General features: G+C 30.6%; 103 protein-coding genes and 1 tRNA gene (2 of these 104 cut by a window edge). 67 read left to right on the forward strand and 37 right to left on the reverse strand.

All coding sequences use genetic code 11. The features are described 5' to 3' along the window. The 25 genes from H2650_RS09855 to H2650_RS09975 all read left to right on the forward strand — a co-directional run. Window positions 1–2,036: the 3' portion of an aminopeptidase gene (locus H2650_RS09855; RefSeq protein ID WP_370566846.1), read on the forward strand. 793 nt of this gene lie to the left of the window's left edge; 2,036 of the gene's 2,829 nt are visible here — the last part of the coding sequence; its start codon lies off the left edge, out of view; the stop codon is at window positions 2,034–2,036. 186 nt (window positions 2,037–2,222) lie between these two features. Next, window positions 2,223–4,631: a thiamine pyrophosphate-dependent enzyme gene (locus H2650_RS09860; protein WP_188050642.1), complete on the forward strand. Its 2,409-nt coding sequence runs from the start codon at window positions 2,223–2,225 to the stop codon at window positions 4,629–4,631. 191 nt (window positions 4,632–4,822) lie between these two features. Next, window positions 4,823–5,500, forward strand: coding sequence for a peptidoglycan DD-metalloendopeptidase family protein (locus H2650_RS09865; RefSeq protein ID WP_188050643.1), 678 nt, complete (start codon window positions 4,823–4,825; stop codon window positions 5,498–5,500). A gap of 3 nt (window positions 5,501–5,503) precedes the next feature. After that, window positions 5,504–5,980 carry a hypothetical protein gene (locus H2650_RS09870; protein ID WP_188050644.1) on the forward strand — a complete coding sequence of 159 codons (477 nt, stop codon included), beginning with the start codon at window positions 5,504–5,506 and terminating at the stop codon, window positions 5,978–5,980. A gap of 777 nt (window positions 5,981–6,757) precedes the next feature. Further along, window positions 6,758–7,312, forward strand: coding sequence for an AraC family transcriptional regulator (locus tag H2650_RS09875; RefSeq protein WP_188050873.1), 555 nt, complete (start codon window positions 6,758–6,760; stop codon window positions 7,310–7,312). After that, window positions 7,313–10,630, forward strand: a complete 3,318-nt coding sequence (locus tag H2650_RS09880; protein ID WP_188050645.1) for a PAS domain S-box protein — start codon at window positions 7,313–7,315, stop codon at window positions 10,628–10,630. Next, window positions 10,630–11,064 carry a response regulator gene (locus tag H2650_RS09885; protein WP_188050646.1) on the forward strand — a complete coding sequence of 145 codons (435 nt, stop codon included), beginning with the start codon at window positions 10,630–10,632 and terminating at the stop codon, window positions 11,062–11,064. Before H2650_RS09880 ends, H2650_RS09885 begins: the two co-directional genes overlap by 1 nt. A gap of 582 nt (window positions 11,065–11,646) precedes the next feature. Beyond that, complete coding sequence (locus H2650_RS09890) at window positions 11,647–11,841, forward strand: hypothetical protein (RefSeq protein ID WP_188050647.1); 195 nt, start codon at window positions 11,647–11,649, stop codon at window positions 11,839–11,841. A 77-nt stretch (window positions 11,842–11,918) separates the two neighbouring features. Continuing rightward, complete coding sequence (locus H2650_RS09895; protein WP_188050648.1) at window positions 11,919–12,392, forward strand: Dps family protein; 474 nt, start codon at window positions 11,919–11,921, stop codon at window positions 12,390–12,392. Window positions 12,393–12,639: 247 nt separating this feature from the next. Beyond that, window positions 12,640–12,861, forward strand: a complete 222-nt coding sequence (locus H2650_RS09900) for a hypothetical protein (RefSeq protein ID WP_188050649.1) — start codon at window positions 12,640–12,642, stop codon at window positions 12,859–12,861. Between the two features lie 219 nt (window positions 12,862–13,080). Further along, a complete protein-coding gene (locus H2650_RS09905; RefSeq protein WP_188050650.1) occupies window positions 13,081–13,566 on the forward strand; it encodes a DUF2383 domain-containing protein in 486 nt (161 codons plus the stop codon). A gap of 291 nt (window positions 13,567–13,857) precedes the next feature. Next, the gene (locus tag H2650_RS09910; protein WP_223151095.1) at window positions 13,858–14,649 is read left to right on the forward strand and encodes an ABC transporter permease; all 792 of its coding nucleotides are present in this window, start codon (window positions 13,858–13,860) and stop codon (window positions 14,647–14,649) included. Between the two features lies 1 nt (window position 14,650). Next, window positions 14,651–15,427: an ABC transporter ATP-binding protein gene (locus H2650_RS09915; RefSeq protein ID WP_188050651.1), complete on the forward strand. Its 777-nt coding sequence runs from the start codon at window positions 14,651–14,653 to the stop codon at window positions 15,425–15,427. 16 nt (window positions 15,428–15,443) lie between these two features. Beyond that, on the forward strand, window positions 15,444–16,328 hold the full coding sequence (locus H2650_RS09920; protein ID WP_188050652.1) for an MlaD family protein: 885 nt from the start codon (window positions 15,444–15,446) through the stop codon (window positions 16,326–16,328). 137 nt (window positions 16,329–16,465) lie between these two features. After that, complete coding sequence (locus tag H2650_RS09925) at window positions 16,466–16,678, forward strand: hypothetical protein (protein WP_188050653.1); 213 nt, start codon at window positions 16,466–16,468, stop codon at window positions 16,676–16,678. Window positions 16,679–16,993: 315 nt separating this feature from the next. Beyond that, window positions 16,994–17,458 carry a hypothetical protein gene (locus H2650_RS09930; RefSeq protein WP_188050654.1) on the forward strand — a complete coding sequence of 155 codons (465 nt, stop codon included), beginning with the start codon at window positions 16,994–16,996 and terminating at the stop codon, window positions 17,456–17,458. Between the two features lie 191 nt (window positions 17,459–17,649). Further along, window positions 17,650–18,288: a porin family protein gene (locus H2650_RS09935; protein WP_236023930.1), complete on the forward strand. Its 639-nt coding sequence runs from the start codon at window positions 17,650–17,652 to the stop codon at window positions 18,286–18,288. Window positions 18,289–18,328: 40 nt separating this feature from the next. After that, window positions 18,329–18,481: a lmo0937 family membrane protein gene (locus H2650_RS09940; RefSeq protein ID WP_121926380.1), complete on the forward strand. Its 153-nt coding sequence runs from the start codon at window positions 18,329–18,331 to the stop codon at window positions 18,479–18,481. 38 nt (window positions 18,482–18,519) lie between these two features. Next, window positions 18,520–18,672 carry a lmo0937 family membrane protein gene (locus H2650_RS09945; RefSeq protein WP_188050655.1) on the forward strand — a complete coding sequence of 51 codons (153 nt, stop codon included), beginning with the start codon at window positions 18,520–18,522 and terminating at the stop codon, window positions 18,670–18,672. A 50-nt stretch (window positions 18,673–18,722) separates the two neighbouring features. Continuing rightward, on the forward strand, window positions 18,723–19,049 hold the full coding sequence (locus H2650_RS09950) for a YtxH domain-containing protein (protein WP_188050656.1): 327 nt from the start codon (window positions 18,723–18,725) through the stop codon (window positions 19,047–19,049). Between the two features lie 44 nt (window positions 19,050–19,093). After that, a complete protein-coding gene (locus H2650_RS09955; RefSeq protein WP_188050657.1) occupies window positions 19,094–19,441 on the forward strand; it encodes a hypothetical protein in 348 nt (115 codons plus the stop codon). 1 nt (window position 19,442) lies between these two features. Then, on the forward strand, window positions 19,443–19,796 hold the full coding sequence (locus H2650_RS09960; RefSeq protein WP_188050658.1) for a hypothetical protein: 354 nt from the start codon (window positions 19,443–19,445) through the stop codon (window positions 19,794–19,796). Between the two features lie 357 nt (window positions 19,797–20,153). Further along, window positions 20,154–21,932: an Ig-like domain-containing protein gene (locus H2650_RS09965; RefSeq protein WP_188050659.1), complete on the forward strand. Its 1,779-nt coding sequence runs from the start codon at window positions 20,154–20,156 to the stop codon at window positions 21,930–21,932. A gap of 69 nt (window positions 21,933–22,001) precedes the next feature. Next, complete coding sequence (locus H2650_RS09970; protein WP_188050660.1) at window positions 22,002–24,035, forward strand: OmpA family protein; 2,034 nt, start codon at window positions 22,002–22,004, stop codon at window positions 24,033–24,035. Between the two features lie 230 nt (window positions 24,036–24,265). Further along, entirely contained in the window at window positions 24,266–24,736 is a 471-nt protein-coding gene (locus H2650_RS09975) for a nuclear transport factor 2 family protein (RefSeq protein WP_188050661.1), read from the forward strand. 182 nt (window positions 24,737–24,918) lie between these two features. Here H2650_RS09975 and H2650_RS09980 read toward each other — a convergent pair whose 3' ends face one another. The 7 genes from H2650_RS09980 to H2650_RS10010 form a co-directional block, all read right to left on the reverse strand. Next, complete coding sequence (locus tag H2650_RS09980; protein WP_188050662.1) at window positions 24,919–25,959, reverse strand: o-succinylbenzoate synthase; 1,041 nt, start codon at window positions 25,957–25,959, stop codon at window positions 24,919–24,921. Window positions 25,960–26,062: 103 nt separating this feature from the next. Beyond that, window positions 26,063–27,268 carry a M48 family metallopeptidase gene (locus tag H2650_RS09985; protein ID WP_188050663.1) on the reverse strand — a complete coding sequence of 402 codons (1,206 nt, stop codon included), beginning with the start codon at window positions 27,266–27,268 and terminating at the stop codon, window positions 26,063–26,065. Between the two features lie 125 nt (window positions 27,269–27,393). Beyond that, window positions 27,394–28,071, reverse strand: a complete 678-nt coding sequence (locus H2650_RS09990; RefSeq protein ID WP_188050664.1) for a metal-dependent hydrolase — start codon at window positions 28,069–28,071, stop codon at window positions 27,394–27,396. A 174-nt stretch (window positions 28,072–28,245) separates the two neighbouring features. Continuing rightward, window positions 28,246–29,205: a 1,4-dihydroxy-2-naphthoate octaprenyltransferase gene (gene menA / locus H2650_RS09995; RefSeq protein ID WP_188050665.1), complete on the reverse strand. Its 960-nt coding sequence runs from the start codon at window positions 29,203–29,205 to the stop codon at window positions 28,246–28,248. Between the two features lie 109 nt (window positions 29,206–29,314). After that, window positions 29,315–30,817 (reverse strand): PH domain-containing protein, encoded by a 1,503-nt coding sequence (locus H2650_RS10000; protein ID WP_188050666.1) that lies wholly within the window; start codon window positions 30,815–30,817, stop codon window positions 29,315–29,317. Continuing rightward, entirely contained in the window at window positions 30,817–31,338 is a 522-nt protein-coding gene (locus H2650_RS10005) for a PH domain-containing protein (protein ID WP_188050667.1), read from the reverse strand. The genes H2650_RS10000 and H2650_RS10005 overlap by 1 nt, the downstream gene beginning before the upstream one ends. Before the next feature lie 190 nt (window positions 31,339–31,528). Beyond that, complete coding sequence (locus H2650_RS10010; RefSeq protein WP_188050668.1) at window positions 31,529–32,359, reverse strand: 1,4-dihydroxy-2-naphthoyl-CoA synthase; 831 nt, start codon at window positions 32,357–32,359, stop codon at window positions 31,529–31,531. 256 nt (window positions 32,360–32,615) lie between these two features. On the opposite strand from H2650_RS10010, the gene H2650_RS15885 reads away from it, so the two are divergent. Then, window positions 32,616–32,741, forward strand: coding sequence for a hypothetical protein (locus H2650_RS15885; RefSeq protein WP_255462866.1), 126 nt, complete (start codon window positions 32,616–32,618; stop codon window positions 32,739–32,741). Between the two features lie 349 nt (window positions 32,742–33,090). Here the strand turns inward: H2650_RS15885 and H2650_RS10015 are convergent, their stop codons facing one another. After that, window positions 33,091–33,945 carry a S1 RNA-binding domain-containing protein gene (locus tag H2650_RS10015; protein ID WP_188050669.1) on the reverse strand — a complete coding sequence of 285 codons (855 nt, stop codon included), beginning with the start codon at window positions 33,943–33,945 and terminating at the stop codon, window positions 33,091–33,093. Between the two features lie 175 nt (window positions 33,946–34,120). Between H2650_RS10015 and H2650_RS10020 the strand changes: the two genes are divergently transcribed. From H2650_RS10020 to H2650_RS10030, 3 genes are all read left to right on the forward strand, one after another. Beyond that, window positions 34,121–34,591: a hypothetical protein gene (locus H2650_RS10020; RefSeq protein ID WP_188050670.1), complete on the forward strand. Its 471-nt coding sequence runs from the start codon at window positions 34,121–34,123 to the stop codon at window positions 34,589–34,591. Next, window positions 34,591–34,929 (forward strand): cupin domain-containing protein, encoded by a 339-nt coding sequence (locus tag H2650_RS10025; protein ID WP_188050671.1) that lies wholly within the window; start codon window positions 34,591–34,593, stop codon window positions 34,927–34,929. The genes H2650_RS10020 and H2650_RS10025 overlap by 1 nt, the downstream gene beginning before the upstream one ends. A 222-nt stretch (window positions 34,930–35,151) precedes the next feature. Continuing rightward, complete coding sequence (locus H2650_RS10030) at window positions 35,152–36,504, forward strand: M28 family metallopeptidase (RefSeq protein WP_255462867.1); 1,353 nt, start codon at window positions 35,152–35,154, stop codon at window positions 36,502–36,504. Between the two features lie 121 nt (window positions 36,505–36,625). Here H2650_RS10030 and H2650_RS10035 read toward each other — a convergent pair whose 3' ends face one another. Next, complete coding sequence (locus H2650_RS10035; protein WP_188050672.1) at window positions 36,626–36,967, reverse strand: DUF2853 family protein; 342 nt, start codon at window positions 36,965–36,967, stop codon at window positions 36,626–36,628. An 88-nt stretch (window positions 36,968–37,055) separates the two neighbouring features. Then, the gene (gene menD / locus H2650_RS10040) at window positions 37,056–38,717 is read right to left on the reverse strand and encodes a 2-succinyl-5-enolpyruvyl-6-hydroxy-3-cyclohexene-1-carboxylic-acid synthase (RefSeq protein WP_188050673.1); all 1,662 of its coding nucleotides are present in this window, start codon (window positions 38,715–38,717) and stop codon (window positions 37,056–37,058) included. A gap of 112 nt (window positions 38,718–38,829) precedes the next feature. Between menD and H2650_RS10045 the strand changes: the two genes are divergently transcribed. The 3 genes from H2650_RS10045 (at window position 38,830) to H2650_RS10055 (ending at window position 41,527) form a co-directional block, all read left to right on the forward strand. Next, window positions 38,830–40,005, forward strand: coding sequence for a thioredoxin family protein (locus H2650_RS10045; protein ID WP_188050674.1), 1,176 nt, complete (start codon window positions 38,830–38,832; stop codon window positions 40,003–40,005). 6 nt (window positions 40,006–40,011) lie between these two features. After that, window positions 40,012–40,509, forward strand: a complete 498-nt coding sequence (locus tag H2650_RS10050; RefSeq protein ID WP_188050675.1) for a GNAT family N-acetyltransferase — start codon at window positions 40,012–40,014, stop codon at window positions 40,507–40,509. 67 nt (window positions 40,510–40,576) lie between these two features. Further along, window positions 40,577–41,527 (forward strand): tRNA-dihydrouridine synthase, encoded by a 951-nt coding sequence (locus tag H2650_RS10055; RefSeq protein WP_188050676.1) that lies wholly within the window; start codon window positions 40,577–40,579, stop codon window positions 41,525–41,527. Between the two features lie 81 nt (window positions 41,528–41,608). Here the strand turns inward: H2650_RS10055 and H2650_RS10060 are convergent, their stop codons facing one another. After that, on the reverse strand, window positions 41,609–42,199 hold the full coding sequence (locus tag H2650_RS10060) for a glutathione peroxidase (RefSeq protein WP_188050677.1): 591 nt from the start codon (window positions 42,197–42,199) through the stop codon (window positions 41,609–41,611). Between the two features lie 606 nt (window positions 42,200–42,805). On the opposite strand from H2650_RS10060, the gene H2650_RS10065 reads away from it, so the two are divergent. Beyond that, entirely contained in the window at window positions 42,806–43,336 is a 531-nt protein-coding gene (locus tag H2650_RS10065; protein ID WP_188050678.1) for an RNA polymerase sigma factor, read from the forward strand. Beyond that, window positions 43,336–44,121 carry an anti-sigma factor domain-containing protein gene (locus H2650_RS10070; RefSeq protein ID WP_188050679.1) on the forward strand — a complete coding sequence of 262 codons (786 nt, stop codon included), beginning with the start codon at window positions 43,336–43,338 and terminating at the stop codon, window positions 44,119–44,121. Before H2650_RS10065 ends, H2650_RS10070 begins: the two co-directional genes overlap by 1 nt. 135 nt (window positions 44,122–44,256) lie before the next feature. Here H2650_RS10070 and H2650_RS10075 read toward each other — a convergent pair whose 3' ends face one another. From H2650_RS10075 to H2650_RS10090, 4 genes are read right to left on the reverse strand one after another with little or no spacing between them, the layout of a single operon-like run. After that, a complete protein-coding gene (locus H2650_RS10075) occupies window positions 44,257–46,962 on the reverse strand; it encodes a hypothetical protein (RefSeq protein WP_188050680.1) in 2,706 nt (901 codons plus the stop codon). A 37-nt stretch (window positions 46,963–46,999) separates the two neighbouring features. Continuing rightward, the gene (locus H2650_RS10080; protein WP_188050681.1) at window positions 47,000–50,617 is read right to left on the reverse strand and encodes a hypothetical protein; all 3,618 of its coding nucleotides are present in this window, start codon (window positions 50,615–50,617) and stop codon (window positions 47,000–47,002) included. Between the two features lie 34 nt (window positions 50,618–50,651). Further along, window positions 50,652–51,239 (reverse strand): outer membrane beta-barrel protein, encoded by a 588-nt coding sequence (locus H2650_RS10085; protein ID WP_188050682.1) that lies wholly within the window; start codon window positions 51,237–51,239, stop codon window positions 50,652–50,654. Next, a complete protein-coding gene (locus H2650_RS10090) occupies window positions 51,236–51,712 on the reverse strand; it encodes a T9SS type A sorting domain-containing protein (protein WP_188050683.1) in 477 nt (158 codons plus the stop codon). Before H2650_RS10090 ends, H2650_RS10085 begins: the two co-directional genes overlap by 4 nt. Window positions 51,713–51,979: 267 nt before the next feature. Between H2650_RS10090 and H2650_RS10095 the strand changes: the two genes are divergently transcribed. Further along, on the forward strand, window positions 51,980–53,152 hold the full coding sequence (locus H2650_RS10095) for an AraC family transcriptional regulator (protein WP_188050684.1): 1,173 nt from the start codon (window positions 51,980–51,982) through the stop codon (window positions 53,150–53,152). A 54-nt stretch (window positions 53,153–53,206) separates the two neighbouring features. Here the strand turns inward: H2650_RS10095 and ccsA are convergent, their stop codons facing one another. Further along, window positions 53,207–56,413 (reverse strand): cytochrome c biogenesis protein CcsA, encoded by a 3,207-nt coding sequence (gene ccsA, locus H2650_RS10100; protein ID WP_188050685.1) that lies wholly within the window; start codon window positions 56,411–56,413, stop codon window positions 53,207–53,209. Window positions 56,414–56,612: 199 nt separating this feature from the next. Here ccsA and H2650_RS10105 point away from each other — a divergent pair, with 199 nt between their 5' ends. The 14 genes from H2650_RS10105 to lgt all read left to right on the forward strand — a co-directional run bounded on the left by H2650_RS10105 (window position 56,613) and on the right by lgt (window position 72,451). After that, window positions 56,613–57,377: a Rossmann-like and DUF2520 domain-containing protein gene (locus H2650_RS10105; protein WP_188050686.1), complete on the forward strand. Its 765-nt coding sequence runs from the start codon at window positions 56,613–56,615 to the stop codon at window positions 57,375–57,377. Beyond that, complete coding sequence (locus H2650_RS10110; protein ID WP_188050687.1) at window positions 57,370–57,897, forward strand: HAD family hydrolase; 528 nt, start codon at window positions 57,370–57,372, stop codon at window positions 57,895–57,897. Before H2650_RS10105 ends, H2650_RS10110 begins: the two co-directional genes overlap by 8 nt. A gap of 140 nt (window positions 57,898–58,037) precedes the next feature. Continuing rightward, window positions 58,038–58,907, forward strand: a complete 870-nt coding sequence (locus H2650_RS10115) for a geranylgeranylglycerol-phosphate geranylgeranyltransferase (protein ID WP_370566847.1) — start codon at window positions 58,038–58,040, stop codon at window positions 58,905–58,907. After that, the gene (locus tag H2650_RS10120; RefSeq protein ID WP_188050689.1) at window positions 58,900–59,484 is read left to right on the forward strand and encodes a Maf-like protein; all 585 of its coding nucleotides are present in this window, start codon (window positions 58,900–58,902) and stop codon (window positions 59,482–59,484) included. Before H2650_RS10115 ends, H2650_RS10120 begins: the two co-directional genes overlap by 8 nt. A 14-nt stretch (window positions 59,485–59,498) precedes the next feature. Further along, a complete protein-coding gene (locus H2650_RS10125; protein WP_188050690.1) occupies window positions 59,499–60,029 on the forward strand; it encodes a mechanosensitive ion channel domain-containing protein in 531 nt (176 codons plus the stop codon). A 186-nt stretch (window positions 60,030–60,215) separates the two neighbouring features. After that, window positions 60,216–61,412, forward strand: coding sequence for an AI-2E family transporter (locus tag H2650_RS10130; RefSeq protein ID WP_188050691.1), 1,197 nt, complete (start codon window positions 60,216–60,218; stop codon window positions 61,410–61,412). Between the two features lie 90 nt (window positions 61,413–61,502). Continuing rightward, complete coding sequence (locus H2650_RS10135) at window positions 61,503–63,323, forward strand: hypothetical protein (RefSeq protein WP_188050692.1); 1,821 nt, start codon at window positions 61,503–61,505, stop codon at window positions 63,321–63,323. A gap of 37 nt (window positions 63,324–63,360) precedes the next feature. Beyond that, a complete protein-coding gene (locus H2650_RS10140; protein WP_188050693.1) occupies window positions 63,361–65,007 on the forward strand; it encodes a serine hydrolase in 1,647 nt (548 codons plus the stop codon). A gap of 203 nt (window positions 65,008–65,210) precedes the next feature. Next, on the forward strand, window positions 65,211–65,528 hold the full coding sequence (locus H2650_RS10145) for a hypothetical protein (RefSeq protein WP_188050694.1): 318 nt from the start codon (window positions 65,211–65,213) through the stop codon (window positions 65,526–65,528). A 224-nt stretch (window positions 65,529–65,752) separates the two neighbouring features. Beyond that, window positions 65,753–66,235, forward strand: a complete 483-nt coding sequence (locus tag H2650_RS10150; RefSeq protein WP_188050695.1) for a hypothetical protein — start codon at window positions 65,753–65,755, stop codon at window positions 66,233–66,235. Window positions 66,236–66,414: 179 nt separating this feature from the next. Further along, window positions 66,415–66,939 carry a hypothetical protein gene (locus H2650_RS10155; RefSeq protein ID WP_188050696.1) on the forward strand — a complete coding sequence of 175 codons (525 nt, stop codon included), beginning with the start codon at window positions 66,415–66,417 and terminating at the stop codon, window positions 66,937–66,939. 155 nt (window positions 66,940–67,094) lie between these two features. Beyond that, window positions 67,095–69,623: a PIG-L family deacetylase gene (locus H2650_RS10160; RefSeq protein WP_188050697.1), complete on the forward strand. Its 2,529-nt coding sequence runs from the start codon at window positions 67,095–67,097 to the stop codon at window positions 69,621–69,623. Between the two features lie 123 nt (window positions 69,624–69,746). Further along, window positions 69,747–71,486 carry a sodium:solute symporter gene (locus H2650_RS10165; protein ID WP_188050698.1) on the forward strand — a complete coding sequence of 580 codons (1,740 nt, stop codon included), beginning with the start codon at window positions 69,747–69,749 and terminating at the stop codon, window positions 71,484–71,486. Between the two features lie 131 nt (window positions 71,487–71,617). After that, a complete protein-coding gene (gene lgt / locus H2650_RS10170) occupies window positions 71,618–72,451 on the forward strand; it encodes a prolipoprotein diacylglyceryl transferase (RefSeq protein WP_188050699.1) in 834 nt (277 codons plus the stop codon). A gap of 190 nt (window positions 72,452–72,641) precedes the next feature. On the opposite strand, the gene H2650_RS10175 is transcribed toward lgt, so the two are convergent. The 5 genes from H2650_RS10175 to H2650_RS10195 form a co-directional block, all read right to left on the reverse strand. Continuing rightward, entirely contained in the window at window positions 72,642–73,487 is an 846-nt protein-coding gene (locus tag H2650_RS10175; RefSeq protein WP_188050700.1) for a DUF2911 domain-containing protein, read from the reverse strand. A gap of 57 nt (window positions 73,488–73,544) precedes the next feature. Continuing rightward, window positions 73,545–74,219 (reverse strand): HAD family phosphatase, encoded by a 675-nt coding sequence (locus H2650_RS10180; protein WP_188050701.1) that lies wholly within the window; start codon window positions 74,217–74,219, stop codon window positions 73,545–73,547. A gap of 196 nt (window positions 74,220–74,415) precedes the next feature. Next, complete coding sequence (locus H2650_RS10185; protein ID WP_188050702.1) at window positions 74,416–75,132, reverse strand: ThiF family adenylyltransferase; 717 nt, start codon at window positions 75,130–75,132, stop codon at window positions 74,416–74,418. A 43-nt stretch (window positions 75,133–75,175) separates the two neighbouring features. Next, window positions 75,176–75,844, reverse strand: a complete 669-nt coding sequence (locus H2650_RS10190) for a TatD family hydrolase (RefSeq protein WP_188050703.1) — start codon at window positions 75,842–75,844, stop codon at window positions 75,176–75,178. Further along, on the reverse strand, window positions 75,844–76,446 hold the full coding sequence (locus H2650_RS10195) for a DUF1684 domain-containing protein (RefSeq protein WP_188050704.1): 603 nt from the start codon (window positions 76,444–76,446) through the stop codon (window positions 75,844–75,846). Before H2650_RS10195 ends, H2650_RS10190 begins: the two co-directional genes overlap by 1 nt. Before the next feature lie 359 nt (window positions 76,447–76,805). Here H2650_RS10195 and H2650_RS10200 point away from each other — a divergent pair, with 359 nt between their 5' ends. The 4 genes from H2650_RS10200 (at window position 76,806) to H2650_RS10215 (ending at window position 80,790) form a co-directional block, all read left to right on the forward strand. Beyond that, entirely contained in the window at window positions 76,806–78,023 is a 1,218-nt protein-coding gene (locus H2650_RS10200) for an MFS transporter (RefSeq protein WP_188050705.1), read from the forward strand. A gap of 318 nt (window positions 78,024–78,341) precedes the next feature. Then, window positions 78,342–78,704, forward strand: a complete 363-nt coding sequence (locus H2650_RS10205) for a BlaI/MecI/CopY family transcriptional regulator (RefSeq protein WP_188050706.1) — start codon at window positions 78,342–78,344, stop codon at window positions 78,702–78,704. Window positions 78,705–78,749: 45 nt separating this feature from the next. Further along, the gene (locus tag H2650_RS10210) at window positions 78,750–80,585 is read left to right on the forward strand and encodes a M56 family metallopeptidase (protein WP_188050707.1); all 1,836 of its coding nucleotides are present in this window, start codon (window positions 78,750–78,752) and stop codon (window positions 80,583–80,585) included. Between the two features lie 64 nt (window positions 80,586–80,649). Then, window positions 80,650–80,790, forward strand: coding sequence for an SsrA-binding protein (locus tag H2650_RS10215; protein ID WP_188050708.1), 141 nt, complete (start codon window positions 80,650–80,652; stop codon window positions 80,788–80,790). On the opposite strand, the gene H2650_RS10220 is transcribed toward H2650_RS10215, so the two are convergent. Further along, window positions 80,787–81,299, reverse strand: coding sequence for an adenine phosphoribosyltransferase (locus H2650_RS10220; RefSeq protein WP_188050709.1), 513 nt, complete (start codon window positions 81,297–81,299; stop codon window positions 80,787–80,789). The genes H2650_RS10215 and H2650_RS10220 overlap by 4 nt on opposite strands. A 93-nt stretch (window positions 81,300–81,392) precedes the next feature. On the opposite strand from H2650_RS10220, the gene H2650_RS10225 reads away from it, so the two are divergent. Continuing rightward, window positions 81,393–81,466, forward strand: a tRNA-Arg gene (locus H2650_RS10225). A gap of 218 nt (window positions 81,467–81,684) precedes the next feature. On the opposite strand, the gene H2650_RS10230 is transcribed toward H2650_RS10225, so the two are convergent. Together H2650_RS10230 and H2650_RS10235 are read right to left on the reverse strand one after the other, a co-directional pair. Beyond that, window positions 81,685–82,500, reverse strand: coding sequence for a hypothetical protein (locus H2650_RS10230; protein WP_188050710.1), 816 nt, complete (start codon window positions 82,498–82,500; stop codon window positions 81,685–81,687). Window positions 82,501–82,516: 16 nt separating this feature from the next. After that, window positions 82,517–82,876: a hypothetical protein gene (locus H2650_RS10235; protein ID WP_188050711.1), complete on the reverse strand. Its 360-nt coding sequence runs from the start codon at window positions 82,874–82,876 to the stop codon at window positions 82,517–82,519. A gap of 84 nt (window positions 82,877–82,960) precedes the next feature. Between H2650_RS10235 and H2650_RS10240 the strand changes: the two genes are divergently transcribed. Then, on the forward strand, window positions 82,961–83,191 hold the full coding sequence (locus H2650_RS10240) for a helix-turn-helix domain-containing protein (RefSeq protein WP_188050712.1): 231 nt from the start codon (window positions 82,961–82,963) through the stop codon (window positions 83,189–83,191). 4 nt (window positions 83,192–83,195) lie between these two features. Here the strand turns inward: H2650_RS10240 and H2650_RS10245 are convergent, their stop codons facing one another. The 6 genes from H2650_RS10245 to H2650_RS10270 form a co-directional block, all read right to left on the reverse strand. Then, a complete protein-coding gene (locus tag H2650_RS10245) occupies window positions 83,196–83,453 on the reverse strand; it encodes a hypothetical protein (RefSeq protein WP_188050713.1) in 258 nt (85 codons plus the stop codon). 65 nt (window positions 83,454–83,518) lie between these two features. Further along, window positions 83,519–84,604, reverse strand: coding sequence for a DUF6371 domain-containing protein (locus tag H2650_RS10250; RefSeq protein ID WP_188050714.1), 1,086 nt, complete (start codon window positions 84,602–84,604; stop codon window positions 83,519–83,521). Then, complete coding sequence (locus H2650_RS10255; RefSeq protein ID WP_188050715.1) at window positions 84,591–86,183, reverse strand: phage/plasmid primase, P4 family; 1,593 nt, start codon at window positions 86,181–86,183, stop codon at window positions 84,591–84,593. The genes H2650_RS10250 and H2650_RS10255 overlap by 14 nt, the downstream gene beginning before the upstream one ends. Window positions 86,184–86,187: 4 nt before the next feature. After that, window positions 86,188–86,472: an AlpA family transcriptional regulator gene (locus tag H2650_RS10260; protein WP_188050716.1), complete on the reverse strand. Its 285-nt coding sequence runs from the start codon at window positions 86,470–86,472 to the stop codon at window positions 86,188–86,190. 97 nt (window positions 86,473–86,569) lie between these two features. Continuing rightward, the gene (locus H2650_RS10265) at window positions 86,570–87,295 is read right to left on the reverse strand and encodes a hypothetical protein (protein WP_188050717.1); all 726 of its coding nucleotides are present in this window, start codon (window positions 87,293–87,295) and stop codon (window positions 86,570–86,572) included. A gap of 58 nt (window positions 87,296–87,353) precedes the next feature. Then, a complete protein-coding gene (locus tag H2650_RS10270) occupies window positions 87,354–88,658 on the reverse strand; it encodes a site-specific integrase (protein ID WP_188050718.1) in 1,305 nt (434 codons plus the stop codon). Between the two features lie 931 nt (window positions 88,659–89,589). Between H2650_RS10270 and H2650_RS10275 the strand changes: the two genes are divergently transcribed. The 8 genes from H2650_RS10275 to cls all read left to right on the forward strand — a co-directional run bounded on the left by H2650_RS10275 (window position 89,590) and on the right by cls (window position 97,399). Continuing rightward, window positions 89,590–90,057 (forward strand): PepSY-like domain-containing protein, encoded by a 468-nt coding sequence (locus H2650_RS10275; RefSeq protein WP_188050719.1) that lies wholly within the window; start codon window positions 89,590–89,592, stop codon window positions 90,055–90,057. 101 nt (window positions 90,058–90,158) lie between these two features. Next, window positions 90,159–90,827, forward strand: a complete 669-nt coding sequence (locus tag H2650_RS10280; protein WP_188050720.1) for a flavodoxin reductase — start codon at window positions 90,159–90,161, stop codon at window positions 90,825–90,827. A gap of 207 nt (window positions 90,828–91,034) precedes the next feature. Continuing rightward, a complete protein-coding gene (locus tag H2650_RS10285; RefSeq protein ID WP_188050721.1) occupies window positions 91,035–91,478 on the forward strand; it encodes an META domain-containing protein in 444 nt (147 codons plus the stop codon). A 288-nt stretch (window positions 91,479–91,766) separates the two neighbouring features. After that, window positions 91,767–92,183: a DUF2141 domain-containing protein gene (locus H2650_RS10290; protein ID WP_188050722.1), complete on the forward strand. Its 417-nt coding sequence runs from the start codon at window positions 91,767–91,769 to the stop codon at window positions 92,181–92,183. 121 nt (window positions 92,184–92,304) lie between these two features. Beyond that, window positions 92,305–94,008, forward strand: coding sequence for an amidohydrolase (locus H2650_RS10295; RefSeq protein WP_188050723.1), 1,704 nt, complete (start codon window positions 92,305–92,307; stop codon window positions 94,006–94,008). A gap of 58 nt (window positions 94,009–94,066) precedes the next feature. Next, the gene (locus tag H2650_RS10300) at window positions 94,067–94,846 is read left to right on the forward strand and encodes a glucose 1-dehydrogenase (protein ID WP_188050724.1); all 780 of its coding nucleotides are present in this window, start codon (window positions 94,067–94,069) and stop codon (window positions 94,844–94,846) included. A gap of 161 nt (window positions 94,847–95,007) precedes the next feature. Beyond that, entirely contained in the window at window positions 95,008–95,934 is a 927-nt protein-coding gene (locus tag H2650_RS10305; protein WP_255462868.1) for a DMT family transporter, read from the forward strand. A 10-nt stretch (window positions 95,935–95,944) separates the two neighbouring features. Then, window positions 95,945–97,399 carry a cardiolipin synthase gene (gene cls, locus H2650_RS10310; RefSeq protein WP_188050725.1) on the forward strand — a complete coding sequence of 485 codons (1,455 nt, stop codon included), beginning with the start codon at window positions 95,945–95,947 and terminating at the stop codon, window positions 97,397–97,399. A gap of 15 nt (window positions 97,400–97,414) precedes the next feature. On the opposite strand, the gene H2650_RS10315 is transcribed toward cls, so the two are convergent. Both H2650_RS10315 and H2650_RS10320 read right to left on the reverse strand, forming a co-directional pair. Beyond that, complete coding sequence (locus H2650_RS10315) at window positions 97,415–100,456, reverse strand: SbcC/MukB-like Walker B domain-containing protein (protein WP_188050726.1); 3,042 nt, start codon at window positions 100,454–100,456, stop codon at window positions 97,415–97,417. An 11-nt stretch (window positions 100,457–100,467) separates the two neighbouring features. Beyond that, window positions 100,468–101,691 (reverse strand): exonuclease subunit SbcD, encoded by a 1,224-nt coding sequence (locus H2650_RS10320; protein WP_188050727.1) that lies wholly within the window; start codon window positions 101,689–101,691, stop codon window positions 100,468–100,470. 985 nt (window positions 101,692–102,676) lie between these two features. Here H2650_RS10320 and H2650_RS10325 point away from each other — a divergent pair. Both H2650_RS10325 and H2650_RS10330 read left to right on the forward strand, forming a co-directional pair. Continuing rightward, entirely contained in the window at window positions 102,677–104,722 is a 2,046-nt protein-coding gene (locus H2650_RS10325) for a TonB-dependent receptor (protein ID WP_188050728.1), read from the forward strand. Window positions 104,723–104,735: 13 nt separating this feature from the next. After that, window positions 104,736–105,542, forward strand: coding sequence for a DUF2490 domain-containing protein (locus tag H2650_RS10330; RefSeq protein ID WP_188050729.1), 807 nt, complete (start codon window positions 104,736–104,738; stop codon window positions 105,540–105,542). 238 nt (window positions 105,543–105,780) lie between these two features. Here H2650_RS10330 and H2650_RS10335 read toward each other — a convergent pair whose 3' ends face one another. Further along, entirely contained in the window at window positions 105,781–106,428 is a 648-nt protein-coding gene (locus H2650_RS10335; RefSeq protein WP_255462869.1) for an AraC family transcriptional regulator, read from the reverse strand. A 268-nt stretch (window positions 106,429–106,696) separates the two neighbouring features. On the opposite strand from H2650_RS10335, the gene H2650_RS10340 reads away from it, so the two are divergent. Next, the gene (locus H2650_RS10340; RefSeq protein WP_188050730.1) at window positions 106,697–107,209 is read left to right on the forward strand and encodes a YqiA/YcfP family alpha/beta fold hydrolase; all 513 of its coding nucleotides are present in this window, start codon (window positions 106,697–106,699) and stop codon (window positions 107,207–107,209) included. Window positions 107,210–107,421: 212 nt separating this feature from the next. Further along, entirely contained in the window at window positions 107,422–107,997 is a 576-nt protein-coding gene (locus H2650_RS10345) for a hypothetical protein (RefSeq protein WP_188050731.1), read from the forward strand. Window positions 107,998–108,090: 93 nt separating this feature from the next. On the opposite strand, the gene H2650_RS10350 is transcribed toward H2650_RS10345, so the two are convergent. From H2650_RS10350 to H2650_RS10365, 4 genes are all read right to left on the reverse strand, one after another. Then, window positions 108,091–110,022 carry an amino acid permease gene (locus tag H2650_RS10350; RefSeq protein WP_188050732.1) on the reverse strand — a complete coding sequence of 644 codons (1,932 nt, stop codon included), beginning with the start codon at window positions 110,020–110,022 and terminating at the stop codon, window positions 108,091–108,093. Window positions 110,023–110,181: 159 nt separating this feature from the next. Next, complete coding sequence (locus tag H2650_RS10355) at window positions 110,182–112,020, reverse strand: PQQ-binding-like beta-propeller repeat protein (RefSeq protein WP_188050733.1); 1,839 nt, start codon at window positions 112,018–112,020, stop codon at window positions 110,182–110,184. A gap of 10 nt (window positions 112,021–112,030) precedes the next feature. Beyond that, window positions 112,031–112,846 carry an alpha/beta hydrolase family protein gene (locus tag H2650_RS10360; RefSeq protein WP_188050734.1) on the reverse strand — a complete coding sequence of 272 codons (816 nt, stop codon included), beginning with the start codon at window positions 112,844–112,846 and terminating at the stop codon, window positions 112,031–112,033. Between the two features lie 96 nt (window positions 112,847–112,942). Next, a protein-coding gene (locus H2650_RS10365; RefSeq protein ID WP_188050735.1) for an FAD-binding and (Fe-S)-binding domain-containing protein crosses the window boundary here: on the reverse strand, window positions 112,943–115,343 show its 3' portion. The gene runs 512 nt beyond the window's last position; 2,401 of the gene's 2,913 nt are visible here — the last part of the coding sequence; the start codon falls outside the window, past its right edge — the gene reads right to left on this strand; its stop codon occupies window positions 112,943–112,945.

A 115,343-nucleotide genomic window follows, 5' to 3' on the forward strand; every position in this document is an offset into this window, starting at 1 on the left:
AACTGAATGAAATACAGAAAGCTATCTTAATTGATCGTATTACAGACTTTACTACCAACTTAATTGGAAACTATCCTCACCAAAAAATTATAGTTTCGCAAACCGCTTATGAGAGAAATCCGTTCTACGGTCTTAATCAGTTACCATCGTTTTTAAGTCCTTTTCCGGATGAATTTATTTATGAAATTAAGTTTTTAAAAACCTATCTAAACGAATTTTTAAAAACAAGTCTGCATTTAGATCCAAGAAAAGACAGCTGGATTTATGATGGTATTCAGGTTTATGTAATGATGAAATACATTGACGAACATTATCCTGAGGCAAAAATGATGGGTAGTATCTCTAAAATTAAATTGCTAAAAAGTTTTAATCTTACCAAAATTGACTTTAACGGACAATACAGTTATTTCTATATGCTGATGGCTCGTAGAAACCTAGATCAACCATTAGGAAGTCCAAAAAATACATTAATAAAATTTAATGAGCAAATAGCTAGTAAATACCGCGCGGGATTAAGCATTCGGTTCTTAGATGATTATTTGCAAAATAATAGTGTTGCCAATAGTATTGCTACATTTTACAAACAAAACAATTCGAAACAAGTAAGTAGAATTGATTTTGAAACAATATTAAAAGGAAATACAACCAAAAATATTAATTGGTACTTTAATACCATTATCGATTCAAGAGCTATTATAGATTATAAATTTACGGACGTTTTAAAAACCAAAGATAGCATCACCTTTTCCGTTAGAAATAGAACAGGAACTCCTATTCCAATTCCTGTTTATGGTACAAAAAACGGTGAAATTGTATTCAAACAATGGCTAGATATCGAAGCTTGTGATAGTACTTTTACCATTCCTAGATCAAATATTGATAAAATCGTTTTAAACCTAAAAAATGAAGTTCCCGAATATAATTTGAGAAACAATTGGTACAAACTCGATGGATTTTTCCCTAACAATAGACCCATTAAATTTGCATTTATGAAGGATTTAGAAGATCCTTATTACAATCAAATTTTATATGTTCCCTCTATTAGCTACAATCTATATGATGGTTTGATTCCTGGATTGCGTTTGCATAACAAAACCATTTTAGAAAAACCATTTGTTTTTGATGTAAATCCCTCCTACTCTACTAAATCGAACAATTTATCGGGTTCTGCGTCATTTGCTATTAATCATAATTATAGAAATAGCACCCTTTATAATGCACGATATTCTATGAGTATTTCTTATTTTCATTATGCTGAAGATGCTACGTATTTAAGATTGAATCCAACAATTCAGTTGCGCATTCGTGAACCTAATTTTAGAGACAATAGAAAACAACTCTTTATGTTTAGACAAGTTCTTGTAAATAAAGAGAAAAGTGCTATTTTGACGGATAATTCACCTGAAAATTATTCCGTTTTTGAAGCCAGATATATTAATACGAAAACAGAAGTTACCAATCATTTTGGCCTGTCTAGTAATGTGCAAATAGCTGGTAATTTTGGTAAATTGACCAGTGAGATTGGATATGGAAAATTATTTGAAAACAACCGTCAAATAAATATGCGCTTTTATGCTGGAGTCTTTCTTTACAACAAAACTCAATCTGATTTCTTTAGTTTTGCCTTAGACCGACCAACGGATTATATGTTTGATTACAACTATTTAGGACGCTCTGAAAGTACCGGAATTTATAGCCAACAATACATCATTGCAGAGGGTGGTTTTAAATCAAAAATAGCCACACCTTATGCCAATCGTTGGATTACTAGTTTTAATGCGAGTTACAGTATTTGGAACTGGATTGAAGTTTATGGCGATGTAGGATTAATCAAAAATAATTCCACTCCAGCTCAATTTGTTTATGATAGTGGCATACGTTTAAACTTGGTTACAGATTACTTTGAACTCTACTTTCCAGTATATTCTAACAATGGATGGGAGATTGCTGAAAATAATTATAATGAAAAAGTACGATTTATTGTTACTTTTTCGCCTAAAACATTACTCAATCTTTTTAATCGAAAATGGTTTTAATCGAATATATTTATCACTATTACTTACATTATTGTTACAAAAACTAAATTTAAATTACATATAGTGAAAAAATACACTTCTTTTTACTAGAATAAAATAGAATAATTAAATTCAATTTTATGCAGTGTACTATGAAAATAGATAGTTTTTAGTTAAATTTGCATCATAAAGTTATACTTTCTAATTATGATAAAAGAAAAAACCAATTCTACATTGACATTTGCTGATTTCAAAATCGAAGTTTTGAAAGATTATACAACTGCTATTATAAGCCGAGAATGTAGTCTTTTAGGCCGTAAAGAAGTATTAACAGGAAAAGCCAAGTTTGGAATTTTTGGTGACGGAAAAGAAGTACCACAATTGGCAATGGCCAAAGCTTTTAAAAATGGCGATTTCCGCTCTGGATACTATCGTGATCAAACCTTTATGATGGCAATAGGACAATTAACTGTTCAACAATTTTTTGCTGGATTATACGGACATACTGATATAGAACAAGAACCAATGTCGGCAGGAAGACAAATGGGAGGCCATTTTGCCACTCATAGTTTAAACGAAGACGGATCTTGGAAAGACTTAACAAAACAAAAAAACTCAAGTTCCGATATTTCTCCTACTGCAGGACAAATGCCTAGATTATTAGGAATAGCACAAGCTTCTAAAATCTATAGACAGGTTAAAGGAATGCCAAATGCAGCCAATTTTTCGAATGAAGGAAATGAAGTTGCTTGGGGAACAATAGGAAACGCAAGTACATCCGAAGGATTATTTTTCGAAACCATCAATGCTGCCGGTGTATTACAAGTACCAATGGTGATGAGCGTTTGGGATGATGAATACGGTATTTCAGTACACGCCAGACATCAAACAACCAAGGAAAATATATCTGAAATTTTAAAAGGATATCAGAAAGAAGAAGATACTAATGGTTTCGAAATTCTGAGAGTCAAAGGTTGGGATTATGCAGAACTTGTAGCTACTTATGAAAAAGCAGCGATAATTGCTAGAGAAAACCATGTGCCTGTTTTAATTCATGTGAATGAATTGACTCAACCACAAGGACATTCTAGTTCTGGATCTCATGAACGTTATAAAGATGCCAATAGGCTAGCTTGGGAAAGAGATTTTGATTGTATTAGACAAATGAAATTGTGGATGATTGCAATTAATATTGCTTCACCGGAAGAAATTGATGCAATTGATGCTGCAGCAAAAAAAGAAGTTTTAGAAGGTAAAAAAGCAGCCTGGAATGCTTTCTTACAGCCTATTATTGAAGAACAAAAGGAGTTAGTAACTTTACTTGAAAAAATAGCAACAACTAGTAAAAAACAAGAAGAAGTTTTAAAATATGCTTCTGAATTAAGTGCCATTAAATCTCCTATCAAAAAAGAAATTCTGGTTACCGCTCGTAAAGTATTGCGTTTGATTATTACCGAGAACCAGAGAGAAGAACTTTCTCAATGGATCACAAGATATACTGCTAAAACACAAAAGAATTTTAGCAGCAACTTATATTCAGAAACTGATTTAAATGTTTTTTCTGTAGACAAAGTGCTTCCTACATACGCTGATGATGCTGCCGAAGATACTGATGGACGCATGATTTTAAGAGATAATTTTGATGCTATTTTTACTAAATATCCTGAAACATTAATCTTTGGTGAAGATGCCGGAACGATTGGTGACGTGAATCAAGGTTTAGAAGGAATGCAAGAGAAATACGGAGAATTGCGTGTTGCCGATGTCGGAATTCGTGAGGCTACTATTTTAGGACAAGGAATTGGAATGGCATTAAGAGGTCTGCGTCCGATTGCTGAGATTCAATATTTAGATTATTTATTATATGCTATTCAAATCATGAGTGATGATTTGGCTACATTAAGATACCGAACCGTAGGAAAACAAAAAGCGCCTCTTATTATTCGTACACGAGGACATCGTTTAGAAGGAATTTGGCATTCAGGATCTCCTATGGGAATGATTATCAATGCTATTAGAGGAATTCATGTTTTAGTACCAAGAAATATGACTCAAGCTGCTGGTTTTTACAACAGCTTGTTAGAATGTGATGAACCTGCATTGGTTATCGAATGTTTAAATGGTTACCGTTTAAAAGAAAAAATGCCAACAAACTATGGAGAATTCAAAACACCAATTGGTGTAGTAGAAACCATGAAAGAAGGATCAGATATTACATTAGTATCGTATGGTTCTACATTACGCTTAGTGCAACAAGCTGCAAAAGAACTGCTTGAAGTTGGTATTGATTGCGAAGTTATCGACTTGCAATCGCTGTTACCTTTTGACATCAAGCATGATTTGGTTAAAAGTATTATGAAAACGAATCGTTTATTAGTTATTGACGAAGATGTTCCAGGAGGTGCTTCTGCTTATATCTTGCAACAAATTATCGAACAGCAAAATGGATATAATTATTTAGACAGTAAACCTCAAACACTAACTGCTAAAGAACATAGACCTGCTTACGGAACAGATGGTGATTATTTTTCAAAACCTTCTACGGAAGATATTTATGAAAAAGTATATGAAATGATGAATGAAGTAAATCCGTCAAAATATCCAAGTATGTTTTAAACTTAAAAATAGTGATTATTATTGTTTTCAATTAAATAGTAAGTGAATATCTAAGACTGATTCAATTCTTTTTTATGCTCTATATTATTTTTTTTGAAATTAAATTCAAAAATAAAAGTTATAATGCCAATGTAAATTTTTTACGTTGGCATTTTTTATTTAAATTTAAGGTTTTATAAAAATCAAACAAAATGAAATCTTTAGAATCAATTTTAAAAGAAATACAAAATACTAAAGTAATCGATGGACAAATTGGCTACAAAGACTATATTGGTTTGGATTTATCTGTAGAAAATGAAAATTTAAAAAAACTACCAATTGATAATGCCATACAATTTGAAGAATATATCGAAAACTATTTAAGTATGCATAATGCTAAAGTAGCTTTTGGAGGTTATAATGAAGTTCGAAATTTATATAAAAGAAGTGAAATCTTTAATGATACTGCTATAGAAGAAAGGAACATTCACATTGGTCTAGATTTATGGATTAAAGCAGGAACTCCAGTATTAGCAGCAGTTGACGGTCGAGTACATAGTTTTAATAACAATACCGGAATTGGCGATTATGGTCCCACAATAATCTTAGAACATCAAATAGAAGAACAAAAATTTTATACTTTATACGGACATTTATCGTTAGAAAGCATTGTAAACCTTAAAGAAGATTCCATTTTTAAAAAAGGAGAACAAATAGCAACTTTAGGAGAAGCTTCCGTCAATGGAGATTACGCTCCACATTTACACTTTCAAATTATAAAAGATATTTCTAATTATAAAGGGGATTATCCCGGAGTATGTAGCAAAAACAATCAAAAATTTTATTTAGAAAATTGTCCAAATCCTAATATCTTATTAAAAATAGACTAAATCATGAGAAATTTTATTATAGTTCTAAGTATCTTAATACTTACTGGATGTAAATCCAAAAACGCCATTACTGCAGCAGAAGCGGAAGCAAATAAAACTGTAAAAATCAACACCTCTGAAATTTCAGAAAGCCAAAAAAGTAAAGCTTATGAATTGGGAACTAGAGTATTAATGACCTGCAATACTTCTAAATTTAAACCTTTTACAACAAGCGAAGCCACTGCATCTGTAATAAAAAATACAACTGAAGAAAGATTAACGAAAACCTGCACTCGTTTCCGACAATATTATGGCAGTTTTATTGATCTTGAATTAATTGAAGCTTACAAGAACAACTTTGACCAATCTATTGTTTTTCGTTATAAAGCTTCTTACACAAAAAAGGTTGCCAATAAAGAATTACGATTGATTATGAATTCAGAAAACAAAGTCTCCTCTATAAAATCTATGGATTGGGTTGATGGCTTTTCACTGAATTAATAATTAAACAAAATACTCCTCTTTTTAAAGGTTTTTTCAATTTTATTGTTTTTAAATCAAAAAAACATAAACAATTACGTCACTGATTTTAATCAATCTGCTGGTTGTTTTTATTATGGCGTTTCACCATTATAAATAAAAACGTAAAAAATTACTTTTTTATTTTTTATTTGAAATCTTTTTCTTATATATTTAAAATAATTAAAAATAATTAATTTTAATTATTGCATAATATAAACCCTATTTCTAAACTTCATTTATAAATCTATTACAAATTATAATAAATCAAAAAAGGAGATCAATAAAATAATTTTGTTGAGCCAAATCATTTTAATGATAAAACAAATGATAAAATTTTAGATACATATTTAACTATTTATATTAAAATATTGGTGTGTTTTAAAACTTTAAAAGCCTTTAAATGATTGTTTTTATTCATATTATATACCCAGAAATTATTTAAACTCAAGTTGAAAATTTTTAAAACAACTTATACTTCTCACTTTATATCAACAAAATTTTTATAACAATAGAGCTATTATTAAGAAAAAAAATGTTGAAATTAAAATCAATAAAGACGCAGTAAAGTCAAAATAAAAAAAATATTTATCGAGGATTATAATTTAATCCTTGCCAATTTATTCCTGTAAAACTCCAAAACAATTAAAGAGCAATTAATCAACATAACCTTAAAACTGTTTTATGATGTACATTTAATCCAAAATTCACTTTTCTACAATATCAAATTCATAATATTTGAAACTATACATAAAATACATGGTCAGTAATCGCTGCAAAATGGCGGTAAAAGAAGAGTTGAAAAAACTCAAACTTCACTTTATGGTAGTTGATTTAGGAGAAGTAGAAATTATGGAAACGATTTCACTAGAGCAAAGACAATTGTTAAAAGTAGCACTTTTAAACTCAGGACTTGAATTGATGGACGATAAAAAATCCATGATGATTGAGAAAATAAAAAACGTTATCATCGAAATGGTTCACCATGCTACTGAACCACTAAAGATTAATTTTTCGGAACATTTAAGTCAAAAATTAGATCATGATTACACGTATCTTTCTAATTTATTTTCAGAAGTTCAAGGAACTACCATTGAGCAGTTTATAATATCACACAAAACCGAAAGAATTAAGGAATTAATTATATATGGAGAATTAAACATTACAGAAATCGCCTGGAAAATGAATTACAGCAGTGTAGCACATTTATCGAGTCAATTTAAAAAAGTAACTGGCCTCTCCCCTTCGCATTTTAAAAAATTAAAAGACAAACGACGTAATCCGATTGAAGAGATTGGAAATACAACCGAATAAATGAAAAAAAATAAAATTCCACAACCTCTTAATCTAATTGATGAAAACGTGGGTTCCTTTGTAACTATTAGTGCGGAAGGGAAAATAACAGATGTTAACGAAGCTTCAATTAAGAGTATTGGAGTACCAAAAGAGGCATTATTAGGAACCAATTTTTCTGATCATTTTACAGAACATCAACAGATACAAAAAAAGTGGCAACACGTTTTTGAAAAAGGAACGATTGAGAATTATTCTTTATCAATAAAGCACAAAGATGGACAACTAACTGATGTGTTGTATAATGCTTCTACATATGTAGATAGTGAAGGAATTACTCATGGTTTTTTTAATGAAACAACTGATAGTGAAACCCAAAAATTAGCCGCACAATATTCTCATAGTTTAATAGAAGCGAGTCTGGATCCTCTAATCACTATAAATAGTGATGGTAAGATTACAGATATGAATGAAGCATTAGTCAACATTACTGGTGTTACCCGAAAAAAGCTAACAGATTCTAATTTCTTCGATTATTTTACAGATAAAACTAAAGCAAAAGAAGTTTACAAAAAAGTATTTGAAAACAATGCTATAGAGGATTATCCGCTTACAATTATGCATACAAGCGGAAAATTGACTGATGTACTTTTTAACGGATCCGTTTACAGAGACAATCTAGGAAATATCAAAGGAGTAGTAATTGTTGCTAGAAATATTGGTAGACAAAAATGGGCGTTAGATCTTCAATTTGCTAATAATGAACTGGCTTATCAAAATGATGAGAAAGAAAAACGAGCTGCAGAATTAGTAATTGCAAATAAAGAGTTAGCTTTTCAAAATGATGAAAAAGAGAAAAGAGCTAATGAATTAATTATTGCAAATAAAGAACTACTTTATCAAAACAAAGAAAAAGAAAAAAGAGCTGCAGAATTAGTGATTGCGAATAAAGAACTGGCTTTTCAAAATGATGAAAAAGAGAAAAGAGCGAACGAATTAATAATAGCAAATAAAGAACTCGTTTTTCAAAATAAAGAAAAAGAAAAAAGAGCCGCAGAATTGGTGATAGCCAACAAAGAATTAGCTTTTCAGAATGATGAAAAAGAGAAAAGAGCTAATGAATTAATTATTGCAAATAAAGAACTCGTTTTTCAAAATAAAGAAAAAGAAAAAAGAGCTGCCGAATTAGTGATCGCTAATGAGGAGTTAGCTTTTCAAAACGATGAGAAAGAAAAAAGAGGCACAGAATTAATAGTTGCCAATAAAGAACTTATTTTTCAAAATAAAGAAAAAGAGAGATGGAAGAGTGTCAATAGAAAACTTAAAGACCTTAATCATACAGCCAATTTAGATTCTCAATATACGCTTAGCTTAATAGAAGCCAGTAGAGATCCTTTAGTTACTATAAATACAAAAGGAAAAATTACGGATATGAATGAAGCTTTTGTTAATAATACAGGAATTACAAGGGAAGAACTGACTTGTTCTGATTTCTTTAATTATTTTACAGAGCAACAAAAAGCACGTGAAGTTTATCTAGAAGTATTTGAAAAAGGATCCGTTAACGATTCGCCACTTACGCTACGCCACAAAAACGGAAAATTAACTGATGTCTTATTTAACGGATCTGTTTATAGAAATGAAGAAGGCAAAGTAGCAGGTGTTGTCGTTGTTGCCAGAGATATAACAGATCAAAAGAAGATTGCTAATGAATTAATTAATGCAAAAGTTTTTGCAGAATTAGCGACCAAGATTGCTGAGGAAGCTAAGAAAAATGCTGAAAATGCTACAATTATTGCCGAAAATGCTGTAAAAGCAAAACAGCAATTCTTGTCGAATATGAGTCATGAAATTAGGACTCCTATGAATGCAATAATAGGATTTACAAAAGTGGTTTTAAAAACAGAACTAACTCCTAAACAAAAAGAATACCTTGATGCCATAAAAATGAGTGGTGATGCATTGATTGTTCTTATTAATGATATATTAGATTTAGCAAAAGTAGATTCAGGTCAGATGAAATTTGAGAAGACTCCTTTTAAAATGAAATCTTCCGTTTCGGCTATGCTTCATCTTTTTGAACCTAAAATTCATGAGAAAAATCTAAAATTAATTAAAGAGTACGATCGTAAAATACCAGAAATTCTAGTTGGTGATCCTGTTCGTTTGCACCAGATCATTTTAAACTTGGTTAGTAATGCTGTAAAATTTACTGCCAAAGGAAAAATTATTGTAAGTGTAAATTTAATATATGAAGATTTAGAAAAAGTAATCATTGAATTTTCTGTAGCTGACACTGGAATTGGAATTCCAGAAGATAGATTGGATACCATATTTGAAAATTTTCAACAAGCATCGAGTCATACTTCTAGACTCTATGGTGGTACGGGATTAGGATTGGCTATTGTAAAACAACTTATTGAACCTCAAGGCGGCACAATACGCGTAAAAAGCGAGATGGGCCAAGGTTCTACTTTTAGCTTTACCTTAAGTTTTCAGAAAACAACCGTAGAGGCAGATGAAGAAAATGAGATTCTGGAGTTAGATTCAAAAATAAAAAATATAAAAGTTTTAGTAGTTGAGGATATTCCATTAAATCAATTACTTATGAAAACTCTTTTGGATGATTTTGGTTTTGAAAGAGACATTGCAGAAAACGGCAAAGTTGCAATCGAAAAATTAGAAAAAAACGAATACGATGTCATTTTAATGGACTTGCAAATGCCCATAATGAATGGTTTTGAAACAACAGAATACATACGTAAAACGATGAATTCTAAAATACCAATTATTGCTCTAACAGCTGATGTTACGACAGTTGATCTAGCCAAATGTAAAGCAGTAGGAATGAATGATTATCTTGCTAAACCAGTAGATGAACGCCTTTTGTACAGTAAAATTATTGCGATTTTAAAAAAAAATAAAGTAAATGCAAAAACTAATACAATAGTAGAAGAAAAAAACATTGAAGTTAAAAAATATAAGTATATTGAACTTTCTTATTTAAAACAACGAACAAAATCAAATCCAGCATTAATGATGGAAATGATTACTCTTTATTTGACGCAAACACCTGTATTAATAGAAACAATAAACAGAGGTTTAGAAGATGAAAATTGGTTGTTATTGAGTGCTGCAACACACAAAATTATTCCCTCTTTTGCAATTGTTGGTATGAATGCTGAATATGAAAACATAGCAAAGGAAATTCAGGAATTGGCCACTGCACCTGTTAAAAACGAAGAATTAAAAAAATTGGTTAAAAAAATTGACCATGCTTGCAAAGAAGCCTGTAAGGAATTAAAAGCAGAAATAAATATAATTAAAAACAACTTATAATGACTGACACTAAAAAAGTAAAAATATTTCTGGTAGATGATGATGCACTATTTTTAAAATCTTTAGAAATTGACTTTTTAGATAATGCTGATTTCATAGTAGAAACCTTTCCTACGGGAGAAATGTGTCTGGCTAACTTAGCTCATAATCCTGATATTGTGATATTAGATTACCAATTAGACGGAATTGTTGCAAACGCTATGAATGGTCTTGAAACTTTAGATAAAGTAAAAGAATTTAATCCAGAAATTCCAGTTGTTATGTTGTCGTCTCAAGACAAAATTGAAGTTGCTATCAACTGTATGCATCATAAAGCATTTGATTACGTAGTAAAAAGTGAAACTGCTTTTGTTCGCTTACAAAAAATAATTACTTCTATATTTAAATATCAAAAAATGGAAAAGGAACTTAATTGGTACATGGATAGAATGTAACAATTAGTATTTTTTACACTTTTTTTATTATTTTAAAACACTGTAAATCATTGTTTATCTGTTAAATTGTAGAAGAATTTTATTTTTTTTAAGAATCAAAAATGACTTTTTTATTTGATAATAACTCCATTTACTATTTTCTAAGTATTCTTTTAAACATGCAAGACCTATTAAAAACTTTTTATTCTTATACTTAAAAAGTGCAGAACTACACTTTTAATCTAATGTACTCTTATTCTAAGTATGTTATTATTTATAAAATTGGTTTGAAATACTCGTTTAATCCCTATAAACGATTAAAACCTTCAATGAAATTCAAAAATAAATTAGGCTTATTTAGTAATTTCCTACTACATAAACTGTTTTTAAATCCTTCTTTCACTATGATTTTCAATGACTTATAGTTTTTATAAGCTTGGCTTTAATCTTTTGAAAACTCATTTTTGCTTTGAATATTATAACTTTTACAAACAATTGTGTAACTCATTTTGTTTGAAATGAAAATATCTTTGTGAAGTAATTATAAGAGTTTTAAAAAGCACATTAATTTCTTAGAATTATTAATTCTAAAAACAGAAAATCATGAATCTCAAAAGAATATTTGGCGCTTTATTAACAACTTTAGGTATTGCTGGACTTATTTACACAGCAGTTTTATTTGCACAAACGAGTGGCGAAATGAATGATATTAAAGGATTAGTTATTTACGGCATATTAGGAGTTGTTTTCTTCTTGTCTGGAATAAGTTTGATCCGCACAACAAAGGACGAATCATAATTTTCAAACATTATCGTTATAATTAAGAAATTAAATTAGTTCGAATTTCACATAATAATCAAATTAAATATAATAATATGAAACTTAAAATCGGAATTACAGAAGCACACTTAAAAAACAGTATTTCATTACTAACTTCAATTTTAGCAAATGAGATGACATTTTATATTAAATTAAGAAAATTTCATTGGAACGTATCAGGACCAAGTTTTATGGAACTTCATAAATTATTTGAAGCTCAGTATTCAGAGGTTGAAGTATCTATCGATGAAACTGCAGAACGCATTAGCAAATTAGGCGGAAAAGCAATTGGAACTATGAAAGAATTTGCTGAATTGACTATCATCAAAGAATCTCCAAATAAATATCCAGAGCAAAAAGAAATGCTAAAAGAGTTGTTGGAAGATCATGAAACATTAATTGTACAATTACGTAAAGATGTTGATGCAAGTGAAGATGAAAATAAAGATTCAGGTACAGCAGACTTTTTAAATGGCTTAATGCAAGGTCACGAAACGATGGCTTGGATGTTAAGAAGATATTTAGAATAATATATTCTTTGGCAAAAACTGATAAAGCGATTGTACAAAGGAAATAGTAAGGTTAGGTTTTTATTTAGTTAGGAAGGGACTGTTGGCAACAGCAGTCCTTTTTTTTATACTTTTTAAAAAGCACATAAACAGTATCAATCTGACTCATTTTATTATTTCTATCAATTAATACTAAATTTTATTCTTTAAATAATGAAGAATATTAAAATCAATTATACTTTAAAATAACAAACTTAAAACCAAAAATATGAACAATAAAACAGCCGGAATCGTATTAATTATCATCGGAATCTTAATGGTAGCCTACAACAGCTTCAATTTTAAAACAACCGAAAAAGTAATTGACTTAGGTCCTATTGAAGTTAATAAAGAAGTGAATCATCCTATGGCTTGGTCACCAATCATTGGAGTTGTACTTGCTGTTGGTGGTGTTATATTATTAGTAGTTGGTTCAAAAAAAAATAGCTAATTAATAAAGCTCTCCTTTTGTGAGTATATGAATTTTGTAACTATTCTCTGTATTCATGTAACATAACTTATCGTTTATTAAATGAAATTTGCTACAATAAATAATAAGTTAAAACAATGAAAAAAGTTTTTTTGTAAAATAACTAATTCATTTCAAGTCAAATAAATCATTTTATAATTCTCTACAAAATAAACGAAGTTAGTTTAAATAATTAAAACGATGAGTACAGAAAAATCAGTTGCAGTATTAAATACTCTTATCAAAATAAATAATGATAGAATTAGAGTTTATGATTTAGCCCAAAAGGCGACACATGATATTGATTTACACCAATTATTTGACCATTTTCGATCTGATATTAATATGTTTATAACGGAGCTTGAAAGTGATTTGCAAAAGTTGAATAGTAACCCAGTGCCCTTTAAAAAGAAAAATATTTTTTTAGAAAAAATGTGGCTCAGTTTTAAATTATTTTTTGATGAAAGCAACAGAGAAGATTTGCTAAACACTTTAGAATACGATGAATTTGTTGCAATAAACAATTACAAAAGCACATTAGTAAATAACTTAATTGATTTAGATACTAGCACCAAAATGAGATTAAAATCACATTATAAAATGCTTGAAACACGTCACGATAAGTTAAAAGAATTAGGCGATTTAATGTTAATAGAACACAAATATGATAAAAGTTTTACTTTCTAAAAATAACTCTATTTTAAATATGAAACCAAAATTTTAGATTTATTTTCGCTAAAATTTACTACTCATACCAACATGAATTTATTGAAAAATTATAGAGATTAAGTCTTATAAAGGGTAATTAATTTTCTTACTTATTCTTTTATACTTGTATTTATTGGTTGAATATAAAATATTTATTCAACCAATAAATCAAAGCTATACAAATTAAAAAATTCAATATTCCTTTTTCAAAATTATATTTACCCATCACTTTGTCTAAATAAAGGTGTATAAAATCAAAAATATATCGAAATGAATACTACGCTAATTGCCAAAAAGGAAAGTATCACAACCTACTTAAAAGAAACCTTTAATGACATAGGGAAAGTGACTTTGTTTGCTTCTCGCTTTTTTAGAGAAGTGATTAAACCTCCTTATGAAATAAAAGAATTGATCAAACAGTGCTACATAATAGGCTATAAATCATTGCCTCTTGTCACCGTTACAGGATTCATTATGGGTTTAGTATTGACGTTGCAATCAAGACCAACTTTAGCAAAATTTGGTGCAGAATCATGGCTTCCCAGTATGGTTGCTTTATCACTAATTAGAGAAATAGCACCCGTTATAACTGCTTTAATTTGTGCTGGTAAAGTTTCCTCTGGTATTGGTGCGGAACTTGGTTCGATGAAAGTTACAGAACAAATTGATGCCATGGAAGTTTCAGCAATTAATCCTTTTAAATACTTAGTCGTTACGCGCATTTTAGCAACAACTTTCATGATTCCTTTACTAGTAATCTTTGCAGACGGAATTGGTGTTATTGGCGGATATATAGGAATAAATATTCATGGCGACGTAAACTTATACCGTTATTTATCTCAAGTGCTGGAATCAATAACATTCTCTGATATTTTCCCTGCAACAATGAAAACTTTTTTCTTTGGTTTCTTTATAGGAATGATAGGATGTTACAAGGGATTTAATGCTGCAAATGGAACTGAAAGTGTTGGTAAAGCAGCTAATTCAGCTGTTGTAACCGCATCACTAAGCATTTTTATTATTGACATGATTGCAGTACAATTAACCGATTTATTTTTATAAGATGGAAGATGAGATAAAAAAAAGGAATATTATCCAGAAATCAGAAGCTGATGTTCCAGTAATAGAAATAAAAAATCTTCATAAATCATTTGGTACAAATGAGGTCTTAAAAGGAGTAAACTTAACAGTAAATAAAGGTGAAAATCTAGTTATTTTAGGAAAGTCTGGATCAGGAAAATCAATCACTATAAAGTGTATTGTTGGTTTAATGCGGATAGATGAAGGAGAGATCAATGTTTTTGGGACAGACATTACCAAATTGCACATTGCTGAACTAAATGGAATTCGAGTTAGAATCGGTTTTTTATTTCAAAATGCAGCTTTATACGACTCTATGAGTGTTCGTGATAATTTGGGATTTACTTTAAAACGTCACGCTAAAGATTTGTCTGCAGAGGAAGTAGAAAGCCAGATAAAAGAAATTTTAGATAGTGTTGGTCTGAGCGAAGCCATAGACAAAATGCCTTCGGAACTTTCTGGCGGAATGAGAAAAAGAATTGGGTTAGCTAGAACTCTAATTTTAAAACCTGAAATTATTTTGTATGATGAACCAACAACAGGATTAGATACAATTACTTCAAGAGAAATTAGTGAACTAATTATTGAAATTCAAAAAAAATATAAAACTACTTCAATTATAATTACACACGATATGCCTTGTGCAAAATTAACGGGAAACCGATTAATGGTTTTAAAAGAAGGTGTAATGCATGCTGAAGGTACTTACGAAGAACTAGAAAAAAGTGAAGATGAATGGGTTCGCTCGTTTTTCCTATAACTAATAAAAAAATAAAATGAAAAAAGAATCTGGATACCAGTGGAAATTAGGAATGTTTGTAATAATTGGATTGGTTCTATTTGTAGGAACTATTTACTTTGTTGGAAAACAAAAAAACTTGTTCGGTTCTACATTTGAATTGTATTCAAAATTTAATTCGGTAAGTGGACTTGAAATTGGTAATAATGTTCGTTTATCAGGTATTAATATTGGAACAGTTGATGATATAGATTTTCTAAATGACACTTTAGTTATTGTAAGACTAGTCATTAAAGATGAAGTGCGCCAATTTATAAAAAAAGATGCCATCGCAAGTATTAGTTCTGACGGATTAATGGGTGATAAAGTTTTGGTGATTTCTGCAGGAAAAAAGTCTAATGTTATAGTTGAAGATAAGGATCAAATCGCGTCAAAACGAGCCATAGAAATGGATGATCTAATGGTTAGCGTTAAAAAAAGTGTAGACAATGCCGCAGTAATTACTGCAGAATTAGCGCAGTTTAGTTACAACATGAACAATGGTAATGGTGCTTTATCAAAATTAATTTCGGATGAACAATTTGGAAACAGTATAAAAGGTACTATTTTGAATCTTGAAAAAAGTACAACAGAGTTTAAACGCTTTACTGTAAATATGAATAACGGGAAAGGAGCTTTATCTAAATTAGTAGGTGACGAAAGAATGGGAAAATCGGTTGATTCCTCTTTAACAAATGTAAAAACAGCTACTAAAGGACTTAACGAAGTTATTGAAGCTGCAAAACATAATTTTCTTTTAAGAGGATTCTTTAAGAAAAAGAAAAAGGAAGAAGAAAAAAAGCAAGAAGAACTAGATAATCTTGAAGAAGAACAAATGAAAAAAGAATTACAAATTGATGTTAAAAATGACTCGATAAAATAACTCATTTTCAAAGGAATAACAATTATAAAATGGTAAATTCACAGTTCAGTTAATTAAACAAAACTGCACTTTGAATTTACCATTTTTTTTATGGCTTTTACAAAATAATATTACCGTTTCTAATACATAACTTATTTATGAAAACAGAAAATCAACTTACTATTGCTATTCTTGAAATTACAATGAAAATTCGTAATGAATATCCTGAGTTAATAAAATACTTAGCAGAATTACCTGTCACAATACCAGACATCAGCAATCCTGAAATAAATACAAAAGTATTAATGGATTACTACCAATCTTTAGAAAACATAATAAAAAAATACAGTTCTACTCATACACTATCTTAGAGCTAGCTTTGTTTATAAAATATTAAACTACTATTTTTATATTATAAAAATTTCAACTCCTTTTCATTTACTATTTTCTTAAGCGTATAAATATTAAATTTTAATTTTTGAAACTACAATCAGTAAATAAGATAAGTTTTAATAAAAGTTATGTAATTATTTTTTAGTTAAAATGATTCAACTTTGTATTACAAATTCAACGTAATTGTTTGAAAAATAATTTTTAGAATTATTTTCTTTTAATGCAATAGGTTTAATTATAAACAAAAAATAAAATTAAAACAAAACTATTTAAATAACTTAAAATAATTTATCATGAAAAAGACAATTTTAAATTTAGCCTTAACAACATTTATTGTTGCAACTGTATTAGTAGGATGTCAAGACAAATCTAAACAAGAAGCTGAAGCAAAAGAAAACGTAGAAAATGCAAAAGAGAATCTAGATGATGCAAAAGCTGAATTATCTGATGCAAGAAGAGCAGCAACAGAGCAAGAATGGCAAGCATTTAAAGACAGTACAAATGCAACCATCAAACAAAACGAAATTAGAATTGCTGAAATGAAGGCAGAATTAAAGAAAACAGGAAAAACAATTGATTCCGAGTATTCTAAAAACATTCAAGAATTAGAAGAAAAAAACAAAGAGATTAAAAATAAATTAGAGGTTTATAAAAATGACACTAATAGTGATTGGCAATCCTTCAAAAAAGAGTTCAGACATGACATGGATGATTTAGGACAATCACTAAAAAACTTCACAGTAAAAGACAAAAAATAAATCTAAAAGGCGAGTTAATACTCGCCTTTTTTATTACAACTAACTGAATAATAGATTATTAAATATAATTTTTATTGCCTCTAAATTATCTAAGTGTGAATTTTATAAATTTAAGAAAAAGTATTGTAACAATAACCTTATATAAGATGCGGATATTTGTAATATAGTAATTCAAACAAAAAACTAATAAAATGAAAAAGTCAAAAAATTTAATTTTCGCATCACTAGCATTAGGACTAATGTCTATAACAGGTATTCACGCACAGGACAAAACAGCGTCTTACGGTTTTAAAGGAGGAGTAAACTTCTCAAATCTTTATGCAGATAATGTAGACGACAATAATGTATTGACTGGTTTTAACGCAGGTGTTTATGCTAAATTTCCAATTACAAATAACATCGCTATTCAACCAGAGATTAGTTATACTACTAAAGGAGCTGAATTAGTTTACAACACACTTGGTGTAAAAGGAACAGCAAAATTTAATACTAATTATATTGAAGTTCCAGTATTGTTAGTAATGAATATTACAGACAATTTTAATGTACACGTTGGACCTTACGCAGCTTATATGGTTAGCGGAAAAACAACAAACGATTCTAACCTTTTTAATTCTCAAAGCGAATTAGATACTAATGATTTCAACAAGTTTGATGCTGGTATTGCTGGAGGTGTTGGAGTTGATTTAGATGTTGTAAACTTTGGAGTTCGTTACAACTATGGTTTGACTAACGTAGGAAAAGAAAGAAACTACGGTGGAACAAATTATACTTTTCCAGATGCAAAAAACAGTGTTTTGAGCGTTTATGTTGGATTGAGATTAAACTAATAAAAAATTAACTATTAACTAACCACAAAAACTAGAAATCATGGGAAATTTACTTTACACTATTGCAGTAATATTAGTAATATTTTGGGCAATTGGATTCTTTGCATACAGTGCAGGATCAATCATTCATATTCTACTTGTTATTGCAGTAATCGCAATACTTTTTAGACTTATCTCTGGTAGAAAAGTTTAAACCAAAAATAATAAATAATCAATTTAAAAAATAAAAAAATGGGGAATCTTCTTTATACAATAGCAGTAATATTAGTGATCTTTTGGGCAATCGGTTTTTTCGCCTTCAGTGTAGGATCAATTATTCACATACTTCTTGTAATTGCAGTAATAGCAATACTTTTCAGACTTATCTCTGGTAGAAGTGTATAACTAAAAATTTAAAAAAAAGTAAAAAAATTTAATAATAAAAATCAATAATTATGAAAGCAGATAAAGTAATATTAGGAGTTTTAGGTGGAGTTGCAGTAGGAGCATTATTAGGAGTATTGTTTGCACCAGAAAAGGGAGACAAAACTAGAAGAAAAATAATGGATAAAAGCAATGATTATGCAGAAGAATTAAAAGATAAACTAGACAGTTTATTAGGTTCTATTAGTAACAAATACGAAAAAATCTGGAAAGAAGGCGAATCTTTACTTGCTGATGGTAAATCAAAATTGAACGATGCAAAAAAAGAAGGTGAAGACTTGTTAGCAGAAGGAAAATCAAAATATTACGAAGCAAAAAGCGAAATTAAAAATAGCTAATCGCATAGTAAAATTTCAATAATAAGTATGTTAAAAATTATATCATGGAAAACAACACATCAACAATAGAAATGCTTTTCGACAAAGCGGAGGATTACACTAGAACTACAGTAGAATTAATGAAGTTACAAGCAGTTGATAAAACGGCTGATGTATTGTCGTCAATGATTTCTCGAATAGCCGTTTCTGTTGTTTTTGGAATGTTTGCCTTTTTAGTAAACATTGGTCTTTCTATATGGATTGGTGAATTGCTTGGAAAAGTATATTATGGCTTTTTTGCAGTTTCTAGTTTTTATCTACTAATATCGATCTTGATTTATCTTTTTAGAGATGCGCTGATTAAAGTACGAGTGAGTAACTTTATTATTGTAAGAATGCTTAAAAAAAGTTAATATGAAAAATAATCACACAACAACGCTTAAAGAAGCCATACATTTATTAAAATTAAAGCAAGATCAAGAATTACTAGAACTTAAAGATCAGTACTATTATACGTATGAAAGTTTAAAACCTGTGAACATAATAAAAAAAGCCTTTGGACAAATGACTCAGTCATCAGAATTTAGAGGAAATGTTCTCAGTAACGTAATAGGTATTGCTTCCGGATATTTAACAAAAAAAGTGCTAGTTGGATCGACACATAATCCAGTAAAAAGGATATTAGGAACACTTTTGCAATTTGTAATTACAAATGTGGTAACTAAGAAAACCGAGAAAACTATAGATAATGAAATGCTTCGTGACTAATTTAATAATTAAACACAAGCAACGAAATTCTCTTAAATAAAAAAACTTTCCATATTATTATGGAAAGTTTTTTTGTTTTAATACTTCATCCATATAACACACCATAGATAAAAACGATGATTATAAATTTTTAAATAGCTTTATTTTTTATCTGATTTGAACTATTTTTTATTTGATACTCTAAACTAAAAATAAAGACTATTTCTAATTACTAACTCCTTTGATTATTTCGTTTTAATTTAATTAAAAAACAATAAATAAGTGAATTTAACAAGTTTTATATTTAATACTATAACTCTTCCAGTCTTAATATAATGAACCTTTGGGGTATAAATAATTAAACTCCAAATAATAAAAATGAAGACAAAAAATTTAATATTAACTTATGCAATTTTTTTTATTGCATTAGTTTCAGGATGTGCAAGTGATGATTTCGAGCAAGTTGCAGGAATTTGTCCTATCGTAGAATCGACAAATCCAGTATCAAATGCTGTAGCAGTGCCAACTAATAGTGTCATTGCAATCACGTTTAATGAAGAGATGGATGCAGCAAGTTTTAATCAAGGTTCAGTTACTTTGGTTGGTGCAACTTCAGTAGCAGGAATTTTAACCTACTCGGGCAAAACAGCTTTGTTTACACCATCATCTCCATTAGCTGAGAACACTACTTATACAGGAAGAGTTAAAACATCTGTTAAAGATTTAAAAGGAAACGCACTACAAGTTGATTACGTATGGGCATTTACAACTGGTTTAATTTTGAGACCAATTGTAATTAGTACCGATCCAATAAGTAACGCTACCGATGTAGTATTCAACAAAGCAATTACCGCTACTTTTAGTATGCCGATGAATCCATCGACACTAAATCCAACAAGTTTTACTGTAAAACAAGGTTTGAACAATGTACCAGGAACTATTTCTTATAGCGGTACAACAGTAACATTTACACCAACATTGCCTTTGGATGCAAATACTACTTTTACTGCAACCATCACTAATGCAGCAAAAAATACTTTAGATACGGCATTATTAGCTAATTATTCTTGGGATTTTAAAACAGGTGTTAGTCCTACTATTATTGCTACTGATCCTTTAAACAATGCGGTAAATGTAAATCTACTTAAAACGGTGACAGCTAACTTTAGTTTAGCTATGGATCCAACAACTATAAATGCAACTACTTTTACATTAAAACAAGGTACAACAGTAATCTTAGGAACAGTATCTTATTCAGGGATAACTGCTTCATTTGATCCAACTGTAGCCTTACAAGAAGGTAAAGTTTACACAGCTACTATAACTACAGCTGCTAAAAGTGCTTCAGGAATTCCATTAGCAACTAATTATGTTTGGAATTTTACAACTACACTAACACCTCCTGTTGTAGTTTTACCACCAACAATTAATTTGGGTACAGCAGCAATTTATGGTGCTTTTGGTGGAAACGCTGGTATAACAAATCAAGGATTAAATACCGTTATTAATAATGGAAGTATTGGAACAACTGCCGCTTCAACATTGGTAACAGGATTTCATGATGCTAATGCTGTTTATACTGAAACGCCTCTAAATGTAGGGAATGTTACGGGTCATATTTATACTGCACCTCCTGCTCCAGGTAATGCAACTTCATTTGCAATAGCAAGCCAAGGATTTCTAGATGCAAATGCAGCTTACTTGAGTATTTCTCCAGCATCAAAACCAGGTGGTATAGATCCTGGTGCGGGCGAACTAGGTGGTTTGACATTAGCGCCAGGTGTATATAAAGCGGCTAGCGGAACTTTCAAAATAAGTAATGGCAATCTAACATTAGATGCACAAGGAGATCCTAATGCTACTTGGATATTTCAAACTGCAGCTGGACTTACTGTAGGTATTGCAGGTCCAACAGGAGCTAAAAGTATTATAATGAAAAATGGAGCTTTAGCTAAAAATGTATTTTGGTACGTAGGAACTTCAGCTACTATTAATGGTGCTGGTGGAGGAACTATGGTAGGAACTATAATTGCTAATTCTGGAGTTACATTCTCAACTTCAGGAAACGCTGCACAAACAGTTCTTAATGGTAGAGCTATTTCTCTTATAGCATCTGTAACAATGGTAAACACAACTGTTAACGTTCCTAATAACTAAATATAAAATACTACTTCACCACGCTCTAAAGTGTGGTGAAAGTAGTAAACTTCATAAAAAATTAACGACATGAATAATATAAATATCGATAAAAAAAGCTCCTTTTATGTAAGGCCTTTTAACAAATTACCCATCAAAAGTCTATCCCTAGCCTTTTTGACATTTTTCAGTATTCAAAATGAAATTTTAGCACAACAAACGCAGGAGTTAAAATATGCAAAACCTACATGGCTTTTTGGTGTTGCTGGCGGAGCCAATTTTAATTTTTACCGCGGTTCTACTAATCAGTTAAATGCGAGTTTTACCCCTCCAGCTACATTTCATGAAGGGAATGGTATAGGACTTTTTGTTGCCCCTTTAATAGAATATCTTCCTGCCAATTCTAAATGGGGAGTTATGTTACAAGCAGGTTATGACAGTAGAAAAGGTTCTTTTGACTCTGTAAAAACAGCCTGCGATTGTCCTGCTGATTTAAAGACAAAACTGAGTTATATTACTGTAGAACCAAGTTTACGTTTTACACCATTCAAATCAAATTTATACATCTATGGTGGTCCGCGTTTTGCTTTCAATGTAGATAAATCTTTTGAATATCAATTAGGCGCTAATCCAGCTTATCCTAATCAAGTTGCTCCGGCAGAAGTTACAGGTGATTTAGATAACGTCAAAAAAACGCTTATTTCAATGCAAATTGGAGCAGGATATGATATTCCGCTTTCAGCAGAGGGTAAAAAAACACAATTTATTTTATCTCCTTTTGTTTCTTTCCAGCCTTATTTTGGACAAAATCCACGTTCCACTGAAACGTTAAATATTACTACTATTAGAGCGGGTGTAGCTCTTAAAATGGGACAAGGAAAAAACATTCAAGAAGCTACTGATATTGTAAAAGATCGTGAAGTTCAGTTTACAGTAACCTCTCCTAACAATATTCCTGGAGAAAGTAGAATGACTGAAATTTTTCCTTTAAGAAACTATGTTTTCTTTAATGAAGGATCTACTGAAATTCCAAATCGTTATGTTGTTTTAAATAAAACTCAAGCAGCTAATTTTAAAGAAAATCAATTGGAGTTATTCGCTCCTAAAAATATTTCTGACCGTTCTAAACGTCAAATGACAGTTTATTATAACGTTTTAAATATTCTTGGAGAACGTATGCAACAAAACCCTTCTACTTCGATAACTTTAGTAGGTTCATCAAGCAATGGTAATACCGATGGACTTGCAATGGCAGAAACAGTTAAAAGCTACTTAGTAAATGTGTTTGATATAAATACTTCTAGAATCGTTACCAAAGGGCAAGAAAAACCAAGTATTCCTTCGGAACAGCCAGGAGGAACGCTAGAATTAGCTTTATTACGTGAAGGAGATAGAAGAGTTTCTATTGAAAGTAATGCGCCAGAATTATTAATGGAATTTCAAAGTGGCCCTGATGCACCATTAAAACCAGTTCAAATCATATCGTCACAAGAAGCACCAATTGAAAGCTATTTAACCTTTGATAACAAAGGAGCTGGAGAAGCATTGTCTTCTTGGTCTTTACAAATAGCTGACGAAAAAGGAAAAACTCAAGCTTTTGGGCCTTATACAGAAGATGAAGTTAAAATTCCTGGAAAATCAATTTTAGGAAATCGCCCAGAAGGTGATTATACTGTAAAAATGATTGGTCAAACCAAAAGCGGTAAAATTATAGAGAAAGAAACTCCAGTTCATATGGTACTTTGGACTCCTGCAAAAATGGTAGAAGGTACGAGATATAGTATTATTTATGAATTCAATAATTCTAAAGCTATCAAAATGTATGAAAAATATCTTACTGATGTCGTAGCGCCTAAAATCCCTGTTGGTGCAACAGTAATTATAAAAGGACATACCGACATTATTGGTGAAGAAGCGTACAATCAAACGTTATCACTTTCTCGTGCTAACGATACAAAAAAAATCATAGAAAATGCTTTGGCTAAAATAGAAACAAAAGACGTAAAGTTTGATGTAACTGGATATGGTGAAAATGAAAGTAAAGCTCCTTTTGAAAATAAAACTCCAGAAGAACGTTTTTATAATCGTACGGTAATTATTGATATAATTCCTGCTAACAAATAATGTTATAATTAGAGAAATAAAATTAAAAGGATAGAAATTTAAAAATCTATCCTTTTTTTTGGTTCCAGAAACTTTGAGAGTACCTCTTTACAGTTTTAAAAACACTTTAATTCTTCGTGTTTTTCTTAAAAATTAAATTTTGCATCAGTTTATTTCTACAAATTTTTAAATCTAATCAAATTTATATTTGAAAAAATAGAGTATTTTTACTTTCAATTATATTTATAAAAATGAGAACAACCAAAGATATACTTATTGAATTTTACACCGCTTTTTCAAATGGTGATGCTATAACTATGTGCAAAAACTATGATGTAAACATTCAATTTAGGGATCCTGCTTTTGGCTTATTAAAGGGGAATGAGGTTTGTGAAATGTGGAAAATGCTAACTGAGAAGAGTAAAGGAAACATGAAAATTGAATTTTCTGTTATCAAAGCAGACGAATATACAGGATCTGTAAGATGGATTGCTACCTATAAATTTGGTAAAAACCAACGAACTGTAGTCAATACAGTTTTATCTGAGTTTCAATTTAAAGAGGGATTAATTATTAAACAAACGGATCAATTTGACATTTGGAAATGGTCAAAACAAGCATTTGGAATTACAGGATATCTATTAGGTTGGACGGGATTTTTCCAGAAAAAAGTAGAAAAACAAGCTGTAGCATCCTTAAAAAAATACAGCGAATCTCATTAGATTTTTCCAAATTTTAAAGTCAAAAAAAATAATGATCGTATTTAACAACAAAAAACCATTACAAATAGTACTATTTGTAATGGTTTTTTGTTGTTAAAATTATAGGATTAGTAATTCCTGCTCTTTAAAATCAGACTAATTTTAAGGAATAAGTTATTTATAAAAAAACATTTTACATTTCATTATCCGTTTAAATCGAATTTCCAATCCACTTCTTTTTCGCACCATAATTGTCCTTGCTTTACTTGTAACGGACAGTCAAAATTATTGGTATAAAGTGCGCCAGTTCCTAATCCTTGCGGCATTAAATTATGCTGCAAAAAAGTCCATTGTGCGATTGCATTTAATCCAATATTACTCTCTAAAGCTGAGGTAATCCACCACCCTATTTTGTGTTTTTCAGCTAAAGTAATCCACTCTTGTGTCCCTCGAAAACCACCAATAAAACTAGGCTTCAAAATGATATATTGTGGTTTTATTTTGAGTATTAAAGCTTCTTTCTCTGCTAATGTAAACACACCTATTAGCTCTTCATCTAAAGCAATAGGAAAAGGAGTGTTTTTACACAACTCTGCCATACTGTCAGTGTGGTTTTTTGCGATTGGCTGCTCAATACTATGTAGTTCAAATTCAGATAATTGATTTAACTTATGTAAAGCTAAATCTAAACTAAATGCGCCGTTAGCATCAACTCGAATTTCTATTTGTTCTGAAGAAAAATGCTGCCTTATAAAGCGTAATAATTGTAACTCTTTATCAAAATCTATTGCACCGATCTTGAGCTTGATACACTTGAACCCATCGGCTAATTTTTCTTGAATTTGCTCCTTCATAAAAGCCTCTGTTCCCATCCAAACCAATCCGTTTATTGGAATTGATTTTATACCACTTGTAAAGTCTGAAGGAAAGAGTAAAAAAGGGTTTTCACTGACTAAAGATTCAAAGACCATTTCAACTCCAAATTGTATGGAAGGAAACTCCAAAAGTGCTTCCCAAAGCAGATCTTTTCCGAGGTGTATATGATCACAAGTCCATTTTAATTTTGCTTCATAATCAGGTCGATCATCAATGCTTAATCCTCTGAGAATTCCGCATTCGCCTATTCCTTTTTTTCCTTCTTTTTCAAGTACAATAAACCAAGTTTCTTTTTCATTCATTACACCACGAGAGGTACCTGAAGGACGTTTGAAATTTAGAATATATTTATGATAGGTTGCTTTCATATTTTCTTAGCTGCAAAGCTGATTATGTTTTTTATAATTTTCAAAAGAGCATTTATAAAAATTTTCGGTTATGCTTTAAGAGTGAAGTTCATTTTTTAAAAAATCAATTGAACAACTTTAATACTCTTTTAAAATCGTCGTTTTCTATTCCAACCTTTTTAAATATCTCAAAGTCTTGTTTTATCTTTTCAGTCCAACTCAAGCTATCTGTAACATTTTGATATTGGTATTCCTTATAAATAGATTTGGCAGTTGAATAATTATCATTTAATAAATAAGCGTGTGCTAAATTTAATTTTATTAATAATTCTGATTCATCGAGCTTCTCGCCTTCTTTAAGAAATTTAATTGCTTTTCCGTATTGTTTGGTCAAAATATAATTGTTTCCAATAGCGTTATAATCTAGTGCATTGGCTTTATTATCATTAATTATTGTTGCTAATTTAGTAATTGCTTCACCAGGTTTCCCTTGTTTTGATAATGAGGCTGCTTGTTTGCGTAAATCTTCATAAACAGCTGAAGAAAGAGTACTTTCGCCAAAACAACTGTTGCCAAAATCCTTAAATGCTTTAGCGCGCTCTACAGCCAATAATTTTTGAAATTCCTTATACTTATACTTCGATTGTATTTTATCTAAAATGCAGACACAAAAATCATCTGAATTACTCATTTTTTGAGCCAGATTAGATGTTTTACACTGATCGATAATAGATTTTCTATTTTCTGCTGTCCAGCCACGACTCAACTTATTATCAACCCAAGGAACTACTTCTAGAACTACTTTCTGATTCATGATCCAATTTTTGCTTTCAAATCCAAACCATAAATTACTTGAATTTGATTTCATGCAGGCCGATTTATCAGTTGAAAGAAGTTTAGCATCTTTACTAACAGGTGTATCTTGTACTAAGCAGGCGTTTTCTGTTTTACCGTTTTCTTTGTATTTTGTAGCTAAATCTGCAGAGGAGAAAATGGCATATTTGCATTTGTCGTCTCCTGAAATTTTAGAAAGAATAAAAACTGCTCCAGCAGAACCTTGGGAAATTCCGGTGGGATCAGGAATGGCTTTAAGAACAGAAACCAAACTACCCGCCATTTGTTGGTTTTTATCCAATAATGTTATTCTAAAAACAACTTCGGTAGTTCCTTCCGGAAAATCTTGTGTTTTAATAATAATTCGCTCTCGTGCAGAAACAGTAATTTCCTCGCTTGTAGCACGCGTTTTATCCCAATAACCGTCTTTTTGTGCTAAATTAATTTGAAAAGCAAACATTGTTAGCAGCAAAAAAAGTCCTTTTATAGTATTCATATTCTTAATTAAGATGATTTTAGCCCAGATAGAAGTGAAAATCCTTTTATAAAGTTTCTAGCCTTTTGAAGGCTAGAAACTTTATAAAAGATTGCAACGGATAGCTGGAATAGCTCCGAATAAAATTACAATTCTATTGATTCGCCTATTTCTAATAACATTAAATCCTTTCCTTTATTAAAGAATTTGCGAATGGCGTCTTCATGATTAATTTCTATGTAACCAAATGTATCGTAGTGATAACCCAGAATTTTATCACAATCCACAAAATCGGAAGCAATAATAGCATCTTCGACATCCATCGTAAAATTATCACCAATTGGCAAAATGGCCAAATCAAGTTTGGTACGCATTGGAATCAGTTTCATATCCATTGTTAAAGCTGTATCGCCAGCGATGTAAATGTTTTTATGTTCACTTTCGATAACAAAACCTCCAGGATTACCTCCATAAGTGCCATCGGGAAAAGAACTAGAATGAATTGCATTTACATATTTTAGTTTACCAAAATCAAAATTCCAGCTTCCGCCATGATTCATAGGGTGGGATTGAAAGCCTTTAGCGGCATAATAAGTTGTAATTTCAGCATTTGAAATAATTACCGCATTCGTCCTAGTAGCAATTGCCTCAACATCTAGAATATGATCTCCGTGTGCATGAGTTAATAAAATAAAATCGGCTTGTAACGTATTAATATCAATGTGTGCTGCTTTTGGATTTGCAGAAATATAAGGATCTACTAGAATGTGCTTACCCGCTACTTCAATTCCTAAAGACGCGTGACCGTAAAAAGTTATTTTCATATGATTTTGTTTTAAATTATATCTAAAGCTCTCTTAGATAAAGCTAATAGTAAACAGTATGATTAAAATTTATTAATTGTAATTTTTTTGAATTTAGATATTCGAATTATATTTTGCAAATGCTATTAAAACTCAATTAATATTCAAAAGGAAGTTTGATATTATAACTTGAATTTATCTTCCTCCTAAAAATAAATTCACTACCAAATCTGGAATTAAAGAAACCATACACAACGCTAATAAAATAGAAAGTACAAATGTACTAAGTGCTAATTTTTTTAATTCTGGATCTAAAGCTCTGGCATCTTTATTTTTATACACCGTATTTAAATGCTTTACTAGAGGTATATATGCCAATAAAAATAAATATTGATCCCAACGATAGTCACTTAAAATTGCAAAAAGTACAACTAAAATCATTGCCGTAATGATTAAAAAAAAGTGATATTTCTTTGCTTTTTCTCCGCCTATTTGAACAACAATTGTATTTTTATTCGATTTTCTATCGGAGGCCTCATCACGCATATTATTTAGATTCAATACTCCTGTACTTAACAAACCTATAGCCGCTGCTGGCAAAAACAAATCAAAATCCAATTGTTCAGAATATAAAAAGTTTACTCCAATTGTACTCACTAACCCAAAAAACACAAATACAAAAATATCGCCAAAGCCACGATATCCATACGCCCTATTACCAACAGTGTAGCGTATAGCCGAAGCAATTGCTGCTATTCCTAATACCAAGAAGAATAAAGAATACCAAATATTAGTATCGCTAAATGCAAAATAAATCAAGGTTATTGCTGATACTAAAGTAAGGAATGAAGTTACTATAATTCCTTTTTTCATGGCTTGAGGCGAAATCGCACCACTTTGAATGGCGCGTAGTGGTCCTACTCGATCGGCATTATCTGTTCCTTTTATACCATCTCCGTAATCGTTAGCGAAATTTGATAACACTTGCAGTCCTAAAGTCGTTAATATTGCTAAACCAAAAATAGTCCAGCTAAAAACATCTGTAGGCGTTTCTATATTATCTGTAGGACGCAAGGCATACATGCTACCTACAATTATTCCAGATACCGATAATGGTAATGTTCTCAAACGCGCTGCTTCAATCCAATGTTTCATTTTATTCAATTTATTTTTACCACGAAGGTATGCTATTTTTTAAAAATTTTGGCTTTTAAGCCATCAGTGATAAGGTGTGTTTTTAGAAATAAAAACCCTAATATCCTAATTACATCCAATTGCTATCCGAAGTTTCAATTTCGTAAAGCCATTGATTGACATATTGTTTTATCACTGTAAAATTACCTAATTGAAAGGCTAAATCCCCTCCTGCTGTATGAATAATTACAGAACCAATGTCTACTCTTTTATGCCAAAATAATTGCGAAGTGGTTACCCCTTGAATTTTTGAAGTTTCAATAATTGCGTTATCAATATCCCAAGCACCACTTTGTTTTATAATAAAGTTGTCATTAATATAAAGTCTATTATTTAAAAATCCAAAACACAAAACGAGTCCAATAAACACAATATAAAACGGCAATACATAACTATAAGTTAGCAAGGTTGGATCTAAATAAAAAGCAAAAATAAAAAAAAGCCCAACCGGAAGTATAATAAACAAGAAAATTGAAAAAACCAATTTGCGATAGTTTGGTTTTAATACTATTCCTTTTTCAGGCAGGATATGAAATAAAAGCTTAAAAATAGCTATTTTCTCTTTTTCGTTACAACCAGGAATTTCAATAATTGCTTTTTTAATATCAGTATCACTGCTCGTTGCTTGCTTTATTTTTATCTCTAAAATATCAAATTTTTTCTGGAAATAATTTCGAGTTACCGTAACAATTTGTACTTTTTCTGGCTTGACTATTGTGCTTTTAGTGCTTAGTAATCCAAATGATAATAGCAAAGAATTCTTATGCTTGGTTACTTTATAGTCAAAATATTTAAAAACAACGCGAATTAAGTTGATAATCAATATCAACAATATCAGTATTAAAAAAACAAATCCAACATATTGAATAGTCGATTGGCTGTCAACAAAGTTTTCTAATTGTTCGTCATCAACTTCATATTCTGGAATTATTCTTTTTACATTATCAAAAATTGTCATTATAAAGGCTAAAACTAAACCTAACGTTTTTACATAATTGGTTGTAATTCCAACTTTTAACAAACTTAGAAAGCTAATCTTTACAAAAGGTTGATTTTGATTAATTGAGTTATGAACTGTTGCTTCTTCACTTATTTCTTTTTCATTTACAGCATTCCCTTCTAGCAATCTTGCTTTTAAATTAAGCGCAAGTGTATGTGAAATAGCGCGAATTCTACCTTCTTTTTTGGCACTTCCTGCGGTGTCAACATTAAGTTCATAAACGCCTATAATTCGTTGAATTAAGGACTGATTAATATCGACTTGTTGAATTCTATCCAATTGAATAATGGTACTCTTTTTATTTAAAATCCCTTCATTTATGACAAACTCCTCATTTTTATCATCTAAATAAAATTTAAAATTCAAGAATTTTAAATAAGCAACAAAAGCAATTATTAGTAAAAACGAAACGATTCCAAGACCAAGGTAAATCGTATTTAGATCCTTAAATTTTACAATATAAACAAGTAAAACAGGCCATAAACCTCGAGCCCATAATTGCAGGGTATCAACAAACATAACCAAAACGCCAATTGGAGATTGTCGTTGCGGTTGATTAAAGTCGTGTTTCATTACAGTTGTTTTTGTATTTTACCCATTAACAGCTGTTTTATGTTTTCGGCTTCCTCTTTGGCTATTCCGGGAATTGCAATATCACTAGAACTTCCACCTGCTGTAAAGATTTCAATTTTGGCTAAACCAAAAAATCGTGACATAAACCCTTCATGTAAGGCAACATGTTGTACTCTATTATAAGGAATTACAATTGTATTTGTTGCTATCACACCATATCTATACAATACATCATGCTCTCTAAAGGCAAATCCTTTTTTTCGAAATCCAATAATGGAAAAGGATACAATAAAAATCAAAAGTATTGGAATTACCATTCCTAAAATTAACCAAACTCTTCCAGAGAATAGTTCTGGATTAATAACTGAAAGAACCATTGGAGCCAATATAAATAAAGCAATCACTATCCCTAAATTAATCAAAACCACTCTAAAATATTTGTGATGCAAAGCTGTAAAAACAACTTCCTCAAATTTAGGAAGTTGTTTAATATCAATTGTTTTGTTTGTAAAATTTTCCATTTAATTTTATTTGTTTTTAACAAGAAGCTATTCTTTCAATAATGCAAATAATCAAAGGCTTAAATTTGATTTCGCATTTCAGAGTACAATTATTGAATCTCAATTTAGCATTTTTTTACACCAATACTTTTGCTTTCACAATACAATCAAAGTGGAATACTCTTAAGAAATTTAAAATTTGATGATTATATTAAGGAAGCCATTTTTTTTCGAAATTTGGTTTTCTTTTCTCTAAAAAGGCATTTCTACCTTCTTTGGCTTCTTCAGTCATGTAGGCAAGTCGCGTAGCTTCGCCAGCAAAAACTTGTTGGCCAACCATTCCGTCATCCGTAAGATTCATTGCAAATTTCAACATCTTAATGGCCATAGGCGACTTCTGTAAAATTTCCTGAGCCCATTCATACGCCGTATCTTCTAATTCATCGTGCGGAATAACCGCATTTACCATTCCCATATCCATAGCTTCTTGAGCAGAATAGTTACGTCCTAAAAAGAAAATCTCACGTGCTTTTTTCTGTCCGACCATTTTGGCTAAATAGGCAGATCCGTAACCTCCATCAAAACTAGTTACATCGGCATCCGTTTGTTTAAAAATAGCATGCTCTTTACTAGCTAAAGTAAGATCGCAAACTACATGTAAACTATGACCGCCACCAACAGCCCAACCAGGAACCACAGCAATAACTACTTTTGGCATAAAACGAATGAGACGTTGCACTTCTAAAATATTCAAACGATGTTGCCCATCCTCTCCTACATATCCTTGGTGTCCACGTGCGTTTTGATCGCCACCACTACAGAAAGAGTAAATTCCGTCCTTTGATGACGGTCCTTCAGCAGACAATAAAACTACTCCTATTGAAGTGTCTTCTTGTGCATCATAAAAAGCATTGTATAACTCTGCAGTCGTTTTTGGGCGAAAAGCATTGCGCACATCCGGTCTATTAAAGGCGATTCTGGCAACACCATTGCATTTTTTATAAGTGATATCTTCGTATTCTTTGGCAGTAATCCAATCCATGATTATTGATTTAAATTATTTTAGCGTAAAAATAAATCATTTTTCGCAGTATATCTATTCTATTAGAAGAAGCTTGTAGTAATCCTTATCTGATTAAAGAGGCTAAAATGTTAAAAATCAACTGATAAAGTAATTTTTAACGCTTACTAATTGAAATTATTTTTAAATTTATAACAAGCTAATCTAATAAATACCAATTATTTATCGATTTAATTATTGATTCTACACTGATTTATTAACTTAAAAAAAGAATGTATTGCAAACACTAAAAAATGTTGTCGCTCCTTTTTCTATGTTTATAAAAAATTATAGTATTTCAAAAACAGGGAGAAATGAGTATTTGATTCCATCATTTGCTATTTTAGGAAATTCTAAAAAGTAACACCTACGGTTAAAAAAAAGATTTATTTTCTTGTGCTTACATGAGTGAGGCATTAATAAAAATAATTTAGAAAATATTCTTTCAATATATAAAAACAACCAATGGCTAACTGTGAACTTAGATAAAGACTATCAAGCAAACGATTGTTTCAATAAAGACAAAAAAAAATCTTTAAAGTAATTTACGCTTAAGTTATTACATTTTAAATAGTAAAAAATAGTACTATTATTTTGCAGGCGGATAAAGCTACTTTAAACTTCTATTATTTTACTGCTACTACGAATTTAAAATTCTAAAAAGGCATTAAAAAGAGAAAGACTAATCGTTTTTGATTAGTCTTTCTTTTTTATTATTCTTTTACCAAGTAAATTCCATCTTCCTTAATTTCGATTAATTTTTCTCTGTAGAGTGCACCAATCGCTTTTTTAAAGGTTTTTTTACTCATCTTCAAAACTGTTTTGATATCTTCTGGATGAGAGTTGTCTGTTAATCGCAGAAAACCTCTACTGGCTCTGAGTTCGTCTAGAATTTTTTCGGCATTAGGCTCTATACTTTCATATCCTTGAACTTGTAGTGCTACATCTATTTTATTATCGGGACGAATCGTCTTTATATATCCTCGCATGCGATCACCTGTACGAATGGCATCATCATAAACTTCATCTTTGTATAAAAGTCCTTTGTACTTTTCGTTGATAATTACATTAATTCCAATTTCTGTAATGTGCGAGACAATCAAATCTACTTCTTCGCCTTTTTCAACGGTAAGATTTTCATTTTTTAGAAACTGATTGGTTTTACTAGAAGCTACTAAACGATTTGTTTTTTCATCCATATAAAGGTAAACCAAATAACGTTTTCCTTTTTCCATAGGACGCGCTTGCTCTTTATAAGGAACTAAAATATCTTTTTCCATACCCCAATCCATAAAAGCACCAATTTGATTGACATAATTCACTCTCAAAAGGGCAAATTCATTCAGTAAAATATAAGGTTCTAATGTAGTAGCAACGGGACGCTCTTCATGATCTAAATACACAAAAACAATCAGCTCCTCTCCTATTTCAAATTCATTTGGAACATATTTGTTTGGCAAAAGTATATCGTGTATTCCTTCTGGATCCGTATCGGGTGTTCCAAGAAACAAACCTACTTTGGTATCTCGTAAAATGGTAAGCGTATTGTATTTTCCTATTTCAATCATTTTCTTAAAATTCTTAGTCTTTATCGACTATATAAGGCACAAAGGTACAAAGATTTAATTAAGAAATAATTTTGATTTAAACTTATAAACTCCTATTTTTAAGATTAATTAAATCGCTAGTATTTACTAGTAAATCAGTCCTATTTTACAATTAAAAATCAAAAATAATACGATCATGAAAAAGATTACACTTTCTATAATTCTAATTGTAGCGCTTTCCACTGCTTATTCTTGTAAAAGACAGAATAAGGAAATTCAGTCCGCGAGCCCAACCACCGAAAATAAAGAAATAGAAGAACAACATGATTCCGAAAATCATTCCCTTTTATTGGACAATGGCGAACGTTGGATTGCGAATCCAGAAACAACTTTAGGAGTAGAAAAAATGCAACAAACCATGAATTCATTTACTGAAAAGGATAATGTTGAAGCATACAAAAAACTTACGGAGAATTTAGAATTAGATTTTAAAATGATTTTTCAAAAATGCACAATGACTGGTGCAGCACATGATCAGTTGCATAATTTTTTAATTCCAATTAAAGATTTATTAAAAACCTTGCCTTCTTCTGATTTGAAAGAATGTCAAGAAAGTTTTGATCAAATAAACAAACACTTATTAATTTATAAAACGTATTTCAAATAATGAAAACTGCCTCTTTAAGAAAAGATCTTCAATACAATGAAGACAAAGTTGCTATCAAAGTAATGATGGAAACAGATACAGCAAAGGAAATTAGAATTTTATTTAAAAAAGGACAAGCCATGAAAGAGCATAAAGCAGGCTTTCCTATTACAGTAGAAATTCATCAAGGGACAATTACTTTTGGTGTTAACGATGAAAAAATGATTTTACAAGCAGGAGATTTAATATCGTTAGAGGCCAATGTCCCTCATGATTTACATGCTGAGGAAGATAGCATCGTAAGATTAACTTTGTCAAAGTTAGATACCGTTGAAAGAGTAAAAAAAGTACTTGAATAAGTGCATATAAAGCTAAATAACATTTTTTACACTTTATATTTTCAATATCCCATTCTGAAAAGGTGGGATATTTTATTGTAATATAAAGTCCTATTTTAATTCATCCAACTTCTTTAGAATTTTTCCTAAGAATGATTAGCGTTCAACAAATACTAAAAACTAATTTCGGTTCCCTATTATTTTACTTTTTTATTAACTTTGAGAAAACTAAAAATACCACTTATGAAATTAACCTCAATTTGCTACTTATTACTACTTACAATTGTATCTCACACCACTTACGCTCAGACAACAGTTGATGATCCTGAAATAAAAAAAATGGTTGCCGAAGTAAAATCGGAAAATATGGAAGCAACGGTTCGAAAGCTCGTTTCTTTTGGAACGCGACACACCTTGAGCGATACCAAAAGTAATACGCGCGGCATTGGAGCAGCACAACGTTGGGTTAAATCAGAGTTTGATAAATATGCTTTATCCTCTAACGGAAGATTAACTTCGAAAATCGATTTTTTTACGATTAAAGCGGATGGAAAACGGATTGCTGCCGACAGTGAGCTAGGAAATGTGATGGCTACCTTAAAAGGTACCGATCCTAATGATGATCGCGTATTAATTATCAGTGGACATCTAGATTCTCGTGCATCTGATGTCATGAATGCAAAAATTGATGCGCCAGGCGCTAACGATGACGCTTCGGGAGTTGCTGCAATGATGGAGCTTGCTAGAATAATGAGCAAGAGAGAATTTCCTTTTACATTGATTTTTGTTGCAGTAGTTGGAGAAGAACAAGGATTGTATGGAGCCAAACATTTAGCTGATGCAGCAAAGGAAGGAAAATGGAATGTAGTTGCTATGATTAATAATGATATGATTGGAAACAGTTTGTCAAGCGGTACTTTATTAAGAGACAATACACAAGTTCGCGTTTTTAGCGAAACAATTCCGTATTTAGAGACAGAAGCAGAATCTAAAATGCGCAAATCAACTAATCGCGACAATGACAGTCCATCAAGACAATTAGCACGCTATATTAAAACGGTTACCAATCAATATGTAGATCAATTAGATATTAAATTAGTGTATCGCAACGACCGTTTTCTTCGTGGTGGCGATCACACTCCCTTCAGTCAAAATGGATTTACAGCAATTCGTTTTTGTGAAATGAACGAAAACTTTGATCACCAACACCAAGATGTAAGAAAAGAAAATAACATTCAATATGGTGATCTTCCTGAATTTATGGATTTTGAATACCTAAAAAAAGTGACTTGTTCTAACTTAGCTACTTTTAGCAATTTAGCATGGTCGCCAAAAGCGCCAACAAACGTAGGAATTGAGGTAAAAGACTTAACTAACTTTTCGACTTTGGTTTGGAAAGCTCCAGAAGGCAAAGAAGTTTTCGGTTACAATATTCTTATTAGAGAAACATCCTCATCACAGTGGGAAAAAACAATTTTTACAAAAGACACCAAAATAGAAATTCCTCATTCAAAAGATAATTTTTTCTTTGCTGTTCAAACTATTGATGCTTTGGGACATTCTAGCTTACCTGTTTTTCCTGTACCAGTTCGTTAAAAACAATTATCAAAAGCGAAAAAATATTTCTTTGAGATTTATAATTAAGAATAAAAGTTAGAGATAAAAAAAAGCGTTCGACTAAAGAGTCGAACGCTTTTTACATTTAGAAATGTCTCAATTAATTGTAAACGCTTTCTTTTTTAAAGTGAACAGTTAATAAATAATATACTACTGCTCTATATTTGTTTCTATTAGAACGTCCGTATTTTTCCATAACGGCATCGATTCCGGCATCCAAATTGGGTCCGTCCGCAAGTCCTAATTTTTTAATCAGGAAATTTTTCTTCACCGTATCCAATTCTGCTTGTTGACTTCCTGCAACCGTTGCAGCATCGGCATTATAAATCGATGGTCCGCAACCAATGGTTACTTTCGTTAATAAATCCATATCTGGAGTAACGCCACATTTGTCTTTCAAATCGGCTGCATACTTTACAATTAATTCTTCTCTTGCACTCATAATAAAATTTTAAGGTTAGTTTTAGTAATTAGTTTATATTCTCAAATTTAAACAATTAAATATCTATTTTAAGAGAAAAATAAAATAATTAAACCAACTCCTTAAAATAATCTAACAAAATTTTATCGTTCGCCAATGTGGGTGTAAAGATCTCTAAAATACATGGTTTTAGATTTTGATTATACAAAGCATTCAGACTTGTTTCTAAAGTTTTTTGATCGCTAGCTACACTATATTCCAAACCAAACATTTTGGCTAAGTGTTCCGCAGTTAAACAATGAGAAGTTTCAAAGAAAGTATTAAAAACGGGACTTTCTTCGTGTCCTGGCAATATTCTAAATATTCCACCACCACCATTATTTACTACTATGATTTTGAAATTCTTTGGGATATATTGGTTCCAAAGTGCATTGCTATCATACAAAAAACTAATATCTCCGGTAATAAAAACAGTTGGTTTATCATTGACAACAGCCGCACCAATAGCCGTAGAAGTGCTACCATCAATACCGCTTGTCCCTCGATTGCAATATACTTCGATAGTTGGGTCAATATCAATTAGCTGCGCGTATCGAATGGCAGAACTATTGCTTATTTGTAACTGAGAATTTTTTGGCAAACTTTTAATAACTGTATCAAAAACTACAAAATCAGAAAAAGGAATTTTATCTAAATAAAGTTCATGCTTTACTTCCCGTAATTTTTTTACTTTATCCATTTTGATAAAATAATCACTTCTTACTTCGGTTACCAATGGAAAAAAAGCTTCAAAAAAATAATTGGGATCAACTTCAAAATGCTTTGTTAAGGCTCCAAAAGTATCATAAGCTCTCAAAGTGTCAATATGCCAGTGGTGTTTGGGTTTGTATTTTCGTAAAAAAGCCTTAATCCGTTTAGAAACAATCATTCCGCCAAAAGTCACTAAAATCTCTGGACGAAAATCATCGAAATCAGCATCTGTAAAAGGCGTAATTATGGTATCGATGTTGTTTATAAAAGTAGAATGATGCAAATTAGAGGTCGTTTCAGTCATAACGACAACCGACTCGTCTGCTGCAAGAAAGTTAATAGCAGTTTCAGCAATAGCATTTGGATCATTTACACCCACCAAAATCATTTTTCGACTGGATTGGTTCCAAATTTTGCCATATTCTGATAAATCTTCTACAACAGGAATTGGAAGAAAATCCTCCGATACGTCTAAAACTACATTTACAGAAAGTTCAGAAACCGTCTGATACAAAGGTTCTTCAAAAGGAGCATTAATGTGAACGGGACCTTTTTTTAATAATGCTGTATTTATGGCGAAATTTATTTTAGCGTCATTTTCTTCAGAAACATTTTCTTGCAAATTAGCATTGTACAACGAATGATTTTCGAAAACATTTTCTTGACGAATAGTTTGCCCATCACCAATATCTATCTTACTTTGCGGACGATCTGCAGAAATAACAATCAATGGTATTTGACTGTAAAATGCTTCTGCAAAAGCCGGATAATAATTCAGTAATGCAGATCCTGAAGTACATACTAAAGCCACAGCCTGCTTGGTTTGTTGTGCCATTCCTAATGCGAAAAATGCTGCAGCGCGTTCATCCGCAATACTGTAACACTGAAATGAGGGATTGTTTACAAAACCTATTGTTAGAGGAGCGTTTCTAGAGCCGGGAGAAATTACTATAGTCGTGATTCCTTTAGCCAAACAAAGTTCGATAATGCTTTGCGCTAAAGGTATTTTGGGGTAAATCATGAATTCATTTTTTAAAAACGTAAAGATACAAAGTTAGCCAGCTTATTCCTTATTGTAGATTAGTTTTCTTATTTTTGAGATTCATTTTAAATAACCGATAATTCTATTCATTATGCGTTTTATTTTCACTTTTTCACTATACTTTTTGTTTCAATTTAGTTGGTCACAAGCAAACTTAAATCCCACCGAAATAAGTTATAAGGAAGCCCTTGTGCAATCTAAAAAGGAAAATAAACCTGTTTTTATTATGCTTTATGCTACTTGGTGCCCCCACTGTAACACGATGAAAGCAACAGTTTTTAGCGATCCTAAAGTCAAACTTTTTATGAATACCAATTACATCTCTATTTGGAAAGACATCGAAAAAGAAGAGGGAAAACAAATTAAAGAGCAATATAATACCAATGGTTTGCCAACTTTTTTATTTATAGATGATAATGAAACTCTTTTGTATAGTATAAAGGGAGAGATGAAAACAGAAACTTTTATGAATGAAGCTACGAATGCTTTAAACCCTAAATTACAATTGCCGTATTTAGAAAAACAGTTTTTGAATGATCCAAGTAACGTAACTACTTGTTTGGCCTATATTCAAACCCTTAGAAAAGGAGCAGATCGTACCGAGTTATCAAAACCAACACATCTTTATCTAGAGACTCAAACGGATCAGCAATTGCTTTCAGAAACCAATTGGCGCGTTATTTCGAATGGTGTTACTGATATTCAGTCTCGTGAATTTCAATACGTATTAAACCATAAAAAAGAATTTGAAAAAATAACCTCACCACAACGAGTGGATGCAAAAATCACTAATATTGTTTCAGAATTATTGCAACCTTACACCATAAATCTTGATAGCATTGCTTACTTTCAAAAAAGAGCAATTGCAAAAACCATTCAATTACAAAAAATAGATTCCCTTATTTTTTCATATGATTTATTAATAGCAGAACGCACTAAAAACTGGGGTTTATATCAAAAAACTACATTGGAAGGAACCGAAAAATACGTTTGGAATACAGCCAGTAAACTGGTAGAAATTATTCAAATATATCAAACTGAAATAAAAGATATTACCGCCTTAAAAAAGGCAATTGAATGGGGAAAAAGAGCAATTGAATTAAACAATTCTGCTGAAGCAAATTTGGTATTAGCTCGTTTATATGTTAAAATTAAAGATAAAAAATCAGCACAACTTTACGCTAAAAATGCACTTGCAATTACAAAAGAAATGGGTTGGAATACAAAAGACGCCGATACCTTGCTAAAACAATTAAATACTAAATAAAATACTATGTCTGTTACTATTAGACCCTATATTACTAATGATACCCAAGCGATTTTAACGATCATTAATTACAACATTCTTCATTCTACTGCACTTTATGATTATAACATACGAACATTAGAACAGCAAAAGGCAATTCTAGAAGATAAAATCGCAAAAAAATTCCCTGTCATTGTAGCTGAATTAGACGGAGAAGTAGTTGGTTTTGGTATGTATAGTGAGTTCCGCTTTCGGGAAGCTTATAAATTTACCGTCGAACATTCAGTTTATGTAGATCAAAATCAACACGGAAAAGGAATTGGAAAATTACTCCTTAAAGAATTAATTGATCTTGCTAAAAATCAAAATATTCATACCATGATTGCAGTAATTGATGCTGAGAATCAAAGCAGTGTGCATTTTCATGAAAAATTTGGTTTTACAACCGCAGGAATCATCAAGGAATCAGGTTATAAATTTGATCGTTGGTTGGACTCTGTTTTTATGCAATTGATATTGGAATAAAAAGTTATTACTCCCAGAAAAAACAGAAGTGTAGAAAGAATAGTATATTTGCACAATTAAATTTTTCATGGACTATACCCTACTTTCTTCTCCTTTACAAGGATTTACCGACTTTCGTTTTAGAAATGCCCACAATAAACTTTTTGGTGGCATTGATACTTTTTACTCTCCTTACATCAGATTAAATGGTAAAATGGTGATCAAACCTTCTTACGAAAGAGACTTACTTCCTGAGAATAATCTCGATTTAGAAGTTATTCCGCAAGTGATCACAAATGATGCTGACGAATTTTTATTCGTAGCAAAATATGTTCGGGAATTAGGTTACAAAGAATTAAATTGGAATTTAGGTTGTCCTTATCCAATGGTGACTAAATCCGGAATGGGTTCTGGTTTGATTAGTAATCCAGAAAAAATTAATCACGTTCTACAAAGAGCGCATTCTGAATCTGATATTATTGTATCTATGAAAATGCGTTTGGGATATGAAAACAGTGAAGAAATCCTTGATGTCTTACCTATTTTAGACACCTATCCTATAAAAAATATTGCGATTCATGCCCGTATTGGCAAACAACTGTACAAAGGTGGTGTTCATTTGGACGCTTTTCAACAATGTATTGACAACACCAAGCACAAACTCTATTACAATGGTGATATTACATCTGTGACTAAATTTCATGAAATGCAACAGCGTTTTCCTAGCATTGATCACTGGATGATTGGTAGAGGATTGATTTCTGATCCCTTTTTGCCAAGCATGATAAAAAATAACACGATTGAATATCCTGAAAATAAGATTGAATTATTCAATGCTTTTCACGATACTTTATATGCCATATACAGCGAATCCCTATCTGGTTCGACTCACATTTTATTAAAAATGTATCATTTATGGGAATATTTCTCTGCTACTTTTTCTAATCCTCATAAAGTGCTAAAGAAAATTAAAAAAGCACAAAGTATTCGAAACTACGAAGCGGCTGTAGCTGAAATTTTTAGAAACGAAAAGTTTTAATTTATTATAATATCCTAATCAAAAAAAAAGCGATTTACATAAAACTGTAAATCGCTTTTTTTGAAAATCTATATTTTGTAATTATGCTTTTATCCAGTCTATAACTTCTGGAGAAGTAACTAAAGTACGAGGAGCAATTACTTTTTCTAACTCTCCTTTTTCATTAATTAAGTATTTTTGAAAATTCCACTCTACGTTCGAATCTTGCAAACCGTTTTTAGATTTTTGAGTCAAAAACTGATAGATTGCCGCCATATCATCTCCTTTTACAGAAATCTTGTCCATCATAGGAAAAGATACACCATAATTTTGCTGACAAAAAGCAGCAATTTCTTTATTAGATCCTGGCTCTTGTGAGGCAAAATTATTAGCAGGAAATCCTACTATTACAAAACCTTTGTCTTTGTATTCTTTATAAGTAGCTTCTAAATCTTTGTATTGTGGGGTTAAACCACATTTTGAAGCTGTATTTACAATCAATACTTTTTTACCTTTCAGCGTGGCAAAATCAAACATATCTCCTGATAAATCTTGCACTTTAAACTGATAAATATTTTCTTTGGCAACTACTGCTGATTCATTCATGTTAGCTTTTGTTTTTTTTGATTGTGCTTGATTTTGACAACTAAACATAAACAAAGCACAGCTCGCTATTAATACTAGATTTTTCATAATTTAATTTTTTATAAAATTAAACAATTAATTGTCTCATTAAAACTTATTTTAGTTAAACAGAAGTTAAAAAAAAGAAGATTAAATCAGTCGATTCAGCTTCATAATACAGATTGATAACTCTTTAAGAATTCACATTAATTTTTACTTAATATAAAAAAAGTACTAACTATAAATTCTATATACTATAAAAATTCTATTTCATATTTTGCATAAAAATAAATATTTGTTATTAATATTAATGTCCTTAAAAACAGAAAATTAACTTTTTAAATATAAATATATCTTAAATAAAATTATTCTATTTTAAAATAGCAAAATTTATTTTTTAGTATATTTATAGTTTACAATTTACAAAAATTTATTTCTTTTTTATTAAATTAATGTGTTTGCATAATTGAATATTTTTATCAAAAATAAAAGTAAAATAACATTTTATAGTTAAATCAAATATTTTGATACTTTTATGATAACAATAATGTTATGTTTTTTTTAGTTTGTTTATCAATCGCATAAAAACGAAATTATTAAATTACAATAATCAATATTAATTTCTTTAATTGTAGGCAAGATTGCATAAGTTTGCAATAGTAAAATTATAAGTATATGAGTCAGGAAGAGTTATTGGTATTAATTTACAAAAAGGATGAAAGAGCTTTTACACATCTTTATGATATGTATCACAAAAGCTTATTTTCTGTCATTAATGTTTTGATAAAAAACAGAGAAGAGGCAGAAGATGTCCTACAAGAAGTATTCGTAAAAATTTGGAAAAACATGGATAGTTACCATGAAAGTAAAGGAAGATTTTATACTTGGATTTTGAATATTGCTAGAAATTCATCTATAGATAAACTTCGTTCTAAAAACTTTAATAACAGTCAAAAAAACCTTTCTACTGATAATTTCGTAAATCACTTTGAAGACAGTTCTAAATTGTCTGACAAAGTGGATACAATAGGTTTACAGGAATTTGTAAAAAGACTAAAACCAAAATGTATTCAAATAATAGATTTACTGTTTTTTAAAGGTTACACCCAACAAGAGGCGTCGGATGAGTTGGCAATCCCTTTAGGAACAGTTAAAACACAAAATAGAAATTGTATTAACGATCTACGAAATTATTTGAAAGTATAATGGAAACAAAAGAATATATAGAATCAGGTGTCTTGGAACTCTATGTTTACGGTTTGCTTAATGAAACTGAAAACGAAGAAGTTGCTTTAATGGCAAAAAATAATGCAGAGATTGATGCCGAAATCGTTGCTATAGAGAAAGCAATTGTAGCATTATCATCTAGTTTTTCACCATTTCACTCTGTAGCGAATTACGAGAAAATAAAAGTAAAATTAGAATTAAAGCATTCTAAAATAATTGAATTAGAACCTAAAAAAAATTGGTCTCAATATGTAGGTTGGGCGGCAGCAGTTTTATTATTAGTTGGAATTGGATATCAATACAACCAGATGGAAATGTCTACCAATCAAGTTGCTAATGCCAATGTAGAAAAAGTAAAATTAGAAAAAGACCTCAAAAATTTAGAACTTAAAAATAAGGCAAGCGAAACCAGTTTGGCAGTATTTAGAGATGTAAAAAATATTGTAGTTGCTCTTGGCGGACAAACTGTTGCTCCAGAATCTTCGGCAAAAGTATATTGGAATAAGGACACAAAAGTGGTTTATATTGACGCAGCAGGATTACCAGAACCTCCAGAAGGAATGGTTTATCAAGTTTGGGCTTTGAAATTAAATCCGCTTACGCCAACTAGTATTGGTTTATTGGATAATTTTGATTCGAATGATCAAAAACTGTTTGCAGTAAACAATACGGATCAAGCAGAAGCTTTTGGAATTACGTTAGAACCTGCTGGTGGAAGCTTAACTCCCACAATGGAAAAATTATATACTTTAGGAAAGGTATAAATAAAATCTAGTTAAATAAAAAAGGTTCAACCATCAAGTTGAACCTTTTTTTTATGTTGTAAAATAAAATTAGCATAGTTTATTAGATACTTTATAAAATAAGACTATACCGTATTTCTTCAATTCAATTGTTTATTATAATTGAGTTTTCACTTTTACTTCTTTTCCATTAGCATCAACAGCATTTATGGTTCCTATGCTCCCATTTTTATTAACATAATTAGTATCAGTCTCAGAAATAACGCCATATTTAGATACCACTTTTGAACCCTTTACCGTTAGTAAAGCAGAAATAGAACCGTTTTCATAATTAGCATCTGCCTCTTGATTTGCAGTAATATTTGCCGTTCCAATACCAGTAAAAGTAATGGTATTGCCCGTTATTGTAGCTACGTTTGTATTATCACTGGTAAAAGTAAATGCACCACTACTAGAACTGTCTGGATTAATTATAGTAAATGATTGGTCGAAATAATATTTATTAATAGCAGCAAAATTTGATAAATCGGCAGCAAGAGTTGTAATTTTTGTAGCTATTATTTTTTTGTTTTGATTATCAGAAAAATAGATATTACCAAATGAATCATTATATAATTCTTGTCCTAAAAAATCAGGATAAGAAACTATAATTCCGTCATCACTCCTTATTTTAATCGCTCTCTCATTTGTAATAAAGTTATAAGTAGAAAAATACAAACTACCCATTGTGTTTATTGCAATATTTTGGATATAACCATCATTTAATGTAAATAAATCTGTAGCAATTCCCGCTTTAGAAATCTTTTTTATTTGATAAAAATTAGACATATTATTGTTGCTAACAACATACATATTTCCTAAACTATCGAATTTAAAATTTTGAATATAAGTATTGTTATCGGTGTAGAAATCAGAAATATTTCCATCACTTGTCATTTTTCTTATTGTACTAAAATTATTGTCATTGTACACAAAATATAGATTCCCTAATCCATCAATAGTCAAATATTGGTAATATCCAATTGAATTATTTTCTAAAGTTATTAAGGTTCCGTCTGAATTAATTTTTTTTAAAGATCTAGAATTTGTACTATTATTATATAAAAACAAATAAACAACACCCAATTTATCGACTGTAAAATCTTGAATATAGTATTCATTGTTGAAACTATAAATAGTTTCAACTACATTATCCTGATTAATTTTCTTTATTTCATAAGTTCCACTACTATTGTTATAACAGGAAATAAAGATATTATTTGAACCATCATTAGTTAATTTTTCTATATTTAATTCTGTTGATGAAAATATATCCGATAAAACCTTTTGAGGTGTCAATTTTTTTAGAGAACTATTCCAATTATTATCATAACTTAAAAAATACAAATTGCGATTTGTTGTAGAAGTAAAATTATTAGTGTAATTAATAGAGTAAGAGTTATAATCAAAATAAGTTATAAAAGGATATGTGGTATCCTCACAACCATTATTTGGATAAACTCTTACGCCGGCTTGCGTATTAGGACATAGGTCTAGAAAATTAGAAACGCCATCAGAATCATCGTCTAAAAAATTTAATTTTACCGAATTGTTAATTTGACTATTACTTGCAATATTAAAACTGCTATCAAAAATAGAATTGGTTACTGGAGAAACAGTAAGCACTTCTTCACCAGAAATTTCTCCTAAAAGTGCAATTCCTAATGTATATGTATTTCCGCTTGAACTAATACTAGAAGGTGATTGAGAAGCTAAAATTGCATTACCGCCAACTATTGAAAGCTCAAAATCTGTAGTTTCTAAATCTCCAATTCCAGAATTTGTATTAAAAACAGGACGATTCATGGTAATACTCACCGTACTTTGAGATACATAATGTACAATTGAATTGAAGAAGTTATCTAAGCTATTATTAATAATTACTGCTGGAGTTCCTGAATAAGTAGTTCCGTTATTGATGAAAATATTGTTTTTAATTGTGGTTAAACTTTGTTCATTAACGCTTCCTGTATTTATGATTGTACCCGAGTTATCTTTAAATGTATTGCCTTCAAATAAGTGCTGATTTGTGCCTAATGTAGCCAAAAAAGTACCATAAACTATATCTGAATAAAAAGAAAATAAAGATCCTGCAGAATTATTAATAAAAGTAGAGTTTAAAACTTGGTATCTATTTAGACCTCGAAAATTTCCTATTTGACCTGTATTATTGTAAAAATTGCAATTATCTATTTTTACGTAACGTTCTGTGTTAAATATTGTTCCAGAATTTGCAGTAAATGTGCATCCTAAAACAGTTATTCTATTGGAATAATCCGTTTCAATATCTGATGTAGTATTAGGTGTACTTCCATAATTACTTCCAAATAAAACACTAGAGTTAGAGATAAATGTGCTATTAGAAATAGTTATTGTAGATGAATCATTGGTATAAAAAGCATAAGTATTGACATTATCTATTATGTTTATATTGCTCGCCATTACAGCCGAATTATTATTCTGGGCTCTAAAAATCGAACCCATTCCCGCTGCATTTTTTGTAAAAGTAATGTTAGAAATTGTCAATAATGCACCATTAGTAACCTGAAACATTTTATAAGAATTATTACCAGATAAGATCAAATTACTAGTTCCATTTCCTGTTATTGTCAAATCTCGAGAAATAGTGGGTAAATTACCTGTTAAGGTCAAAGTTCCTATAAGATTTGAATCAAAATCAATGGTAGTGGCTGTAGTATTTTCAATAGCATATCTCAAACTTCCAATAGCACCATCATCACTTAAATTAGTAATGGTATAATTCCCTTGAGCATAACTCATTAGCGAGAAAAATAAACCTATTATTAAATAATATTTTTTCATTTTTTTCTGATTTTTGTTTTGATATCTCTACCCCTGTTTAATAAAAATAATCAAACTGAATTCTATCAGTATCACTCAATATAGCATTTCCATTATTTGCTGGAATGTAGGTCAAAACGTCATTAGTAACACTATAGGCCGTATTGCTGATCCTTATACCATTCACATACATTTTTACTTTGCTTTTTGTAGATGGAATTTGTGCAAGCGTAAAAGTTGTTTGAGATAATGTTGATAAAATTTCTTCAGATGCATCAGTAATATCATGTGCAGCATTAACCCATACAGTTGTACCAGTTCCATTAGTAGACAAAACTTGTCCGGTTGTTCCATCTGTATTGGTATAAGTGATGGCTCCAGAAGTTAAGGTTCCTGTCGTTTTTACATTTTCTATATTACTATTCCCTAGTTGGATGGTATTCGAAGTAGTAACAATTGCCTCAGACCCAATCGCAATAGAATTAGAAATTCCATCTACGGATACATCCGCATTGTGACCAATTACAGTATTCTCTGAACCATTAGTATTTAATAATAATGCTTGAGAACCTATAGCAACATTATTGTTTCCAGAAACATTATTTCCAAGGGATAAATAACCATAAGCTGTATTACCATTACCATCCACATTCTCTGGTAAAGCAGCCCTTCCCACAGCAGTATTTGCATAACCAGCATTATTTTGTAAAGCACCTAAGCCTATTGCTGTATTAGAATTTTCATTAAAATTTCCCCTCCCTACTGTAATGCCATTTACAACCATATCTTTATCAAAAGATTTTACTCCAAGAATAGTTTGTGCAGTTGTTAGATCTACAAAATCGTTATTTGTAGGTACTGTTGGCGTCATCCAATAAGTAATTCCAGAACCATCTGTAGCTAATACTTGACCAACTGTTCCATCAATATTTGTATAGGTAACTTCTCCAGCAACTATTTGATTTGTTGCTTCAATTCTCCCATTTGCTCCTAATGTAATTACAGTAGCACCTCCTTTATTTGCATCAGTAACTTTTACACCAGAGGAGAACCTTAAAGTTCCATATCCATCATTCATATCTACAAAATCACCATCATCAGATAAAATAAGACCTTTTCCGGTAACTCCAGACTCGTTGACAGTCATACTTCCTCTAGAGGAAACTTCCCCATTAGATTTTACCATAAATTGATTAAAATCAACACCTGATTGCGAAAATGAAATGTCATCTCCAGAGGAATACAATTCCCATTTTACCGCTCCAGAAGTATTTAAAAAGCGTAATTGATCCTGTATTTGAATAGAATTAGAAAACGTTTTTGTACCTGCAATAGTTTGATCAGATATTATATCAACAAAATTTCCGTTAATGGCAGTATTTAGGGCATCTCCAACAAAAGCAGTTGTGGCAATTGCTGTAGAATTATTTCCTGCAGACTGTGTTGCAGCTATTGTAGTTGCTGGTAAGTTGGGAGTTCCGGTAAAAGAGGGAGAATCGATATTCGCTTTTAAATTTAATGCCGTTTGCGTAGCCGTTGAAACCGATTTATCGGCATCAGCCGTATTTTCTACATTAGATAAACCCACCATTGCTTTATCAATTCCTGTAACTGTTCCCGTAAAAGTGGGAGAATCGATATTCGCTTTTAAATTTAAAGCTGTTTGCGTAGCTGTTGAAACCGATTTATCGGCATCAGCCGTATTTTCTACATTTGCTAATCCTACCATTGCTTTATCAATTCCGGTAACCGTTCCAGTAAAAGCAGGAGAATCTATATTCGCTTTTAAATTTAAAGCTGTTAGCGTAGCTGTTGAAACCGATTTATCGGCATCAGCAGTATTTTCTACATTTGCTAATCCCACCATCGCTTTATTAATTCCGGTAACTGTTCCAGTAAAAGCAGGAGAATCGATATTTGATTTTAAATTTAAAGCTGTTTGAGTAGCTGTTGAAACCGATTTATCAGCATCAGCCGTATTTTCTACATTGTATAAACCCACCATTGCTTTATCAATTCCGGTAACCGTTCCGGTAAAAGAGGGAGAATCGATATTCGCTTTTAAATTTAATGCTGTTTGCGTAGCGTTTGAAACCGATTTATCGGCATCAGCCGTATTTTCTACATTGGATAATCCTACCATCGCTTTATCAATTCCGGTAACTGTTCCCGTAAAAGTGGGAGAATCGATATTTGCTTTTAAATTTAAAGCTGTTTGAGTAGCTGTTGAAACCGATTTATCTGCATCAGCCGTATTTTCTACATTTGATAATCCTACCATTGCTTTATTAATTCCGGTAACCGTTCCGGTAAAAGTGGGAGAATTGATATTCGCTTTTAAATTTAATGCTGTTTGAGTAGCTGTTGAAATCAATTTATCTGCATCAGCCGTATTTTCTACATTGGATAAACCCACCATTACCTTATCAATTCCGGTAACAGTTCCCGTAAAAGAAGGAGAATTGATATTCGCTTTTAAATTTAATGCCGTTTGCGTAGCGGTTGAAATCAATTTATCTGCATCAGCCGTATTTTCTACATTTGATAATCCCACCATTCCTTTATCAATTCCGGTAACCGTTCCCGTAAAAGTGGGAGAATCGATATTTGCTTTTAAATTTATAGCTGTTTGTGTAGCGTTTGAAACCGATTTATCTGCATCAGCCGTATTTTCTACATTTGATAATCCCACCATTTCTTTATCAATTCCGGTAACCGTTCCAGTAAAAGCAGGAGAATCGATATTCGCTTTTAAATTTAAAGCTGTTAGCGTAGCTGTTGAAACCGATTTATCTACATCAGCCGTATTTTCTACATTTGATAATCCTACCATAGCTTTATTAATTCCGGTAACCGTTCCTGTAAAAGTGGGAGAATCGATATTCGCTTTTAATAACAGTCCTGGTACTTTAGGAAGTGCTGCAGTACCAGCTAAATCACCAGATAATTGTATTTTACCTTTGTTTGTAGCATCTGCATCTACCACAACACCATTTGAAAATTGATTGTCTACATAGGTTTTTAATGCCTTAACAGTTGGATATTTAACATCTGACGAACCATCAACAATAACATTGGTTGATTTATTAAGTAGCACTTCTTTTAAATCTAAAACACTTTGAGTAGCATTACTTATGGGTTTATCAATATCACGGGTGTTATCAACATTATTTAGAATTAAATTTATTTTGGCATCCACAATATTAGATGCGTTAGTTCCTCCGTTCTCAATACCCACAATTCCACTTACCGTTTGAGCTGAAAAAGCAAAAGGAACAGCATTGAAAACTTGATCACTAACTTCCATAAAAGAAGAGCAATTACCTGTGGTATTTACACCAACTTTTAATTTTTTTAAACCCGAAATCCAATTTACAGATTTAAAATTAATAGCATAACCACCCGTTTGATTTCCTAAGCCAATTACTAAATTAACCATACCCATTTCATCTGTAACGGCGCTAATAGTCTCTTTATATTCTAATTGCTGCGCTTCATCTTCAATACTAAATTGCAAACAAACTGACTGATTTACTAATGCTGTATTAGCAGGATTTATACCTGGCATTTTTTGAGCATTTGGATTCAAAATTAAGGCTTGATAGCTGATTCCATTTGTTTGTGAATGCGCAATGGTACTAACTATAAAAACTAATATTAAGTAGATTTTTTTCATAATAAGTTTTTTATAAAGGGAAATGAAGTCCAAATTAAATTTGATTTGTAATAAAGGCTAACTTTTCATCGGTAGGATGTGAAAATTTAAAGGCATTCGAAAAAGTATAACCTAAATTAACTATACAATTATCATTTATAGGATATTTTAAATCTAAGCCAATACTGGGTTGAAAAAATAAACCTTTAAATTCTGGAAGTTTTTTTATATCATAAATAACGCCGTTAATCTCCTCCTTACCATCTATTATTGTTGCAAGATTTACTGCTCCTTTAAGTTCAACTGAAAGATTTTTTTGATTTTTAAAAAGAACATATCCAATACCATTTTTTAAGCCTATATAAGTAGTATTCCAAGAATAGGTTTGTACCTCATTTGTACTAAAACTATTAAATTGGTTTAAGGTAACACTGGCTTGATAACTGAACTTTTCTTTGAAATTTTCTTGATATCCAATTTCATAATTAGCTCCAATTTTACTTTTTAATTTCAAAATTTGATTTTCAGAGGAACTACTATAACTATAGGAAGTTAGATTTTTTCCAGCTTTAAAAAATATTTCTTGAGCAGATGCCAACTGACTTAAAACAAGTAAATTAAATAAAAGTAGTTTTGTTTTCATAATGATTTTTTAATGATTTTAACGTATTGATTAATTTCACTATTGGTAATTTTAACTAAATAAAGAGAGTTTGGTAACCCCGATAAATCTAATGTTAAAATACCTTCCCTAACTTCTTTAAGTTGATTGAATAATAAACGACCACCAATATCAAATACAGTTATAGAAATTTCTTTAATAGGTTTAGAAAATTCAAAATTTATGCTAGTAATAAATGGATTTGGATATGTAGTAACAACTAGATTTCCTTTTATGGGAACATCTGTCAACAATTTTGCCCAATAATTCTGTTGAAAGCCTTGTATGACAATAAAATCACCCTTCGAATTTCCAATTACACTTTGTTGGCCAACGGTTTGTTTGACAAGCATACCATTAGATAAAGTTGCAGATTTACTTTGCGAAGAAATCATTTGATGATGTAATATTTGACCATAAAATGTAGAACAAAAAAGAAGTAATAAATATTTCATAGAAATTAATTTAAGTCAATATTATAATAAAATTAACACCTTTTATCGATAAAAAATGCTTTTAAACGAATATTTGATTAATTAGTAAAAACTTTTCAGTTATTAGTAACTCTTAAATTAAGTATTAATGGTCAAAAAAAAGGATAAAGGAAAAATGATCTCCATAGAATCAATTTCTATTTGAAAGAAATATAGTATTATTAAATACATTACATTTATTGTTTTCTGTAACGGCACATTTACTTTATAAATTAATAAAACAAGAAAATGTTAACAAGCTTACTTTTTATTGTAACGGGAATAATTGGTGTTACAACAGCCTTTCTAATTTTTAGAAACTACACTGTAAATAGAATGATGAATCCATATATCATTATTCTAATTCTTATTATTTCACTTCGATTTTTATTCTCGGGATTGACCTATTTTATTTTTGAACCTTCTTTCAAAACTACTTTTTCAAAATACTCGAATGCTTCGATTATAGTGATACCAATATGTTATCTCTATTTTAAAAATTTAGCAGAAAATAAAAATAAAATTTATCCTAAAGATCTTTTGCATTTTATCTTTCCAATTGCTTTGTTATTGATAATAAATAGTCAAGATCAAATTAATCTCGGAAGCCATTCCTTAGAAATAGTATTATATATTTTGTTTTTTATTTTTGCGATAACATATATATTTTTATGTTTTGACGTTCTAAAAACAAAAATTTGGAGTAGAAGAGGAAAAATCAAAGTACTTCAAAAGCAAAATAAATTAATAAATAATTGGACCTTATTCCTATTTGTTGGGCTAATCTTAACGCTCATAAGACTTTTTATATCCGTTTGCGTAGAAATATATTCAAATGAAAGCATTAAGGGATTTTTGTATCAGTGGATCTCTGCATTAATTTGGGCTGTAATACTATTCAAAATTCTAATTTCTCCCGAAATTCTTTTTGGATACAATTTATTACATCAAAAGTTTAACGAGAATAAAAATAATAACTTAGCACTAAAAGATATTTGGAAAATCAATTCAGATATCGCACTTAAAAACTGCCAACATTCAATTCTTAAAGAAAAAATAGATTTAAATATAATGGTTTATATTTCACAGATTGAAACTGTAGCACTACAGTTTGAGTTGTTTAGAAATGCCGATTTAAGTATTACAGATTTGTCTACAAACTTAAAAATACCAAAAAGCCACATTTCATATCTTTTTAAGTACCACTCTTTTCTCTCTTTTTCTGAATTTAAAAAATTAATCAGAATTCACGATGCCATTCATCTTATTGAATTAAATTTCCTTAGTAACAATACCTTAGAATCATTGTCGAAAAAAGTTGGTTTTACATCCTATAATCCCTTTTTTACTAGTTTCAAGGAAATAGCAGGAATGCCACCTTTAGAATATTATAAGCTCTATAAAAAAGAATTAGAAGCATAAAAAAAGGTTAAACCATACAGTTGAACCTTTTTTTTATAGAAAAGAATACTAATCTTATTTCTTGTAATACTTTTTATATTTTGGATACGTCAATATTCCGATTAGAGAAATAGTTCCCATTGAATACCAAATCCAACTTAAAGAATGTGCTTCTCCACTAGCATAAGAGTGCAAACCAACTAGATGGAAATTGACACCATAATACGTGAACAAAATCGATACAAAGGCAAACATACTCATCAAGTTAAAAAACCATTTACCGCGTAATGAAGGTACAAATCGAGCATGAATAACAAAGGCATAAACCATAATACTAATTAAGGCCCAAGTCTCTTTTGGATCCCAACCCCAATAACGTCCCCAACTTTCATTAGCCCATTGTCCTCCCAAAAAGTTACCAATAGTCAACATAATCAAACCTATAGTTAAAGCTAACTCATTGATATAAGTGATTTCTTGAATGTTTAAATCCATTTTAGCTTTATTCTTTTCATTGGTAAAAAAGATCAATAATAAAGAAACAAAACCTAAAATCATTCCCAATGCAAAAGGACCATAACTTGCCACAATTACGGCAACGTGAATCATTAACCAATAGGAATTAAGAACGGGTTGTAAATTAGCAATTTCAGGATCGATCCAGTTCATATAAGCTGCTCCTAATATCATTGCCGTTACAAAGGCAGAGGAAGCAACTGTTAGTTTCGATTTACTATCAAAAGCAAGTCCAAAAAACATAGTAGCCCATGCCACATATATTATAGACTCATACGCATTACTCCAAGGTGCGTGACCCGAAATATACCATCTTGCAATTAATCCAAAAGTGTGTATTAAAAATAATAAAAGAACGGTGATATGCATGAAATTTACCAAGTAGTTCAAAGATTTTCTTTCTTTAAATATTTTTAAAATAGTAAAAAACAACATTAAAATAGATGCAATAATGTAACCAACAGGTAGTTTTTGAAAAACATCATATTTATTATACAATATTTCAGAAGTGATTTTTTCTTCGCTTGGCATTACTGTACTACCAAAACGTTTTTGAAAACCGTGTATACTTTCTAATAGTTCGTCAGCAGTTTTATAATCTTTAGAATTTGCAGCGTTAGCCAATGAACCAAAATAAAGAGGCAATACACTCTTGGTGTAAGTTGCTTCCATTCCTTTTAAGCCTGCTTCGTTGAGTTCTAAGAAAGAAATCCATTTGTTATTTTTATCATTTGGAATAGGGAAAATTTTTAATATTCTTCCACTTAAAGCAGATTCCATTAAATTTACTTTCTTATCTGTCTCAATAAAATCTTTTTCAAATTGATTCGGATTTCCGGATTTAAACGCTTCTTCTAGATATTTAGACAATTTGTAATTTCCTTTGTCATCGAAAAAGGATACAAAAGGAGCAAATTCTGCTGCCTTATCAACTCCAATAATTTTACGAATACTATCATTCCCAGTTCTAAGGTAAATAATTGGAATTTCGATCCAATAACCGGCATATTGTGTCATTGACATAAGAACCTGATCGGAATTCATTCCTTTATAACTATTGCTGTGACTTACTTTTCGCAACAATTCAGAAGAGAATGTATTAATAGGCTTCATTCTCCCACCACCATCTTGAATAACCAAACGTCCAAATTTAGAAGCGTGTGCTTCTGGAACTTTAAATTTTAAAATTAAACCTTCTAATTCCTCTTGACTTAAAGCCTTCTTAGTATGATTGGTGTGACTTTCCGGAATCGCTTCAGCTTCGGTATGAGCATGACCCGCATGATCTGCGTGATCGTGTTCTTTTTCTTGAGCAAAAGTGCTAAAGCTGAATAATAGCATCAGAATGGTTAACAATTTTGCTTTCTTCATTTTTACAATTTCTAGTTTTCGTTTAATATCAGCAAAACGAGAATGTTTGGTAAACATTATTGCCATCATAGCAAAATACAATAAGAAGTAACCAATGTAAGTAAGTCCTGTTCCCCAGAAATCGTGATTTACTGATAAAATAGTTCCTTTTTCATCTGGATCAAATCCCGATTGAAAGAAACGGTATCCTTTATAATCTAAAACGTTATTCATAAATATTCTGGCGTCAAATGGTTTTTCATCTTCAACGGTTACTTTACTTTCAAAGGAAGAGTAACTTTTTTCTGTACCAGGATATTTTTGTGCAATAAATTTATTTAATTTTATTTTAAAAGGTAGAATATAAGCCTTACTTCCGTAGAAAAAGGTATAATCAATTTTTCCTATTTTAACCGTCTTAGGATCTCCAATTTTACCTTTAGATCCAATAACGGTAACCACTTTTTCTTGTCCTTCAGCTTGTAATTTAATAACTAATGCATCTTCGTGGGTTTTCGCTTTATAATCGTTATCCGATTCGTAATCAATTATTCCTTTTACGGCTTGATCTGGAAATACAAATCGCATATCACCGATACTGTAAAGCGAACGCATCATTAATGGCTGAACATTATCCTTTGCCACTTTTCCTTCTAGCTTATCTGCCATTCTCATAAAATTACCTTCAAAAGGAGTTTGTATCGTGTACTCTTTTCCAGTTGTAGTAATATTTATAGCTCCATCAGTATATTTATTCAATGAAAACAAAACATTATGAATGTTTTGCACTTCCCCTTCTTTCAAAAAATGTTCATGACGTCCGCCATCGCCAGCTTCAACAATTTTTAAATACTGTATTCCTTTTGGATCAGGTTTTACATATTCCTTGGCGCCCATGATAAAATTTTGATACTGTACTTCAAATTTTGTGTCTGCAAAATTTTCTGACATACTAAAATTGTTATTCGTAGCTGGAGAAAGTAGCAATTGTTTTTCAAAAACCCTACGCTTCATTTCACCTTTGTACTCACCATCTGCAAATACCGTTAAAAAAGTTTTATCTGAAAAAATTTGATTTTCAGAAGCACCTTCTCTAATAGGCATCATTCCTTCGTAACTAATATAGCGCGTTACGAAAGCACCACAAATTATAAATATAAAGGACAAATGAAGTATTAATGTAGCCCATTTTTCTTTCTTTAAAAGCTGGTAACGTTTGATATTACCAATAAAGTTGATTAGAAAAAAAACATGAATGGCTTCAAACCACCACGAATTATAAATTAGAATTTTTGAGGTGTCGGTATTGTATTTACTTTCGATAAAAGTTCCGGTAGCCATGGCTACTGCGTATGCGATAAATAAAAAAGCCATTAATCGAGTAGAAAACAAAAAAGAAAATATTTTTTTATCCATTTTTATGGGATTACGTTATGTAAATTGCCACAAAAGTACTTAAAATTGTTGACTTTCATATTGACACATTTGTTAATTTAAACCAAAAAATCAGCTTCTTTTTTAGCAATAAATTGAACGCTTTTTTTTGAAAATATCATTTTTTGAATCCCACTGAAATCTGATGAAATGAAACCGTTTTTTTTGTTAATTTTGCCAAATGACTAAAGTAATTATTATTGGTTCTGGAAATGTTGCACAGCATTTAATTTTTGCCTTTGAAAAAGCTCAAAAAGCGAGTAATGAAGTACAACTTATTCAGGTTTTTACCAGAAAGAGAGAAAGCCTAGTACATTTGCTCGATTACGATCGAATTACAACTGAATACAATGAATTATTAGAAGCTGATTTATATATTATTGCTGTTAATGATGATGCCATTCAAGAGGTGGTTTCAAATCTTCCTTTCAAAAATCGCTTAGTAGTTCACACCTCAGGAAGTGTGCCTTTAAGTAGTTTAAACAATGAAAATCGAAAAGGTGTTTTTTATCCTCTTCAAACCTTTACTAAAAATAAAGAAGTTGATTTTAAAACTATTCCTATTTGTTTAGAAAGTGAAAATGCAACTGATTTTCAATTATTAAATACAATCGCAAAGTCTATTTCAGAAAGTATTTATGCCATAAATTCAGAACAACGCAAAGCTTTACACGTTGCGGCTGTTTTTGTTAATAATTTTACAAATCATTTATACCAAATAGGGAATGAAATTTGTCAAGAAAATCAAGTTCCATTTGACATATTAAAACCTTTAATTGTGGAAACTGCTCATAAAATATTGGCACTTTCTCCTAACGAAGCTCAAACTGGTCCAGCAAAACGCAATGATATTGAAACTATTAAAGTACAGGAAACTTTTATAACCAATACAAATCACCTTACAATTTATAAAATACTAACCCAATCAATACAAAATAATGGCTAAAAGTTATAAAGAAATAATGAACGACATCACTACTTTTATTTTTGATGTAGATGGAGTACTTACAGACAGTTCTGTTTTTGTGACTAATGAAGGAGAAATCCTTAGAACGATGAATATCCGTGATGGTTATGCAATGAAAGCAGCTGTAGAAAGTGGTTATAAAGTTTGTATTATTTCTGGAGGAAGCAATGAAGGTGTTCGAGTACGCCTTAGAAATCTTGGTATAACAGATATTTATTTAGGAACTCCTGACAAAGTAGAAACTTTTGATGAGTATACTGATGTTTATCAAATAAAACCAGAACAGGTTTTATATATGGGTGATGACATTCCTGATTATCATGTCATGAAACTAGTAGGATTAGCGACTTGTCCGCAAGACGCAAGTCCCGAAATAAAGACAATCTCTAAATACATTTCGCATAAAAATGGTGGTAAAGGTGCAGCAAGAGATGTTATCGAACAAGTTATGAAAGCACAAGGAAAATGGATGGCTCATTTTGATGGAAAACACGATTAATTATTGATTGTTAACAAGAAAAAATCAAAAAAAGAGTAGTTCCTTTTCCTAATACATTTTATATATTAATATTAATTTACAGCAAAAAAGTGCATTTTCTTAAACTAATTCGGTACCAAAACCTCTCAATGCTCGCTATAATGCAGCTTATTTTTAGATTTGGTTTTTTTAAATTACAAAATATTCCTTTGGCATTAGCCAATTGGCAATACGGTTTGTTAATAGCAGCAACTATTTTAATAGCTGCTGGTGGTTATGTAATTAATGATATTTTTGATCAAAATACTGATAATGAAAACAAACCAAATAAAGTAATCGTTGGTAGAAGCATCTCAGAAACACAAGCCTATAATATCTATTTTGCACTTACTGTAACTGGCGTTTGTATTGGTTTTTATCTTTCAAATGTTATTCAAAAACCAGGATTTGCTTCTATTTTCATTTTAATAGCCGCTACGCTCTATTTGTATGCAACGAGTTTAAAACAAATGATGATCATAGGAAATGTTGTTGTGGCGTTATTGTTATCGTTTAGTGTTATAATTATTGGAATATTTGATCTTTTCCCTGCTACAGGTTTAGACAATCAACAACAGATGAAAATCTTTTTTTCAATATTATTAGATTACGCCATTTTTGCCTTTATGATTAATTTTATAAGAGAAATTGTTAAGGATTTAGAAGATTTCGATGGCGATTATGCTGAAGGAATGAACACCCTACCAATTGTAGCAGGCAAAAAAAACACAACTATAATAGTGTTTGTATTAAGTCTTATCCCCTTGTTTTCGCTTCTTTATTACATTAACAAGTACTTATTAGATTTACTTTTTGTTAGCGTTTACTTGTTGCTTTTTGTCTGCAGTCCTTTAGTTTTTTTTTCTATAAAAATTTGGACCGCAAAATCGAAAAAAGAGTTTCATACTTTAAGCTCACTCTTAAAATGGATTCTGTTTTTTGGTATAATATCCGTAGTAGTTATCAGTTTAAATATGAAATACAATGCTTAGAAATCAATTAAAAAAATATCATTTAATACTCGCTTCAGGTTCACCGAGACGGCAACAATTTTTCAAAGATTTAGACTTAGATTTTGAAATACGCTTAAAAGATATTGAAGAAATCTATCCGCCAGAATTAAATGGACACGAAATTACTGACTACTTAGCTCAATTAAAAGCAAGTTCTTTTGAAGGAGAGTTACTGGAGAATGAAATTCTGATAACTAGCGACACCATCGTGTGGCACAATAACCAAGCTTTGGGTAAACCAAAGGACAAACAAAATGCATTTGAAATTTTAAAATCATTATCAAATGCAATACACGAAGTTATTACTTCGGTTTGTTTTAAAACCAAAGAAAAAACAGCAGTTTTACATGAAATAACAAAAGTAACCTTTAACACATTGAGTGACGAAGCCATTTTGTATTACATTGATAATTTTGAGCCTTACGATAAAGCTGGTGCTTACGGTATTCAGGAGTGGATTGGTTTTGTAGGAGTTTCTAAAATTGAAGGCTCGTATGCGAATGTCATGGGAATGCCCACTGATAAAGTGTACGGATATTTGAGTAAATTAGCTTAATTTAAATTAAAGACATGTTAACATTACAAGAGTATTCAAAAGAATTAATAGCAAGTGGAGTTTTACTTCTTTTGCTAATTTTATTGCGTACTGCCACTACAAAATTAGTGTTGCGTTATGCCAAAACAAACCACACCTTAGAACATAGAACAAATCTAGTGGTCAAATACATGCATTTATTCCTTTACGTTTTAGCAATTATTGCTTTAATACTGATATGGGGAGTTAAACCACAGGATATTATTTGGGCTTTTTCATCTATTACAACAGTTGTAGGAGTTGCTCTGATAGCCCAGTGGTCTATTTTGAGTAATATTACTGCAGGAATAATTTTATTTTTTTCTTTCCCTTTTAAAATTGGTGATGTGATAAAAATCCATGATAAAGATTTTCCAATAATAGCAGAAATAGAAGATATTGGTGCTTTTCATGTTTTTTTGAAAACCTATGATGGAGAACTCATCATTTATCCAAATAACCTGATGTTGCAAAAAGGAATATCGATTCTAAAAGATCATTTTAAAGATAAGGATTTTGTTGATTAAATATTTTTCAATTGATATTAATTTAATCAATGTCTTTTATTTTATTAAAGATTTAATATTGATAAAAAAGTGATAATTATATAAGTTATGTTAAAAAAAGTATAAGGGATTATTATTTAAAATAGAACATATTTGTTGTTATAAAATAACCTACTTTTTACAAGTTCTAATACAATACTTAAAACAATGAACGATATATTAAAATTTCCATTTTATGCAAAATTAACTCTGGTTTTACTGGGACTAATAGCAATTACCTTTATTTTTTATATCAGTCAGAACATCTTAGTTCCTGTAATGATGTCACTCTTGTTTGCAATCCTTTTATATCCTATTGTAAACTTTTTGAAAGCAAAAATTAGGTTACCTCATGTAGTAGCCGTAATGATTGCAGTACTTCTATTTGTATTGGTATTCGTAGGTCTTTTTGTGGTATTGTCTTATCAAATAAGTGATTTTACAAATGATTTTGATAAAATAGAAAAAAATATAAGCATTCATCTTCATAATATTCAAGGATTTATTCATGATAATTTTAATTTAAGTACTCGCGAGCAAAAAAAATATATTGACAGTGCTACAGAAGATTCAGTTCAAAAAGGGAAAGAGTTAATTGGTACTACTTTAATGTCTTTTACAGACACGTTGATGAATTTAACATTAATTCCAATTTATACCTTTTTAATTCTTTTATACAGAACTCATTTTTTACTTTTTTTATCTAAACTATTTAAAAAAGAAAACCATGAGAAATTAAAAGATATTTTAACCAATATTAGAGTAGCCATCAATAGTTACATCGTAGGATTGATTATTGAAATGATATTAGTTTCGGCAATGACAACTGTTGGATTCATGCTAATTGGTGTAAAATATGCTATTCTATTAGGATTGGTTACAGGAATTTTAAATTTGATACCTTATATCGGAATTCTTGTTGCTGGTGTATTAAGCATACTTGCTTCCTTGACAGGAACACCTGATTTATCTATAATTATAGGTGTAATTGCAATTACAGTCGTAGTTCAATTAATAGATAATAATATCATTGTACCTATGATTGTAAGTTCTAAAGTAGAGATAAATGCTTTTATATCTATAATAGGTATTATTATAGGTGGTGCAATTGCAGGGGTTTCAGGTATGTTTTTAGCACTTCCAATATTAGCTATTTTAAAAGTTATTTTTGACAGAATAGAATCATTAGAACCTTGGGGCTATTTAATGGGGGATCATTTACCTAAAACATATACTTGGCGCAAGATTAAATTACCACTTTTCGATTCAGAAACTGTTCCAGATAAAAATATAATAAAAGCAGATGTTGTAGTTCCTGTATTTACCGAAACCACAACCGAAAAAAACCCTAATAGTACAACTTAATTAGTTTGTATAAAGTTGTGTAACTTGTTAACTATTTTAATAGTGTAAAAAATGCTAAATATTTTATTATTTAATATGGATCTTTAAATCATGCCAAAACAAATAAATTTAGTTTTATTTTTTATATTCTTTAGTTGTTTTCAAGTTGCAATAGCGCAAGAAACAACTGTAAAGAAAGACACAGCTGCAGTTTACAATAACATTAAAAATTACTCTAAAAAAAACAAGTTCACGCGTGTCATGCACAAGCTTATCTTTAGGGCTCCTGTTTTAAACAAAAAAAAAATTAAAGAGGTTCAAAGAAACTTTGACGCTTTTGAAGGTAAAATAATTCGAAACATAAATATTGTTACGCTTGATCCTTTTGGATGTTCAGAGACAGATACTGCAAGAAAACCTAAAAATTGGGCGGAAAGAAGTGGAAACAAATTGCACTTAAAAACCAAGCGATTTGCCATAATGAATTTATTATTGATTAAAAAAAATCAAGCTTTTGATAGTTATTTAGTAAAAGAATCTGAACGTTTAATTCGTACACAAAGGTATATAAATCGGGTTGAAATTAATCCAAAAGCAATTGGGAACAGTCCAGATTCTGTAGATATTTCGATACGGGTTTTAGATTCGTGGAGTCTTATTCCAAAAGGTTCTGTTTCAAATACAAAAGTTAATTTCAAAATAATTGAACGCAATATTTTGGGTACTGGTCATCAACTGGAAAATAAATTTAAAAATAGATTTAGTGATGGCAAAAATGCCTACGATGTTGCCTATACGGTTCCTAATATAAAAAACACTTTTATAAGTTCTAAAATTAGCTACCAAATTGATTTGGATAATTACTATAGTAAAAGCATTGCTATAGATCGTCCATTTTATTCTCCGTTAACAAAATGGGCTGGTGGAATTTACCTGGATCAGCAGTTTAGAAGAGATAGCCTTCAAGATGCTAATTTAAAATTTGCCTCTCAGAATTTCAAATACAGTACGCACGATATTTGGATGGGAAGATCTTTCAAACTTTTTGAAGGAAATACGGAGAGAGAACGAACTACAAACTTAATTACATCAGTAGGTTTTTCTAATATAAAATATTTAGAAAGTCCTTCTATAGCATACGATAGCACCAATTTTTATTCTAATCAAAAAATGGGACTTATTGGAATTGGTATTTCTTCCCGTAAGTTTATTCGAGACCGTTATATATTTCAAAATGGAATTATTGAAGATGTTCCCATTGGAAAAATTTATGGCTTAACGGGTGGCTATCAGTATAAAAATAGTACGGGAAGATATTACTTGGGAGGACGTGCCGCTTTTGGTAATTTTTATAGTTGGGGATTTTTGAGTGCAAACTTTGAATTAGGTAGTTTTTTTGAAAAATCAAATCCAAAACAAACCGCATTTTCTTTCCAAGCCAATTATTTTACTAATCTTATGACCATGGGAAGATGGAAAGTTAGACAATTTGCTAAGCCACAATTAGTTTTAGGATCCAATCGTGTGCCTGTAAAAGGAGATCAAATTTCCATTAATGACAATTATGGCCTTAATGGATTTTCTATAGCTGAATATGGAACTAAAAAAGCCATTGTCACGCTGCAAACTCAGTTTTATTCTCCTTGGGATCTTTGGGGATTTAGACTCAATCCTTACTTTAATTATTCCATTGCTATGCTTGGGTCTGCTACTAAAGGTTTACACGAGAGTAGAGCCTATTCTAAAGTTGGAATCGGAATAATTATTAGCAACGATTATTTAGTCTTTAGTTCTTTCCAACTTTCATTAAGCTACTACCCTTCAATTCCAGGAAGTGGACAAAATATTTTTAAAACAAACTCTTTTGACACTACCGATTTTGGTTTTCAAGATTTTCAATTAGCAAAACCAAGAACAGTACTATATCAATAAATTGTTTTTTAATTTATTGATTATTAAAATTTAAAATATGATAAAAAAATTTGCCCTTTTAGTAACTATTTTACTGATAACTCTTAAATCGTTGGCACAGAAAATTGATTTTGTGCAAAGTGATAGTATTACTTTTGCAATTCATAAAGAAAATGTTGGCAAAATTGCATTTATGTCTAATAATGTTCCTATTGAAAATATAAAGCAAAATGATTTTCTAAAAGAGTTTGAAATAAAAGATAAAACGGATCTAAACATAAGAGTTTTTATGGGTAATTCATTAACGAATTATCTTCATTTAATTTCCCCTCAATTATCCGCGGATGAGCTTACTAATAATGGAAATTATCAATTTACATTTATCGTGGATAATAAAATAGTGTATATTGAAAACCTCAATCTTGGAGCCGGAAATACTAGCAGCAAAAACCAGAAAACAACTTTTAGAGTTCCGCTAATAAGTTCTAATAATGAAGACTCTTGGGGTAGATTTTTATGGAATAGGTTTTTTTATAATGGCGGAGAGGATGCTTTTAGCACCGGAACACATTTACTTAAAATTGAAATTAGACCTTACTTAAAAAATAATGAAGTTATAGTTGGCAACCTAATTGCCGAAGGACAATTAAAAATTATAATTCCCGAAATTATTTTCAATGAAGAACAGGTTAAAGTTCAAAATATAAAGCCACTTAAAGAGTTACAAATTTCAAACAGTAAAATTGATATCCAAAAAATTGAAGAGCTGAACCGAAAAATTGCAGCTAAAACCTTTAAAGACATTACAAGTATTGTAGTGCTAAAAGAAGGTAAAATACTCCTTGAAGAATATTTTAATGCAGCAAATAGAGCAACATTACACGATACAAGGTCTGTTGGAAAATCATTTGCATCTACACTTTTAGGGATTGCTATCAAAGACAATTACATAAAATCGGAAACACAAACTTTGAATGAGTTTTATAACCTTAATAATTATCAAAATTATGCTGTAGCAAAAGACAGCATTACTTTGAAAGATTTACTCACAATGAGTTCTATTTTCGATGGTTCCGATATAAATTCAGAATCAGCAGGAAACGAAGAAAATATGTATCCCACTAAAAATTGGATTGAATTTACTTTAAATCTTCCAATTGATAAAACAAAATTAGCCCAAAAGCAATGGGACTATTTTACAGCGGGTGTGGTAGTTCTTGGCGACATCATTGATAAAAAGGTTCCTAATGGTTTAGAAAAATATGCACACCAAAATCTATTTAAGCCATTAGGAATTACAAATTACAGATGGCAATTTACACCACAAAAGGTGGTTAACACAGCAGGTGGCGTTCAGTTACGTTCAATTGACCTTGCAAAGTTTGGGCAATTATATAAAAACAAAGGCACTTGGAATGGCAAACAAATTTTGACAAAACAATGGGTTGATAAAAGTTTATCACACCAAATGAAAATAGCAGAGGAAGAATATTATGGTTATTTGTTCTGGAATAAAACATATAACGTAAATGGCAAAAATTATGAAGTATATTATTCAAGCGGTAACGGTGGTAATAAAATTTTTATATTTAAAGACCAACCACTTGTAATTGTGATTACTTCGACTGCATACAATACTGTATATGGAGAAAAGCAAGCTGATAAAATTATGGAGCAGTATTTAATTCAAGCTATAGTAAAATAAATGCTGATAAAAATATAAGGCAACTCTTTTGAAAGAGATTCTATAATATTAGTAGCATTTTTATGGAATATTTTTTTTGTGGGAATTTATAAATTGGTTATTAATTTATTTAATGTGAATTATATAACTTTAAATTCTAATTGTATAAAATTATTCAAATGATTAATGTTTACTTTTATCTGATAATTAAAAACCAAAAACAAATGAAAAAAGTTACCTTTTATTTAATGATGATGGTGTTGTCATTAAGTTTCGTACCAAACCAAGTATTAGCTGCAGAAAAAAATCCAACAGCAATTTCTAACAATCCTAAAGAAGTTCCTGCTGAAGTTAAAGTAATGCTTGATCGTCTTGAAGAAATAAAAGCAATGGATAAGTCTGATTTAAGTTCAGCAGAAAAAAAAGAATTAAGAAAAGAAGTTCGTACCATTAAAGCAGATTTAAAATCATCAGGTAATGGTGTTTATTTATCAGTAGGTGCAATTATCATTATCATATTATTATTGATTCTTTTGTTGTAATAAGAATCACAAAAATATTTAGAAAAGGAAATGAGAAATCATTTCCTTTTTTTATTTCATAACTATATTAATACTAAATGATTAACAATAAATTTTATAATTAAATATTCATATTCGTCAGTACATTTTTTTTAAAACACATTCTGGCACACAGTTTGGCTACTACTAAAAAGAGTAACACTATAATCTAAAAAAATGGAATTAGTAATTAAAAACATTACCATATGAAATCACTACAACTAATCGCACTTGGAATTATACTTTTTTGTTCAAGTAGTATTCAAGCACAAGTTTCTGTTAACGTGAATATTGGTAAACCTCCAGCTTGGGGTCCTGCAGGATATAATGCAGTGGACTATTATTATTTACCGGATATCGAATCCTATTACGATACTAGATCTTCACAATTTATCTACTTTGGCGGAGGGAAATGGGTTCGTTCTAGAAACTTACCGAGCCGTTATAGAAATTACGATTTATACAAGGGCTATAAAGTAGTGTTAAAGGATTATCATGGTGACAAACCTTATGGGCATTACAAACAACATAAAATTAAATATCGTAAAGGATATAAAGGAAGTCCACAAAGAACAATTGGATCCCGAAAAGTTTTTGTACAAAAAAATAAAACCTATTATAAAAAACAGGATCACCATGATAATAGAAAAGGTTTTAAGGGGCATCAAAAAGATCATAAAAAACATTAAATAAACTATAAGTCATTCTGCTAAAGATTTTTAAACTTTAGTTATTATAAAGCAATTAAAACATCTGAATAATTAAATCTAAAAAAAAAGTTAATTATTTTGCATTGGCACAGTTCTTGAAAATCTCTCAATAGGAATACAATTCCATTATAAAATATACTCAATTAAATTAAAGAAAAATGAAAACATTAAAACTAATCGCCGCAGGAATTATCCTCTTAGCATCAAGTTCAATACATGCACAAGTTTCAGTTAATGTAAATATTGGTTCAGCTCCGGCGTGGGCTCCAGCAGGTTATTCTGAAGCTGAATATTATTATTTGCCAGATGTAGAAGCATACTATGATGTAAGAGCCACTCAGTTTATTTATTATGGCAACGGGAGCTGGATTCGTTCCAGATCATTACCAAGACAATATAGAAACTATGATTTATATTCTGGTCGTACAGTAGTCTTAAATGATTATCATGGTTCAAGACCTTATAATAATTTTAGAAATCATAAAGTAAAATATTACAGAGGATATAATGGGAATAGACCTGTAGTTTATAATAATAACCGTAGGGTTTATGTAAGCGATCGTCACCATAATAGTTATAAAAAATACGATAATCACAGAGAGTATAGAAAACATGATAATAAAAGAGATAATCATGATCACGGTCGCAAAAACAGTCATGGTCGTGGACATGATAGAGACTAATTCATAACAATTTTGAATCGAACGAGAGAGAGCTATAACTAGTTCTCTCTCGTTTTTTTGTACCAGTTCAGCAATATATAAAGAAAGTAAAAAACATTTCAGAAAAAAATATTTAATACTTACATTTGGAGCTATTGCAAATTAAAATAATAAAAATGCAAAAAAAACAATTTATAGTCCTAACAGCATTGCTAATATTTTTTCAAATTATAAGTGCTCAAAATCCCAAAAAGCCATCTTCTGATGCAATTTTTAATCAAATTCAGAAATTAAATTTCTTAGGTTCCGTTTTGTATATTGCTGCACACCCAGACGATGAAAACACCCGTTTGATTTCCTATTTATCAAATGAGCAAAAAGCAAGAACAGGTTATCTCTCCTTAACTCGTGGCGATGGCGGACAAAATCTTATTGGTACACAACTTCGAGAATTATTAGGCGTAATACGCACTCAAGAACTGATTGAAGCCCGAAAAATTGATGGCGGTGAGCAATTCTTTTCACGTGCTAATGATTTTGGTTTTTCTAAAAATCCAACAGAAACTTTGCAAATTTGGGATAAAGAAAAAGTACTAGCTGACGTAGTTTGGGCAATCAGAAAATTTCAACCTGATGTAATCATCAATCGTTTTGATCATCGATCACCGGGAACAACTCACGGACATCATACCGCATCAGCATTATTAAGTGTAGAAAGTTTTAATTTAACTAATAATCCAACTATTTTTCCTGAACAATTAAAATATGTAAAACCTTGGCAAGCTAAACGCCAGTTTTTTAATACTTCTTGGTGGTTTTATGGAAGTATGGAAAAGTACAATGCAGCGGACAAAACCAATTTAATGGCTATGCAAACGGGTGCTTACTACCCTTCTGTAGGTAAATCAAATCAAGAAATAGCTGCATTGAGCCGCAGCCGTCATCAGTCACAAGGTTTTGGAAGCACTGGTGTGCGTGGTGAAGACACTGAATATTTAGAATTTATAAATGGAGAAGCTTTAAAAAATAAAAAATCACTTTTTGAAGGAATTGACACATCATGGAATCGTGTAAAAGGAGGAAAAACTATTGGAGAATTATTGACAAAAATTGCAGCTGAATTTGACCACAAAAATCCATCGTTAAGCATTCCTAATCTAGCAAAAGCCTATAGTATGATTCAGGCATTAGATGAAAATCATTGGTCGCCACTAAAATCAGCCGAAATAAAGGAAATTATTGCAGCATGCTCTGGTTTGTATTTAGAAGCTGTTGCTCAAAATCAAGAGGCAACTCCAGGAACAAATATCAAATTGAAACTCGAAGCTATTAATAGAAGTTCAGTTCCGATGCAATTATTGAGTGTAACTACATTACCAAATGAAATAAAAACAAGTCAAAATTTAGAGTTAAAAAATAATATTTTAAACAACATCAACTTAGATTCACAATTACCAGAAGCTATCAATTACACACAACCTTATTGGTTACAAGAAAATGGAACAGTTGGAATGTACACTGTAAATGATCAAAAAAACAGAGGTATACCAGATATTATTCGCGAAGTAAAAGTGGTGTTTAATATGAAAGTGAACGGAATAGAAATGCCTTTTGAACGAATTGTTGTTTACAAATACAATGATGATGTAAAGGGAGAGATATACAATTACCTTGACATTGTACCAGAAGTCACTACCGCTATAACTGATAAAGTACTACTTTTTAAAGACAATAAAATTAAGAATGTTACTGTCAAAATTAGAGCAGGAAAAGATGGAATAAAAGGTAACCTGCAACTTGATTTACCTAAAAGTTGGAGCGTTGAGCCAAAATCAATTCCTTTTGACATTGCCAAAAAAGGAACCGAACAAATGGTAAATTTTCAAATAACTCCTCCGAATAAACCTGAAGAAGGAGTTGTAAAAAGTGTTGCTATTGTAGGCAATAAACGATTTGATAAAGAACAGATTTTTATCAATTATGATCATATAACAAAACAACAAGTCTTAAAACCTGCAGAAGCTAAATTGATTAAAACAGATTTAAAAACTAATGGGGAAAGAATAGCCTATATCATGGGTGCTGGAGATGAAGTTCCAAGTAGTTTGACGCAACTAGGATATGCAGTAACCATATTGAAGCCAGAAGAAATAAGCGCTGAAAAATTAGCTGATTTTGATGTGGTAATGACTGGCGTTCGTGCCTATAATACAATCAACGCATTAGCATTCAAACAAAACCTACTTTTTGATTTTGTAAAATCTGGAAAAACTATGGTAGTGCAGTATAATACTAACGGCGATCTTGTAACCGAAAATATAGCTCCTTACCCGCTAAAACTATCTAAAGACCGTGTTACGGAAGAAGATGCGGAAGTTCGATTTTTAGCACCCAATCATCCTGTATTAAATTTTCCAAACAAAATTACTTCCAAAGATTTTGAAGGTTGGAAACAAGAGCAAGGTTTATATTATCCAAACGAATTTGACAAAGCCTTTGCTCCTATTCTTTCATCAAATGATAAAGGAGAGACACCTAAAAATGGTGCTTTACTCATTGCATCTTACGGAAAAGGACATTATATTTACACGGGTTTGAGCTTTTTTAGAGAGTTACCAGAAGGCGTTACTGGCGCTTACAAATTATTATCTAATATCATTTCGATTCAATCCTCTGATACTATTCCTGTTTCAACAAAAAAGTAATAAACAATTCTAATGGAAACAAAAAAAACGAAAACCTGGACAAAGAATTATACTTGGGTACTTCTAGCCAATGTTATATACATAATGTTTTTTTATCTAATCATGAAATTATACTCTTAAATTATGCAATTATTTGATTGGATTATTCTTATCGTCACCTTATTATTCATCGTAATTTATGGTGCATGGAAAACAAAAGGAAGTAAAAACGTAGAAGAATTTATTTTAGGAAGCAATGAAACGCCATGGCATGTAGTTGGTTTATCAGTTATGGCTACACAAGCAAGTGCCATTACTTTTCTATCGACACCAGGACAAGCCTATCATGACGGGATGGGATTTGTGCAGTTTTATTTTGGACTTCCTATTGCTATGGTAGTAATTTGTGTAACCTTTATTCCTTTGTACCACAAATATAAAGTGTACACTGCTTATGAGTATCTAGAAAAAAGGTTTGATTTAAAAACTAGATCATTAGCAGCTATCTTATTTTTATTTCAAAGGGGTTTAGGAACTGGACTAACAATTTATGCTCCAGCAATTATTTTGTCCGCAATATTAGGATGGAATCTTACGTATATGAATATTGTCATTGGTGTATTAGTCATAATTTATACCTTTTCTGGAGGTACTAAAGCAGTAAACGTAACCCAAAAACAACAAATGTTTGTGATTATGTCCGGGATGTTTATTACCTTTTTCCTAATCTTGCATTACTTACCAAATGACATGACTTTTACTAGTGCTTTGCATATTGCGGGTGCGAATGACAAAATGAATATAGTTAATTTCTCTTTTGATCCCGAAGAAAAATATACTTTTTGGAGTGGTATTACGGGAGGATTTTTCTTGGCATTAGCTTATTTTGGAACCGATCAATCTCAAGTAGGACGCTATTTATCAGGAAGATCGGTTAAGGAAAGTCAAATGGGACTGATTATGAATGGGCTTTTAAAGGTGCCTATGCAGTTCTTCATTTTATTGACTGGTGTGATGGTTTTTGTTTTTTTTCAATTCAATCCTGTTCCATTAAATTTTAATCCGAACAATAAAGCCATGATTGAAAAATCAGCTTTCAAAGGAGAGTACAATGCTTTAGAAAAAAAATTAGATGATTTATCCGAAGATAAAAAGGTAATCAACTTGTTGTATATCGATCAGCTGAATCAAGATTATGATAATCCGATACTTCGAAAGGAATTAGTAGCACTATCTAATAAAGAAAAAGACCTTAGAGATCGAGCGAAAGAAATAATTCTAAAAGCAGATAGTAACAGTGAAACTAATGATAAAGATTATGTGTTTTTTCATTTCATATTAAACTATTTACCCAAAGGTCTTATTGGCTTATTGTTGGCTGTAATCATTTCTGCCGCCATGTCTTCTACTGCTTCGGGCCTTAATGCATTAGCCTCTACAACTGCTATTGATATTTACAAAAGAAATCTAAAAGAAGAGAAATCAGAACGTCATTATTTATACGCAACCAAATTCTTTACTTTACTTTGGGGTGTTATAGCCATACTCTTTGCTTGTGTTGGGACTTTATTTGAAAATTTGATCCAATTAGTAAATATTATTGGATCTATATTTTATGGTACTGTATTGGGAATTTTTCTAGTTGGTTTTTATTTAAAAAACGTACAGTCTAAAGCAATCTTTTATAGTGCAGTGGTAAGCCAAATCACCATTTTTATCATCTACTATTATGCTATTTATATTTATCCAAGTGGACAAGAAAAACTAGGGTATTTATGGTTGAATTTTATTGGCGCAACATTAACTATTCTTATTTCTTTACTCCTCCAAAGTACTATATTTAGAAATCAGAAACCCATGGTCTTAGAAACAATAAATGAATAATTAATAAACCGCAGATTAGCTAATTTTATAATTAGAGAATCTGCGGTTTAATTTTTATGGAATAATAACAAACAAATTTATAATGATTGATTATTTTGTAGTACTTTTATTTATATATTTAAATTGCTAATATGATTTCATTTTATATAAATTGGGATTTTGATCCAGAAATAGCTAACATATTAGGATTCCCAATAAAATACTATGGCCTTTTATTTGCTTGTGGTTTAATCATTTCAATGAGGGTTCTAAAAAAGATTTTCAAAACTGAAAATTTAAATGATAATGCCTATGAAGCATTATTTATATATGGAATACTTGGAATTTTTGTTGGAGCTAGATTAGGGCATTGCTTATTCTATGACTTTGATTATTATTCAAAAAATTTATTAGAAATTATATTGCCCATTAAAAAAACATTAAATGGAGGATATAAATTCATAGGTTATGCAGGTTTAGCAAGTCATGGTGGTACAATTGGTTTAATATTTTCTCTTTATCTATTTTCAAAAAAATACAAAATTCAATATCTTAAGGTACTTGACTTAATAGCATTAGTTGCACCAATAGGAGCGACATTTATAAGGCTTGCAAATTTGATGAATTCTGAAATGATTGGTAATCCAACAAATATACCTTGGGCCTTTATATTTAAAAAAATTGATAATATTCCTAGACATCCAGCTCAACTTTATGAAGCGATATCTTATTTAATAATTTTTCTAGTTGTATATACAATTTATAAAACTAAAAATATAAAATTAGGAGGAGGTTTTTACTTTGGCTTGGTAATAACTTTAATTTTTTTGATGAGAATATTAATTGAGTTTGTAAAAATAAATCAAGTACAATTTGAAGATAAGATGCAATTAAATATGGGTCAAATCTTGAGTGTTCCCTTTATAATAATTGGTATATATTTTATTTTTTATAATTTAAGAAATAAAGAAAATTACAAACAATAAATTTTAGTAAATATATTTTTGAATATTTTAATCTTTACAAAATCTTCATATTTTTAGAAAACAGTCCATTTGAAAGTTGGAACAGTACGAATTACTAGTTAAATTATTATAAACACATATAAAAAAAGCATAAAAAATCCCGTTTAGATTACACCTAAACGGGATTTTTTATATTGAGTATAATAGAAATTTAGTTTTTACTCCACTCTGCAATACTGTCTTTATTCATTTTTACGTAATCTTGATTTTTAGCAGCTTCGGCTGCTGTAAGTGACGCTTTAGCACTTTCAATCGCTCCTTTTCTATCGCCTAATTTTGCTTGTATCAATGATTTTAATCTATTATACCAAAATGGTTTTTCTTTAGACATATCCAACGACTTGTTTATATATTCTAATGCTTTTACATTGTCACCATTAGATTGAAATAAAAACTGTGCTGCAGCAAAGTAATCTGCTCCACCTGGACCTGACAATGCTTTTTCGATATTGGCTGTTGCTTTTTGTTGTGTAGGTACTTCAAATTTTAAAGCTGCATAAGAGTTCTCCCATGAGATATCTAAATAAGCAAAATTATTGTCTAAACCACTAATTCCAATTGTAAATGTTTCAACACTTTTATTTAAAGTTTCTGGCTTAACAGTAGCTTTAAGAGCAATATTCTCCTCTTTCCATTCTTCTGGATTACCCCAGTTATCCGTTGTTTTATAAAAAATAATATCCCAACTTTCTATTTTTGGAATAGTGTACAAAGAGTATTTACCTTTTTTTAATGTTTTACCATCGATAATTACATTATCACTAAAAGATATTGTTGTATTTTCATTTGCTCCAGTTCTCCAAACTTTTCCAAAAGGAATTAAATTTCCAACAACAGATCTACCTCTAGCGCTTGGTCTTGAATAAACAATTTCTACATCTGTTAATCCAACCGTTTGATTAATGGTCGCTTTTGGGCTTGATTGAGGTGTTTGAATTTGTGCCTCAACGGTAAAATTGGCTAAAAGAATAGCAAGGGCAATAATTATTTTTTTCATGATTAATCGTTTTTTTTTTGTGACTCGCAAAACTACAAATTCAGTTGCTCAAAATTGTTAATTACTTCTTAATTTAGAATCTAAATTCTTTACTTTATCGAAATTTAATTCATTAAAATTATTGATAATAACATTTGCTTCAGATAAATCTTGCGATTTAGAATGAATGCTATTATACCCAACACAAAAAATTCCTGCAGCTGTAGAAGCTTTTATTCCATTTGTACTGTCTTCAATTACAATACAACACTCTTTTGGTGCAATTGACAAGGAAGCCGCATGCTCAAAAATAGCAGGATGTGGTTTAGATTTAGGAAAATCTTCACCACTTACTAAATGTGTAAAATAAGGATGTAATTTAAACCTACGGAAAACGCGTTCTATAGTAACCTTAGAGGCTGAAGAAGCTAATATTAATTGTATTCCGTTTTCGTGTAAATCTTTTATTAGTTTTTCTACTCCTTCTAACAATTCTAAATCTTCTTTACTATCAAAAGCATCATTAAAAATAGTTCGTTTTCTTTGAATCAGATCTTCTACATCTTGTTCCAGAGTAAAAATTTCTTTTAAATTTTGAAAAACATTGCGAGTAGAATTACCGGTAAATGTAGTAAACATCGCATCAGTTACTGGAATATTCAATTCTTCAAAATGTTTAAAATAGGCATAACGGTGTACGGGTTCTGTATCTACTATTACGCCATCCATGTCGAAAATTACAGTTTGTATCATTCTTGTTTTGCCACTAAGGCGCTAAGACACGAAGTCTTTTTTAATTATTATTATAAGAAAAATTCGGCATTGCCATCAAGACACAAAGTAATAAAGTCATTTTTTTTTTACTATTTACCAAAAAATAAAATTTGCCAATGATCAAAAAGATTAAAACTTATTACTTTACCACTGAATACTAAGCACTAAAAACTGATCAGTCTTTTTTAAGCAAGTAACGAATAACCGTTTCGGCAGCATATAAACCAAATAATCCTGGCATATAACTGTTGGTTCCGTAAAATGATTTTTTATAATTAGAACCGTCTGTCATTTTTAAACTCGCGTCATCTTGAATTTCTGATGAAAAAACCACTTTTAACTTGTCAATTTTAACTTCTTTCAAACGTCGTCTGATGGTTTTTGCTAAAAAACAATTTACCGTATTACTGATGTCTGTTACTTTTACTTTAGCGGCTTCCATTTTCCCACCAGCACCCATGCTGCTAATGATTTTCACTCTTTTTCGTTTGGCACCAATGATTAAATTCAGTTTTGGAGTAACACTATCAATACAATCCAAAACATAATCAAACTCTTCGGTAACGATTTCAAAAGCACGTTCTGGCGAAAGGAATTCCTCTACACGTATTAGTTTCAATTCGGGATTAATATCCATCAAACGATCTCCAACAATAGTTACTTTGGGTTGTCCAACAGTAGAATGTAGAGCTGGTAATTGCCTGTTAATGTTGGTAATATCGACAACATCTCCATCTACAATTGTCATCGCTCCTACTCCTGCTCTAGCCAAAAACTCCGCTGCAAACGAACCTACACCGCCCAATCCTACTATTAAAACATTTGCATCTTGTAAATTATTTAAACCTTCTTTTTTAAATAAAAGTTCACTTCTTTCTGTCCACTCTGCCATTTTTTATTATTTACTCTTTAAATTTTTGAAAACTTAAAGCATTTTATTGATGTTTATTATTAAAAACTGCTGTAAAATTACTTCTTACTATTTCCTGCATCGCAACAATTGAGATTTCTTTGCAATTGGCTGCTACTTCATATACTTTTTCAATTCCTTCCTCTACCGTATCGGTTTCTAGAAAAATACGATTATTAGGAACATTTTTAAAAACAGTTTCCAATGCTGTACCCAAACTTCGGGATTGTAATAAGTATTTCCCAAAGGAAAGATAAAATCCGTTATCCAATAATTGTTTTACTAGCTGTTCGTTTTTTGAAAATCCATGAATAATCATCGGAACTGAAATAAGCAATCTTTTTTTGGTTTCAATAATTTCTTGAAAAGCAGCTACGCAATGAATAACAACCGGTTTATTACATTTTTGTGCCAAAAGTAATTGTTTTTCAAAAACTATTTGTTGCAAATCTAACGGAATTTCTATTCTTTTATCCAATCCACATTCACCAACAGCAAGACAATTTCTTTCTTTTAATTTGGTTTCAATAATTGCTAAATCAGCTTCTACTTGCTCTTTATCAATGTACCATGGATGAATTCCGATCGAATAATACGGTATTTCAGAATCAAATTCTCGAGGATATTGATTCACTAATTCCGTAACATTCGCTTGGTTTGTTCCTTTATGCGTATGTAGATTAAAAAAAAACATTAGTCATGAAATTTTTTGACTCCTGCTTTGATCTCAATATTCAAATCATTTTCTAAAGGAACTATCGGACAAGAATATTTATGATTGTAAGCACAATAAGGATTATATGAAGTATTAAAATCGATCACCAACTTTTTTCCTTTTGGAATTTTTAAATCAATATATTTTCCACCAATATAACTTTCGTTACCACAAGTCAAATCTGAAAATGGTAAAAACAAATGATCTTTGTATTTTTCTTGTTGTGAAAGTGCAATATTCTTGTAAACATTTAGGTTGAAATTGGCCCCATCAATTGTAAAATAAACTACACCGTATTTTACATACATAGGTTTTCTATCGGTAGAAGTTTTCATTTCGAATGGTTTCTCCTTTTTGGTACGAACAAATTTCGCAACAACAAAAAACTTTTCATTAGCAGGAAAAAAATCTAAGGTTTTAAATGTTGCTAAATCTTCAGGCATTAGTGGGCTCGTTTTAGCATCTGCATATTCTGCATTTAATTCCTCTTGGAATTTAGTCACTGCATTAATATCAAATTTTTCTTGAGAAAAACCAATTTGGACCTGCAGGAATAAAACAAAAAAAAGTAGGATTCTCATTTGTATATTTTTAAACAAAAATAGCGTAAAAGTTAGAAAGCTACAATGTTTATATTTATGCTATTATCATACTAAAACCTATAAATTTCAATTTATAATAATGAAAAAAAAGTACTTTATCTCGAATTAGAACCCTAAAAATGCAGTTAAAATGAATTAGCGCAGATTTATTGCTACTCTATTACGAATCAATTTCTAATATTAATTATGAAAAAAAATACTTCTCATTGGCACCATATCCTAGCCCAGATAGAAGCGAAAATCCTTTAGTTTTTTTCTTAAAAAAGAAAAGATTGTAACGGATAGCTGGAAAAAGCTCCTGAAAAACATTGTAAATTTGCAACATAGAAAATATTTTTATGATTAAAACTGCTTTAGGTCGCTATATTAATAATTACAGAGGTTTTACAAGAGAGGTCTGGATTCTGACTTTAATTACCTTCATCAATCGAGCTGGGACAATGGTTTTACCGTTTTTATCCAAGTATTTGAAAGAAGATTTGAATTTTTCCTATGCGCAAGTAGGATGGATTATGGTATGTTTTGGTTTTGGTTCGATGTTAGGCTCTTGGCTCGGCGGAAAATTATCAGATAAAATAGGGTTTTATAAAATCATGGTTTTTAGTTTATTTACCAGCGGATTATTACTTTTTGCGGTTCAATATGTGCGTACTTTTTGGGGATTATGCTTTGCGATGTTCTTTATTATGACCGTTGCAGATATGTTTCGTCCTGCCATGTTTGTGTCATTAGGAACTTATGCAAAACCCGAAAATCGCACCAGAGCATTGACTCTTGTTAGGCTAGCGGTAAATTTAGGATTCACGGCCGGACCTGCATTGGGTGGATTGATCATTATGAATTTAGGCTACAGCGGATTATTTTGGATTGATGGAACTTCCTGTATTGTATCTATTTTAATTTTTACTTTATTGGTAAAAGAACGCAAAAAACCACCGGATTTGAATGCTACGAATAGCGAAACCGAAATACCAGCTTCGGTTTTTAAAGATAAAGTATTTTGGATTTTTCTATTTGTGTGTTTTGTTACAGCCATGCTTTTCTTTCAACTTTTCACCACTTTACCGTTGTACCACAATGAAAAATTTGGATTAACTGAATTTCAAAGTGGCCTTTTATTATCCCTAAACGGTTTGTTAATATTCTTTCTTGAAATGCCAATAGTCAGTTTTAGTCAACGAAAAAACATCAATAAAATCAAAATTATTCTCTGGGGTTCGTTATTAATGTCTATTAGTTTTTATGTTTTATTAATCAATATTTGGGCGGGAATGCTTGTGGTGAGTATCTTATTTATCACTTTTGGCGAAATGTTTATTTTTCCATTCTCCAATTCATTTGCATTAAGTAGAGCCCCAAAAGGGCACGAAGGACGCTATATGGCTTTATTTACAATGAGTTTTAGTTTGGCTCACATTGCCAGCTCTAAAACAGGACTAGAAATCATTGCAAATTTTGGTTATCAAGCCAATTGGTTTGTGATGGGAACTTTAGGAATGCTTTCATTAGCGGGATGTATTTGGTTGCAAAAATTAGTACAGAAAGAGCAGAATTAATTTCCAATTTCTATTTTGGGCGTGACTCCATTAGTAAAAGGGGCTAAAAAACAGTAGTGTTATTTAGCCCCTTTTACTAATGCTGTCGGGCTATACGCGCTACTATGGTAGCCAGCTTCTATCCCTCACGCAAACTCTTTTGCATTGCCTATTTTCAATTGTTTAGAGGTTTTTATTTTTTAAATTATTATTAAATTTTATAATAATCAGCTTACAAACTAATAATTTAGTTAATTAACTATAAAAATAGTTTAACAACTAAAAATTTAGTTGTACGTTTGTCCTTAGTCTAAACTCAGAATGACAAAATATAGAGCTATGCAAAAATTAACCAACAAAGAAGAAGAAATCATGCACATTATATGGAAGCTCAAAAAAGCTTTCGTCAAAGAAGTAATGGCCGAAATAACAGAAGATCAACCCCATTATAATACGTTGTCTACTATTGTGCGTAATCTTGAAGAAAAAGGTTTTGTTGCTCACAATGCCTTTGGAAATACCCATCAGTATTATCCTATTGTGCCAATTGAAGAGTATAGAAAAAAATTTATGAATACTGCAATTGACAATTATTTTAATAGTTCCTATAAAAACATGGTTTCTTTTTTTGCAAAAGAAGACAAAATTTCTGCTGCTGAATTAAGAGAGATCTTAGCCATGATCGAAAACCAAAAAGAGTAAAATTATACGTTTTTAAATTATTTAAAACTTAATTCCCGTTTTATCATGGAACCATTATTTGTTTATCTTTTTAAATCCAGCGGACTACTTGTCTTATTCTATTTTTCCTATTATTTATTGCTTCGCAAAGAAACTTTTTTCACCACTAATCGTTGGTTTTTAATAGTAGGTTTATGTACTGCTGTTATATTGCCTTTACTTTTTTACACAAAAATTATATTGGTAGAACCAAGTGTAAGAATAATAGATTGGACAAAAATTCCTATTACAACAACCAATGAAACAGCTGTTTTTACAATCAATTGGTATTTAATTTTTGCAGTTATATATGGAATTGGATTCTTATTATTGATTCTTAGATTTGCTTTTGAATTTTACAGTTTGAAAAATATTTTTAAAAATAAAACAATTCAAAATCAAGCCGATTTTAAATTTATTGACACCACAGATAATATTGCTCCATTTTCCTATTTTAATACTATCGTTTACAATTCGTCTTTATACAATCCAATTGAATTAAAGAACATTATAGAGCATGAAAAAATACATTGCGAGCAAAAACATACTGTAGATGTGCTAATTTCGAGACTATTTTGTATCGTTTTTTGGTTCAATCCTTTTATTTGGTTCTACAAAAAAGCAATTCTTCAAAATTTAGAATTCATAGCCGATCATGAGGCTACAAAAAAAATAGCAGACAAAAAAGCCTATCAAATCACTCTTTTAAAAATTACAACACAAGAAAATTGTGTTTCCCTTACCAATCATTTTTATCAATCATTAATCAAAAAACGAATTGTTATGTTAAACAAAAATCAATCAAAAAAGAGGAATTCTTGGAAGTATACCTTTGTAATTCCAGCATTAATTGCCTTTGTAATGCTCTTTCAAGTCAGGGCTGTTGCACAAGAGAAAAATAACCCAAAACTAGAAAATCTAAAAACCTCCAATACTGATGAGCAATTGGAAATACAATTAGAAGCTCAAATTACAGAAAAATCAACCGACTTAGATCTTGATAGAATCATCAATCTATTTAAAAGTGAATTAGGGACTGAAGTTAAAATAAAAAAAATAAAACGAAATTCTCAAAATGAGATCACTAGTATAAAAGTTACTGCTACCGATGGTAAAAGCTACAAAACAGTACATGAAATAAGTCAAGACAAACCAATTTTGCCTTTTATCATTAAAGTAGTAAAAGATAAAGAAAATAAAATTGAGGTTTTTATTTCATCTAGTACTAATTTGACTGATACAAAGGCAAAATTACCTAATTCTAAGAATACAGATAATAATTCCTTGTCACTAAATAGTATGAAAATTAATCGTAAGGAATTATTAATAGTAATTAATAATGAAATTCAAGGTAGAGGAAATGCAATAAATATCCCATTAGATGAAGAAATTGATATTATAAAAACTTTAAATAGTAAAGATGCAATAATAAAATATGGTCTAGCTGGAGAAAACGGTGCTTATGAAATTACAACTAAGGACGAAAATTTTGTTACATCAACAGTCGCTACCACAGCAAAAACTCCTAAAACATTTTCATTTACTCAAAATAAATCGACTACTGATACCCTAAGTATAAAGAGAAATGCCAAATTGAAAACGAACCAACGTGATTTAAATTTAGAAAAAACCGATCCAACTAATTTAAACAACAAACAGGTAAGTAAAACAACCACCAAAATTGTGTATGTTAAGGCAACTTCAAATAAACCATCTGTAGAGGAAGCAGAAATTTATATTAATGGTGTAAAATCTTCAAAATCGGAATTAGATAAGATAAGTCCAAATTCAATCCAAAAAATGGAGGTTATTAAATCCGATGAGGACAAAAAAATTATTAAAATAACAACTAAAAAACAATAAGATATTTTCAATCAAAGACGGTCTCCAGCAAGACCGTCTTTTTTTATATCTTTGAAAAAAAAGTATGTACAAAATTTTAGCTCAAATCAACAAACTTATACTTCCTAGTTTTACAAAACAACGATTAGACTTGGCAAAAGCCACAAAATGGCAAATGGCAATTATTGGTTTTCGTTATTATGTAACCACTCGCGCTTTAGATTAATACCTTATTACGGCAAAAATTTCTTGCTCTTTCACTTTCTCTCTACCGTTTAGAAATGATAATTCCATGATGAAATTACATTGTACAATTTCACCACCTAAGCGTTCTACTAATTCACAAACAGCTTTGATGGTTCCTCCAGTAGCCAGCACATCATCGTGAATCACGACACGATCTCCTTTCTGAATAGCATCGATATGAATTTCGAGAGTATCGGTGCCATATTCTAAATCATAAGTGGCAGAAATTGTTTTATAGGGCAATTTGTTGGGTTTTCTAACAGGAACAAAACCCACATTTAATTCTTGTGCGATTAGCATACCAAATAAAAACCCTCGACTCTCTACACCTATCACCTTATCTATTTTCTTATCTTTTAAAGAAGAAACCAATATTTTAAGGCAATTTTTGCTCGCATCGGCGTTAATTAACAGCGGAGTAATGTCTTTAAACAAAATTCCTTCTTTTGGAAAACCTTGAATATCACGTATATAATTTTTTAATGACATATTTTTTTAATTTTTTACTATTTTACTATTGCAAATTACACTTTTATCTCTATATTTGCACCCGCAATCAGGTTATTATAACCACTTGCAAATGGCCTTGTGGCGCAACTGAATAGCGCACTTGATTACGGCTCAAGAGGTTACTGGTTTGAATCCAGTCAAGGTCACAAAATAAATCCCTAACATTACTGGCAATCAGTGGTTTAGGGATTTTTTATTTTAATATTTGTATACTATTAGTATACTATTCGATTTTAGCACTTTTAAAGATAGATTTTAAGCAAAATAAATCTTTCATTTTGGGTGCATATTTTACACTTTTTGCACCATAAAAAAAAGCGAACTGTAAAGAACGCTTTAATAAAATTAGTTTTTGGTTGTTAAGTTATAAATTAGTTTCTAAAATAACTTTCCACTTCAAATCTTTAGGAATTAATCTTCTTGCTATTTCAGTCAATTTTGAATTATCATTTTCAGCTCCATAATAAATTTGACGAAATTCTATAGAATTATCCCTACCAATCAAAGCCCCTCTAATAGACCTTTGTAGAAATCCAGTATCAACTTTTGCAGTAGCTTTAGCTTCTTTTATAACTTGTTCAATGTACAGCTTTATTTCGCCATCTGTATAGTTATTTACCGTTGTTAAACCCTCCTCTTTCTGCTTTTTCAACTTAGTATTACTTACGGAATTTGTAATGGTAGCATCTTTTGGAATTTTCTTTTTAATACGCTCAATTCTTGCCTCAAACCCCCCAATCGTACCGTCTTCAAATTTATATGAAATTGCTATTTCACAAACTTTTATTGCTTTTTCAAATTCTTCAATTTCTGTAAGAACTGTTGCGTAATTTTGAAATACTGGAGCGGTTAAAAACTGTCCATCAATATTCAAATAACAATCTGGAATTTTATTAAATTCACTTAAATAAATTTCAGAAAACTTAATACAAAGTTTTAAATAATGTTCATCTTTTCTTATGCCGTAAGATTCTGAAACTATCGATTGAAGCAATAGAATTCGATTCATTATATTTTCCGTACATATTTCAGTAGCTCTTATCTTTCTATCAATATCACTACTAAGGAAAGTTGCTTCATAAACTTCGTCAACTTCTTCTTCTTGGTTATATTCGTCCATAATACCGTCCAAAATTTCTCCTTTTTGGTCTTTTTTAAATAAAGAAATTAGCCATTTCATAAAACTGTATTTTTAATTATTTGTCAACGGAGTGACTACCAGTAATTTTATAATCGTTATCCATTGATACAATATCATTGTATAATTCTTTTGCTCCAAATGAATTACTTGCTCTGTATTTATGACTTACTGTATAATACAAAAATTTATCCTTTGGCTCATTGTCAAATTGTTCGTGCGTCATTCCTCTTGATTCAAAATCTTTTATTTTTTTAGCAACCGTGACAGTATCTAAAACCTCAATAGAAATCTTCTCATAGCTAGCAGGGTCTTTTAAATTAGCTTTGACATATTCTGAAATACTTTTTTCAACTGGTGTTTCTTTAGCACAACTAAAAAGAGTTACTAAAGCAAAAAGACAAATTATTTTTTTCATAGTTATAATATTTTAGTTCAAATATAACAAAATCATAGGCATTTATGCGGTCAATAAAAAATTAAATCTAGTGACTTTTGAAATATGGAAATTTCAGAAGAAACTTTTATTTCAAATCTTGGTACTCACTTACGACAATTACGTGAGCTAAAAAATATATCTCAACAAGATTTAGCAAATGATTGCGGTATTTCTAAATCTCAAATTGCAAGAATTGAAGTAGCCAAAATTAATACGACTGTAAGGACTTTGATAAAAATTGCTAATGCTTTAGATATTGAACCAAAAGATTTATTAGATTTTCCTTTAAAATAATTGTTTAGTTTTCTCTTCTATTGACTTTTATAATTAAATGTTTAGGTTGTTCCTTTTCTGTTACCGAAATATCAGATTGACGTGGTAAAATATAAGGAAGCAACTTTGCAATTGCGTTAATTCTTTCCAGTGGTTCTAATTTTTCCAGCATTTTTCCTAAACCATCAATTTCTTTGCTTACTATTTTTTGAAGTATTTCTTTTGTTTCTGCTGTTGTTTTGTTTGGTGTGCCTTTGGCTCTTCCTCCTGTTTTTTCTCTCATAAGTTCTATTTTTATCTACTTTAGATATTTTATTGAAAAATAATGTTTTGTTTTGAGTGCATATTTTACACTTCTTGCACTTGAAAATAATAATCGGCTAAATCAAAGCCGTTTTCAAAATCTGTATTTTCGATTAAGTCGCTTACTGCAATCTTAAATCCTATTGCGTTTAATTCGGTCGCTTTATTATTCCAGTTGAAATACTCGCCTTTGTCGGGAAACAAAACAATATTTCTTTTTTTGATAGGTTTCAATAAATCAAATTTTAAATTCTGTTTACTTCCTGTGGCAATCCAAATGTAATCAGGAATAAAAAGGCTCATTACTATTGCGGTCTTTTCACTTTCTACAATTGCAATTGTTTTTTGATAGTCTTCATTGATTCTATGCAGTCCATACAAAGATTGACAAAGATTAAAATCAGGCTCTTTAATCGCATTATGTAGCCAGTTAATATGATTGTAAGGCTTTTTTATTCTTTTACCTGTATCCATATCATATTGCATTATTTTACCAGCGTGAATTTTCTCTTTGTCATCAATCTGAAAAAAGACGGTTGCATTATTCCAAAAATAGTCTGTTCCTGTAATGAAATAATTTTGAGTTGCTTTGAAAACCTCATCTTTTGAAAATTTGCTTTTTAGAAACTCTGTTAAATTGTCAATCTGTTTACTACAATACATTTTGTCCAATAATTCTAAATTGTGAAAACTTGGTTTAATCGGGAGCGGTGGTTCTTTCGTAGTAACTACATTAATAAAACCAATCTCATCAGTAAAATATTTACTTTCATTTGTCAAATATTGGATAGTGCTAATTTTTAAAAACCATTCTGTAATCCAGCAATTATTTCCATTCTGTTCCAGTATTTGCGACTTTGGAACAATCGAAATAAAGCCGTTTTTATCCGTTAATTTTGTCGCTTTATCTGAAACACTTTTTATTGATAGTGCATTTATCAAAAAACATTTTTTGCCTTTTGGGGGTGCGTTATGATAACCACAATTTGTCAAACGGTCGCATTTTCCAAAGTCATCAGTTAGATAGTTGCCTGTTTCCACGTCCACGTATAAAACAAATGTTTTCTTGGAACAAGTTGGACAAAGAAACTTCTTACTTCCTTTGTCCAGTATGTATTTAAAGGCTTCCATCAGTAGTAATATAAGCCACGTTACCAACATTTATCCGTTTAACAAATATTTTATAATGATTCAATCTTTTTATAAAATTGGACTTCCCTACGGGTCTATATCCGTCCTCATTGCAAAACATTTTGTATTGTGGGTATAAGTCCGAAATCAAAACAAAATCATTAACCGAAGCCTTAAAACCCATCTCACTAATAAACAATTGTACGCTATCACTTTGCTTTTCGTAATCGCTTCGGGCGTTGTCTATTGCTTCACATTTACTAAAATTCTTTTGCTCCAGTAGTCTGTCAAGTCCTTGCAATATCCAGTTAAAAACTCCCGATAGTTCGGAACTAATTATTTTTTGTGGCAATTGTTTGTCCTGTCTGTCTTCGGGAATAGTAACATCAAAACCAATAATCATAAACCGTCTAAAATAAGCGTTTGTGTGCTCAACGTCCTTTGGTAGTTCATTACAATTAAAAATTAACTTTGCGTATTCATTTAATATAAACGGCTCTCCATAGGGCAAACGTGCTTCTATTGGTTCACCTGAAGCCATTTGTTTAAAAATATCGGTTTCCAGTTTACCATTTATCTCACTTGCATAATTCACTAACTTGTTACCTATTTTTGCTCTAAAATATCCATTATCATTAGTAAGGCTTTGTAATGAATAGTTACTTATATTTTCAGTTCCTAAAAGGGCGTTAATTATCTCAAAAAACACACTTTTACCATTAGCACCACTACCAAAAAGAATAAGCATTTTTTCAAGTTTTAAAACACTTGGTTTAATAAAAATATAACCGCAATACTCCGCAAATACTTTTTGTTTATCGGGATCGGGTAATACTTCATCTAAATACTTTTGAAATAGTGGGGCGGTCGCTACGGGTTCATATTCAAACGGCAATTGGTGGGTAATAAAATCTTTCTGTTCAAAATTTCTTAAACCTCTTTTTGTTGGTGTTATCTCAAAAGTACCATTTAGGAGATTGATTAAAATACTATTTGTTTTTACTTCAAAAACTGTTAGATAAGCATCACACATAAACTGTTTGAATAATTCTTCTTTGAAAGTGTGAATTTTTCCTTTGAACTTTTCAACTCCCATTTTTAAAGCCACATCACCCAAAAAAGATTGAAACTGCTCTTTGTTTATCTCACTCCAGTAACTACCATTATACAAATAAATAAAGCCGTTCTTTTTGCACAATCCCCATTTGTTTATTTCAGCAATTTTTAAAAGTTGTTCAATACAAATGATTAAATAATGGTTTTTAGTAAGTTTAAAAGTTTTTAGTTTTCTTGTAAGTTTATCAAATTCTAATTGTTGTATTTCTGATAATTCTCCATCCTTTAAAAGTATTTTTTCTAAAACATTGTGTTTTTTCTGAACTTCTTTAGCATCAGGAAAAGCCGATAATTGAAAATCAACTATTGGAATACTTTTAGTAAGTTCCTGTAAAATAAAATCAGTTGATTTTTTAACTATGTGAATGTTATTTACAAGCTGTGCAACATCATTTGCGATAAGACTTTTTAGCTTATCTTTACCACCGATTTTGATAGGGTTGTGGGTATTTACTATATCCATAACCTTATTTCTTTAAAGTAATTAATGAAGCCATTATTTCACTACGCTTGTAGTAACATTTATTAGCAAACTTATGGACTGTAATACGTCCTTTGTTTTGCCAATGCCATAAGGTACTGGCGTTTATTTGTAGTAGTTCCAAAACCTGCTCTCGGGTCAATAAGTCATCATTTTCGGTTTGGTTCAATAAGTTTTTTTTTAAGTCTTCAAAGCGACTTTCAAACATATCGCATACAGTTTTTGCGATTGCTTCGGGTGTAGTTCCCTGTAAGATAATTGTATTTTCCATTTGCTTATATCGTTTAAGATTTAAGCAAATTTGCGGTTATATTGTTGGTACTGTTTGCGGTACTGGTACTGTTTCAGTACTGTTTATTGTAGTGAATTTATTCCATTGGTAAACGGTTTAAAAAATAAGGATTTACAGTCTTTCCCAAAGAATCACATTCTTCTATTATTTTTAGCATCATTTCACGTGAATTAAAAATGTTTTTATTTCCGTTTGGATTCTCTTTTGAATAATTGTTTATACTTGCTAAAATAAATTTTTCAAAACTTAAGTTTTCTAACTCCTTTGCTATTTTTGGCGCACTATATCCCATATTTATGATAGTATTTTCTTTTTCAATGATTGTAAAATATTTTTGCATTTTGCCAGTAGCAAATAGCAATCCTACTTTAAATAAATTTTGAGTTTTATATTTCTCATCAATTTTAAAAGATTTGGATTGTTGCTCTAAATGACTTGAGAATATTGTTCTTTTTTCTTCTAAATATTTTAATATCAAAGAGAAAGTTTTTTGAAGTCTTGCTTCATTATTTCGATTGTTAGAAATATATCGCCCAGTTAAAAGATCATATTCAGGTTCGTAATCAAAATACTTTTCTTCGCCTATATCTTCTTTTAATTCATACCACAAAATCATTTGACTATTATAATAATTCTCATCAACTGCATTATAACAACCATCAAAATATTTGACTTCATCATTAATGAAGTCAATTTCTTCAAAATCCTCACATTTATCTAAATAAGATTTCAAACGTAATTGATAAAGTTCTTTTTGATATTTTTTTGAAGAAATAAATTCTAGGTCTATTTGATTTTTCATTTTCTATAATAGTGTAAAGGGTGTAAAAAATGCACCTAAAATAAAACAATTATTTTAATTAAAAATAGCTAGTTATTCCCATTGCTAAATCCTTGTTGCTTTTTCCTAAATAATTTAAAAACATTACTTCGGTGCTATGTCCTGTAACATTCATTAAATAGGTTGTTGGAATAGTTCCGTAAAAATTAGTAGCAAAAGACCGTCTTCCAATATGGCTTGTTATCAATTCCCATTTAGGAAACATTCCCGATTCTTTGCGGTATTGTTTAACGTCTTCTTGCTTTTTATTTTTATTTTTGGTTTCTTCTTCGGTTTCAAGTTCATTTAATTTACTGCCTTGTATCTTTTGGGTTATTTTGGCAATTCTGCAAACTTGCTTTATAAACAAATTATATTTGGGGTCTGAAATTACCTTTGGAAAATTACCGTTTCTTTTCTCCAGTATCTCCATAACTTTTGGGTGTAGTGCTACGGTCATAATTTTATCAGTCTTCACTTGAGTAAATTCAATAAACGGCTTTAAAACCTCCTCTTTGTTTTTCTCATATCTAATCATAGATTTAGTAAAACGCATAAAATCTGAAACCCTTTGACCTGTATAACACGAAATAATTAACCAGTCTTTTGCGTTATCATAATTATCATTTAATCGCCTTTGGTCTATCTCTTCAATTTTTTTAAGTTCCTCAAAAGTCAAATAAATTTTTTCTGTTTTATAATTTGGGGTTTTAATATTTTCTAATTGGTGGCTTGTTGCTATGCCGTTATATTTTGCGTGGTTGCAAACGGTTTTTAAAGTCCTTAAATCTTTTGAAATTGTGTTTGGTGCGTAATTATGTTTTAAACAATATTTTTCAAAATCTAATTTAAATTTTTCATTAACATCAATTATTTGAACTTCTGTTTTTTTCTCCAGTTCATAGCGTTGTAATAAATGCTTTGATACATTATATTTTTTTAGCGTTCCAACTGAAATTTCAGTTTTCTTGCACTCAATAAAATAATCAAAGTATTTTAAAAGTCCTGTTGGTAGAGTTTCTACTTCTTGAGATGGATTGTAGTATAAGTATATTTGATTCTTTAGCCAGTCTTTTGAAGCCTTTGTAATATCTATTAAAAGCAAAGCTTCTGACAAATAATTATCAATTATATTAATAGAACTGTTAATATCAATCTGTTGATTCTTTAAAGTAATATCTCTTAATTTGGGGTTCTTGTGGTCGTTGTTCCAGTAGTCAGCAGTAACCAATATTTTGGTGCTTGCTTCTTGAAATTGCTTTTTACCATTCAAAGTATAAAACAACCTTATTTTTAAAAATGCTTTTTCTGTACTTGAACGATAGATAAAATTAATACTTGCCATTTGCTTGTCTTTTACACGGTATACAAATATACTTAAATCTGTATACTTTAGTGAAAACAATTGCAATTATTTACAACCAAATAAATAAAACTATATTTAAATATACTTTGTTAAGCACTGTTTTTATTGATATATTTGCAATTTTTAAATTGCTTTTAATTTATAATGATTGCAGCATAGGTAGTTCAGTCAAGGTCACAAAACCCCAACAGATGTTGGGGTTTTTTTATGCTTAGTTGTGAAAAATAGCCTAATAATAACTTATTGAGCTAGTATAAGAAAAAAATAAAATCAGACACAACTATAAGTTTAAGATTTAAGTAATTAAAGCTTATAATTCCATAATATTCAGAAACAATTAAATTGATAAACTGAATTCTGATATCACTCCTATTACTACACTTTAAGGCTATCAATCTTTTAACAAAAAATGAAAATTAAAATTTATAACTTTAATCTGTTATATTAAGAATCAAAAGTAGCCTTTTAATATTTTTGGATATTAATGTCTATAATAAAGCTTAAATAAGCATTACTACTAAGCTTATAAACCCAACACAGTATATACTTTTTAGAAATTCAAAACGTTAAATAGTATTTGCTTTTATATTAAAAAACAGAAATAATCTTGTGTCTTTTATTTTCTAGTTTCAACAAACCTTATTATTCCATCAATCTGTAAGGCTCTTCACAAGAAATCAAATTTTAAATACAAAAAAAGCATTTCTAAAATTGTAGTAATTCATTTTAATTCATACCTTTATAAAACTCATAAATACCTTTATAACAAATACTTAACCAATTTTAAAGACTATTTAAACAAAAAAAATCCACCTTATTAACTAAAGAATCTTTTCCAGTACATATATTTTACAGCGACTAGAAAATATTCTTATGAGTGTAAAAAACTTTAATTTCAAAAATAAAAAAAATGAAAAGTTTAATAGTATCAATTGTAATGGTTCTAAGTTTGACAGCTTTGGGACAAAATTATCAAACAATAAACTCTGAAAGAATACCAATTGAAGTAGAATTTGCATTTCAAAAACAATTTCCTAATACAACAGCTATTTGGAGCAGTACCTATCAAGGTGATGATCAAGACCAACTGGTATTTATTGGAAAATTTCAAGTAAATGCTGTAAAAAATGCAGCCATGTATTATAAGGATGGACAATTTAAAGCTTTAGAAATAAGTTTAATCAGCAATGAATTACCACGTACAGTCAAAAAATATTTGAAAAAAAATTATCCGAAAATTCCAATAAATGAAGCTTCTAAAACAATCGATTATGATGGTAAAGTTATTTATGAAGTCGGTATAATTAATAATGGTGCTTTCTATGATTTAGTTTTTGATTCAGAGGGCTATTTCTTACAGATGATCCAAAAAGATTAAAGCAAGTCTATTTTACGCAATAAAATTTTCTTATTTTACCAACAAATGAGATAAACCTGCAGTATTTATTTTTTTATACTAAAAATCCTAAAATAAAAATTATGTCGCAAATTGTAAAAATTAGTTCTCTCGAAAAAATAACTCATGATGTACTAAAAGTACAATTTGAAAAACCAAATGAGTACTCTTTTATTCCTGGTCAAGCAGCAGATATATCCTTTAACGAACCGGAATGGAGCGATAAGTTGAGTTGTTTTACATTCACTTCCTTGCCAGAAGAGAACTATTTAGAATTTACTATAAAGACCTATCCTTCTAGAAAAAGAGTCACCAATAAATTTCTTAGTGCAAATGTGGGAGATGAACTCTTATTAAACGATCCTTTTGGAGATATCAAAAGTCATGGTGAAGGTGTTTTTATTGCTGGTGGCGCAGGAATTACCCCTTTTATCGCCATTTTAAAAGTCTTAGAAATGAATGGAGAAATTGGTAATAGTAAATTGATATTTGCTAATAAAACAGCTAAAGATATTATTGCTAAAGATTATTTTGACAAAATATTAGGTAAAAACTTTATAAATGTACTTTCTGATGAATCACTAGAAGGTTATGAACATGGCTATATAAACAACGAAATAATTAAAAAATACGTTCAAGAGGATACACCAAATTATTATTTATGTGGTCCTCCACCAATGATGGAAAGCGTAATAAAAAGCTTGAACTCTATTGGAATAAAAGAAAGTCAAATTATTAAAGAGTCGTATTAAAACTATTGAAAATTCATTAATAATAAATATTGAAAAACTATTTAATGAATTTAAAATTATAGCCTTATTTTCTTTTAAAGTGACTATGAATAAGTATTGCTATCTTTGTGGATTACTAAAAAAATGTCTGATTATTATCTAATTTATCTTTTTAGAACAATACTTAAAAGATTCTTTATTGACATTTAAATCAAAAATAACTTAAAAATGAAAATAAAATCTTTTACACTCTTATTATTAATTCTACTAATTACTGGTTGTACTTCAACAATCAAAACTACTAAAGAATCTACTATCGGAAGCATTACCGAAAAATATTGGAAACTTAAATCAATCGAGGGCAAAGAGGTCGTTTTTAAAGAAAACCAAGAACGTGAAATCTTTATTACACTCAGAATGAATGATAAAACAGTTACTGGATTTGCGGGTTGCAATACACTCTCTGGTCAATATACTTTAGAAGGCAATAATAGAATCAGTTTTAAAAATATAGCGGTAACAATGAAAATTTGTCCAAATGTAGGTAATGATGAAAGTAAACTATTAAAAGTTTTAGAATTAGCTAAAAATTATAGTCTTACAAACGATGTGCTTACTTTAAGTTCTGATAAAAAAGTGTCCTTAGCCGTTTTTGAAGCTGTATACATGTAAACCTACAATTTCGAATTGCTATATAAATTGATGTTTTTTTAAAAATTAAATGTAAAAAGGATTTGAATAAATTTAATTTCTTACGGGATTTACAACTATAACAGTAAATGATTTATAATTTTTAAAAAAAACTAAATTAAAAGTCTATAAGTTATCAATTGGCAACAAATTTGCTAACGTAGTTATATACCTATTCAAAATAATTCTTTTGAAGTTACTCTAGACTTTCCTAAGAATTAGGAATGAGAATAGTTTTAATTTCAGTAAAACCATCATAAAAACAAAAACATGAATATCTTATTTTTATTTACTACGCTTATTTCTACGTTATTTTCATCCGAAAATCCAGAGTTAATTATCAAAGTTTCCAATATCGAAAAGATAAAAGGAGAAATCAAAATTGGTGTTTTTAACAAAGAGACTAATTTTTTGAAAGAAATTGGAAGTATAAGAAACTACGCTATAAAGGTTAATAAAAGCACCGCATTTATTAGTATTACTGATTTGCCTAAGGGAGAATATGCTATTTCTATGTATCATGATGAAAACTCAGACAACGAATGCAATCGTAATTTTATGGGAATTCCGAAAGAAGCGTATGGTTTTTCTAACAATTTTAAACCGAAATTTGGTCCACCAAAATACAAAGATTGCAAGTTTACTTTGTTAGAGAATAAAACTTTAAATATTGAGATGATTAATTAAAAAAGATTATCAATTCACTTTTGCAGATATGTTTCCTTTAGAACTTTAAAAAAGTAATATAGGAAACATATTTTTTTAATAAAAAAAGTTAATTTTATGAAAGCATCCAAAAAACTAAATTATGAAACAGATCATATCTATAATGTTACTGTTTTCCTTATTAGGCTGTAAAGAAAAAAGTGAAAATTCAATAGTTGCTTCAAAATTATTCTATAATGGCGACATTCTTACCATGGAAGAAGATATTCCAAAATATGTAGAAGCTGTTGTAATTCAAAACGGAAAAATTGTATTTGTAGGAAGTAAATCGGATGCGGAATCTCAGTTTAAAGATTCCAAAAAAATTGATTTAAAAGGTAAGACTTTATTACCAGGATTTATCGATCCACACAGTCATTTTGGAATGGTTTCTAATACGATGGGACAAGTAGATTTGAATCCAGAACCCGTCGGAAAAATCAAAAATATTGACGATATTCTTAAAAATTTGAAGGAATATAAAGAAAAAAATAAGATTCCAGATGGCGAATGGATTTTTGGTTGGGGTTATGACGATGGCCAATTAACCGAAAAACGACATCCAACCAAGAAAGACATAGACAAAATTTTACCTAATAATCCCGTGTATTTACAACATACAAGTGGACATATGGGGGTCGCAAATTCTTTAGGTTTAAAGGAATTAAATACTTCTTCAAATTCAAAAAATCCTGATGGTGGAACTATTGTTCGATTTCCTAATTCTAATGATCCAACCGGTTTAGTGCAAGAAACGGCTATGTATCCTTTTGTGCGTTTAATGATGGAAAAATTAGATTCAAAACAAGCTGAATTTTTCGATACCACCCAAGATTATTACGCGTCAAACGGAATAACGACAGCACAAGACGGAATGACGAGTCGAGAATCTATTAGATTTTTTCAATCTCAAGCCGATGCTGGAAAAATGAAAATCGATTTGATTGCTTTAGCGGGATATTCCGAATTAGATAGTAATTTGGCCGACACTTCACTCCTATTCAAAACCTATAAAAACGGATTTAAAACTCAAGGAACAAAAATTGTTGCTGATGGTTCGCCGCAAGGAAAAACGGCTTTTTTTAGCAAACCTTTTTTGACCGAAGTTCCAGGTTGCCACCACGATTGTAGAGGTTTACCGAGTTTATCACAGGAAGCGATCAACAAATTGTTCGAAACAGCTTACGTCAAAGACAATCAATTATTTATTCATTGTAATGGCGATGCTTCGATTGATATGGTTTTATTAGCACACAAATTGGCTTGCGAAAAACTAAACCAGCCTTTAGATAAAGACCGAAGAACTATTGTAATTCATTCGCAATTTGTGCGTCCGGAACAGTTAGATAAGTTTGTAAAATACAATATGGAACCTTCATTTTTCACCAATCACGCTTATTTTTGGGGTGATATTCACGTACAAAATTTAGGAAAAGAACGTGCCGATTTTTTAAGTCCGATGGTTTCGGCAAAAAAATTAGGTTTAAAACCAACCAATCATTCGGATGCTACGGTTACTCCTATTGATCCAATTTTCACCATTTGGACCGCTGTGAATCGTGTTTCTCGTTCGGGTGCAATTATCGGTCAAGCCGAAAGAACAACTCCTTATCTAGCAATACAAGCGATTACTTCTTTCGCCGCTTACGAATTTTTCGATGAAAATTTAAAAGGAAATTTAACCGTAGGAAAATTAGCTGATTTTGTGATTTTAGACAAAAATCCATTAAAAGTAAAACCGATGGAAATCAAGAATATCAAAGTAGTAGAAACGATTAAAGAAGGAAAATCAATTTATAAAAAATAAAATTATTACAATAAAAAGACCCAGAGGTCACAATTAACAATTTAAAATAAATACAATAATGGATATCACAAAACATTTTGACTTAAAAGGAAAAACAGCAATAGTAACAGGCGGAGCGGGCGGAATAGGAAAAGCATGCTGCGAAATACTAGCTGCTTATGGCGCGAAAGTTGTGGTTTCAGATTATAATTTGGAAGCTGCTCAGGAAACATCAAAAGCAATAAATGATAATGGCGGAACATCAATAGCAATTGACTGTAATGTACTTGATGACAATGCTTTAATCAACTTAGTAGATAAAACTATTGAAAAGTTTGGCAGCATAGAAATATTGGTAAATAATGTTGGTGGCGGTGGAGCAGGAAAAGAAAGTCCTTACGATATTGAGGTAGCACAATTTAAAAAAGTGTTCGATATGAACGTTTTTAGTATGTGGCGTCTTTGTCAATTAGTTGCACCACATATGAAAAAAGCGGGTTACGGTAGTATTATTAATATGTCTTCCATGGCTTCTATCAATAAAAGTCCTGCAATAAGTGCCTACGCATCATCAAAAGCAGCAATAAACCACATGACACGTAACCTAGCTTTCGATTATGGACCAGACAATATTAGAATAAACGCAATTGGACCTGGAGCAACAAGAACCCACGCTTTAAGTACTGTATTAACGCCAGATTTGGAAAAAGCTATGTTGAAACACACACCTATCCACAGATTGGGTGAAGCAGAAGACATCGCTGGGGCCGTTCTTTATTTTGCAGCACCAATTTCAAGCTGGACAAGTGGTCAAGTTATTTTCATCAATGGTGGTGGCGAGCAAACTTTGGATATGTAAATTTTAAAATTCAGGACGTAATACAAATAACCTATTTTTCTACAAAATTAGATTTTGTTTTTACGTCTTTTCTTTTAATGATTTCTAACATTATTTCAGTTATTTATTTGAGCCTAATAGATAATTTTATTCGCCATTAGGCTTTATTTTATAGTACATTGTTGTCTAAAATATTAGGTATTACTTTTATGGATAAAATCTACAACAATCGTTGGTTTCTGTTACTCTTTATTTCTATAACTTGGGGAAGTTCCTTTATTTTGATTAAAAAATCATTATTAATTTTCTCACCTTATGAAATTGGTGCAATTCGAGTAGTTGGTTCCGGATTAATTTTAGCTGCAATAGGTATTCCTGCACTTTTACGAATGAGAAGAAGTACTTTATTATGGGTAATTATCGCTGGATTTTTTGGGAATTTTGTACCAATGTTTTTATTTCCAATAGCTCAAACCCAAGTTAGTAGTTCTTTAGCAGGAATTTTAGATTCCTTAGTTCCTATATTTATTTTGGCTTTTGGATTTCTATTTTTTGGAATTAAAAGCAAGTTAACGCAAGTAATTGGTGCTATAATCGGATTTATTGGAGCTGCAAGTTTAATCTTCTTTTCTGAAGGTAATTCCGAAAATTCTCAGTTTGGTTATGCAATGTTGATTGTTTTAGGAGGCGCTTCTTACGCAGTAAATTCGCTAATTGTAAAAGAAAAATTACCTGAATTAGATGCAATAAAATTAACAGCGGCTGTTTATAGTTTTTGGGCTATTCCTGCTGGAGTAATTCTGTATTTCAGTGGAATGATTCAAAATTTTGAAATGCAACCAAATTACATAGAACCTATAATCTATATGTCTTTTTTAACCATCTTTGGAACAGCGATTGCAATGCTTCTGTATTTTAAATTGATTCAAAATACCTCTGCCGTTTTTGCAAGTATTTCGAGTTTTCTTTTGCCAGTTGTAGCAATAATTTGGGGAATTTTAGATGGTGAAGAATTTAATTTTTGGTACATTTTGGGTGGTGTATTAATCTTAATCGGAATTTATTTAATTCGAGAAAAAAAGACGGCTCCAACTAGTATTCCCGCTTAAAAATAGTATTATGAATTGGATATTAATCATACAATCGGCTTATTTACTATTGACTTTTTTAGTGATTTTGAGAGTACTTTACGATACACGAAGTAGCACAAAAGCATTGGCTTATATTCTCTTTATAATTTTTGTTCCAGTATTGGGAATGATCTTTTATTTTTCTTTTGGAATTAATTATCGCAAGAGAAAACTATACACCAAAAAAATTGTTGAAGATGAACCAATGCGACTAGAAATTCGGAACAAAATGAATAAACAGTCTGATTCTATACGAGATTCGGGTTTAATTCAGGAAAAATATTTAACACTAACAGAATTTATTCGCCGTTCCGGCAGTAGTCCCATAACAGCAAATAATGAAGTAAAATTACTTATTAATGGAGAAGAAAAATTTCCAGAATTGGTAAATGCCTTAGAAAACGCAAAGTCACACATTCATATTGAATATTATATTTATGAAAATGATGTTACTGGAAATCAAATAGCCGAAATCCTTATTAAAAAGGCAAAAGAAGGTCTAGAAGTTCGATTTCTATATGATGATTTTGGAAGTCATGGTTTGGGTAAAAATTTTATACAAAAACTAAATCAAGCTGGAGTTGCTACAGCACCTTTCTACAAAATAAAATGGTATGCATTAGCTAGTCGCATCAACTATAGAAATCATAGAAAAATTGTAATCATTGATGGAAATGTTGGTTTTGTTGGCGGTATTAATATGAGTGATAAGTATCGAAATGATTTAGAAATTAAGAATAATTTATACTGGCGAGACACTCATTTAATGATTAAGGGACAAGCTACCTCCTATTTGCAATATCTTTTTGTATGCGATTGGAATTTTTGTAGCAACAAAAAATTAGCGTACAGTAATAGCTATTTTCCTGAAATTCCACAAAACAATACTATTGAAAATGATGTGGTTCAAATAGCGGCTTCTGGACCTGATAGTGGTCAACCGCTAATATTTTATTCGCTATTAGAAGCCATTAGTTGTGCCAAAAAAAGTATTTACATCACAAGTCCTTATTTTATTCCGGGCGAAAGTTTGATGGATGCTTTAATTATCGCCATTCAAAGCGGTTTGGATGTAAAGGTTTTGATACCTGGAATTTCCGATTCTAAAATGGTCAATACAGCTGCAAGTTCTTATTATACAGAATTAATTGAATATGGTGCGAAAATTTACAAATACAACAAAGGTTTTGTTCACGCAAAAACTATGGTAATTGATGATGATTTGGCCATTATTGGTTCGGCAAATATGGATTATCGCAGTTTTGATTTGAACTTTGAAGTCAATGCAATGATTTATAGCAACAATATAGCGAAGCAACTTAAAGAAGCTTTTGAAAATGATTTAAAAGAATCTGCACAAATTGATGCTATTTCTTGGCTTAACAGACCAAAACGCATTCATTTATGGGAAAAAATAGTTCGTTTGATTTCTCCCTTTTTATAAATGTAATTGCAATACTTAATTCCAACTTTCGCATACGATACTTCCTTTTTCCTCGTCCTTAATAACATTTACTGAGCGAGGAATTCGTTCTTGTAATTCACCAACATGCGAAATTATCCCCACAATTCGATTCTCTTTATACAAGGACTGTAAGGTTTCAAAAACAATTGATATACTTTCAGGATCTTGTGTGCCAAACCCTTCATCTATAAAAAAGAAATTTTTATCATTTTTATTCAATGATTGAACGCTTTCTGCCAATGCCAATGCTAAACATAAGGAAGCTTGAAAACCCTGACCTCCCGAGAGCGTCTTTACACTTCTAGAAGCTCCATCGTTTAGATAATCAATTACTTCAAATTCATTAGAACTATTAATCGTTAAACTCAATTGATTTTTAGTCATTCGATGAAAGCGAACATTAGCAACATCTGCTAAATTTTGCAAATAAATACTCGACACATAGTTTACAAAACCACTTGCGTTGAACATATTAGCTAAAATTCCTAAATTAGTAAAGCGTGCATTTAAAACTTCAGATTGTGTTAATAATTCTGCTTTTTCTACAAATGCGGCATTCATTCGCTGTAAGTTATCTTGTAAAGTAGAAACTTTTCCCAATTGGGTTTCATATTTTAATTGAACTGCAGCAACCAGCGCCGTTTTTTCCTCTAGAAGTTTACTATCGAATGTTTTGCCTATTAACAGTTTCTCCGCTTCCGAAACAGAATTTATTGCAGTTTGCAAATTCACCGCAAAAAGTTTTACTTTCTCTTTTTCAGCTTCTAAGTTCCAATTTTTAATAAGTATGGTTCTCACTTCTTCAACAGAAGAAAAATGATGCTCTTGAAGTAATTCACTAATGATTTTTTGGGTTTCTAGCAAAGCCTTCTCACTATCAATAACTTGTAATTGAAAAGTTTTTAAAACTGCAGTTAAAGCTGATAACTCTAGACTTTCCTTGTTAATAGCATCGTTTATGAACTTATAATCTTCTGCTGTTTTTAAATTTTTATTAAATAATTCTATTTTTTCAGCTTGAATTGAAGCTAGTGTAATCCCTTCATAATCAACAAGTGATAGCACTTTTAATTTTGATAACTCATTTTCAATTGCACCGCTTTTAGAAGCTTTTTTTGTTTCTAATTCGTTTTTGGTACTGTTATGATTTTTTAGTGCCAAAGCAATAGTTTCTTGCTCCTTGCGAAATTCTTTTTCGTTTACTTCTAAAGCAATTATCTCCTTTTCTAAAAGTTGCTGTTCTGCTTTTTTTGCTTCAAAAAGCTGTGAATCTTTTGGCTCAAAATCGCTCCATATGAATTTTGAAAAGTGAGTTATTTGCTGATTTTCTATGCTTTTACTTTCCCTCTCAATTCCTTTTAATTGCTCTTGAAAATGATTTATTTCGAATTCTAATTTTTCACATGCTCCCTTTTTCAAAATGATTTTCGCTTCTTTATCCGCTAAATCAGTAATTGTAGTTGAAATAATTTCTAATTGATTAGACACATCTTCTCCTTGCATCAAATGCGGATGCTCTTGTGAGCCACAAAGCGGACAATTTTCACCATCATGTAAATTTTCTGCAAACTGCACTAACTCTTTCGAAACTAAAAGTTTTGTTTTTGTTTCAATCGCTATTTCCTTTTCGGAAGAAAGCGTCTCTAAATTTGTTTTTAAAATAGTTTTCCAGTTTTCAAAAGGTACTTCTAAAAGTTGAAAAGCAGCTATTTTTGAATTTAATTCCTTTTGTATTGTGACTTGCTTTTTATAATTCTCTTCAAAATTATTCTTAAGATTTAGCTCTTGTTGGTACCAAGTTCCTAAATCTAACAAGAAAGAAGCGTCCAATCGCTTTTTTTTGGAATCTACCAATTGATTATGAATAGAGTCTAATTTTGCTACTAAATCCTTTTCTTTTTTCTCACTTTCTAAAAATAGCCCTTCTGCTGCCTTTATTTTTTCGTCAATAACAGCAACTTCTGCATTTGCAATTCTGATTTTTTCTATCGATTCTAAATCAGAAAATTTGCTCTTAGAATTATCGAGTTTGTCAAAATCAGGCTGTAATATTTCTAAAGTAGCTTTACTTTTTAAATTACTCTCCGCTACTACTTTCTTCTGATTTTCAGTCGAAAGCAGGTTTTCCTTCGCTTTTTCTAAAGCCGTTTTCTCTGTTTTTAGCTTTATTAAATTCGCTTTGAAATTTCGTTCTGTTTTTTCGAATAAATCTATTTCTAATTGTAGCGCATCAATCGCAACTTTTTCAAGATTCAGCTTAGAAAGAATCTCTTTCTTTTTTTCTAAATCCTCAAAATTCGCTTTCAAAACAGCAAGTTCTTTCACTTCTTTTTCAGCTAAAATCAACGTTGTTTTATCCTCTTGTAATTCAGCAGTGGCGCTTATAACTTCGTTTTGTAAAGTTGTAATGGCTTCGGTAGAAATCGCTTCAAAGCCAGATAATTCTCCTCTTAAAAAGTCTAATTTACTTGATGTTTCTTTTTGCAAAGCCGAAACTTTATAACTCAAATCAAAACGCTCTAAATGAAAAATTTCCTTCATCATATCCGAACGTTCTTTTCCTTTCAGGCCTAAAAATTCATTAAATTTCCCTTGTGGAATTATAATAGTTCTTCTAAAATTTTCATAAGTAAGTCCAATTATTGTTGTCGCATCCGCAGAATTCAACGGAATCCATTGTTCGTCTTTCCATTCATAAGCCAATCGTTCTATAGAAGTTGTCTCCTCAAATCGTTTTTTTCGCTTCCAATCAGCTACAAATTTGAATTTTCGCTCTTGATAATTCAAAAATTCGAATTCAATATTGGCACGATCTGATTTAAGATTGAGCATATTATAGGCTCTTTTATCGGTTTTATTCAAACGATCCGTTTCGCCATACAAAACAAAACCAATAGCTTCTAAAACGGAAGATTTTCCAGAACCTACTGCTCCAAAGATCCCGAATAAACCAGCATTGGTCAACTCTTCAAAATCAATAGTTTGTTTTTTTTGATAAGAATACAAACCAGTAATACTTAATTTTAATGGTAACATAAGACCTTTTTTTATTCGTTTTTTGCTTGACTTCCTACAATTTCATTGAACAAATCCAATACTTCTTCGTTAGGATCTTGCTTGTATTTGGACTTAAAAAAATCAGTAAATAATCCCTGAATATCTTGCTCTAAATTTACTTTTGGTATTTGTAAATCCTGATTCGAATCCTTTTTAACCACTGGAATAATATAAATAATTCCGTCATGACTTTCGTGAATTCGTTTCAAATCTTGCGTTGTAAAAAAAGTATCGCTTACAAGTGTCAATTCGATTAAACAGTACGGATTTGCTAACAACCATTCTACCGCATCATCAATAGATTCAAAACGTTTTCTATGTAAAACACGTCCAGATTTTAGCGGAATAGCGGTAAATTTTACCGCTTTATTTGGCTCTACGTCAATTAGTACGACTTTTTTATCTTGACCTGCTTCCGAAAAACTATACGATAAAGGACTGCTAGAATACACAACAGGACTGGAATGGCCGCCTACGTTTTGAAAACGATGTAAATGGCCAAGAGCGGTATACTGCATTTGAAGCGGAATGCAATCGGTGTAAACAATATCGGCATTACCAATTCGCAACGGTTTTTCGCCATCTGGTTCCTCTAGGATTTCACCGCCACGTTTTAACATATACAAATGAGTAGTCAAAATATTTACGCCTTTGTTGTCGCAGTATTTATTTGCTAACATCGCCCAAGAATCTTGCAACAAATCATTCAATTGTTGCTCTTTATTATCTGCTCCAAGATAGGTTTTTAAACGCATTTCATTTGCATAAGGCGTAGTAATTACGCGAATGGGATAATCAAATTGAGGCAATTTTATTTCTATAAAACCATTTTCTGACTGCGTAATTTCAAAACCATTTTCAATTTTTATAGCAGGAATGGTAACATCGGGGTTACCTACAAATAGAATTCCACATTCACGTGCTAAAGGATTAGGAGAGTCAATTCGATCTGGACTATCATGATTTCCTGCAATTGCAATTACAGGACGCTTGCCATTATTGGTCAATCTTTTTAAGGTTTTATATAGTAAATCAACTGCTTCTACAGGAGGATTAAACGTGTCAAATAAATCGCCTGCCACGATAACTACGTCTGCAAGTTGATCTTCTGCAACTTCACAAATTTCATTCATCACCTTTTTTTGTTCTTCCAAACGGGAAAAATGATCTAGTTTTTTCCCTAAATGCCAGTCGGCAGTATGCAGTATTTTCATTATTTATAGTGGTGTGTATAGACTACTTATCTTCTTTCTAAGCAATTTTTTTTTGCTATAGCAATATCCTAATAATAATCTTGAAAAAAGCATTATTGACTAAAATTAATTGGTGAAAATTCCTTTAAAGTTAAACTCGATATCACAATTTTAAATAGATATTTTTCTATAAAATAATCATTTAAATGAAATTGATTTTATAGGTTTTTTATTTCGGAAAATAAACTTAAAAAATGGAACACAGATTACACAGTTTGTATGTATAAAAAAAGGATTTTATTGATTTAAATATTTGATAATCTAATTCAATTCTCGCTATAATTATGGCATTACTAAAAAAATAGAATAACGGTTTTTATAAATAGCTCAAAATGAAATTATAACTTTTAATTTCAGAAAAATAAAACAAGTTTAAATATTTATAAATCAGTATTTTAAATAATCATACCTAATAATTAAATTTAAACTGAAATGAAATTTTATTATATTCTAAACTCACTGTTTTTTCATTATTTCAAAAACAATTATAAAAGAATATCTACCACTAATTTAAATTAAAACACATATAAATTTACGAATTAAATTATCGCAATAATTTTTCAATTTTATAAAAAAAGTTATCTCAATTTAGATTTCATATAGCTTTTTAGACAAATTTAGATTCTATTGAATGGCAATTTTAAGCAATAATTAGTTTTTTAAAACTGTTATTATTTGCTAAAGATTCATTTTTTTTACATTCCATTTATCTTAGTTACAGTGATTGCTTTTTGTATTACTAATGTGGGTAATTGTTCCTTTAAAAAGAGTATTTACAAGCTTTGAGCCAAAAACACAATCACTTAGAAATGAATAACTTTAAGCATAAATATAAATTAGAAACTTTAATATTGTCGTGTTTCAAACTTAACTTTCTCTGCTTTTGCTAGGGATTTACGTGGATATCACGACAATATTTCGTTTTTTTGCAATTAGATATAAAATAATGAGAAATACAATTACGCTTTTCGCTCTTGGAGCAATTTTGCTATTAACACAAAATGGATTTGCACAGAATGAAAAGAAGCAAGATTCAACAAAAATAGAAAAAGACACAGTGCATCTTAGCAAGATCATCATCAATCAAGCTGATTTTAGAAAACAAGTCATGCAAGTCGATTTAAAAATGGCTCCTGTAAACTCAGCACAAGATTTATTGCGCAAAGTTCCAGGACTATTTATTGCTCAGCACGCTGGCGGTGGTAAAGCCGAACAAATATTCTTGCGTGGTTTTGACAATGATCACGGTACTGATGTTAGTGTAACAGCCGATGGTATTCCTTTAAATATGGTATCACATGCACACGGACAAGGTTATGCTGATTTGCATTTTCTGATTCCAGAAACGATCAAGGATATTGATTTTGGAAAAGGCGCTTATTACGCGGACAAAGGTGATTTTAACACCTCAGGTTATGTGAATTTCAGCACCTTCGACAAGTTAGAAAACAACCTTTTCAAGTTAGAAGGTGGATCTTTCAACACGATGCGCGCTCTAACGATGATTAATCTATTAAATAGAGAAATTAAAAGCAAAAATTTTTATGTGGCGAGTGAATTTAATTATTCCGATGGTCCATTTGCTGTAAAGCAGAATTTTAATCGCATTAATATATTGACAAAATACAGTCAATGGATAGACAGTAAACAATATATATCTATTTTAGGTTCTACGTTTAGTTCGGGTTGGAACGCATCGGGGCAAATTCCAGAACGCGCTGTATCCCAAGGAATAATTGACCGTTGGGGTTCTATTGATCCTACAGAAGGCGGAAGTACATCAAGAACAAATGTTGCTGTAAACTACAGAAACCTTATCAATGAAAATGAAGAGTTTTCTAGCAATTTATTCTATTCTAGATACAAATTTAATCTGTTCTCTAATTTCACCTTTTTCTTGAATGATCCAGTTTATGGCGATGAAATTGAGCAAACGGACAATCGTAGTATTTACGGTTTCGATAATAAATACATTCGTCGTTTTGATTTAGAAAATAGCAAAATAACATGGACATCAGCTGCTGGTTTGCGTTTGGACGATATTTATGATTTGCAATTGAGTCATGTATTTCAACGTGATTTATTGTTGAATAGACTCTCTGACGTATCCGCTACAGAAATTAATGTACATGCTTATACTACTATGGATTGGAGAATTGGAAAATGGACCATTAACCCAGCAGTTCGTGTGGATCATTTTGTTTTTAATTTGCATGATCGTCTGAATAGTCTACCTGCAGGACAAGATGCCTCTGCAACAAGAATAAGTCCAAAATTAAACATTTCCTATACTCAAAACAGCAATTTGCAGTGGTATTTGAAATCAGGAATGGGTTTCCACTCTAACGATGTAAGAGTAGTTGTAGAACAAAATGGAAAAGACATCTTACCCTACTCTATTGGTAGTGATTTAGGTGTAATTATTCGTCCTACAAAAAACATGATTATCCAGCCAGCAGTATGGTATATGTTTTTGAAACAAGAATTTGTGTACGTAGGTGATGAGGCGGTTGTTGAACCATCAGGAAAAACCCGTCGTTTAGGCGCTGATCTTAGTATTCGCTACCAACCTTTATCCTGGTTGTATTTAGATGGTGATATTAATTATGCTAATGCTCGTGCGATTGATGCATCAAAAGGAGAAAATTACATCCCGTTAGTTCCTGCATTTACGAGTACAGGTGGCGTTGCAGTAAAACTTACATCAGGTTTCTCAGCTAATTTGAGATACCGTTATATGGACGCCAAACCAGCAACAGAAGACAATTCAGTAAAAACTAGAGGCTATTTTGTAAATGATCTTGTTTTGGCTTACGGAAGAAAAAGTTGGGAAGTCAATTTGCAAGTATTAAATTTGCTGGATACAAAATGGAATGAAGCACAATTTGAAACTGAAACAAGACTTAAAAATGAGTCTAGTTCCGTATCTGAATTATATTATACTCCTGGAACACCATTTGCCGTAAAAGCAGGAATTAGTTATAAATTTTAAAAATAAAAATCGCTTGAGAAATTTTTTAAACATAAAAAAAACAATAATCACAGGAATTCTGTTTATGTTGTTTGTTAGTTCTTATGCACAATTAAGTCCTCCAGGATTAGGAAAAGGGAATAATGCCTCTTGGTTTGCTTTTGGAATCAAACAAGCATTAGACACGGTTCATAAAAAAGAATCCACTACTTATATAGGTATTGGTAGAAAAAGCACGCCAGATGATAATAATCCTTTTAATAAAATGGGAATATTAGTATTGAATCAGGAATTCTCTAATCGCTATGCCAAACACTGGCAATATTCGTATGCGTTGAGTTACAGACGACAAAATGAATATGAATCTAGCGCTCCTTATGATCTTGCTGATCCTGCCATAAAACAAGAATTCAGAATTTACGGTCGCTATTCCTATTTGACAGGAAATAGCACTATTAAATGGAAAAATAACTTTCGCCAAGAATATAGAAAATTTTTTAATCCTGATTTCACAAAAAGTAACGAGGATTATCAATTTCGTACCCGTTTAAAAACACAGTTGAATATTGACCTTGGAACTGAAAAAGTACACCATATTATAGGTAGTGCCGAAGCATTATTTTCAACAAGTAAAAAATACAAACCTACTAGCGAGTGGACTAAATTTGAATATAAGGAAAGTAGATTTGGACTTTATTATCAGTTAACACCTCACGAAATTCCTTTTACATTTGATTTTGGTTATGGTTACAATTTAATTGGTAAAGGCAGTAAAATATCTGGAGTAAATTATATTGCTATAGATGTGATTTGGAATAATCCTTTTGGGAAAACACTATAAATTTTATAACACTTTTAGCATCGGGCTATTTGGCAATCTGTAATCGATATTCAGATGGCGAATAGCCCGTTACTTTTTTAAATAAGCGCGAAAATAAGAAGGAGATTGATAATTTAACTCCAAAGCGATACCTGCTACATCTCGAGAATGATCTTGTAACAATAATTGCCTGTTCCATATAATAATCTCGTTGATCCACTTTTTTGTGGTTTGCCAGTAGGATCTTTAACACATTTATTCAAAAGTTATCGGATATTTTCAATTGATTCGAGTAATACGAAATGGTTTTATGATTCACAGGGTGTTTTTGAACCAATTCTCTAAAATGAAAAGAAATATAACGAGCTCGTGACAACACTTCATTTCCTTTATTTTCTAATCGAATAATTTTTAATAAAATAGCTTGAAATAAGGCAACACAAATTTCCATAATGCGGTCGTCGGTCAATAATTCCTCCTTTAGTAGTATGAAGGCACGTACAATCCAATCAAAACTTACGGCATTCAAAATTAAAAATGGCGAGTTATAGAAAAAACTCAAATCATTTTTATTCAAAGAAATATCAGTAATAATTTCGTTTTCATAAACTACAAAAAAACCTTCCACATCAGCCGATAATTCTAAGGTTGCGGTAAAATTTCCTTTTTTAATATTCAGTGCTTCATTAGCGTTTATTTCAAAAACTGAGGTTTCTAGTTGTTGCTTTACAAAACCTTTAGTTACAAAAATCAAAAAATTAAATGAGGTTTTGTAAAGTTTAACCGGAATGACAATACTTTTCAGATAATTTTCAATTGGGTACACCTGAAGTTTTGATCCATTAAAAAGATCATTTGTAGAAACTGTTGGTAGAAATAATTTCTTGTATTCATAATTTCTGATCAATTTTATGGATTGTTTGATCTACAAAATAAAGTTATAAAATTAGGCAAGAGTCACTAAGCATGAGAAGTTAAATATTAAGCAATACTTTTAATTGTTTAGAGTAACATTCTAATCAATTAAAAAAACTTATAAGTTTATTTTTTTATTTGACATCATAAAACACTTTATATTGATATCTTGTAATTTGAATTTTATTACAAGATTTTTTCACAATAATCAAAATTCAATAAAACAACTATTTACAAGCAACATTTAAAATAATATAACGATGACCCTTTTATATTTACATGGATTAGAAAGTAAACTAAGTCCACAAAAAAGAGATGTTTTAGAACGTTTTGCCACCGTAATAGCACCAGACATGGATTATAATAGTGATCCAAATATTTTTAAATTATTGCTAAAAAATAATAATGAACATTCATTTGATCTTATTATGGGAAGTAGTATGGGCGGATTTATGGCTTACTACATTGCTAATACTATCAAATGTCCTGCTTTACTATTTAATCCAGCATTACCTCATAGGCCTATTGCTCAAAATATTCCGGAAATAGATTCTAAAAATACACCAGCATTTCTACAATTTGTTTTGGGAGGTCAAGATGAAGTCATTAAGGCCAACAGTACTTTAAAATGGCTAGCAGAAAATCAGCTTCCTACTATAGATATCAAAATTACTATACACAACGAATTAGGTCATCAAATACCCGTAAGCATTTTTGAAAAAGAAGTAATTGAATTTTTCAAGCAAATCGAATTATTAAAATTTAATTCATAATATTCCCTAAAAATGAATAGTACTAATTAGAAACAATGAACCTAACACAATAATTTCTTGTTTATAATTTCTTGTTTTATAAAAAGCATTATTGGTACAGAGTGTTTTAGGAATTAGCTAGTAGTCATCTAAAACATTAGTTTATCTAAGAGTGTAACTATTTTTAAAGCTATTAAATGATACCTTTGTCTAAATTATAATATAATACCAAATTGCCAAAAATTAAGATAAATACTTTCGGAGAAGGTATCGAAATTAGACAAATACAGTTGGATGATTCTAGACTTGAAAAATGGTCTGCTGTAGCCTCAAAAAAAAAATGTGCTCTTACTGATCTTATTCTGGATCCTTTTTTTTATCATCAATTAAAGGACAATAAAATTAGCTCTATATTAGATATAAATGCAAAAGTTGTTACCGGAATTTTAGACAAACCCAAAAGCCACATCGAAATTTGGTTCAATCGCCGTAAAGTATTAAAAATAAAACCCAACGATATATTCAATGAGTTGGTACTATTTCCTTTATATCAAATTGATAGTAATCCAGCCTTTGACCTCGATTTATTAGAAAGAGGAATTTACATTCATCAAAAGACAATGGGCTTGTTACACTCCGTAGAATTAGAGGTAGAAACAGAACGTTTGGATTTAGATGACTTTACTTTTTTCGTATCAAAATTTAAAAAAGAGCAATTTCTAAATAAAATTGAGTATCAAAATAACAATTTTAGTTGGATAAAAAGTGAATCCGTAATTACGTACCAAAATGCTTTTGAAATTCTTTAACTAATTTACTTTTTATTTAAGATAAAAATTTATTTATTATTCATAAAAAAACCGCCTAAACTAATTTAGACGGTTTTTTTTTATGAGTAATTACTATTCTGTAATGTGATTTAATTTACTGTTTTTACGACTAAAACTAAAATAAATAATTAAGCCTAATAAAAGCCAGATGCCAAAATAAATCCAATTCCATACACTTAATTCTGCCATCATATAAAGACAACAAATTAAGCCTAATAATGGTATTAAAGATAAGTTTGATTTAAAAGACCAAACTAATAAACCTACTAAAACAATTAGGAAAATCCACATTGGAATTTTATGCTTAAACAAGCCAAAACCACTTTCGTATTTTACAGAATCTGCAATGGGCATACCGGCAATAACACTAGAATAAGTTGCATCGTCTTTATGGTATTTACTCAATAAGAGCTCTAAATCGGGAGTTCCAACGGTTTTGTTTTTTGGATCAATACTTACTAAATAGTCATATACTTTATTTGTTTCTTCTTTATTTAAAGAGGTAATGATAGCCTCCGAATTATTGATTTGAGTTTCATTTGTTATAAAATCCATAGTTGCTTTTTTATTAAAACCAAAAGCAAATACTAATCCGATCACAATTAAAACAGGCATAATAAATTTAGAATTTACATAAGGCGTTTTAAATTTTCCGCGAGGAATATCCGTTCTATTTTGAAGAACTAAAACCCCTGCACAAACCAAAACAAATGCAAACAGAGTTCCAATACTACATAAATCGGTAACCAATGTCAAGTTTAAAAACAACGCTGGAACTGCTACCACAAAACCTGTTACTATTGTTGCATAAGAAGGCGTTTTGTATTTAGGATGTACTTTTGAAAAACGTTTTGGTAACAAACCATCACGACTCATGCTCATCCAGATACGAGGTTGCCCCATCTGAAAAACTAATAGAACACTTGCCATAGCAACTACGGCACTTACAGCAATAATACCCGACATCCATTTTAGATCTAATTTCTCAAAAACAAACGCTAAAGGATCACCTACATTTAATAAACTAAAATTGACCATTCCTGTTAGTACCAAAGCAATGGCAATATATAAAATAGTGCAAATAATAATCGCCCACATCATACCTCTAGGAAGATCGCGCTGTGGATCTTTACATTCTTCGGCAGTTGTAGAAATTGCATCGAAACCAATATAAGCAAAAAACACTGCAGAAACCCCTTTAAGAACTCCTGTCACTCCGTTTGGAGCAAATGGATCCCAATTGGCTGTGTCTACGTAAAAAATCCCAACAGCGATAACTAATAATACCACACATAACTTAACAACTACCATGATATTACTTGCATTTCTAGACTCTTTCATACCGCGATAAATCAAGGCTGTAATTAAGACAATGATTAGTAAAGCAGGAAGATCAGCTACAAAGTGAAAAGAACCTATAACGGGTGAGGTGGTCCAAGCGGTGTAGGCATCTTGTAAAGCTGGACTTAAATTAGCAAATTGTTTCCCACTTTGCATAAGGGCAGTTGCATCATTAAACCCGTTAGAAGCAGACAAATAATCCATCTGAACCCATTGAGGAAGTTCTAAGCCACCACTTTTGAGTAAACCAGTAAAATAATCACTCCACGATATGGCAACAGTTATGTTACCAACAGAATATTCCATAATTAATGCCCAACCAATAATCCAAGCAATAATTTCTCCAAAAGCAACATAAGAATAGGTATAAGCACTTCCAGAAACGGGAACCATAGAAGCGAATTCAGCATAAGCAAAAGCAGCAAAACTACAGGCAATGGCAGTAAATAAAAACAGAAAAATAACAGCCGGACCTCCATCGGCGCTTGCTTTTCCAATGGTACTAAAAATACCTGCTCCTACAATTGCGGCAATACCAAATGCAGTCAAATCTCGTGCAGTCAAATGTTTACCTAAAGCATCATGTCCGTCAGCGTTATTCTTTTCTACTTGTTTTAAAATATCTTGTACTGTCTTTTTTCTAAACAAACCATTTAACGCCATAAAATGAATTTTATCATTAAAAATTAATATTCTGTAATTAACACTCTTTTATTTTACAAATAATGCAACTGTTATTTAAAATCCAAATGTATAAAACAAATTTAATTCTGAAAGATTTGATTCGGCATTTTTTGAAACTCATTAAAAAAAAAATAAAAACTAATCTATTTTATAAATTCCTCCTTCAATTAATGCAGTCCAAACGCTACCTGATTCGTCTATTGAAAAGCCATTAATACTTGAACTCCCTAGTTTAATTGTTTTAATAATCATCATTTTTTTAGCATCGACAATAATTACTTCTCCTTTTCGACTTCCCAAATAGATTTTTCCATTCTTTTCTAGAATTCCAGCAGGATTATGTTCATAACCAATTTTTAAATCGAGAATCTTACTTTCTTTCTTTAGATTATCTTCCGTCAGTTCTAAATTATCATTTAAAGGAAGTTGTAGTAATTCTCCATCCATTGTTTTAGCATAAAAAAGGGTACCATCTTCACTTTTCCCCATCGATTCTCTAACTTTCCATTGGTTAGTTCTCAATAAAGTTTTTCCTGAATTTATATCTAAAATAGTAAGAAAACGCTCTGGAGTAACAAAATAAAGTCTGTTTTTTGAAGCTACTACATTAACATTCCCTGGCGAATACAACTCTTGTTTTTCATTTCCATTATTCCATTTCCATAAAAGTGCTCCAGTGTTTTTATTTAAACAATATAGAAAAGTATCCCATGATCCAAAAATAATAGTATTCTCATGAATTAATGGTTTTCCTTGTGAGTAAGACAATGGTAGTTTGCTTTCCCAAATCATGCGTCCTGTAACAGCATCGACACAAATAAATTGGGTAGCACTTGCCGTATAGATTCTATTATTTTCTACAATCGGTGTACCTACTAAAATTCCGCCCACAGCAATATTCCATTTTTCTTTGGCGGTATCTTTATCAAACCCTAAAATCTGACCTTCAATTGTTCCAACAACTATCGTTTTTTTGACAATTGTTGGGGTGAAATAAATTGAATTAGCTGTTTGTATTTTCCAGTTCAAAGTTTTACTTTTCAGATTTACAGACTGAATTTGTCCAAGAGAATTGGCAAAATAAAAATTTTTTTTATCAAAACTTGGAACACTATAGATAGAGGCTAGATCTTGAATAAAAGGTGCAATAGATTGCTTTTCTTCTGGTTCGGTAATTTCAATTTTTGAGGGTTTTGCTGAAACAGAAAATTTAAAAGTAGCTGGTTTTTCAAGCTCTTTTTTAAAAATACGAATACTATCATTACTAACAATTACTTCATTATAACTTTGGGTTTTTCCGTCACGAGAAGTAATAGATGCTCCCATAACTCCACTTAAACCCGAAAAATTATACTCTTTTAAAGTATGAGCGTGACCGCAAAAATTAGCAACGGTTGGATATTTTTTTAAAACAGTAAGCACTTCTTTATAATTACTCAGGCTATTATCTAAAGGATAATGTGAAAAACTCAATACTTTTTTAGAACTATTAATAAGACTATCTTTTATGGTTTTATCTAAAAACAAAAGGTCCTCTTTTTTTACAAAACCATCGCCCATTTTCATGTAAGGTCCACAAGGAAAACCAATAAAAAGGTAATCTCCTTTTGAAAAAGCAAACCGATCTGCTCCCCAAAGTTTTTTATAAGTCAAGGCTGCACTTTCACTCCACGTAGTTTCATGATTGCCAGAAATAATGTGATAAGGAATTTTTAAACCTGAAAGAATAGTATGTACTCGATTGAGTTCATCGTCATCCCCACGATTGGTCAAATCACCTGTTATAATTACAAATTCATTAGTCGATTCGTTAATCTCCTTAATAATTTTTTGCAATAAAAAATCATTATCATTTCCTTCGGTTACGTGTATATCTGTAAGGTGTACAAATTTGATGTCTTGTTTTTTATCTATTTTTTGGGATAAACAAGAAGTAATGATAAAAAGAAAAAGAATTTTTGAATATAAATATTTCATAATCAATTATTTATGTTTTATTGAAAAAATTATTAAAAAACAACAATTGAAATTTTAAGGAGTTCTCCCAATATTCTATATTGTGTTTCCCGGGTCTTTCTATATAATCGTGGTTTATTTTTAAAGCCACCATTTTTTGATGTAAGGTTCTGTTTACGTCAATAAAAAAATCATCAACTCCACAATCAATAATGAGTTTTAAATTATTATTTTCAAGCTTATCAAGCATATTAGTAACCGTATTTTTCTCCCAATTTTCTGGAAAATCAGTTATGGATCCGAGACGTTTTTTTATATCCCAATTTTCTGGAAATGGTCTAATATCTACTCCACCACTCATGCTGCCTGCTGCTCCAAAAACATCTTGGTGTTTAAAAGATAGGTACAATGCTCCGTGACCGCCCATGCTTAGTCCAGATATTGCTCTACCCTCTCGATTGGCTTTAGTTTTATATTTTTTATCAATAAAAGGCACCAACTCATCAACAATGTAGGTTTCGTATCTAAAAGTAGCATCTATCGGGCTATCGAAATACCAACTAGAATAATTTCCGTCTACGCCAATTACTATATAATTATATTGGTCTACTTGATTTGCCAAATCTTTAAAACTGTTAACCCAAGTTGCATAATTACCACTATAGCCATGCAAGAGATAGACTACTGGAAACTTTTTATTGCTTTTTTTATACCCATTTGGAGTGATTACGCAGGTTTTTATATTTTTATTCATTACTACACTAAACACCTCTAAAGTATCAATTTTAGCAGCTTTGACAGAAAAACAAAGCAGTAAGAGGAATGTAAAAATGAGTGTTTTTTTCATAGTTTTAGGATTATTTTTAGTTCAAAAAAAGCAACACATTTTTATAAAAATAGTCATTAAATTAAAATTGCAGGACGTCCAAAAGAAAGTAAACAATTACAAACAATTTCTCAAAATAGTGACTGGATGCAAGGCTTTTCTATTGGTTCCATCAAATATTTGATGGCGGCAACTTGTTCCAGCAGCAGCAATAATTACACCTAAATCTGTCGTACGTATTTTTGGAAACAAAGTATCCTCTCCCATCTGCATACTGATTTCATAATGCTCTTTTTCATATCCAAAAGAGCCAGCCATTCCGCAGCATCCAGAATTGTAAATGGTAACTGAATTATTTTTGGGTAAGTTTAACATTGCAAAAGTCGCTTCAATAGAACTTAAAGATTTTTGATGGCAATGTCCGTGAATTTTAATGGTTTTAACCTCATCAGAAAATTGTTCTGAAGTTATTTTACCAGAGTTAATTTCATTTTTAAAAAACTCTTCAATGGTAAACACATTTGTAGCTAACTTTTTGGCATTTTCTTTATCATCTGCTAATCTAATGTACTCATCTCTAAATGTCAATATTGCCGAAGGCTCGATTCCTATTAAAGGACAATCAGCACTAATATAATCTGAAAAGATGGCTACGTTCGTATTAGCAATTGCTTTGGCTTGTTCCAGGAAACCTTTTGAAATAAAAGCTCTTCCGCTTTCTTCATGATCTACTAAAATAACTTCATATCCCAATGCTGTCAATAATTCATACGCATCTATTCCGACTGAAACATCATAGAAATTGGTAAACTCATCACAAAAAAGACATACTTTTCCCTTTGTAAATGACTCCGTTATTTCTAAATTCCAATTTTTTCCATACCATTTTCTAAAAGTTTTGGCTGCTAAAAGTGGTACTTGTCTTTGAGAAGCAATTCCCATCGTTTTTTTGACAAAAGGAAGGTTAACAATAAAATTAGTAAAGGATGGAAAAAGACTTCCTAAGCCATTTAATTTCGCATTAAAGGCAAACGTTTTATTTCGCAATGAAAATCCATTTGCTTTTTGATATTGATATAAAAACTCTGATTTTAAAGCGGCTACATCTACATTACTTGGACATTCACTAGCACAAGCCTTGCAGCTCACACACAATTCAAATACTTTATATAATTCCTCTTGATCAAATTTATTTTCCTTTTCTGAATGAGTCAAATATTCTCTTAAGGTATTTGCTCTGGCACGAGTAGTATCTTTTTCGTTACGAGTTGCCCGATAACTTGGACACATACTTCCTCCCGCCGAAGGCAGTTTTCTACAATCTCCTGAACCATTACATTTTTCGGCAGCTCTTAAAATCCCTAAACTATCTGAGAAATCCTGAATCGTTTTGACATCAGGTTCTACTCTTCCTGCTTCTACTCTTAGATTCTCATCCATTTTAGAGGCATTAACAATTTTACCAACGTTCAATATGGTATGAGGATCAAAGGCTTTTTTTATTCGTTTGAGCAATTCGTAATTTTTGTCACCAATCATAAAAGGCAAAAATTCACCTCGAACAATTCCGTCGCCATGTTCACCACTAAGCGAACCTCTATATTTTTTTACTAATACAGCAACTTCTGTTGCTATATTCCTAAATTGATGCAATCCTTCTTTTGTTTTTAAATTTAATACGGGACGCAAATGCAATTCGCCAGCACCAGCATGCGCATAATAAATAGCACTCTGACCGTGTCGCTCCATCATGGCTGAAAATTCAGCGATATAATTGGGTAAATCACTTAATTCTACAGCAGTATCTTCAATAGAATCGGCTGCTTTATTATCACCAACAATACTTCCTAAAAGCCCTAAACCTGCTTTACGAAGTTCATTTATTTTATCAATATCAGCGCCAAAAATTTTAGGCAAAGCATAACCGTGATTATTTTTTTGAAGATCAGTAATTAATGCATCCGCTTGATTTTCGGCATCTTCCATACTAATATGCGAAGCCACTTCTAACATGATAACAGCCTTTGGATTTCCTTGAATGAAAAATCTGTTTTTAGCTTGCTCTCTATTGTTTTTAGTACAATCTAGTATGGTGTCGTCCATCATTTCGCAAGTATACAAATGATGTTTCATGGCAGTCACTACAGCTTCTAAACTTTCTTGAATGCTATGAAAATGAGCTACAACCATCACATTATTTGTTGGCGGTAATTCATCTACTTTCAATGTAATTTCAGTGGTAAAAGCTAGCGTTCCTTCACTTCCGCAAAGCAATTTGCCTAAATTTATTGTTTTTTCTGTTCCTCCAAAAAGTTCTGACTTTAGTAATAAATCAACTGCATATCCTGTATTACGTCTGTGAATTTCTGGCTTTGGAAATTCCTTTATAATTTCGATTTGTTGATCTGTATTGGATAACTCCTCATAAATACTTTTATAAATACCACTTTCTAAAGTGTCCCCTTTTGTTTTTTCTAAAAATTCATCAGAACTAATTTCTTTAAATACAGCGCTACTT

The organism is Flavobacterium sp. GP15 (genome assembly GCF_014281985.1).
Lineage (GTDB): Bacteria > Bacteroidota > Bacteroidia > Flavobacteriales > Flavobacteriaceae > Flavobacterium > Flavobacterium pygoscelis.

What these genes read in the sequence shown, in the direction of transcription:
- H2650_RS09860 (WP_188050642.1), top strand. Translation starts at nt 2,223, where the DNA reads ATGATAAAAGAAAAAACCAATTCTACATTGACATTTGCTGATTTCAAA.
- H2650_RS09865 (WP_188050643.1), top strand. Translation starts at nt 4,823, where the DNA reads ATGAAATCTTTAGAATCAATTTTAAAAGAAATACAAAATACTAAAGTA.
- H2650_RS09870 (WP_188050644.1), top strand. Translation starts at nt 5,504, where the DNA reads ATGAGAAATTTTATTATAGTTCTAAGTATCTTAATACTTACTGGATGT.
- H2650_RS09875 (WP_188050873.1), top strand. Translation starts at nt 6,758, where the DNA reads ATGGTCAGTAATCGCTGCAAAATGGCGGTAAAAGAAGAGTTGAAAAAA.
- H2650_RS09880 (WP_188050645.1), top strand. Translation starts at nt 7,313, where the DNA reads ATGAAAAAAAATAAAATTCCACAACCTCTTAATCTAATTGATGAAAAC.
- H2650_RS09885 (WP_188050646.1), top strand. Translation starts at nt 10,630, where the DNA reads ATGACTGACACTAAAAAAGTAAAAATATTTCTGGTAGATGATGATGCA.
- H2650_RS09890 (WP_188050647.1), top strand. Translation starts at nt 11,647, where the DNA reads ATGAATCTCAAAAGAATATTTGGCGCTTTATTAACAACTTTAGGTATT.
- H2650_RS09895 (WP_188050648.1), top strand. Translation starts at nt 11,919, where the DNA reads ATGAAACTTAAAATCGGAATTACAGAAGCACACTTAAAAAACAGTATT.
- H2650_RS09900 (WP_188050649.1), top strand. Translation starts at nt 12,640, where the DNA reads ATGAACAATAAAACAGCCGGAATCGTATTAATTATCATCGGAATCTTA.
- H2650_RS09905 (WP_188050650.1), top strand. Translation starts at nt 13,081, where the DNA reads ATGAGTACAGAAAAATCAGTTGCAGTATTAAATACTCTTATCAAAATA.
- H2650_RS09910 (WP_223151095.1), top strand. Translation starts at nt 13,858, where the DNA reads ATGAATACTACGCTAATTGCCAAAAAGGAAAGTATCACAACCTACTTA.
- H2650_RS09915 (WP_188050651.1), top strand. Translation starts at nt 14,651, where the DNA reads ATGGAAGATGAGATAAAAAAAAGGAATATTATCCAGAAATCAGAAGCT.
- H2650_RS09920 (WP_188050652.1), top strand. Translation starts at nt 15,444, where the DNA reads ATGAAAAAAGAATCTGGATACCAGTGGAAATTAGGAATGTTTGTAATA.
- H2650_RS09925 (WP_188050653.1), top strand. Translation starts at nt 16,466, where the DNA reads ATGAAAACAGAAAATCAACTTACTATTGCTATTCTTGAAATTACAATG.
- H2650_RS09930 (WP_188050654.1), top strand. Translation starts at nt 16,994, where the DNA reads ATGAAAAAGACAATTTTAAATTTAGCCTTAACAACATTTATTGTTGCA.
- H2650_RS09935 (WP_236023930.1), top strand. Translation starts at nt 17,650, where the DNA reads ATGAAAAAGTCAAAAAATTTAATTTTCGCATCACTAGCATTAGGACTA.
- H2650_RS09940 (WP_121926380.1), top strand. Translation starts at nt 18,329, where the DNA reads ATGGGAAATTTACTTTACACTATTGCAGTAATATTAGTAATATTTTGG.
- H2650_RS09945 (WP_188050655.1), top strand. Translation starts at nt 18,520, where the DNA reads ATGGGGAATCTTCTTTATACAATAGCAGTAATATTAGTGATCTTTTGG.
- H2650_RS09950 (WP_188050656.1), top strand. Translation starts at nt 18,723, where the DNA reads ATGAAAGCAGATAAAGTAATATTAGGAGTTTTAGGTGGAGTTGCAGTA.
- H2650_RS09955 (WP_188050657.1), top strand. Translation starts at nt 19,094, where the DNA reads ATGGAAAACAACACATCAACAATAGAAATGCTTTTCGACAAAGCGGAG.
- H2650_RS09960 (WP_188050658.1), top strand. Translation starts at nt 19,443, where the DNA reads ATGAAAAATAATCACACAACAACGCTTAAAGAAGCCATACATTTATTA.
- H2650_RS09965 (WP_188050659.1), top strand. Translation starts at nt 20,154, where the DNA reads ATGAAGACAAAAAATTTAATATTAACTTATGCAATTTTTTTTATTGCA.
- H2650_RS09970 (WP_188050660.1), top strand. Translation starts at nt 22,002, where the DNA reads ATGAATAATATAAATATCGATAAAAAAAGCTCCTTTTATGTAAGGCCT.
- H2650_RS09975 (WP_188050661.1), top strand. Translation starts at nt 24,266, where the DNA reads ATGAGAACAACCAAAGATATACTTATTGAATTTTACACCGCTTTTTCA.
- H2650_RS09980 (WP_188050662.1), bottom strand. Translation starts at nt 25,959, where the DNA reads ATGAAAGCAACCTATCATAAATATATTCTAAATTTCAAACGTCCTTCA.
- H2650_RS09985 (WP_188050663.1), bottom strand. Translation starts at nt 27,268, where the DNA reads ATGAATACTATAAAAGGACTTTTTTTGCTGCTAACAATGTTTGCTTTT.
- H2650_RS09990 (WP_188050664.1), bottom strand. Translation starts at nt 28,071, where the DNA reads ATGAAAATAACTTTTTACGGTCACGCGTCTTTAGGAATTGAAGTAGCG.
- menA (WP_188050665.1), bottom strand. Translation starts at nt 29,205, where the DNA reads ATGAAACATTGGATTGAAGCAGCGCGTTTGAGAACATTACCATTATCG.
- H2650_RS10000 (WP_188050666.1), bottom strand. Translation starts at nt 30,817, where the DNA reads ATGAAACACGACTTTAATCAACCGCAACGACAATCTCCAATTGGCGTT.
- H2650_RS10005 (WP_188050667.1), bottom strand. Translation starts at nt 31,338, where the DNA reads ATGGAAAATTTTACAAACAAAACAATTGATATTAAACAACTTCCTAAA.
- H2650_RS10010 (WP_188050668.1), bottom strand. Translation starts at nt 32,359, where the DNA reads ATGGATTGGATTACTGCCAAAGAATACGAAGATATCACTTATAAAAAA.
- H2650_RS10015 (WP_188050669.1), bottom strand. Translation starts at nt 33,945, where the DNA reads ATGATTGAAATAGGAAAATACAATACGCTTACCATTTTACGAGATACC.
- H2650_RS10020 (WP_188050670.1), top strand. Translation starts at nt 34,121, where the DNA reads ATGAAAAAGATTACACTTTCTATAATTCTAATTGTAGCGCTTTCCACT.
- H2650_RS10025 (WP_188050671.1), top strand. Translation starts at nt 34,591, where the DNA reads ATGAAAACTGCCTCTTTAAGAAAAGATCTTCAATACAATGAAGACAAA.
- H2650_RS10030 (WP_255462867.1), top strand. Translation starts at nt 35,152, where the DNA reads ATGAAATTAACCTCAATTTGCTACTTATTACTACTTACAATTGTATCT.
- H2650_RS10035 (WP_188050672.1), bottom strand. Translation starts at nt 36,967, where the DNA reads ATGAGTGCAAGAGAAGAATTAATTGTAAAGTATGCAGCCGATTTGAAA.
- menD (WP_188050673.1), bottom strand. Translation starts at nt 38,717, where the DNA reads ATGATTTACCCCAAAATACCTTTAGCGCAAAGCATTATCGAACTTTGT.
- H2650_RS10045 (WP_188050674.1), top strand. Translation starts at nt 38,830, where the DNA reads ATGCGTTTTATTTTCACTTTTTCACTATACTTTTTGTTTCAATTTAGT.
- H2650_RS10050 (WP_188050675.1), top strand. Translation starts at nt 40,012, where the DNA reads ATGTCTGTTACTATTAGACCCTATATTACTAATGATACCCAAGCGATT.
- H2650_RS10055 (WP_188050676.1), top strand. Translation starts at nt 40,577, where the DNA reads ATGGACTATACCCTACTTTCTTCTCCTTTACAAGGATTTACCGACTTT.
- H2650_RS10060 (WP_188050677.1), bottom strand. Translation starts at nt 42,199, where the DNA reads ATGAAAAATCTAGTATTAATAGCGAGCTGTGCTTTGTTTATGTTTAGT.
- H2650_RS10065 (WP_188050678.1), top strand. Translation starts at nt 42,806, where the DNA reads ATGAGTCAGGAAGAGTTATTGGTATTAATTTACAAAAAGGATGAAAGA.
- H2650_RS10070 (WP_188050679.1), top strand. Translation starts at nt 43,336, where the DNA reads ATGGAAACAAAAGAATATATAGAATCAGGTGTCTTGGAACTCTATGTT.
- H2650_RS10075 (WP_188050680.1), bottom strand. Translation starts at nt 46,962, where the DNA reads ATGAAAAAATATTATTTAATAATAGGTTTATTTTTCTCGCTAATGAGT.
- H2650_RS10080 (WP_188050681.1), bottom strand. Translation starts at nt 50,617, where the DNA reads ATGAAAAAAATCTACTTAATATTAGTTTTTATAGTTAGTACCATTGCG.
- H2650_RS10085 (WP_188050682.1), bottom strand. Translation starts at nt 51,239, where the DNA reads ATGAAAACAAAACTACTTTTATTTAATTTACTTGTTTTAAGTCAGTTG.
- H2650_RS10090 (WP_188050683.1), bottom strand. Translation starts at nt 51,712, where the DNA reads ATGAAATATTTATTACTTCTTTTTTGTTCTACATTTTATGGTCAAATA.
- H2650_RS10095 (WP_188050684.1), top strand. Translation starts at nt 51,980, where the DNA reads ATGTTAACAAGCTTACTTTTTATTGTAACGGGAATAATTGGTGTTACA.
- ccsA (WP_188050685.1), bottom strand. Translation starts at nt 56,413, where the DNA reads ATGGATAAAAAAATATTTTCTTTTTTGTTTTCTACTCGATTAATGGCT.
- H2650_RS10105 (WP_188050686.1), top strand. Translation starts at nt 56,613, where the DNA reads ATGACTAAAGTAATTATTATTGGTTCTGGAAATGTTGCACAGCATTTA.
- H2650_RS10110 (WP_188050687.1), top strand. Translation starts at nt 57,370, where the DNA reads ATGGCTAAAAGTTATAAAGAAATAATGAACGACATCACTACTTTTATT.
- H2650_RS10115 (WP_370566847.1), top strand. Translation starts at nt 58,038, where the DNA reads ATGCAGCTTATTTTTAGATTTGGTTTTTTTAAATTACAAAATATTCCT.
- H2650_RS10120 (WP_188050689.1), top strand. Translation starts at nt 58,900, where the DNA reads ATGCTTAGAAATCAATTAAAAAAATATCATTTAATACTCGCTTCAGGT.
- H2650_RS10125 (WP_188050690.1), top strand. Translation starts at nt 59,499, where the DNA reads ATGTTAACATTACAAGAGTATTCAAAAGAATTAATAGCAAGTGGAGTT.
- H2650_RS10130 (WP_188050691.1), top strand. Translation starts at nt 60,216, where the DNA reads ATGAACGATATATTAAAATTTCCATTTTATGCAAAATTAACTCTGGTT.
- H2650_RS10135 (WP_188050692.1), top strand. Translation starts at nt 61,503, where the DNA reads ATGCCAAAACAAATAAATTTAGTTTTATTTTTTATATTCTTTAGTTGT.
- H2650_RS10140 (WP_188050693.1), top strand. Translation starts at nt 63,361, where the DNA reads ATGATAAAAAAATTTGCCCTTTTAGTAACTATTTTACTGATAACTCTT.
- H2650_RS10145 (WP_188050694.1), top strand. Translation starts at nt 65,211, where the DNA reads ATGAAAAAAGTTACCTTTTATTTAATGATGATGGTGTTGTCATTAAGT.
- H2650_RS10150 (WP_188050695.1), top strand. Translation starts at nt 65,753, where the DNA reads ATGAAATCACTACAACTAATCGCACTTGGAATTATACTTTTTTGTTCA.
- H2650_RS10155 (WP_188050696.1), top strand. Translation starts at nt 66,415, where the DNA reads ATGAAAACATTAAAACTAATCGCCGCAGGAATTATCCTCTTAGCATCA.
- H2650_RS10160 (WP_188050697.1), top strand. Translation starts at nt 67,095, where the DNA reads ATGCAAAAAAAACAATTTATAGTCCTAACAGCATTGCTAATATTTTTT.
- H2650_RS10165 (WP_188050698.1), top strand. Translation starts at nt 69,747, where the DNA reads ATGCAATTATTTGATTGGATTATTCTTATCGTCACCTTATTATTCATC.
- lgt (WP_188050699.1), top strand. Translation starts at nt 71,618, where the DNA reads ATGATTTCATTTTATATAAATTGGGATTTTGATCCAGAAATAGCTAAC.
- H2650_RS10175 (WP_188050700.1), bottom strand. Translation starts at nt 73,487, where the DNA reads ATGAAAAAAATAATTATTGCCCTTGCTATTCTTTTAGCCAATTTTACC.
- H2650_RS10180 (WP_188050701.1), bottom strand. Translation starts at nt 74,219, where the DNA reads ATGATACAAACTGTAATTTTCGACATGGATGGCGTAATAGTAGATACA.
- H2650_RS10185 (WP_188050702.1), bottom strand. Translation starts at nt 75,132, where the DNA reads ATGGCAGAGTGGACAGAAAGAAGTGAACTTTTATTTAAAAAAGAAGGT.
- H2650_RS10190 (WP_188050703.1), bottom strand. Translation starts at nt 75,844, where the DNA reads ATGTTTTTTTTTAATCTACATACGCATAAAGGAACAAACCAAGCGAAT.
- H2650_RS10195 (WP_188050704.1), bottom strand. Translation starts at nt 76,446, where the DNA reads ATGAGAATCCTACTTTTTTTTGTTTTATTCCTGCAGGTCCAAATTGGT.
- H2650_RS10200 (WP_188050705.1), top strand. Translation starts at nt 76,806, where the DNA reads ATGATTAAAACTGCTTTAGGTCGCTATATTAATAATTACAGAGGTTTT.
- H2650_RS10205 (WP_188050706.1), top strand. Translation starts at nt 78,342, where the DNA reads ATGCAAAAATTAACCAACAAAGAAGAAGAAATCATGCACATTATATGG.
- H2650_RS10210 (WP_188050707.1), top strand. Translation starts at nt 78,750, where the DNA reads ATGGAACCATTATTTGTTTATCTTTTTAAATCCAGCGGACTACTTGTC.
- H2650_RS10215 (WP_188050708.1), top strand. Translation starts at nt 80,650, where the DNA reads ATGTACAAAATTTTAGCTCAAATCAACAAACTTATACTTCCTAGTTTT.
- H2650_RS10220 (WP_188050709.1), bottom strand. Translation starts at nt 81,299, where the DNA reads ATGTCATTAAAAAATTATATACGTGATATTCAAGGTTTTCCAAAAGAA.
- H2650_RS10230 (WP_188050710.1), bottom strand. Translation starts at nt 82,500, where the DNA reads ATGAAATGGCTAATTTCTTTATTTAAAAAAGACCAAAAAGGAGAAATT.
- H2650_RS10235 (WP_188050711.1), bottom strand. Translation starts at nt 82,876, where the DNA reads ATGAAAAAAATAATTTGTCTTTTTGCTTTAGTAACTCTTTTTAGTTGT.
- H2650_RS10240 (WP_188050712.1), top strand. Translation starts at nt 82,961, where the DNA reads ATGGAAATTTCAGAAGAAACTTTTATTTCAAATCTTGGTACTCACTTA.
- H2650_RS10245 (WP_188050713.1), bottom strand. Translation starts at nt 83,453, where the DNA reads ATGAGAGAAAAAACAGGAGGAAGAGCCAAAGGCACACCAAACAAAACA.
- H2650_RS10250 (WP_188050714.1), bottom strand. Translation starts at nt 84,604, where the DNA reads ATGGAAGCCTTTAAATACATACTGGACAAAGGAAGTAAGAAGTTTCTT.
- H2650_RS10255 (WP_188050715.1), bottom strand. Translation starts at nt 86,183, where the DNA reads ATGGATATAGTAAATACCCACAACCCTATCAAAATCGGTGGTAAAGAT.
- H2650_RS10260 (WP_188050716.1), bottom strand. Translation starts at nt 86,472, where the DNA reads ATGGAAAATACAATTATCTTACAGGGAACTACACCCGAAGCAATCGCA.
- H2650_RS10265 (WP_188050717.1), bottom strand. Translation starts at nt 87,295, where the DNA reads ATGAAAAATCAAATAGACCTAGAATTTATTTCTTCAAAAAAATATCAA.
- H2650_RS10270 (WP_188050718.1), bottom strand. Translation starts at nt 88,658, where the DNA reads ATGGCAAGTATTAATTTTATCTATCGTTCAAGTACAGAAAAAGCATTT.
- H2650_RS10275 (WP_188050719.1), top strand. Translation starts at nt 89,590, where the DNA reads ATGAAAAGTTTAATAGTATCAATTGTAATGGTTCTAAGTTTGACAGCT.
- H2650_RS10280 (WP_188050720.1), top strand. Translation starts at nt 90,159, where the DNA reads ATGTCGCAAATTGTAAAAATTAGTTCTCTCGAAAAAATAACTCATGAT.
- H2650_RS10285 (WP_188050721.1), top strand. Translation starts at nt 91,035, where the DNA reads ATGAAAATAAAATCTTTTACACTCTTATTATTAATTCTACTAATTACT.
- H2650_RS10290 (WP_188050722.1), top strand. Translation starts at nt 91,767, where the DNA reads ATGAATATCTTATTTTTATTTACTACGCTTATTTCTACGTTATTTTCA.
- H2650_RS10295 (WP_188050723.1), top strand. Translation starts at nt 92,305, where the DNA reads ATGAAACAGATCATATCTATAATGTTACTGTTTTCCTTATTAGGCTGT.
- H2650_RS10300 (WP_188050724.1), top strand. Translation starts at nt 94,067, where the DNA reads ATGGATATCACAAAACATTTTGACTTAAAAGGAAAAACAGCAATAGTA.
- cls (WP_188050725.1), top strand. Translation starts at nt 95,945, where the DNA reads ATGAATTGGATATTAATCATACAATCGGCTTATTTACTATTGACTTTT.
- H2650_RS10315 (WP_188050726.1), bottom strand. Translation starts at nt 100,456, where the DNA reads ATGTTACCATTAAAATTAAGTATTACTGGTTTGTATTCTTATCAAAAA.
- H2650_RS10320 (WP_188050727.1), bottom strand. Translation starts at nt 101,691, where the DNA reads ATGAAAATACTGCATACTGCCGACTGGCATTTAGGGAAAAAACTAGAT.
- H2650_RS10325 (WP_188050728.1), top strand. Translation starts at nt 102,677, where the DNA reads ATGAGAAATACAATTACGCTTTTCGCTCTTGGAGCAATTTTGCTATTA.
- H2650_RS10340 (WP_188050730.1), top strand. Translation starts at nt 106,697, where the DNA reads ATGACCCTTTTATATTTACATGGATTAGAAAGTAAACTAAGTCCACAA.
- H2650_RS10350 (WP_188050732.1), bottom strand. Translation starts at nt 110,022, where the DNA reads ATGGCGTTAAATGGTTTGTTTAGAAAAAAGACAGTACAAGATATTTTA.
- H2650_RS10355 (WP_188050733.1), bottom strand. Translation starts at nt 112,020, where the DNA reads ATGAAATATTTATATTCAAAAATTCTTTTTCTTTTTATCATTACTTCT.
- H2650_RS10360 (WP_188050734.1), bottom strand. Translation starts at nt 112,846, where the DNA reads ATGAAAAAAACACTCATTTTTACATTCCTCTTACTGCTTTGTTTTTCT.